This is a genomic window from Sphingopyxis sp. QXT-31 (assembly GCF_001984035.1).
Lineage (GTDB): Bacteria > Pseudomonadota > Alphaproteobacteria > Sphingomonadales > Sphingomonadaceae > Sphingopyxis.
Map to the genome: position 1 here is coordinate 2,028,771 of NZ_CP019449.1, position 113,995 is coordinate 2,142,765.

103 protein-coding genes, 2 tRNA genes and 1 pseudogene (2 of these 106 only partly in view) are annotated in these 113,995 nt (G+C 66.6%); 25 read left to right on the forward strand and 81 right to left on the reverse strand.

Annotated elements, in window-relative coordinates; translation table 11 throughout:
* The 8 genes from BWQ93_RS09750 to BWQ93_RS09785 form a co-directional block, all read right to left on the reverse strand.
* Positions 1–459: the 5' end (the start) of a replication-associated recombination protein A gene (locus tag BWQ93_RS09750; protein ID WP_083720791.1), read on the reverse strand. It extends 861 nt beyond the left edge of the window; the window shows 459 of its 1,320 coding nt (coding positions 1–459); its start codon is at positions 457–459; the stop codon falls past the left edge of the window.
* Between the two features lie 3 nt (positions 460–462).
* Positions 463–1,617, reverse strand: coding sequence for a glycosyltransferase family 4 protein (locus BWQ93_RS09755; RefSeq protein ID WP_077030374.1), 1,155 nt, complete (start codon positions 1,615–1,617; stop codon positions 463–465).
* Positions 1,618–1,655: 38 nt separating this feature from the next.
* Positions 1,656–2,591 carry a hemolysin family protein gene (locus BWQ93_RS09760; protein ID WP_077030375.1) on the reverse strand — a complete coding sequence of 312 codons (936 nt, stop codon included), beginning with the start codon at positions 2,589–2,591 and terminating at the stop codon, positions 1,656–1,658.
* Positions 2,592–2,610: 19 nt separating this feature from the next.
* The gene (ybeY, locus tag BWQ93_RS09765; RefSeq protein ID WP_077030376.1) at positions 2,611–3,117 is read right to left on the reverse strand and encodes an rRNA maturation RNase YbeY; all 507 of its coding nucleotides are present in this window, start codon (positions 3,115–3,117) and stop codon (positions 2,611–2,613) included.
* A 41-nt stretch (positions 3,118–3,158) separates the two neighbouring features.
* A complete protein-coding gene (locus BWQ93_RS09770; RefSeq protein ID WP_077030377.1) occupies positions 3,159–4,031 on the reverse strand; it encodes a sigma-70 family RNA polymerase sigma factor in 873 nt (290 codons plus the stop codon).
* Entirely contained in the window at positions 4,031–4,486 is a 456-nt protein-coding gene (locus tag BWQ93_RS09775; RefSeq protein WP_077030378.1) for a carboxymuconolactone decarboxylase family protein, read from the reverse strand. The genes BWQ93_RS09770 and BWQ93_RS09775 overlap by 1 nt, the downstream gene beginning before the upstream one ends.
* A gap of 395 nt (positions 4,487–4,881) precedes the next feature.
* On the reverse strand, positions 4,882–5,856 hold the full coding sequence (locus BWQ93_RS09780; RefSeq protein ID WP_077030379.1) for a DUF6607 family protein: 975 nt from the start codon (positions 5,854–5,856) through the stop codon (positions 4,882–4,884).
* A gap of 22 nt (positions 5,857–5,878) precedes the next feature.
* A complete protein-coding gene (locus tag BWQ93_RS09785) occupies positions 5,879–8,170 on the reverse strand; it encodes a TonB-dependent hemoglobin/transferrin/lactoferrin family receptor (RefSeq protein WP_443029370.1) in 2,292 nt (763 codons plus the stop codon).
* A 209-nt stretch (positions 8,171–8,379) separates the two neighbouring features.
* Between BWQ93_RS09785 and BWQ93_RS09790 the strand changes: the two genes are divergently transcribed.
* The 3 genes from BWQ93_RS09790 to BWQ93_RS09800 are packed head-to-tail and all read left to right on the forward strand — an operon-like array spanning position 8,380 to position 11,245.
* Positions 8,380–9,360 (forward strand): toll/interleukin-1 receptor domain-containing protein, encoded by a 981-nt coding sequence (locus BWQ93_RS09790; RefSeq protein ID WP_077030380.1) that lies wholly within the window; start codon positions 8,380–8,382, stop codon positions 9,358–9,360.
* A gap of 1 nt (position 9,361) precedes the next feature.
* A complete protein-coding gene (locus BWQ93_RS09795; RefSeq protein ID WP_156878198.1) occupies positions 9,362–10,327 on the forward strand; it encodes a hypothetical protein in 966 nt (321 codons plus the stop codon).
* 3 nt (positions 10,328–10,330) lie between these two features.
* Positions 10,331–11,245 carry a hypothetical protein gene (locus BWQ93_RS09800; RefSeq protein ID WP_077030382.1) on the forward strand — a complete coding sequence of 305 codons (915 nt, stop codon included), beginning with the start codon at positions 10,331–10,333 and terminating at the stop codon, positions 11,243–11,245.
* On the opposite strand, the gene BWQ93_RS09805 is transcribed toward BWQ93_RS09800, so the two are convergent.
* The 9 genes from BWQ93_RS09805 to BWQ93_RS09845 form a co-directional block, all read right to left on the reverse strand.
* Positions 11,242–12,246: a PhoH family protein gene (locus BWQ93_RS09805; RefSeq protein WP_077030383.1), complete on the reverse strand. Its 1,005-nt coding sequence runs from the start codon at positions 12,244–12,246 to the stop codon at positions 11,242–11,244. The two genes, BWQ93_RS09800 and BWQ93_RS09805, sit on opposite strands and share 4 nt — an antisense overlap.
* A complete protein-coding gene (gene miaB, locus BWQ93_RS09810; RefSeq protein ID WP_077032311.1) occupies positions 12,246–13,595 on the reverse strand; it encodes a tRNA (N6-isopentenyl adenosine(37)-C2)-methylthiotransferase MiaB in 1,350 nt (449 codons plus the stop codon). The genes BWQ93_RS09805 and miaB overlap by 1 nt, the downstream gene beginning before the upstream one ends.
* A 7-nt stretch (positions 13,596–13,602) precedes the next feature.
* Positions 13,603–14,397: a lysophospholipid acyltransferase family protein gene (locus tag BWQ93_RS09815; protein ID WP_077030384.1), complete on the reverse strand. Its 795-nt coding sequence runs from the start codon at positions 14,395–14,397 to the stop codon at positions 13,603–13,605.
* Positions 14,369–14,794, reverse strand: coding sequence for a Fur family transcriptional regulator (locus BWQ93_RS09820; protein WP_077030385.1), 426 nt, complete (start codon positions 14,792–14,794; stop codon positions 14,369–14,371). The genes BWQ93_RS09815 and BWQ93_RS09820 overlap by 29 nt, the downstream gene beginning before the upstream one ends.
* A gap of 133 nt (positions 14,795–14,927) precedes the next feature.
* Positions 14,928–15,368, reverse strand: coding sequence for a MucR family transcriptional regulator (locus BWQ93_RS09825; RefSeq protein ID WP_077030386.1), 441 nt, complete (start codon positions 15,366–15,368; stop codon positions 14,928–14,930).
* A gap of 111 nt (positions 15,369–15,479) precedes the next feature.
* Positions 15,480–15,959 (reverse strand): GNAT family N-acetyltransferase, encoded by a 480-nt coding sequence (locus BWQ93_RS09830; protein ID WP_077030387.1) that lies wholly within the window; start codon positions 15,957–15,959, stop codon positions 15,480–15,482.
* Positions 15,956–16,603 (reverse strand): tRNA (adenosine(37)-N6)-threonylcarbamoyltransferase complex dimerization subunit type 1 TsaB, encoded by a 648-nt coding sequence (tsaB, locus tag BWQ93_RS09835; RefSeq protein ID WP_077030388.1) that lies wholly within the window; start codon positions 16,601–16,603, stop codon positions 15,956–15,958. Before tsaB ends, BWQ93_RS09830 begins: the two co-directional genes overlap by 4 nt.
* Positions 16,578–17,171, reverse strand: a complete 594-nt coding sequence (locus tag BWQ93_RS09840) for a malonic semialdehyde reductase (RefSeq protein ID WP_077030389.1) — start codon at positions 17,169–17,171, stop codon at positions 16,578–16,580. The genes tsaB and BWQ93_RS09840 overlap by 26 nt, the downstream gene beginning before the upstream one ends.
* 25 nt (positions 17,172–17,196) lie before the next feature.
* A complete protein-coding gene (locus BWQ93_RS09845) occupies positions 17,197–17,772 on the reverse strand; it encodes a NifU family protein (RefSeq protein WP_077030390.1) in 576 nt (191 codons plus the stop codon).
* Positions 17,773–17,834: 62 nt separating this feature from the next.
* On the opposite strand from BWQ93_RS09845, the gene BWQ93_RS09850 reads away from it, so the two are divergent.
* Both BWQ93_RS09850 and BWQ93_RS09855 read left to right on the forward strand, forming a co-directional pair.
* The gene (locus tag BWQ93_RS09850; RefSeq protein WP_077030391.1) at positions 17,835–18,707 is read left to right on the forward strand and encodes a hypothetical protein; all 873 of its coding nucleotides are present in this window, start codon (positions 17,835–17,837) and stop codon (positions 18,705–18,707) included.
* 19 nt (positions 18,708–18,726) lie between these two features.
* Positions 18,727–18,802 (forward strand) — tRNA-Thr (locus BWQ93_RS09855).
* Positions 18,803–19,052: 250 nt separating this feature from the next.
* Here BWQ93_RS09855 and BWQ93_RS09860 read toward each other — a convergent pair.
* The 9 genes from BWQ93_RS09860 to BWQ93_RS09900 form a co-directional block, all read right to left on the reverse strand.
* Positions 19,053–20,072, reverse strand: coding sequence for a sugar kinase (locus BWQ93_RS09860; RefSeq protein ID WP_077030392.1), 1,020 nt, complete (start codon positions 20,070–20,072; stop codon positions 19,053–19,055).
* Complete coding sequence (locus tag BWQ93_RS09865) at positions 20,069–20,848, reverse strand: 2-keto-4-pentenoate hydratase (RefSeq protein ID WP_077030393.1); 780 nt, start codon at positions 20,846–20,848, stop codon at positions 20,069–20,071. Before BWQ93_RS09865 ends, BWQ93_RS09860 begins: the two co-directional genes overlap by 4 nt.
* Positions 20,848–21,594 carry a FadR/GntR family transcriptional regulator gene (locus BWQ93_RS09870; RefSeq protein ID WP_077030394.1) on the reverse strand — a complete coding sequence of 249 codons (747 nt, stop codon included), beginning with the start codon at positions 21,592–21,594 and terminating at the stop codon, positions 20,848–20,850. The genes BWQ93_RS09865 and BWQ93_RS09870 overlap by 1 nt, the downstream gene beginning before the upstream one ends.
* Before the next feature lie 84 nt (positions 21,595–21,678).
* Positions 21,679–24,540: a TonB-dependent receptor gene (locus BWQ93_RS09875; RefSeq protein WP_077030395.1), complete on the reverse strand. Its 2,862-nt coding sequence runs from the start codon at positions 24,538–24,540 to the stop codon at positions 21,679–21,681.
* A gap of 114 nt (positions 24,541–24,654) precedes the next feature.
* Entirely contained in the window at positions 24,655–25,494 is an 840-nt protein-coding gene (locus BWQ93_RS09880) for a rhamnogalacturonan acetylesterase (protein WP_077030396.1), read from the reverse strand.
* Positions 25,494–26,246, reverse strand: a complete 753-nt coding sequence (locus tag BWQ93_RS09885) for an SDR family NAD(P)-dependent oxidoreductase (protein WP_077030397.1) — start codon at positions 26,244–26,246, stop codon at positions 25,494–25,496. The genes BWQ93_RS09880 and BWQ93_RS09885 overlap by 1 nt, the downstream gene beginning before the upstream one ends.
* 13 nt (positions 26,247–26,259) lie before the next feature.
* Positions 26,260–27,543: an MFS transporter gene (locus tag BWQ93_RS09890; RefSeq protein WP_077030398.1), complete on the reverse strand. Its 1,284-nt coding sequence runs from the start codon at positions 27,541–27,543 to the stop codon at positions 26,260–26,262.
* Positions 27,540–29,702, reverse strand: coding sequence for a heparinase II/III domain-containing protein (locus tag BWQ93_RS09895; protein WP_077030399.1), 2,163 nt, complete (start codon positions 29,700–29,702; stop codon positions 27,540–27,542). The genes BWQ93_RS09890 and BWQ93_RS09895 overlap by 4 nt, the downstream gene beginning before the upstream one ends.
* Entirely contained in the window at positions 29,699–31,879 is a 2,181-nt protein-coding gene (locus BWQ93_RS09900) for a chondroitinase-B domain-containing protein (RefSeq protein WP_198040510.1), read from the reverse strand. Before BWQ93_RS09900 ends, BWQ93_RS09895 begins: the two co-directional genes overlap by 4 nt.
* Before the next feature lie 177 nt (positions 31,880–32,056).
* Between BWQ93_RS09900 and BWQ93_RS09905 the strand changes: the two genes are divergently transcribed.
* Positions 32,057–35,092 (forward strand): TonB-dependent receptor, encoded by a 3,036-nt coding sequence (locus tag BWQ93_RS09905; RefSeq protein WP_198040511.1) that lies wholly within the window; start codon positions 32,057–32,059, stop codon positions 35,090–35,092.
* A gap of 3 nt (positions 35,093–35,095) precedes the next feature.
* Here BWQ93_RS09905 and BWQ93_RS09910 read toward each other — a convergent pair whose 3' ends face one another.
* The 16 genes and pseudogenes from BWQ93_RS09910 to BWQ93_RS09985 all read right to left on the reverse strand — a co-directional run bounded on the left by BWQ93_RS09910 (position 35,096) and on the right by BWQ93_RS09985 (position 51,063).
* Positions 35,096–35,851, reverse strand: coding sequence for an AIM24 family protein (locus BWQ93_RS09910; RefSeq protein ID WP_077030401.1), 756 nt, complete (start codon positions 35,849–35,851; stop codon positions 35,096–35,098).
* Between the two features lie 17 nt (positions 35,852–35,868).
* Positions 35,869–36,360 (reverse strand): hypothetical protein, encoded by a 492-nt coding sequence (locus BWQ93_RS09915; RefSeq protein ID WP_198040512.1) that lies wholly within the window; start codon positions 36,358–36,360, stop codon positions 35,869–35,871.
* Positions 36,361–36,432: 72 nt separating this feature from the next.
* The gene (locus BWQ93_RS09920) at positions 36,433–37,488 is read right to left on the reverse strand and encodes a toxic anion resistance protein (protein WP_077030402.1); all 1,056 of its coding nucleotides are present in this window, start codon (positions 37,486–37,488) and stop codon (positions 36,433–36,435) included.
* Entirely contained in the window at positions 37,485–38,387 is a 903-nt protein-coding gene (locus tag BWQ93_RS09925; protein ID WP_077030403.1) for an HpcH/HpaI aldolase/citrate lyase family protein, read from the reverse strand. Before BWQ93_RS09925 ends, BWQ93_RS09920 begins: the two co-directional genes overlap by 4 nt.
* A complete protein-coding gene (locus tag BWQ93_RS09930) occupies positions 38,384–39,502 on the reverse strand; it encodes a cysteine protease StiP family protein (protein WP_077030404.1) in 1,119 nt (372 codons plus the stop codon). Before BWQ93_RS09930 ends, BWQ93_RS09925 begins: the two co-directional genes overlap by 4 nt.
* Positions 39,503–39,506: 4 nt before the next feature.
* The gene (locus tag BWQ93_RS09935) at positions 39,507–40,247 is read right to left on the reverse strand and encodes a sucrose-6-phosphate hydrolase (protein WP_198040513.1); all 741 of its coding nucleotides are present in this window, start codon (positions 40,245–40,247) and stop codon (positions 39,507–39,509) included.
* 4 nt (positions 40,248–40,251) lie between these two features.
* Complete coding sequence (locus BWQ93_RS09940; RefSeq protein WP_077030406.1) at positions 40,252–41,400, reverse strand: phosphoribosyltransferase domain-containing protein; 1,149 nt, start codon at positions 41,398–41,400, stop codon at positions 40,252–40,254.
* 77 nt (positions 41,401–41,477) lie between these two features.
* Positions 41,478–41,732 carry a hypothetical protein gene (locus BWQ93_RS09945; protein WP_077030407.1) on the reverse strand — a complete coding sequence of 85 codons (255 nt, stop codon included), beginning with the start codon at positions 41,730–41,732 and terminating at the stop codon, positions 41,478–41,480.
* A gap of 9 nt (positions 41,733–41,741) precedes the next feature.
* Positions 41,742–42,869, reverse strand: coding sequence for a S1C family serine protease (locus tag BWQ93_RS09950; RefSeq protein WP_077030408.1), 1,128 nt, complete (start codon positions 42,867–42,869; stop codon positions 41,742–41,744).
* 19 nt (positions 42,870–42,888) lie between these two features.
* Complete coding sequence (locus BWQ93_RS09955; RefSeq protein WP_232314789.1) at positions 42,889–43,902, reverse strand: ATP-grasp domain-containing protein; 1,014 nt, start codon at positions 43,900–43,902, stop codon at positions 42,889–42,891.
* Between the two features lie 48 nt (positions 43,903–43,950).
* Positions 43,951–44,532, reverse strand: a complete 582-nt coding sequence (locus BWQ93_RS09960; protein WP_077030409.1) for a TerD family protein — start codon at positions 44,530–44,532, stop codon at positions 43,951–43,953.
* A gap of 73 nt (positions 44,533–44,605) precedes the next feature.
* A complete protein-coding gene (locus BWQ93_RS09965; protein WP_077030410.1) occupies positions 44,606–45,181 on the reverse strand; it encodes a TerD family protein in 576 nt (191 codons plus the stop codon).
* Between the two features lie 75 nt (positions 45,182–45,256).
* The gene (locus BWQ93_RS09970; RefSeq protein WP_077030411.1) at positions 45,257–46,327 is read right to left on the reverse strand and encodes a DUF475 domain-containing protein; all 1,071 of its coding nucleotides are present in this window, start codon (positions 46,325–46,327) and stop codon (positions 45,257–45,259) included.
* A 38-nt stretch (positions 46,328–46,365) separates the two neighbouring features.
* Positions 46,366–47,571, reverse strand: a pseudogene (locus tag BWQ93_RS09975) (TerD family protein); the annotation flags it as partial.
* A gap of 54 nt (positions 47,572–47,625) precedes the next feature.
* Positions 47,626–48,213, reverse strand: coding sequence for a TerD family protein (locus tag BWQ93_RS09980; protein ID WP_077030413.1), 588 nt, complete (start codon positions 48,211–48,213; stop codon positions 47,626–47,628).
* A 183-nt stretch (positions 48,214–48,396) separates the two neighbouring features.
* Positions 48,397–51,063, reverse strand: a complete 2,667-nt coding sequence (locus tag BWQ93_RS09985; protein ID WP_077030414.1) for a LuxR C-terminal-related transcriptional regulator — start codon at positions 51,061–51,063, stop codon at positions 48,397–48,399.
* Between the two features lie 169 nt (positions 51,064–51,232).
* Here BWQ93_RS09985 and BWQ93_RS09990 point away from each other — a divergent pair, with 169 nt between their 5' ends.
* From BWQ93_RS09990 to BWQ93_RS10005, 4 genes are all read left to right on the forward strand, one after another.
* The gene (locus BWQ93_RS09990; RefSeq protein WP_232314790.1) at positions 51,233–53,818 is read left to right on the forward strand and encodes a TonB-dependent receptor; all 2,586 of its coding nucleotides are present in this window, start codon (positions 51,233–51,235) and stop codon (positions 53,816–53,818) included.
* 85 nt (positions 53,819–53,903) lie between these two features.
* Positions 53,904–54,677 (forward strand): SDR family NAD(P)-dependent oxidoreductase, encoded by a 774-nt coding sequence (locus tag BWQ93_RS09995; RefSeq protein WP_198040514.1) that lies wholly within the window; start codon positions 53,904–53,906, stop codon positions 54,675–54,677.
* Positions 54,678–54,706: 29 nt separating this feature from the next.
* The gene (locus BWQ93_RS10000; protein WP_077030415.1) at positions 54,707–55,828 is read left to right on the forward strand and encodes a DUF5938 domain-containing protein; all 1,122 of its coding nucleotides are present in this window, start codon (positions 54,707–54,709) and stop codon (positions 55,826–55,828) included.
* A 13-nt stretch (positions 55,829–55,841) separates the two neighbouring features.
* A complete protein-coding gene (locus BWQ93_RS10005; protein ID WP_077030416.1) occupies positions 55,842–57,386 on the forward strand; it encodes an acyl-CoA synthetase in 1,545 nt (514 codons plus the stop codon).
* A 6-nt stretch (positions 57,387–57,392) separates the two neighbouring features.
* On the opposite strand, the gene BWQ93_RS10010 is transcribed toward BWQ93_RS10005, so the two are convergent.
* From BWQ93_RS10010 to BWQ93_RS10065, 12 genes are all read right to left on the reverse strand, one after another.
* Positions 57,393–57,869, reverse strand: a complete 477-nt coding sequence (locus tag BWQ93_RS10010; RefSeq protein ID WP_077030417.1) for an MgtC/SapB family protein — start codon at positions 57,867–57,869, stop codon at positions 57,393–57,395.
* Positions 57,870–57,933: 64 nt separating this feature from the next.
* Positions 57,934–58,010, reverse strand: a tRNA-Met gene (locus BWQ93_RS10015).
* Positions 58,011–58,065: 55 nt separating this feature from the next.
* On the reverse strand, positions 58,066–58,557 hold the full coding sequence (locus BWQ93_RS10020; RefSeq protein ID WP_077030418.1) for a 2'-5' RNA ligase family protein: 492 nt from the start codon (positions 58,555–58,557) through the stop codon (positions 58,066–58,068).
* A gap of 230 nt (positions 58,558–58,787) precedes the next feature.
* Entirely contained in the window at positions 58,788–59,540 is a 753-nt protein-coding gene (locus BWQ93_RS10025) for an alpha/beta fold hydrolase (protein WP_077030419.1), read from the reverse strand.
* A 4-nt stretch (positions 59,541–59,544) separates the two neighbouring features.
* Positions 59,545–60,681, reverse strand: a complete 1,137-nt coding sequence (locus BWQ93_RS10030; RefSeq protein ID WP_156878199.1) for a Kelch repeat-containing protein — start codon at positions 60,679–60,681, stop codon at positions 59,545–59,547.
* 23 nt (positions 60,682–60,704) lie between these two features.
* Positions 60,705–61,622: an endolytic transglycosylase MltG gene (gene mltG / locus BWQ93_RS10035; protein ID WP_077032317.1), complete on the reverse strand. Its 918-nt coding sequence runs from the start codon at positions 61,620–61,622 to the stop codon at positions 60,705–60,707.
* A gap of 321 nt (positions 61,623–61,943) precedes the next feature.
* Positions 61,944–63,203, reverse strand: coding sequence for a beta-ketoacyl-ACP synthase II (fabF, locus tag BWQ93_RS10040; RefSeq protein ID WP_077030421.1), 1,260 nt, complete (start codon positions 63,201–63,203; stop codon positions 61,944–61,946).
* Between the two features lie 260 nt (positions 63,204–63,463).
* Positions 63,464–63,700, reverse strand: coding sequence for an acyl carrier protein (locus tag BWQ93_RS10045; RefSeq protein ID WP_003039428.1), 237 nt, complete (start codon positions 63,698–63,700; stop codon positions 63,464–63,466).
* A gap of 232 nt (positions 63,701–63,932) precedes the next feature.
* Complete coding sequence (locus BWQ93_RS10050; protein ID WP_077030422.1) at positions 63,933–65,732, reverse strand: tetratricopeptide repeat protein; 1,800 nt, start codon at positions 65,730–65,732, stop codon at positions 63,933–63,935.
* 484 nt (positions 65,733–66,216) lie between these two features.
* On the reverse strand, positions 66,217–66,495 hold the full coding sequence (locus BWQ93_RS10055) for a hypothetical protein (RefSeq protein ID WP_077030423.1): 279 nt from the start codon (positions 66,493–66,495) through the stop codon (positions 66,217–66,219).
* Between the two features lie 40 nt (positions 66,496–66,535).
* A complete protein-coding gene (locus BWQ93_RS10060; protein WP_077030424.1) occupies positions 66,536–66,937 on the reverse strand; it encodes a VOC family protein in 402 nt (133 codons plus the stop codon).
* 13 nt (positions 66,938–66,950) lie between these two features.
* Positions 66,951–67,511: a DUF3617 domain-containing protein gene (locus BWQ93_RS10065; protein WP_156878200.1), complete on the reverse strand. Its 561-nt coding sequence runs from the start codon at positions 67,509–67,511 to the stop codon at positions 66,951–66,953.
* 59 nt (positions 67,512–67,570) lie between these two features.
* On the opposite strand from BWQ93_RS10065, the gene uvrB reads away from it, so the two are divergent.
* From uvrB to BWQ93_RS10110, 9 genes are all read left to right on the forward strand, one after another.
* Entirely contained in the window at positions 67,571–69,757 is a 2,187-nt protein-coding gene (gene uvrB / locus BWQ93_RS10070; RefSeq protein ID WP_077030425.1) for an excinuclease ABC subunit UvrB, read from the forward strand.
* Positions 69,758–69,764: 7 nt separating this feature from the next.
* Complete coding sequence (locus BWQ93_RS10075) at positions 69,765–70,733, forward strand: Gfo/Idh/MocA family protein (protein ID WP_077030426.1); 969 nt, start codon at positions 69,765–69,767, stop codon at positions 70,731–70,733.
* Positions 70,734–70,888: 155 nt separating this feature from the next.
* A complete protein-coding gene (locus BWQ93_RS20805; RefSeq protein WP_156878201.1) occupies positions 70,889–71,317 on the forward strand; it encodes a hypothetical protein in 429 nt (142 codons plus the stop codon).
* Positions 71,314–71,595 (forward strand): type II toxin-antitoxin system RelE/ParE family toxin, encoded by a 282-nt coding sequence (locus tag BWQ93_RS10085; RefSeq protein WP_077030428.1) that lies wholly within the window; start codon positions 71,314–71,316, stop codon positions 71,593–71,595. Before BWQ93_RS20805 ends, BWQ93_RS10085 begins: the two co-directional genes overlap by 4 nt.
* Positions 71,567–71,887: a HigA family addiction module antitoxin gene (locus tag BWQ93_RS10090; protein WP_077030429.1), complete on the forward strand. Its 321-nt coding sequence runs from the start codon at positions 71,567–71,569 to the stop codon at positions 71,885–71,887. The genes BWQ93_RS10085 and BWQ93_RS10090 overlap by 29 nt, the downstream gene beginning before the upstream one ends.
* A gap of 95 nt (positions 71,888–71,982) precedes the next feature.
* Positions 71,983–73,488, forward strand: a complete 1,506-nt coding sequence (locus BWQ93_RS10095; RefSeq protein WP_077030430.1) for a S10 family peptidase — start codon at positions 71,983–71,985, stop codon at positions 73,486–73,488.
* A gap of 271 nt (positions 73,489–73,759) precedes the next feature.
* Positions 73,760–74,842, forward strand: a complete 1,083-nt coding sequence (locus BWQ93_RS10100) for a helix-turn-helix transcriptional regulator (protein ID WP_077030431.1) — start codon at positions 73,760–73,762, stop codon at positions 74,840–74,842.
* 267 nt (positions 74,843–75,109) lie between these two features.
* A complete protein-coding gene (locus BWQ93_RS10105) occupies positions 75,110–75,358 on the forward strand; it encodes a hypothetical protein (RefSeq protein ID WP_077032319.1) in 249 nt (82 codons plus the stop codon).
* Positions 75,359–75,408: 50 nt separating this feature from the next.
* Positions 75,409–76,161: an alpha/beta fold hydrolase gene (locus BWQ93_RS10110; RefSeq protein WP_077030432.1), complete on the forward strand. Its 753-nt coding sequence runs from the start codon at positions 75,409–75,411 to the stop codon at positions 76,159–76,161.
* Here BWQ93_RS10110 and BWQ93_RS10115 read toward each other — a convergent pair.
* Both BWQ93_RS10115 and BWQ93_RS10120 read right to left on the reverse strand, forming a co-directional pair.
* On the reverse strand, positions 76,115–77,146 hold the full coding sequence (locus BWQ93_RS10115) for an alpha/beta fold hydrolase (protein WP_077030433.1): 1,032 nt from the start codon (positions 77,144–77,146) through the stop codon (positions 76,115–76,117). The genes BWQ93_RS10110 and BWQ93_RS10115 overlap by 47 nt on opposite strands.
* Before the next feature lie 90 nt (positions 77,147–77,236).
* Complete coding sequence (locus tag BWQ93_RS10120) at positions 77,237–78,616, reverse strand: DEAD/DEAH box helicase (RefSeq protein ID WP_077030434.1); 1,380 nt, start codon at positions 78,614–78,616, stop codon at positions 77,237–77,239.
* 359 nt (positions 78,617–78,975) lie between these two features.
* Between BWQ93_RS10120 and BWQ93_RS10125 the strand changes: the two genes are divergently transcribed.
* Complete coding sequence (locus tag BWQ93_RS10125) at positions 78,976–80,448, forward strand: glycerol kinase (protein ID WP_077030435.1); 1,473 nt, start codon at positions 78,976–78,978, stop codon at positions 80,446–80,448.
* 12 nt (positions 80,449–80,460) lie between these two features.
* On the opposite strand, the gene rpmE is transcribed toward BWQ93_RS10125, so the two are convergent.
* The 12 genes from rpmE to rpsB all read right to left on the reverse strand — a co-directional run bounded on the left by rpmE (position 80,461) and on the right by rpsB (position 91,841).
* Positions 80,461–80,688 (reverse strand): 50S ribosomal protein L31, encoded by a 228-nt coding sequence (rpmE, locus tag BWQ93_RS10130; protein ID WP_077030436.1) that lies wholly within the window; start codon positions 80,686–80,688, stop codon positions 80,461–80,463.
* 114 nt (positions 80,689–80,802) lie between these two features.
* Positions 80,803–81,252 carry a 3-hydroxyacyl-ACP dehydratase FabZ gene (fabZ, locus tag BWQ93_RS10135; protein WP_077030437.1) on the reverse strand — a complete coding sequence of 150 codons (450 nt, stop codon included), beginning with the start codon at positions 81,250–81,252 and terminating at the stop codon, positions 80,803–80,805.
* A gap of 34 nt (positions 81,253–81,286) precedes the next feature.
* The gene (locus BWQ93_RS10140) at positions 81,287–81,970 is read right to left on the reverse strand and encodes an OmpH family outer membrane protein (protein ID WP_077030438.1); all 684 of its coding nucleotides are present in this window, start codon (positions 81,968–81,970) and stop codon (positions 81,287–81,289) included.
* Entirely contained in the window at positions 81,970–84,651 is a 2,682-nt protein-coding gene (bamA, locus tag BWQ93_RS10145) for an outer membrane protein assembly factor BamA (RefSeq protein WP_077030439.1), read from the reverse strand. The genes BWQ93_RS10140 and bamA overlap by 1 nt, the downstream gene beginning before the upstream one ends.
* Positions 84,652–84,723: 72 nt before the next feature.
* Positions 84,724–85,857 (reverse strand): RIP metalloprotease RseP, encoded by a 1,134-nt coding sequence (rseP, locus tag BWQ93_RS10150; RefSeq protein ID WP_077030440.1) that lies wholly within the window; start codon positions 85,855–85,857, stop codon positions 84,724–84,726.
* The gene (locus BWQ93_RS10155; protein ID WP_077030441.1) at positions 85,850–87,013 is read right to left on the reverse strand and encodes a 1-deoxy-D-xylulose-5-phosphate reductoisomerase; all 1,164 of its coding nucleotides are present in this window, start codon (positions 87,011–87,013) and stop codon (positions 85,850–85,852) included. The genes rseP and BWQ93_RS10155 overlap by 8 nt, the downstream gene beginning before the upstream one ends.
* Before the next feature lies 1 nt (position 87,014).
* Positions 87,015–87,689, reverse strand: coding sequence for a phosphatidate cytidylyltransferase (locus BWQ93_RS10160; RefSeq protein ID WP_077030442.1), 675 nt, complete (start codon positions 87,687–87,689; stop codon positions 87,015–87,017).
* Positions 87,690–87,693: 4 nt separating this feature from the next.
* Complete coding sequence (uppS, locus tag BWQ93_RS10165; RefSeq protein ID WP_077030443.1) at positions 87,694–88,380, reverse strand: polyprenyl diphosphate synthase; 687 nt, start codon at positions 88,378–88,380, stop codon at positions 87,694–87,696.
* 117 nt (positions 88,381–88,497) lie between these two features.
* A complete protein-coding gene (gene frr / locus BWQ93_RS10170) occupies positions 88,498–89,052 on the reverse strand; it encodes a ribosome recycling factor (RefSeq protein ID WP_077030444.1) in 555 nt (184 codons plus the stop codon).
* Between the two features lie 14 nt (positions 89,053–89,066).
* The gene (gene pyrH / locus BWQ93_RS10175; protein ID WP_077030445.1) at positions 89,067–89,798 is read right to left on the reverse strand and encodes a UMP kinase; all 732 of its coding nucleotides are present in this window, start codon (positions 89,796–89,798) and stop codon (positions 89,067–89,069) included.
* A gap of 114 nt (positions 89,799–89,912) precedes the next feature.
* Entirely contained in the window at positions 89,913–90,839 is a 927-nt protein-coding gene (tsf, locus tag BWQ93_RS10180) for a translation elongation factor Ts (RefSeq protein WP_077030446.1), read from the reverse strand.
* Between the two features lie 132 nt (positions 90,840–90,971).
* Positions 90,972–91,841 carry a 30S ribosomal protein S2 gene (gene rpsB, locus BWQ93_RS10185; RefSeq protein ID WP_077030447.1) on the reverse strand — a complete coding sequence of 290 codons (870 nt, stop codon included), beginning with the start codon at positions 91,839–91,841 and terminating at the stop codon, positions 90,972–90,974.
* A 316-nt stretch (positions 91,842–92,157) separates the two neighbouring features.
* Here rpsB and BWQ93_RS10190 point away from each other — a divergent pair, with 316 nt between their 5' ends.
* Positions 92,158–92,421: a hypothetical protein gene (locus BWQ93_RS10190; protein ID WP_198040547.1), complete on the forward strand. Its 264-nt coding sequence runs from the start codon at positions 92,158–92,160 to the stop codon at positions 92,419–92,421.
* Here the strand turns inward: BWQ93_RS10190 and BWQ93_RS10195 are convergent.
* Positions 92,405–93,178, reverse strand: coding sequence for a CDP-alcohol phosphatidyltransferase family protein (locus BWQ93_RS10195; protein WP_077030448.1), 774 nt, complete (start codon positions 93,176–93,178; stop codon positions 92,405–92,407). The genes BWQ93_RS10190 and BWQ93_RS10195 overlap by 17 nt on opposite strands.
* Position 93,179: 1 nt before the next feature.
* Positions 93,180–93,911 (reverse strand): phosphatidylserine decarboxylase, encoded by a 732-nt coding sequence (locus BWQ93_RS10200; RefSeq protein WP_077030449.1) that lies wholly within the window; start codon positions 93,909–93,911, stop codon positions 93,180–93,182.
* A 147-nt stretch (positions 93,912–94,058) separates the two neighbouring features.
* Between BWQ93_RS10200 and BWQ93_RS10205 the strand changes: the two genes are divergently transcribed.
* Both BWQ93_RS10205 and BWQ93_RS10210 read left to right on the forward strand, forming a co-directional pair.
* Positions 94,059–95,273, forward strand: a complete 1,215-nt coding sequence (locus BWQ93_RS10205) for an NADP-dependent isocitrate dehydrogenase (RefSeq protein WP_077030450.1) — start codon at positions 94,059–94,061, stop codon at positions 95,271–95,273.
* A 239-nt stretch (positions 95,274–95,512) separates the two neighbouring features.
* Entirely contained in the window at positions 95,513–97,297 is a 1,785-nt protein-coding gene (locus BWQ93_RS10210; RefSeq protein ID WP_077030451.1) for a cation:proton antiporter domain-containing protein, read from the forward strand.
* On the opposite strand, the gene BWQ93_RS10215 is transcribed toward BWQ93_RS10210, so the two are convergent.
* Positions 97,294–100,215 (reverse strand): M16 family metallopeptidase, encoded by a 2,922-nt coding sequence (locus BWQ93_RS10215; protein WP_077030452.1) that lies wholly within the window; start codon positions 100,213–100,215, stop codon positions 97,294–97,296. The two genes, BWQ93_RS10210 and BWQ93_RS10215, sit on opposite strands and share 4 nt — an antisense overlap.
* A gap of 87 nt (positions 100,216–100,302) precedes the next feature.
* On the opposite strand from BWQ93_RS10215, the gene BWQ93_RS10220 reads away from it, so the two are divergent.
* Positions 100,303–101,154, forward strand: a complete 852-nt coding sequence (locus BWQ93_RS10220; RefSeq protein ID WP_077030453.1) for a carbon-nitrogen hydrolase family protein — start codon at positions 100,303–100,305, stop codon at positions 101,152–101,154.
* Between the two features lie 513 nt (positions 101,155–101,667).
* Here the strand turns inward: BWQ93_RS10220 and BWQ93_RS10225 are convergent.
* Together BWQ93_RS10225 and BWQ93_RS10230 are read right to left on the reverse strand one after the other, a co-directional pair.
* On the reverse strand, positions 101,668–101,919 hold the full coding sequence (locus tag BWQ93_RS10225) for a hypothetical protein (protein ID WP_156878202.1): 252 nt from the start codon (positions 101,917–101,919) through the stop codon (positions 101,668–101,670).
* 175 nt (positions 101,920–102,094) lie between these two features.
* Positions 102,095–102,871 (reverse strand): NUDIX domain-containing protein, encoded by a 777-nt coding sequence (locus tag BWQ93_RS10230; RefSeq protein WP_077030455.1) that lies wholly within the window; start codon positions 102,869–102,871, stop codon positions 102,095–102,097.
* Positions 102,872–102,975: 104 nt separating this feature from the next.
* Between BWQ93_RS10230 and BWQ93_RS10235 the strand changes: the two genes are divergently transcribed.
* Positions 102,976–103,605, forward strand: coding sequence for a DUF4126 domain-containing protein (locus tag BWQ93_RS10235; protein ID WP_077030456.1), 630 nt, complete (start codon positions 102,976–102,978; stop codon positions 103,603–103,605).
* On the opposite strand, the gene BWQ93_RS10240 is transcribed toward BWQ93_RS10235, so the two are convergent.
* The 8 genes from BWQ93_RS10240 to BWQ93_RS10275 all read right to left on the reverse strand — a co-directional run.
* On the reverse strand, positions 103,606–104,829 hold the full coding sequence (locus BWQ93_RS10240; protein WP_077030457.1) for an NAD(P)/FAD-dependent oxidoreductase: 1,224 nt from the start codon (positions 104,827–104,829) through the stop codon (positions 103,606–103,608).
* A 114-nt stretch (positions 104,830–104,943) separates the two neighbouring features.
* Complete coding sequence (locus tag BWQ93_RS10245; RefSeq protein ID WP_077030458.1) at positions 104,944–106,083, reverse strand: aminotransferase class I/II-fold pyridoxal phosphate-dependent enzyme; 1,140 nt, start codon at positions 106,081–106,083, stop codon at positions 104,944–104,946.
* Positions 106,084–106,289: 206 nt separating this feature from the next.
* Positions 106,290–107,474 (reverse strand): dipeptidase, encoded by a 1,185-nt coding sequence (locus BWQ93_RS10250; RefSeq protein ID WP_077030459.1) that lies wholly within the window; start codon positions 107,472–107,474, stop codon positions 106,290–106,292.
* A complete protein-coding gene (locus tag BWQ93_RS10255) occupies positions 107,471–109,048 on the reverse strand; it encodes a serine hydrolase (protein ID WP_077030460.1) in 1,578 nt (525 codons plus the stop codon). Before BWQ93_RS10255 ends, BWQ93_RS10250 begins: the two co-directional genes overlap by 4 nt.
* Positions 109,045–110,184, reverse strand: coding sequence for a YkvI family membrane protein (locus tag BWQ93_RS10260; RefSeq protein ID WP_077030461.1), 1,140 nt, complete (start codon positions 110,182–110,184; stop codon positions 109,045–109,047). The genes BWQ93_RS10255 and BWQ93_RS10260 overlap by 4 nt, the downstream gene beginning before the upstream one ends.
* Entirely contained in the window at positions 110,181–111,221 is a 1,041-nt protein-coding gene (locus tag BWQ93_RS10265) for a DUF1611 domain-containing protein (protein ID WP_077030462.1), read from the reverse strand. Before BWQ93_RS10265 ends, BWQ93_RS10260 begins: the two co-directional genes overlap by 4 nt.
* 19 nt (positions 111,222–111,240) lie before the next feature.
* Positions 111,241–113,442: a TonB-dependent receptor gene (locus tag BWQ93_RS10270; protein ID WP_077030463.1), complete on the reverse strand. Its 2,202-nt coding sequence runs from the start codon at positions 113,440–113,442 to the stop codon at positions 111,241–111,243.
* 4 nt (positions 113,443–113,446) lie between these two features.
* A protein-coding gene (locus tag BWQ93_RS10275; RefSeq protein WP_077030464.1) for a dipeptidase crosses the window boundary here: on the reverse strand, positions 113,447–113,995 show its end. It continues 594 nt past the right edge of the window; only the last 549 of its 1,143 coding nucleotides appear in the window; its start codon lies beyond the right edge, outside the window; its stop codon occupies positions 113,447–113,449.

Consider the following 113,995-nt stretch of genomic DNA (forward strand, 5'->3'; position numbering starts at 1 on the left):
GGGATTCTCGGTCGTCGCCCCGACGAGCACGACGGAGCCGCGCTCGACATAGGGCAGGAAGCCATCCTGCTGCGCGCGATTGAAGCGATGGATCTCGTCGACGAAAAGCAGGGTTCTTTTGCCCGCCCCCGCCATCTTCTCGGCATCGGCGAAGGCTTTCTTGAGGTCGGCGACCACCGAGAAGACCGCGGATAGCGGCGCGAAGCGCATGCCGACCGCCTCGGCGAGCAGCCGCGCGATTGTCGTCTTGCCGGTGCCAGGCGGGCCCCACAGGATCATCGACGAGAGCTGGCCCGCGGCGACCATGCGGCCGATCGCGCCGTCGGCGCCGGTCAGATGCTCCTGCCCGACGACCTCGGCGAGGGTCTTGGGGCGGAGGCGCTCGGCGAGCGGCGCGCCGGTCGCAGGCGCGCCCCCTGTGGCGGGGCCCTCCTCGTCGCCGAACAGGTCGCCGGCCACGCCCTATCCCCGCCGCTGCTTCTGCCGGATCAGCCGGATATAGGTGTCGGCGACCGCCTGGTTGATCGCGTCCCACTCGTAATTTTGGCTCTCGGCGAGCGCCGCGGCGCCGTGCGATCCGCGCAGCATATCGTCCTGGCAATAGCGCTGGAGATGGTCGGCGAAGCCGGTGATCGATCCGGGCGCGACCAGATAGCCGGTGACCCGGTCCTTGACGATGCTGGCGCTGCCCGTCGCGCGCGCCGCCACGACGGGGAGCCCGCAAGCCATGGCTTCGAGCGTGACGTTGCCGAAGGTCTCGGTCACCGAGGGATTGAAGAAGACGTCGCACGAGGCGAGCGCGCGCGCGAGGTCCTCGCCGCCCTGGAAGCCGACGAACTTGGCATCGGGCAGCCGCGATTCGAACCAGTCGCCCGCAGGACCCTCGCCGATCACCACGACCTCATGCTCGACCTTGCGGCGCTGGAGCTGGTCGATCGCGTCGGCGAATACGTCGAGCCCCTTTTCCATCACCAGCCGCCCGAGGAAGGCAATGACGGGCATATCGTCGGCGATGCCCCAGCTCCGCCGCCAGCTCATGTCGCGGCGGGAGGGGTTGAAGACCTCGCGCTCGACCCCGCGCGTCCAGATGCCGATATCATAGTTCATCCGCTGCTCGCGCAGCACCTGTGCGAAGCTCTCGGACGGCGCGATCAGCGCGTCGCATCTGCGATAGAGCTTGCGCAGCCAGGCGACGATGATCGGCTCGACGAAGGAGAGGTTGTAATAGCGGAAATAGGTTTCGAAGCGCGTGTGCACCGAACAGGCGACGGGCAGCTTGCGCCGCCGCGCCCACGCCGCTGCCTGGCGCGAGACGCGGTCGGGGCTGGAGATGTGCATGATGTTGGGCGCGAAGGCGGTGAGGTCCTCGCGCACCCGGCTCGAGAAGTTGAGCGGAATGCGATATTCCGGCCGGTTCGGGATCGGCATCGACGGCACGCTGACGAGGTCGCCGGTCGGCTCGAAATCGGGGTTGGCGACGGTCGGCGAATAGACGCGCACGGCGGCGCCCTTGCTGAGCAGATAGCCCACGAGCCGGTTGAGCGCCTTGTTCGCGCCATCGACGGTCATGTTGTAATTGCCGCTGAACAGCGCGATGCGGAGGCCGGACACGTCCATCCGGCCTCCGCTACCCGCGTCGCCCGGCAAATTCAATCTCAGTCGCCCGTCTCCGACGGCGCTTCCATCTCGACGACCACCGGCGGATGCAGCCGCAGGCGATGGACGCGGCGCTCGTCGGCCTCGGTCACCTCGATGCGCCAGCCGCTGGGATGCAACAGGATTTCGCCGACTTCGGGAACGTGGCCCGCCAGCACCGCGGCGAGGCCGCCCAGCGTGTCGACATCCTCCTCGACCTCGGCGAGCCGCGGATCGATCGCTTCGCCGATATCGTCGAGTTCGGCACGCGCATCGGCGTCCCAGCAGCCGTCGTCGCCACGCGCGAAGAGCGCGGTGGGTTCGTCGTCATGCTCGTCCTCGATCTCGCCGACGATTTCCTCGACCAGATCCTCGATGGTGACGAGGCCCTCGGTCCCAGAATATTCGTCGATGACGATCGCGAGGTGTGTGCGCTGCGCGCGCATGTCGGCGAGGAGGTCGAGCACCCCCATCGATTGCGGTACGTAGAGCGGCTGGCGGATCAGATCGAGCAGCGGCGGGGGGCTGCGCTTTTCGGCGAGCACCGCGAAGACGTCCTTGACGTGGATCATGCCGACGACCTCGTCGAGGCTCTCGCGATAGACCGGCAGGCGGCTGTGCCCGGCCTCGGCAAATTGCGCGACGACCTCTTCGAAGCTCGCGCTCTCGTCGATCGCGATGATCTCGCCGCGCGGCACCGCGACGTCATCGACCGTCTGTTCGCCGAAATGCAGCAGGTTGCGCAGCATCTTGCGCTCGATCGGGGAAAGGTCGCCGACGACGCTGCTGCCGCGCCGGTCTTGGCCCTCTTCCTCGGCCTCGTCGATGACCTCTTCGATCTGCTCGCGCAGCGACGGCTCCTTGTCGCCGCCGAAGAGCAATGTCCTAAGTCCGGCCCACAGGCCGGATCTACTGTCCTCTTCCGATCGGGTCGAAGATCCCTGGTCGTCGGGCATGATGGTCTGAGTTTCCCTGTTAATCCAGCTCGGCATATGGATTGGCGAGGCCCAGCGATGCAAGCGCTTTCACTTCGAGCGCTTCCATCGCGTGCGCCGACGCGTCGTCCATATGGTCGTAACCGACGAGGTGCAGCGCGCCGTGGACGATCAGGTGCGTCGCATGATCCGCGAGCGAAATCCCTTTCTCGTCGGCCTCGCGCGCGCAGGTTTCGCGCGCCAGCACGATGTCGCCGAGCAATATTTCGCCGTCGTCGCTGTTGGTCAGGCCTTCGAGCAGGTCGTTCTGCACCTGCGGGAAGGACAGCACGTTGGTCGGCTTGTCCTTGCCACGGAAATCGCGATTGAGCGTCTGCACCTCGGCATCGTCGGTCAGCCGCACGGCGACCTCGACCAGCGGCGCGGCGTCGGCGAGGCCGGCAAAAGGCGTGAGCGCGAGCGCCGCGGCGACAGCCTCGCCCGCGCGTGCTTCCCAGTCGAGCGGGTCGGGCCAGGGCGCGGCTTCAAAGGTTTCGACGGTCAGCATCAAGGGCGCAACTATCGGCAAGCGCCGATGTTGCACAGCCTCTAATGCATATGGCGCAATTTGTCGGGGTTGCGCATCACGTAAATGCCGGTGACCTTGCCGTCCTCGATTTCGAGCGCGGTGGTCTGGAACTCGCCGTCGGCCTCGCGGGTGACGAAGCCCGGCAGGCCGTTGATCATCCCCGCATGGACCAGCGTCGAGCCATATTTGCGGAGCAGCACCGCTAGGCTGCGATGCACTTTCATCACCAGCGCCTTGCCGAGGATCGGGATCGCTGCCGCCGGGCGCTTGCCGCCGCCGTCGGCCCACATGCCGACATCGGCTGCCAGCAGCGCGCCGAGCGCGCCCATGTCGCCGCTGCGAGAGGCAGCGAAGAAGGCGTTGGCGATTTCGAGACCCTTGTCCTTTTCGAGCTTGTAGCGCGGGCGCGCCTCGCGGACGTGGGTGCGGGCGCGCGCCGCGAGCTGGCGCGTCGCGGCGGGATCACGGTCGATGGTCTTCGCGACCTCGTCGAACTCGACCCCGAAGACATCGTGGAGCAGGAAGGCCGCGCGTTCGAGGGGCGAGAGCCGTTCGAGTGCGAGCATCAGCGGCAGCGTGACGTCGTCGTCCTCTTCCTCGACCAACGGGTCGGGGAGCCAGGGGCCGACATAGGTCTCGCGCTGGTGGCGCGCCGATTTGATCTGGTCGAGGCAGAGCCGCGTCACCGTGCGGCGGAGGAACGCCGCGGGCTCGCGCACCGCGCTGCGGTCGGTCGCGAGCCAGCGGAGGAAGGCATCCTGCACCACATCCTCGGCATCGGCGACCGAGCCGAGCATGCGGTACGCGACGCGGGTGAGCAGCGGACGCAGCGGGTCGAAACTGACCGCTGCGTCCGCATTGTCCGCGGTGCCGGGGATGCCCTCGGGGGTCATCAGGCGGCCTTCGCCGCCGGCATCTCGTACCAGAGGTCGAAGCCGACCGCGATGCGGTTCCAGCCGTTGATCACGTTGATCATCAGCGTCAAATTCACCTGCTCCTCCGGCGTGAAATGCGCTTCGAGCGCGTCCTTGGCGGCCTTTTGTGTGTGGCCTTGCGACAGCGTCGTCAAGGCGTCGGTCCAGGCGAGCGCGGCGCGTTCTCGGTCGGTATAGCAGGGGGCTTCGTGCCAGGCGGCGAGCAGGTAGATGCGCTGCTCGGTCTCGCCCTTCGCGCGCGCTTCGGTCGTGTGCATGTTGATGCAATTGGCGCAGCCGTTGAGGATCGACGCGCGGATCTTGACCAGCTCGATCAGGCTCGCCTCGAGGCTGTTCTGCACCGCCATCGACATGGCGGTCCACTGCTTCATCAACGTCGGGGCGGCGGCGTAGGGGTCGGTCACATTGGTCATGTCATGTCTCCATCGAGGGGTTGTATGGATATGACGAGACAGGATCGGCGCGTGTGACATCGGACGCAAAATTTCGTAGCGGGCATCTGGTGCACCAACCGGGCGATGAAGAGAAAGGCAAAGCGCGTACGCCATTTTGGGCGGCGGTTTCGGGTAAAACGCCATGTCTGATGATCTGATTTCTCTCCCCTTGAGGCAGAGATACGAAGGCTTGGCAGCCTGCTGCCTAGCCGCAGTTGAAAGGGATTTTGCGCCCGCTGGCGCAGTGCCCCTCACCAAGCCTCACCACCCCACGACGGCCGCCGACCCATTTGCTGACCCTCGAACGGAAAAAATGGGGCGGCCTCTAGCGGAGACCGCCCCTTTGAGGGGCGGGCTTAACATGGTGGAGGTCGTCAGAGCTTTCGCGTGTTGGTCTCGATCAGCTTTTTCGCTTCGTCGATCGCCTTCACGGTGGTCGGCGTCTTGTCCTGGATCTCGTCGGCCATTTCGAGCAGGCGGCCACTGATGACGGTGCCCGTCTGCGCTTCCTCCTGGATCGCGATGCCCCCCTTGGCCAAGGCGACGCGGTCCCATTCGGCGCGGATCGCGGCCCAATAATCCTTGGTCGCGGCCCAATAATCGTCGGCCGCCTTCACGTCATATTGGTCATATTTGATATAGGTGTTGAGCACATATTCCTGGATGATCGGCACCAGCTTGCCGTCCTTGATCCCCATCTTCGTATTGTCCTGCCAATGGACCCAGCCGTCGGGCGAGGGCTGGTGGCGGTTGATCGAATAATAGCGGTCGTAGACGGGATTACGTACGGCGTCGCGGCGCGCGAGCGGGCGCCATGTCCAGTTCGAGCGCCAGCGGCGGATGCCCGCCTGCGTTTCGAACTGGCCCCAGCCGCCGTAACGCGGGCTGTCATCGACCTGATAGACCGTCTGCGACCAGCGCCCGGTGCGCATCCGCTCGGGGACGTCTTCCCAGGTCCAGGCGTTGCGGTCCGAATAGACGAGGACCTTCGCGGGCTCATATTCCCAGTCCTGGCGCCAATGCTTGATGATCATGCTCTTGTCGTCGTCGCCGGTGATGACGAGCATGTGCTGCAAGCGGATCACGCGTCCCGTATCCTCGATCACGCGCACGACCTCGTTGCCGCCCGAGCGCTTGGGTTCGAGGACCTCGTAATCGGGATCCCAGCGCGTCGATTCCTGCATGTTGAAGCTGACGCGGTAATTGCCCGCCATCGCGAGGATGTCGGCGCGATCCTGTTCGAAGTTCGCCGCGGCGGCTTCCTCGGCGATCGGCGGGTGAGCGAGCGCGGCGGTGGGCAGCGCAGCGGCGAGCAGCAGCGTGGCGGCGATCTTGCGATATATGTTCATCGGTGCAGTCCCTCTGTCTTATCTAGAAGCTGTAGCTGAGCGAAGCGCTCGCATTGCGGCCGGGCTGGGTATAGGCGTCGGCGATCAGCGAGGTAGACGCGAGGCCGCGGACGTCGCTCCACCAGCTGTATTTCTTGTCGAGGATGTTGAAGACGCCGACGCGCAGCGTCAGCCCATCGACGATGCGCACGAACGCGGTCGCGTCGAGGATCGTGAAGCCGTCGGGGCGGAAGCATTGCGGCGTGCAGAGCCCGTCGGTGCGCGAGGCTTCCTGACGCGCGGCGTGCGTCATGATGACCTGCCCGCCGAAGCGCCCGCTGCGTTCACGATAACCGACGCCGGCCACCAGCTTCAATGGGTCGATCGTCGACAGCGGGCTGCGCGCGCCAGTGGGCTCGATCACGTCGCCGGTGGCATAGGATAGGGCGAGCGTCGTATAGAGGCCGGACGACGCTCGCCCCTCGAACCGCGCTTCGGCGCCATGCACGCGAACACGATCGAGATTCACGAATTGATAGACGGCCGGGTCGGCGGGGGTGAAGCTGCCGTCCACGACCTCCTGGCTGATGAAATCCTTGTAGCGCGAGGCGAACGCCGTCACGTCGAGGCTGATCGCGTCGTTCGAAAAGCGGATGCCGCCCTCGACGCTTTCGCTGCGTTCGGGCCCAAGATCGGGGTTCGGAATCGAAGTATAGCCCGACGCGAGGTTCGAGAAGAACTGGTTGACCTGCCCCGGCTCGGGCGCCTTGAAGCCGGTGGCGTAATTGCCGAACAGGCGGACCTCGTCGGTGATCTTGAACACCGCACCGAATTTGGGCGAGACGCGCGAGCCGTCCTGCCCGGCGCCGTTGAAAGCGGGGAGCAGCGGATCGTCGTCGGGCGACAGATTGTACCAGTCGAAGCGCAGCGCGGGATAGAGCAGCAACCGGCCGTCGGCGACGGAGATTTCGTCGCCAACGAACAGCCCGGCGCGGGTGAAATCGGTGCTGGGGAAGGCGCGCGTCGGGAAGGTCTCGCCGAAGGGCGGCACGGTGCCGTCGCGCAGGCCGCGCTGGCGCGTACTGCTGAGGTCGCCGCCGAAGACGAGGCGGTGCGAAATCGACCCGGTGTTGAAATCGGCGCGCGCGTCGGCGGCGGCGCCGATCACGCGGTTCTCGAAAGTGTTCAGGCGGGTGCGGTCGGCGGCGGGGGTGCGGTCTTCCTCGGTATATTGATTGTCCTCGCCGTCCTGCCAGTAGAGCGCGACGCGGACGAAATCGATCGCGCCCTCGCCTTCCCAGCTCCAGTCGAGCGACACGCGCTTGCGCTCGCCGCTGTCAAAGCCTTCGAGGCGATCGACGCTGGAGGTGATGACGCCCGCGGCGTTGCGCGTCGCGGTCACGCCGGTGAGGCCGTTGGTGTAGAGATGAGTATCGAGATATTCGCCGGTCAGGCGCAATTTGTGGCCGTTGGCCGGGTCGTAGACGATGCGCGCGAGCGCGGCGTTCGACTTGCCGTCCTGCGGGTTGGGCAGCGTGCGCTGCGGCCCGGTGCCGGGGACGAGGCCCGAAGTACCGGGCGTGCCGACGGGGAAGACGATGCCGGGATTGGTGCCCTTGTTGTCGAGTTCCTGCCAGTCGCGGCGCGTATAGGCCGCCATGATCGACCAGTCGCCGCTGCGCCCCGCGACGATCGCGGTTTCGGCGAACTCCTCGTCGGCGCTGCTGTAGCTCGCGCGGACGAGGCCGCCGACCGACCTGCCGCCGGTCAGGAAATCGGCGGGGTCGCTGGTGATGAAGCTGACCGCGCCCGCGAGGCCGTCGCTGCCGTAGAGCGCCGACGAGGGGCCGCGCAGAATTTCGACCGACTTGACGAGACCGAGGTCGACATAGTCGCCGCGGCCCGAGGCCTGTGCGCCGAAGCTGAAACCGTCGGGGACGCGCACGCCGTCGACCTGGATCAGCACACGGTTGCCGCCGATGCCGCGGATGTTGAAGCTGTCGTTGCCCGCGCGGCCGGTCGCGCCGAGCGCGGCGCCGAAGCGCGCGGGCTGGCGCTGGACGCTGACGCCGGGTTCGAAACGGATGAGGTCGCGGATGTCGGTCGCGAGTTCGTTGGCAATCTGCTCTTCGGTGATCAGCGAAACGGTGAGCGGCACATCCTCGGCCTTCACCTCGGTGCGCGTCGCGGTGACGACGATCTGGTTCTTGCGCTGAACCCAATATTCGCCGTCATTGTCCTGCGCCATCGCGGGCGCGGTGGTCGCGGTGAGCGCGAGGCCGAGCGCGGTGCCCGCGGCGAGACGGTGGACGGACGGCGAACGCTGGATCTTCAATTGTCTTCCCCTTCAGTTTTGCGAATAACTCGCAATAGCAGTGCTCTAGGGGTGTGAATCGCGGGGGTCAAGTTTTATGATAATGCGAATCGTTCGCGTCATGAGATGATCCTCCCCACGCGAAGCGATGGGGAGGATCAGTCGCCATCAATTCAAAGATTGCCCTCCCCTGCCCCGCGCGGCATGATCGTGGCGGGGGGACAGGACCGATGGCGGCAGAGGTCTTCATCAGCTATTCGTCGAAGGACCGCACCATCGCGAACATGGTGTGTGCGCTGCTGGAGGAGCGCGGGCATCGCTGCTGGATCGCGCCGCGCGATATCCTGCCCGGCACCGAATGGGGCGAGGCGATCATCACCGGTCTCAAGGGCGCGCAGGTCTTCGTCCTCGTCTTTTCGCGGCACGCCAATACGTCGCCGCAGATCCTGCGCGAGGTCGAGCGCGCGGTGCACCTGGGGCTGCCGATCATTCCTTTTCGCATCGAGGATGTCGTCCCCGAGCGCAGCCTCGAATATTTCATGAGCGTGCCGCATTGGCTCGACGCGCTGTCGCCGCCGGTCGAGGACCATATTGCGCGGCTGGGCGATGTGGTGAGCCAGCTGGTCAACGGCGTCACCGACGTGCGCGAATATCGGTCGGCCAAGCCGCAGGGCACCGCGAAGCTGAGCTGGAACAATGCACTTGTGCGCGCGGGTGCTGGCGGCGCGGTGCTCGCGCTGCTGCTGCTCGCGGCGTGGCTGGGCGGCCTGGCACCGCCCGCCTCGCCGGTGGGCTGGCTCGCCGCGCTGGTCGCGCTGGCGATCCCCGCCGGGGTGATCGGCAGCGGGCAGGCGAAATGGTGGACCAAGCGCGGCGTGCAGGGCGCGCTGCTCGCGCTGTTCGTGGTGGCGGCCGCCACCTACGGCTGGGCGCACAGCGGCTATGTCATCGCGGGCGAACAGGGCGCGCCGCTGGTGCGCGGGACCGAATGCACGCCCGACGCCAGGCTGGTCTATGAAAGCGAATGCCCCGACCTGCCGTCGGACGCGTTGATCGACGCGGCGTATGACGAGGCGGCGCTGTGGACCGCGGGATCGATCGGGCGCATCAAGTTGATGCTCGGCGCGGCGTGGATGCTCGCAGCGGCGGCGGCGGCGCTGCTGGCCGCGGGCTGGCTCGGCGGGCCGCGGCGCCTGAAACAGGAGGAATGAAATGCGGATTGGGGGGATGATCGCCGCGCTGGCGGCGCTGACAGGACCGGCCGCGGCACAGGCGCAGACGCCGCCCGACGCCGCCGCGCTGAAGGCGATCGAGGCCAAGGTGCCGCCGCAAAGCTGGTATCCCGAGGGCTATTACGACGTCCGCATCGCCGCCGAGGCCGATATCGCCGAACAGGCACGCGCGACTGACGAACTGGTGAGCGACTGGGACGACGGGCTGGGTAGTCGATATGATGTCTATGATTGCGGCGCGGAATCGCCCCCCGCGCTCGAAGTCGATCCGATCACCGCACGATATGGCTTTGCCGCGAGCGAGGTTGCGCGGTTGCGATCCGAGATGGGGCGGTTGAAATATCCGGTCGGCGTCTATGCCGAACCGCTGCTGGCGTTCGAGCGCGCCAAGATCGCGGAAGCCGCGAGCGCCCCCGATCCGCAAGCCGAAGCCCTTCGGCTGGCGGAATGGGAGGCCGCCTATGCCGCCGCCGAGGCCGCGGGTAGGGAACCGCCGGTTTTTGACTCTCCCTTTTACGATCCGGGGTCGGATTCGGGCGAGGAAGGCGCAGAGGGCCAAGCCGATCCCTATTCGGCGCTCGCGACCGCGCTCGAAACCAACCGGATGCGGCTCGCCCCGAAATTGCCGCGCGTCGTCGCCGACGGAGGCTGCGGCGCGGGCGAAGGCGGGCCAGTGACCGTAAAAACCTCTCCACCCGGGGGCGAAGTGCTGCTCGTCAACGCCTTTGCCTTCAAGGTCTGTACGCGCAAGGCAGCCAACCCGTGGGACCGTTTCGCGTGCAAATGGAACGAAATCGAAACCGGCGTAGCAAAGCCCCTGTCGGGCCGCTATGTCTATCAGGTCAAATGGCCCGACGGGACGGTGCGCAAGGGCACGCGCGATATCGTCCCCATTTATGACAGCGACGAAGCGGTCACCGTCACCTTCAAGAAAAGCGGGAGCTGACCGGTGCGCCGTTGGTCGATCCTGCTGCTGCCTGTTTTGGCTGAACCCGCGCTGGGGCAGGAGCAGGCCGAACCCGATCCGGCTGCGATGACGAAGCTCGAAGCCGTAGTGCCGCCGCAGGACTGGTATCCCGATGGCTATTACGACCTGCGCCTGGCTGCCGAGGCAGAGATCGCGGAGCGCGCGCAAACGGTCAGCGCGGCGGCCGCCGACCCGGCACGGATCAACCTCAGAACCTGTGCGCCGCCGGACCTGGGTATCGACGGGATCGACCCGGCGCTACGCGGCCAAGCCGGTATCGCGATCGAGACGGCGCGGGTGCGGGCCGCGCTGGTCGGCGCGCAATTCCCGTCGTTCGTTTATGAAATGCCGCTTGCGAAATTCGAGCGCGACCGTCTCGCCGGGCAAATATCCAAGAGCGCGGCCTATACCGAGATGGTGTCGCAGCTGAACTTCGGTCTCCGGCCGCCGACCCCGACCCTGCCATTCGTAACGGCGGACGACGATTGCCCGCCACCGTCGCCACCGCCGCCCGAATCCGCCGGCCCCACGCCGAAGCCGCGCAAGCCGGTCGCAGCAGCGGCGAAGCCGCGCAAGGCGACCCCTCCTAAGACGGCGCCCGCCGCGGCGCCATCGCCGCGCCCCAGTGGCATCCTGTTCGCTACCGATCCGCCCGCCGGAGAGGTTTTGCTGATCAATAGCTTTGCCTTCAAAGTGTGCGTGCGCAAACTCCCCGATCCTTGGGATCGCTTTGCCTGCCGATGGAACGAGGTGCAGACCGGATACGCCAGGCCGATGGCAGGTCGGTTCGTCTACCAAGTCCGCTGGCCCGACGGCGTGACACGGCGCGGGACGCGCGAAATCGGCGCCGGACCCAATGGCGCGGCCACGGTGATCTTCCGCAAGACCGGAAGCTAGGCCCCCGGTCCCTCATAGGCATCGACGATGCGCCCGACGATCGGGTGGCGGACGACGTCGGCGCTGGTGAAGCGGCTGACGTTGATGCCCTCCAGCCCCTCGAGCCGTGCGACCGCATCGGCGAGGCCCGAGGTCGCGGGGATCGGCAGGTCGACCTGCTTCGGGTCGCCGCAGATCACCATGCGGCTGTTCATGCCGAAGCGAGTGAGGAACATCTTCATCTGCGGGATGGTGGTGTTCTGCGCCTCGTCGAGGATGATGAAGGCGTCGGCGAGGGTGCGGCCGCGCATGAAGGCGAGCGGCGCGATCTCGATCTCTCCGCTCGCGATACGGCGCTCGACCTGCTCGGCCGGCAGGCAGTCGTGGAGCGCGTCGTAGAGCGGGCGGAGATAGGGATCGACCTTTTCCTTCATGTCGCCGGGCAGGAAGCCGAGCTTCTCGCCCGCCTCGACCGCGGGGCGCGAGAGGATGAGGCGCTGGACGCTGCCGGTGATGAGCTGCGCGACGGCCTGCGCGACCGCCAGATAGGTCTTGCCCGTCCCCGCGGGGCCGAGCGCGAAGATCACGTCCTCGCGCGCCAGCGCCTGCATATAGGGAACCTGCGACGGCGCGCGCGGGACGATCGTCTTCTTGCGCGTGCGGATCATGATCGGCGGCGCGGCGTCGGTGTCGTGGCGGATGATGCCGTCGAGCGTCGGCTGCGCCGACATCGCGATCACCCCGTCGACCATGCCCGCGTCGACCTCCTGCCCCTGTTCGGCGCGATTGTAGAGATCGACGAGCACGTCGCGCGCGCGGGCCGCTGCCTCGGCCTCTCCCTCGATCTGGACGCGGTTGCCGCGCGCCGAGATATAGACGCCGAGCCGGTTTTCGATCGCCACAAGGTTGCGGTCGAATTCGCCGAACAGGATTCCCAGAAGCTGTGTCCTTTCAAACTCGGCCGTCAATCGGACGCGATCGCCGGGTTCGGCGGGCGCTGCGGCGAGTGGGCGTTTGGACATCAAGCCTCCTGCAATTGGCGCACCATTGCGCCCAGACTGTTCGGACCAGCCGAGACGATCTCTACATCGACCATGTCGCTGATGGCCAGCCCCGGTGCGATAAGATGCGCCGATTGCAGCCAAGGCGTTTTGCCGATCAACTGACCCTCGAGCTTGCCCTTGCGTTCGAGCAGCAGCCGCGTCGTGCGGCCGACGGTCGCGGCGTTGAACGTGTGCTGCTGTTCGTTGAGCAAGGCCTGCAACCGCTGGAGGCGGTCGTTCATCACCGCCTCGTCGACCTGATCGTCCATCGTCGCGGCGGGCGTGCCGGGGCGGCGCGAATATTTGAAGCTGTACGCCATCGCATAATTGGTCGCGCGGACGATATCGAGCGTCGCCTGGAAATCTGCCTCGCTCTCGCCCGGAAAACCGACGATGAAGTCGCCCGAAACCGCGATGTCGGGACGCGCGGCGCGGACGCGTTCGATCACGCGAAGATAGCTTTCGACGCTGTGGCTGCGGTTCATCGCCGCAAGGATGCGGTCGCTGCCCGCCTGCACCGGCAGGTGGAGAAAGGGCATGAGTTCGGGGATCTCGCCATGCGCGGCGATCAGCCCGTCGGTCATGTCGTTCGGATGGCTGGTGGTGTAGCGGATGCGCTCCAGCCCATCGATCCGCGCGAGTTCACGGATCAGCCCGTCGAGGCCGATCGCCCGGCCCTTCGCATCGTCGCCGTCCCACGCGTTGACGTTCTGTCCGAGCAAAGTGATTTCGCGGACCCCGCCCGCGACGAGCGCCTGCGCCTCGGCGATCAGGTCGGCGTAGGGCCGGCTGATCTCGGCCCCGCGCGTGTAGGGTACGACGCAATAGGTGCAGAATTTGTCGCAGCCCTCCTGCACCGTCAGGAAGGCGGTCGGGCGCTGGCCGCCCGCACGCTTCGGCAGCGCGCCGAACTTGCTGTCGAGCGGCATGTCGAGGTCGATCGCCTTTTCGCCCTTCGCCGCCTTCGCGATCAGCTCGGGCAGCCGGTGATAGGCCTGCGGGCCGACGACAACATCGACGCTCGGCGCGCGGCGCGCGATCTCCGCCCCCTCGGCCTGCGCGACGCAGCCCGCGACGGCGATCGTTGGGGTGCTGCCGTCGGCGCGCTTGAGCCGGCCGATGTCCGAATAGACCTTCTCGGCCGCTTTCTCGCGGATGTGGCAGGTGTTGAGCACGACGAGGTCGGCGTCGGCGCCGTCTGCGGCGGGCACATAGCCCTCGGCGCCCAGCATCTCGGCCATGCGCTCGCCATCATAGACGTTCATCTGGCAGCCGAAGGATTTGACGTGGAATGTCTTTTGAGAATTTTGGGGAGAGTCGGATTTCATCGGCGCGCTATAGGCGATGCCGCCACGCGGCGGAAGGGCGCGCATTCGCCGCGATTTCGGCGGCGATCGCGGCGCGCGCGGCCTCGTTGATCGCCTTGCGGTCCTGCTCGACATGGTCGGGCAGCGGCTCGAGATAATGGATGGTCAGCGGGATCGCACGCCGCCGCGCGAGCAACCGTTTGAAATTGTCGAGGCCCGATTCGGGGTCGAGCCAGGCGATGTCGCTCGACTCTGCCCCATAGTCGAGGAACACCGGCTGGACGCGCAGCTTCGGCGGGATCGGGACGATCGCCTGGAACAGCGAAGCGCGAAAGGGTAGCAACCCGTCGCCGGGCCCGGTCGTACCCTCCGGAAACAAAGTAACCGGGCGCCCGCGCGCGAGCGCTTCGCGCAGGCTGTTCGCCTGATTGTGGATCTCGCGCTTGGCCTCGCGCTGGACATAGATGGTCTTGTTCTGGTCGGCGAGCCAGCCGACGAGCGGCGTCGTCTCGACCTCGGCCTTCGACACGAAGGCCGAGCGCGCCGCGCCGCCGAGCGCGAGGATGTCGAGCCAGCTGACGTGGTTCGAGACGAACAAGACGTCGCGCCGCAGCCGCGTGCCGGTGGTGCGGATACGCAGTCCCGCGATCCAGCCGACGGCGTTGAGGAAGGCCATGACCATCGGCGAAGGACGGCCCACGGCGCGGTAGCAGAGATGCGGGACGATCAGGAACAGCAGCGTCAGCACCATCAGGGCGAGACGCGCGACCGTGCGCCAGGTTATGCGGGCGGCGTCAGCCCTTGTCGCGACCGAGGGAGACACCGTAAAGCTCCATGCGATGGTCGACGAGGCGGAAACCCAGCCGTTCGGCGATCACTTTCTGCAACGCCTCGAGCTCGGGATCGACGAATTCGATCACCTTGCCCGTTTCGACGTCGATCAGATGGTCGTGATGCGCCTCGGGCGCGGCTTCGTAGCGCGAGCGGCCATCGCCGAAATCATGTCGGTCGAGGATGCCCGCCTCTTCGAACAGGCGCACGGTGCGATAGACGGTCGCGATCGAGATGCCGCTGTCGATTTTCGACGCGCGTTCATAGAGCGTCTCGACATCGGGATGATCTTCGCTGTCGGAGATCACGCGCGCGATGATGCGGCGCTGCTCGGTAATACGCAGCCCCTTTTCGTGGCACAAAGCTTCGAGGTCGATGGTACCGGGCATGCGGGCCTTTCCTGCAATATGCAGCCGTGTCGTTCTTCTGTAATCTGTATAGGCACGGCCCGCTCATAGGACAAGGGCGGCACCATCGCGGCACCGCCCTCACCTGCCCTGCCGGGCCGTCGTTCGAAGCGCCTCAGGCCGCCTTCTTGACCTTGGGCTTGCGACCGCCGCCGCGGCCCTTGGTGCCAAGGCCGATTTCCTTGGCCAGCGCGCGGCGCTTTTCGGCATAGTTGGGCGCGACCATCGGATAGTCGGCGGGCAGGCCCCACTTGGCGCGATAGTCGTCGGGGGTCATGCCATAATGCGTCATCAAATGACGGCGCAGCATCTTGAGCTTCTTGCCGTCTTCGAGACAGACGATGAAGTCCGGCTTGACCGAGGTGCGGATCGAAACCGCCGGAACCGGCTTCTCTTCTTCGATCACCTGGGTGCCGAGGCCCGAAAGCGCGGCATGCACATTATTGATAAGCACCGAAAGATCCGAGATCGCGACGCTATTGTTGCTGACATGGGCAGCGACAATATCCGCCGTAAGGGTGACCAGCATTTCGCTGGTATCGGCTTGCTCCGACATGGGACAGATTCCTTATTTGTTATACCCAGAAGTTGGATGACGAATATTGAGAGTCTTCTTCATCCGCACTTGCCCATGCCACTTTGGCGTCGCTTCCGCAAGCTGGTTACCCTAGTTATCTCGGTTGTGGAGGAAACGACGCATCGTAATCGCGTCGCGGATCGTCCCGTCGGCACCGCGGTAATAGTCCTTGCGGCGACCGCATTCCGAAAAACCGCTCTGCCGATAGAGATGAACGGCGTCGTTGTCGGCGCGCATTTCGAGGAAATAGTCTTCGGCACCTTCGGCCGCCGCCCAGCCCTGCCAGTCGGCCATCAGTAGCGCGCCGACCCCGCGGCCGCGCCACTCGGGATCGACCGCGAGGAGCAATAATTCGCTCTCGGGGCCGGCGATGCGCGCCGCCGAAAAGCCGCACGGGGTTTCGCCGTCCCATGCGAGGCAGACGCGCGCCGAGGGCAAGGCGAAGAGGGTGAGCAACTGCGCCCGGCTCCATGCCTCGCCATAGGCGGGGTCGAACGCCGCCTCCATCACCTGCATCACCGCCGCGAGGTCGGCGACACGCGCGGTGGCGAGGCGGATATCGTCGCTCATGAGGAGACAACCATCGGCTTGGCGTCGGGCGCGCGGCCGTAGATCGGGCTGGGATCGGCGAAGATCGCCCCCGCGGGCAGCCGTGCAAAGGCGCGCGCGTCGGGCAGCATCGCCAGCGCGGTGCCATGGCCGCGCTGTGCGACGAAGGCCTCGGCCCGGTTGCCGACGACCAGCGCGTCGCCCCGCTCGATCGCGGCGCCGGGCAGCAGCGACTGCACCGCAGCGCGCGGCGACAGGTCGGCGGCGAAGGGCTGGACGAACCACTGGCCGTGCCCGCCCTCCATCACAACGAGCGCGCCGCCCGCAGCGGCGACGACGTCCGCGGCCGCCGCGGCAACCAGCGCCAAAGTCGAAAAGCCCTGCACCGGCACCTGCCAGCCGAGCGCCAGCGCGCGCGCCGCAGCGACGCCGATGCGCACGCCCGCGAAGCTGCCCGGGCCGCAGCCGACGAAAATCGCATCGGCGCGCCCGCCGCCGGCCAGCTCGGCGATCAGCGGGACGAGCCGCTCGGCATGGCCGCGGCCGATCACTTCGTGGCGAAAGTCGTCCAGTCGTGCGCCGGCGAACAGCGCAACCGAACAGGCCTCGCTGGCGGAGTCGATGACGAGGCGGCGGGCCTCAGACGATGCGGTTGAAGCGGTCAAAGCCGGGCCGCGGGCTGCGGTCGAAGATGGTCGCGGGGTCGCCATAGCCGAGCGTCGAGATGAAGTTGCTGCGCACCGTCGGCTGGTCGGCGAAGAAGGCGGCATCGACCGCCTCGTTGCTGAAGCCCGACATCGGTCCGGTGTCGAGCCCGAGCGCGCGCGCCGCGAGGATAAAATAGGCGCCCTGCAGGCTGGAATTGCGGAAGGCGGTCGCGTGCGCCAGTTCGGCGTTGCTGTCGAACCAGCTCTTTGCATCCGCGTGCGGGAAGAGCTCGGGCAGATTCTCGTAGAATTCGAGGTCCATGCCGATGATCGCGGTCACCGGCGCCTTGCGGATCTTGTCGCCATTGGCGGGCAACGCCAGTGCCGCGAGCTTTTCCTTGGCTTCGTCCGAGGTGACCCAGACGATCCGCGCGGGCAGGCTGTTGGCGCTGGTCGGGCCATATTTCACCAGGTCCCAGATGGCGTGCAATTGCTCCTCGCTCACCGGCTTGTCGACATAGCCATTATAGGTGCGCGCGGTGCGGAACAGCTGGTCGAGGGCCTCGTTGGAAAGCGGCTCGCTCATCGGGTCATTCTCCTGATGGAAAGGGTCAGACGGCGTGGACTGCCGTCACTTCGGGCACATAATGTTTGAGCAGGGATTCGATGCCGTTCTTCAGCGTCGCGGTCGACGAGGGGCAGCCGGCGCAGGCGCCCTGCATCTTGAGATAGACATTGCCCTTGTCGAAGCCGCGATAGACGATGTCGCCGCCGTCGTTGGCGACTGCGGGGCGGACGCGCGTCTCGATCAGTTCCTTGATCTGTTCGATGATTTCGGCGTCGGCGGGATCGTCGGCAAAGCTCTCATCCTCGGCGGGAACCGAGAAGCCCGCGGCGCTCGCGGGGTGGAAGAGCGGCATGTCGGCGAGGAAATGGTCCATCACGATGCCGAGGACGTCGGGCTTCACATCGGCCCATTCGGCGCCCGGCGCGATCGTCACCGAGACGAAGTCGCGGCCGAAGAAGACCCCGGTGACGTCGCCGAGGGTGAAAAGCGCGGTCGCGAGCGGCGAAGCCTGCGCTTCCTCGGGGCTCGCGAAGTCGCGGGTGCCGCTTTCCATGACCGCCCGGCCGGGCAGGAATTTGCGCGTCGCGGGATTGGGCGTCGATTCGGTTTCGATCAGCATGGGGGGCATGTGGGACGCCGCGCCCCTTTGTGCAAGCGGCAAGCGCGCGCTAGAGGCCGGGCATGCGCCGTTTTCAACACTTCGCCGCGATCGACTGGTCGGGCGCGCGCGGGCTGCGCCAGCGCGGCATCGCGCTGGCGGTGGCTAGCGGGACGGCGGCGCCCGAACTGGTACGCCCCGGACATATCTGGTCGCGCGCCGAGATATTGGCGTGGCTCGAAGAGGTCGCGGCATCGGGGGCCGACATGCTGATCGGCTTCGATTTTTCGGCGGCCTTCGCCTTCGAGGATCGCGGGGCCTATTTTCCCGAATGGGCGGACAGCCCCGCCGACCTGCCGGCGCTCTGGGCGCTCGTCGAGACGCTGGCGGCCGGAGATGCGCATTATGAGATCGCGAGCTTCCTGGCGCATCCCGAGGCGCGGCGCCATTTCCGCCACGGCCGCGGCGGCGTCGGCGATCTGTTCGAGGCGGGCGCGGGGCGGCTGCGCGTCGTCGAGCGGCACCAGCGCGCGACGAAACAAGCGGCAAGCGTCAGCAATTTCAACCTCGTCGGCGCGGCGCAGGTCGGCAAGGCGAGCCTGTCGGGGATGCGCCTGCTCCACCGCCTGCGTGGCCGCCTGCCCCTCTGGCCGCTCGAGCCCGCGCCGCCCAAAGGCCCGTTGCTCGTGGAAATCTACACCAGCCTCGCGGCGCGCGCGGCGGGGATCGGCGGCGGGCGCAGCAAGATCCGCGACGGCGCCGCGCTCGACGCCGCGCTGGCGGCGCTCGGCTCCCCGCCCGCCGGATTCGCCGGACCGGTGAGCGACCACGCCAGCGACGCGCTACTGACCGCCGCCTGGCTCCGCGCGATCGCAGGGGACGATGCGCCATGGTCCCCCGTCCCTCTCACCGAGGGCCTCGCGCGCACCGAGGGCTGGACCTTCGGCATCATTTGACGCAAAGGGCGCGTGGTACGCCGGCTTAGCTCAGTTGGTAGAGCACCTGATTTGTAATCAGGGGGCCACGGGTTCGAATCCTGTAGCCGGCACCAGTGTCCGATCGCGACCGGAGAGCCTCGGGCGTCCGTTGCGCCCGATCCACGCTCCTGCCGCTGGGGATCCACGAACTGGCGTAGCCCCGTGGGCACTGGTTGGACCTGCTCTTCACGAACCCAGGATGCGCGATAGGCGCCTGGTCCTCAATGACAGGATTGCGCATTGGAGCGGCGGGGAGCCGCAAGCTGGCTACCCAATTGCCGCGAAGCCGCCGAGGTCGCGCCTCATGATCCGCGCGGCGTTGGCCTAGCGCGCAATGTCCTGCGTCCCGAAAGACGCCTGCTCGACCGCCGCGCGCGAAAAGGGCGCGAAGTCGCCGCGCAGGCCGTGCTTGAGCGCGGCGAGCGCGAGGCCGTGGCGCGCGGCATCGGTCAGCGTCTTGCCCGACCATAGCCCGTCGAGCACCCCCGCGGCAAAGGCATCGCCGGTTCCGACGCGGTCGATCACCGGGGCGATCGGCGTGGGCTCGGTCGCCCCGCTGTCGTCCCGCGTATCGATGCGCGCGGCGATGCGGTGCGTATCGGGCGCGACGATCTCGCGCGCGGTCGAGGCGACATGTGTCAGCGACGGAAAGGCGTCGAGCAGCGCGAGCGCGGCCTCGCGCCGGCGGTCGGCGCCTTCGCCCGAAAAATCGCGGCCGAGCAGCAACGCGGCGTCGCGGTGGTTGCCGAAGAGCAGGGTCGCCTGCGCGACGATGGGTTTGAGGATCGAGGCGGGGTCGGGCTGCCAGCGCTCCCACAGGCGCCCGCGCCAATTGCCGTCAAAGGAGACGCCGATCCCCGCGACCCGCGCGCGGGTCGCGGCTTCTAGCGCGGCGGCGGCGCCGGCAGGGCCGAGCGCGGGGGTGACCCCTGACAGGTGCAGCCAGCCGACGCCCGCGAGCAGCGCATCCCAGTCCCAGCTCTCGGACCTGATCTCGGCGAAGGCCGAAGCGGCGCGGTCGTAGACAACCTCGGCAGGGCGCATCGCACCGCCGGGGAGGTGGTAATAGAGCCCCATGCGGCCCGCGGGGCGCAGCACCGGCGCGACATCGACGCCGTGGCGGCGCAGCTCGCCGAGCACGCCGTCACCGATGGGACCCTCAGGCACCGCGCTGATCATCGTCGTGAGGCGCCCAAGCGCGGCCAGCGCGACCGCGACATTGGCCTCGGCGCCGCCGACATAGGCGTCGAAGCGCGCCGACTGCAACGGCAGTTCGCCGTGCGGGACCGAGACGCGCAGCACGATCTCGCCGAAGCAGGCGATGGGGCCTTCGGGCGCGATCATGACCGGAAGCCGGTCTCCGCTACTGCGGTGCAGGCGATGGTCGCGGCGGCGCCGAAACTTGCCTCGGCGCGCTGGCCGATAATGATGGGATGCACGCCGGTGATCGCGCCGGCCGAGATCCACTGGCCGGGCGCGAGTTCGATGATGCCGCGGCGGTGGAGGCCGAGGAGGAAGTTCAGCGATCCCCACGGCCCGTCGAGCACGTCGATCGCGCGGCCGGTGCCGACCGGCTGGCCCTCGACCCGCGTTTCGACGGCCAGCGTCGCGAAATCGGCGAGGTCAAGCTGTGGGCCGAGCAGCAGACCGTTGTTGATCCCGATGTCGGCGACGATACCGAACGGCGCATGGGCGTGGACATCGGGCGCGGGTGAGCTGGCGACCTCGAAACCCGCACGGATGTCGTCGATCCACCGCGCGCCGTCGTCGCTGCCGCTCACGTCCGCGTCGGGGACGGCACGCAGGCGAAGCATCACCTCGGCCTCGATCGCCCCCGCGCCGCCGTCGAAGACCATCGCCTCACCCGCTGCGCCGCCCAGTTCAGCGATACGCAGCACCGGGCCCGCAATGCGCTCGGCGCCGAGCGTCTCGACGAGCGCGGGCGGGATGCGCCCGACCTTCCACCCGAGCACCGGCACACCTAGCGCCGCAGTCAGGCGCCGCTGGATATCATAGGCGTCGGCGAGGGTCGCCGGAACCGGCGCCGGAAAGGCGGGGAGCGCCCGGCCCGAAAGCCGCGCAGCGTGCAGCGCCGCAACCGGATCGGGCGCGCCGGGCATCAGGCGAGCTTGGCAGTCAGCAGATAGCGCTGGCGGCTTTCGGCCGACTGGCGGCGCAGTTCGACGATCGCGCGTTCCTCGGTCTCGTCGAGCATCGATTCGATCAGCCGGTTGAAATGGCGCCGCATCGCGAGCCGCGCGCCCGCCGCATCGCGCTTGCGCAGCGCCGCGACGACGTCGGCATGCTCGGCCTGGCGCGCCGCGCCGTCCTTGCGGCAAACGAGCGAGTGGCTGCTGCGCACCTCGGGCAATTCCATGCGCATCCGCCACAGACTTTCGATCACATGGATGATCGCCTTGTTGCTCGACGCCGCGGCGATCGTCATGTGGAACTCGCGGTCGATCGCGCTGATCTCTTCCTCGCTCTTGCTATCGTCGGCCATTGCCACGAGCAATTCGTCGAGTTTTTCGAGCGTCTCGGACGAGATGGTCGGCGCGGCGAGCGCCGCGGCCTCGGCCTCGAACAGCGAGCGTGCCTCGGTCAGTTCGAAGGCGCTGACCTTGGGCAGCACCGCATTGTCGCCGGGCAGCACCGCCTCGACATAGGCGCCCGCGCCGGTGCGGATGTGGATCCACCCCGTCGCCTGCAGCGCGATCTCGGCCTCGCGGATCGTCACGCGGCTCACCTCGAAGCGTTCTGACAGCTCGCGCTCACCCGGCAGCCTTGTCCCCGGCGGAAAGGTCCCGTCGAGAATCAGGCGCCGGATCGTGTCGGCAACATCTTCGAAAAGGCGGCGTTCGGCCATGGTCAGTCATCTCCCCGCTGTAGACATCGTCATGTCCATACAATCCGGTATGACAAGTTTGAAGCCCATGACCGAAAACGTTTTCTAGATCCGCGCGCGCATGCCGATGAAATATTTGGCGCCATAATAATGATATTGGCGGCTGCTGCCATAGACGGGCATGTAGGTCGCCTTGGGCTCGTTGAAGATGTTGAGCGCTTCGAAGCGCAGCGACACGCCTTTCATCAGGTCGAGCGAAGCGCGGAAATCGACGGTCTCGCTGGGCCCGACATAACGGAGCTGACTGTTGCCGCCGACGAAGTCCTGGAAATAGCGCGAGCGGTAATTGTAGATCGCCTGCAGCGACACCGGGCCGAGCTCGTAATAGGCCTGCGCCGACAGCACGTGCTTCGAATAGCCCGAAATATTGGCCGCGGGGATGATGCCCGGGCTGACGGTGTCGGTCTCGGGGGCGTATTGGTCGCCGAGACGGATGTCCTGCGTCTCGAAATTCGAATCGGCGTAATTGTAGCTGAGCTTGGCGCCCAACCCGTCGAGCGGCTTGGGCAGGAAGGAGAAGCGCGTCGCGGCGGTGAGTTCGAGGCCGTAGATGCGCGACTTGTCGGGGCTGTTGCGCGACTGGGTCACCGGGATCGCGACGCTCTGGCCGTCGATGGTGAAATCCTCGTCGAACACCACCGGCTGGAAGCCGCCGGTGAACTGCTTGTAATAGACCGTCGCCGAGAGGAGGCTGTCCTTGTTCGGATACCATTCGAAGGCGAGGTCGGCGTTCCACGACATCAGCGGCTTGAGGCGCGGGCTGCCGTTGGCGGTGATGTTGCGGATCGCGTCCTCGACCGAGGTGAAGCTGGTGCCGTCCTCGAGCAGGATCGTCCGCCCCGCGCCGAGCGCGCTGGGGTTCGGACGCGACATCGCGCGATAGCCCGCGGCGCGCACCAGCGTGTTCGGCGCGACCTCGAAGATCGCGTTGATGCTGGGCAGGATGCGCGTGTTGCTGCTCTTGATCGTCACCGTGTCGAAATCGCCCGAGGTTTCGAGACGGATCGTGCCGTCGGGGTTGGTGACGATGCTGAGGTCGCTGCGCAGCCCGTTAGAGGTCACGTCGGTCTTGACGACGCGCACGCCGACATTGCCGCGCACCGGCATGGCGCCGAGATCGCCGCCATATTCGGCCATGACATAACCCGCGAGCGTGCGTTCGGTGACGTCGCGATTGGCGACCGAGCGCGTGTCGGCGGGGAGGCCCGGGTCCTCGCTGCCCATATATTCGCGGAACAGGCAGTCGACGTCGAAGGTCGCCCAGCTGTTGACGCTGTTACCCTCGGCCGCCGACAGAAAATCGGTCTGCGGAAAGGCCTGGCGGCAGAGATTGTTGATCCGGCGATCCTCGGCGATCGGCGGGGTCAGGTTGAAGTCGCCGTTGCGCACGTCATAGTCGCGGTAGGTCAGATGCGACCAGCGCGCGCCCGCCGACAGCGTTTTGAGGAGACCGTCCAACTCGTAGGCGGCGTCGAACCGGCCGGCGTAGATCTCGTTGCGGCGCTTGCTCTCGTCGCGGCGGAAACGCGCATCGTCCCAGAAGAGATTGTGATTATTGAGGTCGAAGCGCGGATCGATCGTGATCGTCGGTACGAAGCTGCCCGGCGTGATCGAATAGGTGTAGGGAATGCGCATGTTGTTGAAGACGGTGCGCACGCCGTTGACGTCGGTGGGGTCGGTGCGCAGGCGGACGTTGCGTTCGATTTCCTTGCGGATCGTGCGCGAATAGCTGCCGTCGAGGTTGATCGTCAGCCGGTCGGTCGGCTGCCATTCGACCGACAGCCCGCCGCCGATATATTGTTCGGCGCGCGACAGTTCGGAGCCGTTCGATTCCAGCGAGCTGATGCCATTGAGGCTCTGGACGATGCCATTCTCGTCAAAGACGACGTTGGTCAGGCCGTAGCGCCCCTCGGACAGGTTGAGGTCGCGGCGGCTCTCGACATAGGTGCGCTTCGAATATTGGACGTCGAGGTTAATATCGAGCGTGTCCGACGGCTGCCACTGGATCGCGCCGAAGATCGCGTCGCGCTTGTCGGTCTCGCTGATCTGGCGGAAGGTGTAAGCGTTGGGGACGAGGTAGAAGGGCAGGTCCTGCCCATATTCGTCGCGCGTATATTCGTTGCAATTGTTGTTCGCGACGACCGGCGCGGCCTGGCATGCGGTCCAAGTGGTGGACGCGGCATAGGTTTCTTCGGGATTGTTGGTGTCGTTGCGCTGCGCGCCGATCGCGATGCCGATCGTGTCGTTCGCGAACTGGTCGACATAGCTCAGCGTCCCGCGCCAGCCGACGCCGCCCGAGCCGCCGGTGATGCGGTCGCCATAGGGGTTGTATTGCGCCTTGATCTCGCCCTGCAGGCGCGTCTTGCCGAAGTCGAGCGGGCGCAGCGTGCCGATCTCGATCGTCCCCGCAACGCCGCCCTCGACGAGGCTCGCCTGCTGCGTTTTGTAGATCTTGATGTTGTTGACCAGCTCCGACGGGAACTGGTTGAAATTGACCGAGCGGTCGCCACTGCCATTCGTGGCGTCACGGCCGTTGAAGGTCGCGTTGGACAGGAAGGGGCCGAGCCCGCGCAGTGCGATTTCGGACGCGTCGCCCTTTTCGCGGTGCGTTGTCGCGCCGGTGATCGTCTGGATCGCCTGCCCCACCGAGATGGCGGGGATGTCGCCGATGTCGTCCGACGACAAGGCATCGACGATCGCTGTCTCCTCGCGCTTCGTGTTGATCGAATTCTGGATCGTCTCGCGGATGCCGGTGACGACGATCGCATCCTCCTCCTGCACCGCGTCCGGCGGCGGCGGGCTTTCCTGCGCGGTCGCGGGCATGGCGGCGACCAGCAGCGTCGAACCGGCACCGGCCAGCAACGCGGCGCGCAGGCTGCGCGCGCGGATCGGATTGCGAGAAGTCACGTCGTCTCTCCCTGAAAATCGATTCTCTTATGGCCGATGCTGTCGAGCATGGCGGCCAATTTGTCAACAATAGTGTATGGCAAATTGGTTAGTCCATTTTGCCATACAAATCCGTCAAGGCACGAGCTGGCTCCGCAGGCTGGGGACCGCACGCGCCAGCGCCTGCGTCACCAGCTTGGCGGTGACCCCCGCCCCGACGTCGCCGAGGTGGGTATAGTCGAACTTGCGCGTCACCTGCCCGCGCGCCCCGTCCCCGGCGATCGGCGCGGGTTCGGGCGGCGCCGGGCGCGCGGTGAGCGTCGTGCCCGCCTTCGCCGCGGCGAGTTCCTCGTCGGTCGGCGGCTCCTGCGCGAGCTTGGTCGCGATCTCCGGCCCCATCTCCTGCGCCTGTGCGGCGCTGAGCGCGTTCAAATCGACCAGCGGAACGTCCATCGCCTTGGCGACGGTCCGCACTTGGTCGGACCAGCTGGCGAGCGTGTTCCTGAGCTTGCCGTCCTTGAACTCGCGGCGCGTTAGCGGAGTGACGAGCACGGGCGTGGCGCCTGCGGCCTTGACCTCTTCGACGAAGCGCTTGAGGTTCGCGGGGAATTCGGTCGTCTCGTCGGTCCAGCGTTCGGGGCGCGACGACTGGTCGTTGTGCGCGAACTGGATCAGCACCCAGGTGCCGCGGTAACCCGGCACCTTCGCCTCGGCGAGCGCGATGTCCCAGCCGCCCTCCTGGCGGTAGCTGCGCGTGCTGCGCCCACCACGCCCGGCGTTGAGGCACGCGACCGACGACTTCACATGATGCGCGCAGAAGGCCCCGCCCCAGCCGCTGTGCGGCGCCATGGTGGAGTCGCCGACGAAGATGATCTTGTACGGCTCGAGCGGCGGCGCGTCGGTCCGTTCGCGCGTCTGCGCCTGCGCGCCGCCCGCAAGCAGCACGCAGGCGGCGGTTGCGGTAAGCCAGCGCATCACGAGAAGGCCAGCCCGCCGTTGATGTCGAGGCAGACGCCCGCGAGGAAGCTCGCGCCCGGCGAGGCGAGATAGACGATCGTGTCGGCGACCTCGTCGGGATGGCCTTCGCGGCGCAGCGGCGTGTTGCCCGCGGTCGCGGCGCGCCCCTCGGGCTTCGAGAAGATGTCGTGGAAGCTCGTCCCGATCAGCCCGGGGCACACCGCGTTCACGCGAATGCCCTGCGGCCCGAGTTCCTTCGCCATCGAACGGGTGTAGGTCATCAGCGCGCCCTTCGCGGTCGCATAGACCGACGCGCCGGGGCCGCCGCCATCGCGCCCCGCGAGCGACGAGACGTTCACCACCGCCGACCCTTCGCCGAGGAAGGGCAACGACGCCTGGAGCACGAGGAAGGCCGATTTGAGGTTGAGCGTCATGACATGGTCGAAGAAGGCCTCGTCCATCTCGCTCAAGGTCTTGCGCGCGACCATGCCGCCCGCGAGGTTGACGAGGATGTCGAGCCGGCCGCTGAACGCGACGCCGACCTCGTCGAGCATCGCCTTGACCGCGGCGCTGTCGGTGACGTCGGCCTGGATCAGGAAGGCATCGCCGCCCGTGTCCTTGATCGCCTTCAGCGTATCCTCGGCCGCCTCGCGGCCGCTGTTGTAGTTGATAGCGACGCGGACGCCGGCGCGCGCGAGCGCGATCGAGACCGAGCGTCCGATGTCGCGGCCGCCGCCGGTGACGAGCGCGGTTTTCCCCTGGAGATTCATTGGATGCAGTTCCTTATTCTTGATTGTTGGCGGGTTTGACGGTGACCGGTGCGACGCGGCCGCCGACCAGCCAGAAGCACAGGAAAGAGATGGGCACGATCGCCGCGGAGAGCGCGAAGATCGGCGCGTAGCTCGTCTCGGTGAGCGCTGGGACGAGCCAGGTGGTGATCAGCGTGCCGGCGACCGCGGCGGTGCCGCTGATCCCTGCGAGGCTGCCGACCGCGCCGCCGCCGAAATAGTCGCTGGGCAGCGTCTGGATATTGCCGATCGCCATCTGGAAGCCGAAAAGAATGCAGGCGATCAGCAGCACCGCGGTCAAGGGATCCCTCGCGCCGATCGTCAGCAGCAGCGACGGCAGCATGATCGCACAGCCGATCGCGATGGTCGTCATGCGCGCCTTGTGCACGCTGCCGCCCTTGCCGATGATCCGTCCCGCGAGCCAGCCGCCGAACAGGCTGCCGAGCATCGCGCCGACGAAGGGTACCCAGGCGAAGAGCCCGATCTGCTTGACGTCGAAGCCGAAGGTTTCGGCGAGATAGATCGGCAGCCACGACACGAAAAGCCACCAGACGGGGTCGAGGAAAAAGCGCGAAAGGATGACGCCCCAGCTCTGGCGATAGCGCAGCAGCTCGCCCAGCGGCACGCGGCGGTCGTCGTCGCGGCCCGCCTCCGTGCGGCCGGTGAGGATATAGGTGCGCTCTTCTTCGCTCAGCCCCGGATGCTTGTCGGGATCGGCCTTGTAGAACCAGAGCCACGGAATGAGCCAGACGAAGCCGAGCACACCGATCAGCAGAAAGGTGCCGTGCCAGCCGAATTGCACGAACAGCAGCGCGATCAGCGGCGCCGACACGATCCCGCCGAGCGAGGCGCCGGCGTTGAAGATGCCCTGCGCCAGCGCACGCTCGCGCGACGGGAACCACAGCGCATTGGCCTTGGCCGCGCCGGGCCAGTTGCCCGCCTCGCTGATCCCCAGCGTCGCGCGGAGCACCATTAGCAGCGGCATCGAGCGCACCAATGCGTGCGCCGCGATGGACAGCGACCAGACGACGATCGAGATGGTGAAACCCATCCTTGTGCCGATCGCGTCGAAGACGCGCCCGAAGAGCGACTGGCCGAAGGCATAGAAGATCATGAAGATCGTCACCAGCAGCGCATAATCTTCCTTCGACGCGCCGATTTCCTTCGACACCTCGGGCCACATCACCGCGAGCGCGTTGCGGTCGATGTAGTTGATGACGGTCGCGAGCGCGATCAGCCCGATCACGCACCAGCGGAAGCGGCCCTTGAGATTGTTCATTGCTTCGCTCCGGTCTTGGCGAGGTCGAGGCGGCCGACGGGGCCGGTCCAGGCCAGCGTGCAGCCGTCGATGGTGACGCTGTGCTTCGCGCCCGCGGCGACGTCGTCGGCGACTGCGATGGCGATGCGGCGACCGTCGACGAGCGTGACGAGAACGACATCGGCGCCGGCTTCGCGGCGATGCTCGAGGCCGGTGACGCGCGCGCTGCTCGCGACGACGGTCTCGGCCGACGCGTCGTAAGCGCCATGCGGCTCGAGCAGGCTGACGAAGGTCGCGTCGCCGGCGCCGTCGACGCGCTGGATCACCACCGGTTCGCGGCGGAGGTTGAAGTCGGGATCGTTGGCGCCGCTCTCGGCGACGATGAAGCGCGCGCCCGCGGGCGGCAGCATATGATAGGAGTAGAAGCGGCTGCCCTGCATCCACGTCAGCCGCGCCTTGCCCGCCTTGCTCCCCTCGCCGTCGACCCACAGATGCTGGTAGCCGTTCGCGGTACCCAGCACCGGCCGCTCGGCGAGCTTCCGCTCGAAGGCGATGTCGCTGTCGATGATATGCCCCGAAAAATGCAGCGGCAGGTCGTAACGATGCCTGCCGCTGCCAGTTGGGTGGAGGATATCGAGCACCAGCGGATTGGCGAGGCCGCCGACCTCGACCAGCAGCAGCGCGCGGCGGAACGCAACGTCCTTGTACGCGCTGTCGATTGCGCCGATCGCATAGCGCGTCGGGCCGTCGAGCGACGCCGCGAGCTGGCGCGTGCCGGCCTTCTCGCCCGCCTTCCAGTCGCCGCCGAAATGGCTTTGCTCGTCGACGATCAGCGTGTTGTGCGCGATCGTCGCGCTCGCCCAGCTGTCGTTTTCGGGGAGGTAGCGCCCGCCCTGCTTCGCCTCGACATTCAGGAAGCGCGCGGCGCCATAATCGGTCACCACCGCGCCGGTCTCGTCATAATAGAGCCAGCCGAGGCGGTCGAAATGACCATGGCCCATGCCCTGCACCGTATTCTTGGCGACGAGCAGCGGCCCGCTCGGATCGGGCTTGGTCCGCAGCAGGACGAGCGCGCCCTGCTTGCCATCTGGGCCGTCGGAGAGCAGCCGTGAGCCGAAGGGCCAGGGCTTCGCCTTGCCCGCCGCGAGATCGGCCGCCATCGCCTGCCCCGCGGGGGTCAGCACGGTGCGCCCCTGCCACTCGGCGATCGACAGGAAGGCCGGATCCTTGGTCGCGCCATAGGCGATCGCGACCGCGTGATAGAGCTCCTCGGTGCGCAGGCTCTTGTCGGGCATCGCGTCGTTGATCGGCAGGAAAAACCCGTCGTGGGTGACGTCGATTGCGGTACGGATCGCCTTCAGCACGATCCCATCGCGGTACTCGAAAATCCGGCGGTCGGGGTCGTTCGCCGCGATCGCGGCCGCGAGGACAACGAAAGGCTGGAGCGCATAGCGCTGATAATAGGGCCCTTCGGCATAATAGCCGTCGGGCGAGAAGAGCAGGTCGAGCTGGCGCAGGAACCCTGCCTTGCCGCTCTTGTCGAGCCCGAGCAGCGCCTTGTCGACGAGGTCGCGGTCGCCGAGCAGATATCCCGACAGTCCAACACCCGCCGCAGCCCAGGTCGCGTGATTGTGGATGCGGTCGATCACCTCGGGCGAGCCGTCGGACAGGAAATGTGCCATCGGGCGGATCACCCGGTCGTCGATGCGCTGGCGGTCGGCGGCGGAGAGCGACGCGCGGATCTCGGCATAGCCCTGCACCGCGTTGACGAGGAATACGCTGTCGTTGAGGCTCTGCCAGAAGAGGCGGCCGGCGGTCTGGTTGGCCTTGGCCGGATGCGGTCCGAGCCCTGGGTAGAGGTCGGCATAAGCGAGCAGCATGTCGCGGACATGATCGCGGTAACGCGTATCGCCGGTCATGCGGAAGAGCTGCCCGCCCTCGAAGATCACGCGATAATTGCGCTTGTGCTGCTCGTGGGTGAAGCCGCCGCCGGGGTCCTTGGGCACGGGCACGTTGATGCCCGCCTTGATCGACGCCTCGACGTCGCGCCGCGCGCGCTCGACCTCCCCGGCAAAGAGCGGGGAATAGGCTTGCGGGGCGGCTGCGGGCGGGGTCTGGGCGTTCGCCGGGATGGTGTGCAGGGTCGCGGCGGCGAGCAGGAGCGCGAGGGTGCGGGTCACGGGCGCGCCTCCACATTGAGCTCGATCAGCCCGCGCGGCGGGCCTTTCCACGCGAGTTCCTCGATCCGCGGCGCGGGGGTCGCGGCGAAGGCGTTCGACGCGATGCGCGTCTCGGGCGCGCCGACCGAGTGGATCACGACGATGCCCTCCGACTTGGCGAATTTATTCTGCATAATATCCGCGTGCTGGGCGCCCGAAATGCGCAGCGACGCGCCGCCGGCGCCGCTGTCGGCAACGCTCGATCCGGTCATTGCGAACCAGGGGCCGAAGGTGCTTTCGTCGGTGCCCTTGCGCAGCAGGTCGGCGACCATCGCGACGCGCGCGAAGTTGCTGGCCGCGATCGTCAGCCGCTCCATCGGGTACCAGCCCTTGGGCTCCTGCTCGCCGGTCGCGGCGGCGACGACGCCCATTTCAGCAAAGGCGCTGTTCTTTATGGTCACATCGGCGGCAAAGGTACCCGGTGCCATCGCGATGCCGTCTAGGCGACCCTTGCCAGGGCCGGCCACCGACACGCTCGTTAGGGTGATGCTGTAATTGGGGGCGACGCCGGGGCCGACCGCGATCAATGCGCCCTCGCCCGCCGCCGCGCGCGCATCGACTTCGAGATTTTCGAGCCGCAAACCGCCGCCGCCCTCGATCCGCGCGAGCCCCGACGCGACGCGTAGCACGGGCTTCGCATCCTTCGCGCCGGCGATGGTCAGGCGGTGGCGCAGCGCAAGCGGCGCGGCGACCTCATAGGTGCCCGCCGCGAGCAACAGCGTATCGCCCGCCCGGCTATCGGCGACCGCCGCAGCGAGCGAGGCGCCCGCAGCGAGCGGGTGGGTGGTGCCGGTGCCGAACGCCGCTTCGGGCGCCTCGCCGCGATACCAGCTCGCGCCGACCTCTTCGCGCGTCACGGGCTGGAGGTCGCGCGGCGCGCCGACCGCGGCGAGCGCCGGGTCGGTCGGGTAAAGCAGGCCGTTCGCGGCGCGCTCGAGCTTCACCTCGCGCTGCTCGACGCCCGCGCCGAGCAGAGGCTTGGCGACCTTCGCCTCGACATTGCCGGCGAGCGCGATGCCGCCGATCTCGCCCTCGGCGCGGAACGGGTCCTCGCCCTTCGCGCCGACGATCAGATTGCGTTCGAACTTGCTGTCGATGGGCGCCGCCGAGCGTTCGGCATCGGCGCCTGCCGCCAATGTGATGCGCGCGCTGTCGATGATGCTGTTATTCTCGATCCGCGCACCCGCGACCTGATGATAGCGGTTGATCGCCGAGTTCGGCACGCCGTTCATCACGCTGAGCGCGCTCTTGAACGAGGTCCCGGCCAGCCCCTCGAAATAATTGCCGCGCACCACCTGGTCGCGGTTGATCACGCGCACCCCGCCGGTGTCGGGCACGCCCTTGCCGAGGAAGATGTTGCGCTCGACGATATTGCCGTTGCCGTGGCGGAGAACGAAGGCGCCCTGCGCTTCGAGCACGAGATTTTCGCGCAGGATATTGCCGCCCGACTTGACCGAGACGATCTCGACCTCGCCGCTGGTGCGGTCGAAGATATTGCGCTCGACCACCGTGTTCGACGCCGAGAGCGATTCCTCGCTGGTACCGATGCGGATCGTCTCGCCCCCGTTCGAGCCCAGCGGCGGGCGCGGGCCGAAATAATTATGATCGATGCGGTGGCGGTTATCGAGCGGGTCGCCCGCGCGGCGGACCACCGCGAGCGTCACGCCCGCATTGGTCTTGCCCTCGAAATGCGAATGGTCGACGCGGTTGCCGGTGCCGTAGAGCGCGACCCAGATATCCTCGGCGCGGCGGTCGGCCTTGCTGTACCCGTCGATAACGACCTCGGTCACGCGCGTGTCGCTCGCGAGCGTCTTCGAGTCGCGGCGGAAGCTGATGACCTCCGACGTCGGGCTCGACCCGTTCTTGAAGATGAGGCCCGAAACGAGCAAGTGGCGGCCGCCGATGCGCAGGTTCGATTGGCCGGTGAGCAGCACCTTGCCCTTGGTCTGCGCGGTCAGCGCGATCGGCTTGTCCGCCGTGCCGGTGCCGGTGAAGACGATCTGGAAGTCGCGCCACTCGCCGTCGGCGAGGATGATCGTGTCGCCCGGCTGCGCCTTTTTGACCGCAGCCTTATATTGCGCCTGATCGCTGACGAGCAGGTCGCGCGCGAGCGCCGGATGCGCCGCCGAGACCAGCAAGACCGAAGTTAGAACCGCCCTTATCCGCACCATGCCTCACCCATTTTTTGATTCTCGCCCACTGGTCTATACAAGAGGTAGGACAATAACAACCCGGTTTTGGTCTGAATCATGGGTTGACATACTGGCCTGACAGGAGGAGCTTCCCGCAAAACAAGACCTGGGAGGGAGAGGGACATGATTCGGGCCAGCCTGATGCGCGTTTCGCGCGGCAAGATGCAATTCGCGGCGGCGCTGCTGGGCACGACCGCGCTGCTCGGCGTTCCCGCCTTCGCGCAAGACAGCGCGGCGCAGGACGGTTCCGCAACCGACGCGAGTGACGATGACACGATCGTCGTTTCCGGCATCCGCAGCTCCCTTGCCACAGCGCTGGGCGAGAAACGCACCTCGGACAATATCGTCGAGGTCATCCAGGCCGAGGATATCGGCAAGCTGCCCGACCAGAACCTCGCCGAAGTGCTGGAAAATGTCACCGGGGTCCAGATCACGCGCCAGGCCGGCGTCGGCAATGCGGTGCAGATCCGCGGTACCGACGCCAACCGCACCGAGATCAACGGCGTGTCGACCGTCGGGTCGGGTGCCGGCCGCTCGGGCATCAGCTTCGAGGATCTGCCCGCCGCGCTGATCGCCTCGGTCGAGGTGACCAAGGTCCCGACCGCGCAGACGATCGAGGGATCGGTCGGCGGCACGATCAATTTGCGCACGATCCGCCCGCTCGACCTCAGGGACCCGCTGATCGCCGCGCGCGTGCAGATGGAGAATAGCGACCTCTCCAAATCGACGCTGCCGCGCGTCTCGGCGACGCTCGGCAACCGCTGGGACACCGGCATCGGCGAGATCGGCATCGTGGTGAGCGGCAGCTATGCGCGGCAGGACGTCGCGGCGTTCAAGCCGCGCGTCGATCGCGACGCGCTCGTCCAGCCCGGCTCGGGCCCGAGCGCCGAGGCCTTCCCCTTCCTGCGCATCCAGTTCCTGCAGCAGGGGCTCGAGAATTACGAATATGAGACGTACAACGGCACCGCCGCGCTCGAGTGGAAGCCCAACGACGACCTGAAATTCTATTTCGACGCGACGCTGAACAACCAGCAGCGCGGCCAGCAGAGTCACCGCGTCCAGATTTCGGGCACCGCGACCCCGTCGGTGGTCGACGCGATGAACAACAGCGACTTCGAAACCGTCGATTTCGGCACGCTCGACGGCCCGAACGGCCCGATCGACCTCGGCACGGTACAGGCCGCGCTCGCCGGCACGATCGGCATCGGCGGCTCGACCGGGACCGTCATCGATCCGAACCTGCGTACCTCGTCCGACACCGGCGCGCGCGTCACCAAGAGCCGCGTGTTCGACCTCGGCACCGAATGGCAGGTCACCGACAAGCTATCCATGCGCGCCGAACTGTCGCTGTCGACGTCGAAATCCGACTTCCCCAATTTCTCGACCACGCTCGACTTCATCAATCCCAACGGCCCGCAGCCGGTGATCGGGCGGAGCATCGACAATGGCGTGCCGATCGAATTCGACCTCAGCGGCGGCACGCTGCAATTCGGCATCGACCAGGCGAGCCCCTTCGCGCCGACGACCGCGCAACTGCTCGACCCCGCCAACTACCAGCTGCAGCAGGTGACGCAGGGCGCCAATTCGACCGATAACGAGGAGCGCGCCGCGCGGCTCGACTTCAGCTACGACACGAGCGACCTCAACCCCTTCGTGACCTCGATCGACTTCGGCTGGCGCTGGAACCGCACCTCGGCCGAGAACAGCGAATTTTCGAACAATGTCAGCCTGACCAACACCACCACCGCGTGGAACCGGCCGTCGGGCGACCTTTTCTCCGACATCTTGATCCCCGGGCCGAACAACTTCAACGCCGCCGACGGGCGCGAGCTTTATTTCCCCGACTTCCTGCTGATCGACGGCGGCCTCGCCTTCCGCGATCCCGCGGCCGTCCTCGCGGCGCTCAACGAAGCGATCGCCGCGAGCAATGCCGCACGCACGCAGGGGCCGGCGGTCGCCTCGCTCGCGACCCCGACCGAATCCTTCGCGGGCTTCTTCAGTATCAAGGAGACGACCAACGCCGCCTATTTCCAAGCGAATATGGAGGGCGAGATCGCGGGCATGCCGGTGCGCGGCAATGCGGGCTTCCGCTGGCTGCGCACCAGACTGTCGTCGACCGGCAACAATATCGCCAACGGCACGGTCACCGGGCAGACCGTCGCGAAGAGCAATTACAACTTCCTGCTGCCGCGCTTCAGCCTCGTGCTCGAGCCCGCCGACAAATTGCTCGTCCGCGCCGGCATCGCGCGCGACATAAGGCGGCCCAATTTCGACACGCTGTCGACCTCCTTCTCCTTCGGCACGGGGGCGAACACGCCGGTCGCGGTCGGCAACCCCGACCTGGTGCCCGAGGCGGTGTGGTCGTTCGATCTCTCGGGCGAATATTATTTCGCGCCGTCGAGCCTGGTCAGCATCGGCTTCTTCCACAAGAGCCGCACGAACCTGTTCGCGCAGCGGCAGGAGGATCCCGCGCCGAACCTCGATGCGGGCGGCAATCTCAACATCTCGATCGACCCCGCCTGCCCCGGCGGCGGCATCTACAACCCGATCGCCAACCGCAACATCAACAACCCGATCCAGGGCGTCGGCATCTGCGTGCCGCGCAGCTCGACCTTCAACGTCCCGGGCAGCACGACGCAGACGGGCATCGAAATCGCCTTCCAGCACGATCTGTCGGCGTGGGAAGACACGCTCGGCTTCGCCTCGGGCTTCGGCGTGATCGGCAATTTCACCTATCAGAAGACCGGCGGATCGGCGCGCGAGTTTCGCGTCGCCGACGGGCCGCGGACGGTGTTCAGCCAATTGGGATTCCCAGGTTCGCGCGACCTGATCACGCTGACCAACCTGTCGAAATATGCGTACAACGCGACGCTTTTTTACGACAAATATGGGCTGAACGCGCGGCTGCGCTACACATGGCGATCGAGCTATGTGTCGAACGATCCCTTCTTCTTCGGCCTGCCGCTGATCAACGGTGCGCGCGGACAGCTCAATGCCAGCATCAACTACGACATCACCGACAATATCAATGTCGGGGTCGAGGGGATCAACCTGCTGCGCGGCGACCAGAACCAATACTGCGTGAACAACAAGGCGCTGCTGTGTTTCCAGGGGCTCACCGACCGGCGGATCACCGCCGGGCTGAGCGTGAAATTCTAGGGGCTAGCTTACCTTCGCGGTCGGCATCAGCCAGGCGGTGCCGCGGCCGTTGAGCTTGTAGACGAAGCCCTCGCCGCTGCGCAGCGCATTGCGCAGGCCCTTGACCAAGGGGCCGATGGTGACGCTGAGCTCGGCGGAGAACATCAGCATGAAGTCGCCGTCGACGGTGAGTTCCTGGCTGCCGTCGAGTTCGACGATGTCGATCTCCTCGACCGGCACCGGTGCCTCGACCGCGAACACGCCCTTGCCGCTCATCTTAGGCTGGACCAAGCCATTGCCGCCGAGCACGCCGGCGATGGTGTTGTGGCGATGCGTCGTCAGCTGGATGCCCGCGCCGGAGGCATAGAAGGCCTTATCGTCGAGCAGCAGCGAGTCGCCGTCGATCTCGCCGATGATGAAATTGCGGCGGCCGGGCTCGGTCCAGATCGTGCCATGGCCCGAGAATTTGGTCGCGAAGGCCGACTCGCCCGTCCCCGCCGAGGCGAGCGCGCGGCCGAAGAAGCCCTTGTCCTCGTGCTGCTGGACGGTCGATTCGATCTTGCCGTGCATATATTGCAGCGCGCCGGGTTCGAGCATCACCGCGCCGCCCGAGAGCTTGATGCACAGCTGGAAGATGTCGGTATTTTCGACGATATAATGGACCCCGCCCTCGGCGGTCGGCATGCCGCGGGTGACCAGCCTCTTTTCGACGAAGCGATATTTCTCGATCCGGACCCCGCCGGCTTCGACGGCTTCTTCCAGTCTGCGAAATTCGGTCATCGTCAGGCTCCTTCGGGTCAGCGGAACGGGTTTTCGTCGTCCGAATAGCGTTCGTTTATGAACTGCGTGTTGTTGGTGAAGGCGTCGATGTCGTGCTGCGCCAGGTCGCGGAGCATCGAATCGACGCGCTCCTGCAATTTGTCGAGGCTGGCATCGAGCAGGAAGCTCGCCGACTTGCCCGTCTTGCGGAAAATCTCGCCGCGGTGGCTGGCGGGAACGTCGATATAGCTCTGCACCAGCCCCGGCAGGTGGATATCGCGCATCTGGCCGGTGTCGACGCGGCTGAAGCTCGGCACCTGTTCGCGCTCCATCGCCTTTTCGACCGCGGTGATCGATTCGAGGATCGTCACTATCTTGGCCTTGGCGCTCTTCGGGATGCGCTCGTCGTCGTAATCGAAGGCGGGGGGCGCCGCGGCTGGCGGCGGCGCAGCGGGCGGCGGCGCGGGGTTGCCGCGCGGCGTTTCCGCCTCTCCGCCGAACAGGCGGCCGAGCCGTCGCAACATGCTCATCGCGTCTTATTCCCGCCTGCTGCCGTCATCCTGCCCCATCCATAGCCGCGCGCACCGGGCTTTCCAAGGCGGTCAAAGCGCGCTCAACGCCGAACGATGCTGGCCATCGAGCGCATCGACCGAGGCGGTGACGTCGGCGAAGGCCGCGCGCAGCGCCGCGACCTGTTCGGCCGCCTCGGCGCTATCGAGCGCAAAGCTCGCATTGCCGTCGGCCGACGCCTGCGCCGAGCGTTCGAGCAGCGAGCCCGCCGCCGCGGTCACCCCGCCGATGCGCGACAGCACCATGCGCTGGTTGGTCAGCGTCTGCGCCGCGACGATCGCGGTCTGCAGCGCGGCGACCGTCGTCGCCGAGGCGCGGTCGATGCCCTTGATCAGCTCGATATTGTTCGTCTGGATGATGCCGAGCATCGCATAGCCCTGCTGCGACACCGCCATTTGCGTCAGCAGGTCGCCGTGGCGCTGGCGCGCCTGGAACAGCGCGGTCGAGCGCAGCCGCTGCGCCTTGTTCGGGTCGTTATGGTCGAGCTGCGACGCGAGTTTCTCGAAGCGCGCGTCGAGGTGGCCCGACATCTCGACCGCTTCGGCGAGGCGCGCGAGCAGAGGCCAGGTCGCGGCGCGGAAGCGCTCGATCGCGATATTGTCCTGGAGCAGCAGGTCGCGGCTCGCGGCGAGTGCGCCGAGCGCGGCTTCGATCTCGCCCTCGGCGTCGCGGTAGCGGTCGAAATAGCTCGTCAGCCGGTTGCCCGACGGGAAGAGCCCGAGCAGGCGCCGCGGCTTCAGCAATTCGTCCCCCGCCCCGGGGTTCAGCCGCTCGACCACCGCGCGCAGCCGTTCGAGATGCGTGTGCACCGCACTTACCGCGCCGTCGCGGCTGGTGCTGCGCGACATGGTCGCGCGCGCCTGGTCGGAGAGCAGTTTGACCTCGCGGCTGCCGAGCGCCGCGATTTGCGCCGCCTTGCTGTCGAATTCGGGGCTGTGCGTCTCGATCGAGACGAAGGCGCCGGCGAATTCGCGCGCGACCGCCTTCAGCCGCGCGACGGTCGCGGCGTCGAGCGCGACCTCGCTGCCGCTGGCCGGCCGCGCGGGGGGCGTCGAAGGCGCCGGGGGTTCGAGGTCCAGCCCGCTCATGCCACCCGGACGTCGGCCTGCTGATCGAGCCCGGCGACGCCATGCGCCTGCGCGCGGCGCACGATCATGCCCGCCCAGGGCGCGTGCGTCGCGGGCTCGCACATGCTGCCGTTGCTACCGAACACCGCGGGTGCCTCCTGGCTCAGGATCGCGCGCGCCTCGGCCATTTCGGCGGCGTCGGGGCGATAGACCGAATGGATGATCGATATCTGCTCGGGGTGGATCGCCGTCTTGGTGAGCAGGCCATGCTCGATATCCTGCTCGACCTCGCGGCGGAGAACGTCGGGCGAGGAGAAATGCTCGAACACCGGAGCCGCGACGCCGAAGCCGTTGGGGATGAAGGTGCCGGTGATGTCGCGGATGACGCTGCCCAGCGGCCCGTCATAGGCGGTGCGGTAGCGCGAGCGGCGGATGCCGAGCAGGCCGAGGATGTCGTTGCCGCCGATGCGTACCGCCGACACGCGCTCGGCATAGGGTTGGAGCTGATCGCAGAGGCGCGCGAGCGCGGCGCGGTCGAACGCCTCCTCACCCTCGATCGTCGGCATGATGCGGTGATGCTCGTGCATCAGCGCGGTGAGCCAGACGGGCAGGGACTGGGTCGTGACCTTGGGCAGGACGAAGCCGTCGATGCGGTCGATGCCCGCCATGTGGAGCAATTGCGTCAGCATCTGGAAATTGCGCGGGCGGATATAGATGGACAGCGCCGGCGCGCGTTCGGCGAAACCCGCGAGCAGCGCCTGCAGCGCGGCGGTCGCCGCGGGCACCTGATCGTCGCGCACCGAATCCTCGAGGCAGATGACGACCGAGCGCAGGTCGTCGATCGCGCCATAGGCGATCGCCTTTGCCGTCGGGTTGATGGCGGGGACGTAGAGGGTGGCACCCAGTTCGACCGCGTTCATTGCTGCTCTGCTCCCAAGTCTTTGATAATGGTGACGGCCCGATAGGTCCGCAAGTTTCTTTCGATCACCGGCACTCCCGCCTGTCCGGCGAGCAGCACGATGTGCGCGACGTCGGGGTCGCCGCGCCGCTGGACATGGATATGGTCTGGCACACGGCGCAGGATCGCGCGAGTGGCTTCGGCGATGCCGGGCTTGATGCGGTTGATGTCGGTGACCCCGGCTTCGGCAGCGAGCTCGGCGATGGTGTCGGCGGCGCCCTGGCGGACAGCCGCGACCTCATCGGCGGACCAGGGGCGCTCGGGGCTGCCCTGCCAGTCGCCCGCGGCCTCGATCGCATCGATATAGGCGCGGCTGACGTCGCGTTCGGCGTGCTCGGGCATCGCGAGGCAGGCGTGGAAGTCGTGCGGACCGACGAGATCGGCGTTGAGCACCGAGCGGCTGACGAGCCCCGAGACGATGCCGTTGAGCAGGCCGCCGGGAATGACATAATCGTCGAAGCTGGCGGCGAGATCGGCGACCCCGGCGGGATCGGCGACGACTGCGAGGAAGGGCGCGAAGCCGGTGGCGCCGTCGCCGAGCGAGCGGTCGAGCTCGCCGCGGATGGCACCCTTGCCCGTCCAGCCGTCAACGAAGACCGCGTTCGCAGCACCGTGGCGGTGGGCGACATAGGCGAGCGCGTTGGTGTCGATGCCGCGGCCGCGGATGATGCTGATCGAATAATGATGCGCCGCGACGCCGCGCCGGACGAGCGCGCGTTTGAGCAGGATGCCGATCGGCGTACCCGCGCGTGCGAGCGACAGGATCACGCAGCTTTCGGCGGTTTCGGGACGCGCGGCGATTGCCGCCGCCAGTTGCTCGACATCGTGGCGGACGCGCGCGGCATTGGCGGCGAGCGCGGCGTGGTAGAGGCGCATATAGGCCTCGCCCGGCACCGCCTCGGCGGAGAGCATTTCGGAATAATGGCGCGCGCCCGACTGGATCAGCCGCTCCTTCTCGGCAATGTCCACCGGCTCGATCCGCCGGGGATTGAGCAGGAAGACGACGTCATCGGGGTCGTAGGAGCCCGAAAAGCTCCAATGCCCGGCGGCGTCGAGATAGAGGGGATTGCGCGTCATTGCGTCAATCGACCCAGCCGTTGCCGTCGACGACCGCAGCCCACAGCTGCGAGCGCGTCGGCACCACCGCGAAATCGCATAGATCCATGAAACCGACGTCGGAGACGCTGTCGCCGATGCCGATCACCGGCCGGTCGGGCGCTTCGGCCCGCGCGCGGTCGATGAGATAGCGCACCGCGACGCGCTTGCTCAGCCAGGGTGGCAGATAGGCGAGATTGTTGCCGTTGCGGTGGCAGCGCCAGTCTTTCGGCACGCGGGGCGCCAGTTCCTGCTCGAGCACGGCGAGCGCCTGATCGTCATGGTCGTTGCTCTTGATCACGACATAGAGGTCGAGGCCATTCTCCTCGACCATCCAGTGGCGGAAACGCACCGTGCACAGCGGGTCGGCGATCGCGCGATAGACGTCGGCGACCGGATCGACGCGGCGCGCTTCCTCCGCGAGCCGGTCGTGCCAGACGCGGTCGATCTCGCCGTCGTCGCCGACGATGCAGCCGCCGTTCGAGCAGATCGCGGGCGCCTGTTCGATCGCGACGCGCGCGAGCACGTCGCGGCCGCGCGCGGTCACCGGCACGACGGTGCCGTCCCGCAGCCAGCCGAGGAAATGCTGCTGCATCGGGGTTGCGAAACCGCTGGGGCTGCCGTCGAGCAGGCTGCTCATCTGGCGCAGCCCTTCCTTGCCCGGCGGGCATTTGGGCATCGTCTGGAACAAAGTGTCGTCGAGGTCGGTGAGGACGAGCGGGCGCATCGGATCAGCCCTCCGCCGCATAATGGCAAAGGACGACCTCGACCGGCACCGCCGAACCGAGCGCGGCGAGCGCGGCCTCGGTTTCGGTCTGCTGGCCGGCGGCGACTTCGGTGACGACGAGGACGCGGTCGGGGGCGTGGCCAAGCATATTGTAGAGGAAGCAGGGCGCGCCGCTGCCATAGCTGTCGGCGAAGGTCGAGCGGCTGGCCATCGCGCCGCCGAGCAGCGCCGGGCTGCGCGTGATGCACTGGACCGCGGCGATGCCGCCGTAGCGTTCGATCTCCTCGGCGACGCGCAGCGCCTCATAGCTATGCTCGCCCTCGCCGAGCACGAGAACGCGCTCGCCCGGCGCGGCGCGCACCGGCGCGCGGGTCGCGGCCTCGGACGCCAGCAGGCCGGTGCGGCTCGCCATGCCCGACGCCGGCGCCGCGCCGGGGGCGTTGCTGGCTGCGGCCAGTTCGGGGACGGCGGGCTGCACCGCGGCGGCGGTCCAGTCCATCCGCCCCTCGACGATCGCGCGCGCCGCACTCGGGCGCGGCATGGCATCGAGGTAGCCGCGGTCGCTCCAGTCGGTGATGCACACGGTCTCGATCCGCTCGACCAGCGGCATCGCGCCAACCAGCGCTTCGGCCGCGGCGACGAAGGTCTTGCCGGTCGAACATTCGTCGTCGACGATCACCAGCGACCGTGCCGATGCCGCGAGCTTACGGATCGCGGGGTCGGCGATCTGGACGAGGTGCGACGTCGCGTGGCTATGCCCTTCCTCGAAGCGCGCGATCACCTCGGCGCCCCGCGCGCGCTGGCGCGACGATTGCAGATAGACCGCCTCGCGCGCCGGATTCCGCGCCTGCCAAGCAGCGAAGACCCCCTGCCCCAGCGCGGTCGCGGTTTCGGCCATGCCGAGGAAGGCGACCGGTCCGGGCAGGTCGGTGGCGATCCGGGCTGCCATCGCGTCCATCGCCTCGCGCATCGCCGCGGGCCGCGCGGGCAGATGGCGGCCGAGGACTTTCGACACGATCAGGAACCCGCGCTTGGGGTTCGCGCGCGCGGCGAAATCGCAATAGGCGTCGAGGTCGACATCCTCCGCGGTCACCAGCTCCAGCCGCCCGGTCGCGAGGTCGATGATCGTCTTCTGGGACAGCTCTTGGAGCATGGACGCGATTTTTCCTCAAAATGGTGAAATCATGATGGCGGTTTCGGCCCGGTCGGCCAGTCGACGACGAACGCGCCCTAATCGAAGCGCTGCTGGACTTTCAGCATCCCCCGCGGATCGGCCTCCAGCTTTGCCCCGAAGCGGCGCAGGAGTTCCGCGGGGTCGATCGCCCTGATGTTGGCGCAATCGACCTGGTTCCAGCTGTCGCGGTCGATTTCGGCGACCGCGACATATTCATCGGCAAGCTGACCGGTGGATCCACAGCGCTGCGTATGAGCGGAGACCGCGACCGAACGGATATCGCTACTGACCGAAAAATTGTGACCGATCAAGCGTCCGGCTCAGCTGCTGACGATGATGCTGATCACCGAGCCGCGCAGCCGCTGCACGACGTTGCGACGATTATTGTCCTCCGACAGGCCGCCGTGCGGAACGTCGACGCCCGAGGCGGCGAGCATCTCGTGCACCAGCGCGACCTTGACCCCGAAATTGACATTCTCGCTGATCGCGCCGCGGTCGCGCAGGTTTCCGTGCGCGAGCGACGAGGAGGTGATGCCGACGAGATTGCCATATTCGTCGAGGATCGCGCCGCCCGACGAGCCCGAGCCGATCGGCGCGGTAAACTGGAAGCGCGCGACATCGCCCTCCCAGCCCTTGAGCCCCGAGACATTGCCGGTCGAGACCTTGAGGTCGCTACCGAGCAGATCCATCAGCGGATAGCCCGCGGCGAGCACCGCCTCGCCCAGCCAGATCGGCGCCGTATGGCGCAGCGGCAGCGGGGTGCCCTGGACATCGCCCTGCAGGATAGCGAGGTCGTGCATCGGATCGACCGCGAGCATGGTCAGTGCCTGCTTGCTGCCGCCGAGTTTGAAGTCGTTGCCGCCCTCGATGACATGCGCGTTGGTGACGACCACCCCCGGCGCGACGAGCACGCCGCTGCCCGAGCCGAGCGAGGTCCCCGGCGGCGGCGGCGGGCGGTGGTCGCCCCAGGGATTGCCCGAACCGCCGCCGCTGCTGCGCTGGCGCCCTGGGATCGCGTCGACCGAGAAATTGCGCGCGCGCGCGAAGGCCTCGATGCCGAAGGTATAGCCTTCGTTGGCGACTTTCACGCGCCTCGCGCCATTGCGCAGATAGACCTCGGCGATGATCACCGCGGCGAGCTGGTCGAAGGGGGCGGGAAAGTCGTAGCTGGTGCCGCCGAAATCGACGGTGAGCGGATAGGCGTCGTTGACGAAGCCGCCGCTGCGGTCGTCGACGATGTAGAGCAGGAGTTCGGCATGGTCGCCGAGGTCGGACATCGCCGACAAGGTCCATTCGCCCGCGCCGCTGCCCTTTTCGAGCGGCTGGAAGGCGCCCTCGCGCGAGACCGCGAGTATGCCGACGCGGTCGGCGCCGCGCCCGCCGACACGGATCGTACACGCGCTGTTGTCGTCGACCGCGAGCCGTTCGCCGGGTTGCGCCTTGTTCATCGCCCCTCCCCTCTCGCTCTCATGCGGCCACAGCCTGAACCACCGTCGTGAACGACACCTCGCTGTCGATCGCGCTGCGGTCGATCGTCTCCGGGGTCAGCCGTCCGGTGAGCAGGCCTGCCCAGTCGGCAACGAGGCGGCAGCCGACCTGGTCGGCATAGACGACGCCGCCCGCGGGCCGGGCGTTGATCTCGAGCAATTTCCAGCCGTCGTCGTTCGCGCGGCGGAACTGCGCATTGACGAGGCCGTGGAGGCCGAAGCGCCGGACGATCGCCGCGACCGCATCTGCGAGCGGATGGCGCGACACGATATGCTGGTGGCCGTTCGCTAGCTTGGTGCGCGCGGCATATTTGAGCAGCTGCCCCTGGTCGGCCAGTATGTCGAACGAGATTTCGGGGCCGGGCAGATAGGGCATGACGACGATATCGTCGATCGGTCCGCGCGCCTCCTGCTCGGCGAGCGCCGCGACATAGAGCTCGGCGCGGATGCGGCGGCGTTCGGGGTCTTTGAGGTGCGCCATCGGATCGACGTCCATCAGGCGCCAGAAGCCGAGGCCGTTGACCCCCTGCCGCGGTTTGACGCAGGGGCTGCTCCCGTCGTCGGGCCAGCGCGCGAGCAACTCGGCGAGTTCGCCGCTGCTCTGCGCCAGATAGGTGGGTAGGTGATGCTCCTCGCCCGCCAGCGCCTCGGCAAAGCCATATTTGTCGTCGAGCAGCGCGAGCGTCGCCATGTCGGCGGGGAGGTGCACGCGGCACGGCAGCTCCGCTTCCGCAATGAGCTTGCGATGGCGCGTCGGGATGAAGATGTCGATCGCCTCGCGGTCGATCGTCTCGCGCACCCATGCCAGATAGGCGTCGCGATCGTCGGCGGGGGCATCGGCCGAGCCGCCGTCGATCCAGGTCGCGGTCGGGCCCGGATAGCGCGCCGCGTGCGGCGACACGCTGATGAAGACCTCGAGCGACGGATCGGCGACGCGCATCAGCCCCGCGATCGGCGCGAGCGAGAAACCGCGATTGAACCAGATGCGCATCATCGCGCCCGGCATGCCGGGACCGCGGTCCCGCTAAGGCCGGGCACAAGATCAGCCAAGGTTGACGCCCATGCTGCCGGCGAGACCCGAAAGGCCGCTTTCCCAGCCCTCGCCGATCGCCTTGACCTTGATGTCGCCCTGCGGCCCGCGATACAGTTCCACGAAGATCAGCGAGGTGTTCATGCTGCCGTCCTCGGACAGGTCGAAGCGCGCCAGTTCCTTGCCGTCGGCGTCGTTGATCACGCGCGCATAGGCGTTCGAGACCGAACCGAAATTCTGCTTCCGCTCCTGGCCCTCGTGGATCGTGACCGCGACGACGACCTTCTTCACATCGGCGCCGAGGCGGGCGAAGTCGACCTTGACCGTCTCGTCGTCGCCCGCGCCCTCGCCGGTGCGATTGTCGCCGCCATAGACGACCGCGCCATCGGGCGAGGACTTATTGTTGTAGAAGATGAAATGCGCGTCGCTCAGCACCTTGTCGTTGGCGCCGACGACGAACGCCGAGGCGTCGAGGTCGAAGGCCGCGCCGTCGGTCTGGCGCACGTCCCAGCCGAGGCCCACGGTCACCGCCGACAGGCCGGGCGCTTCCTTGCTGAGCGACACATTGCCGCCCTTGCTCAATGACACTGCCATGTCCGCGTCCTTTCAAAATCCGTGGAAAGGACCGGCGGGCCGCGTGCCCGCCGGTCCCTTCATCATGTCCGCATCAACCGATGTTGACGCCATAGTTGCCGGCGAGCGGGCCGAGGCCGCCCTTGAAGCCCTGACCGACGGCGCGGAATTTCCAGTCGCCGGCGTTGCGATAGACTTCGCCGAGGATCATCGCGGTTTCGACCGAGGCGTCTTCCGACAGGTCGTAGCGAACGATTTCGGTCCCGGTCTTGTTGTCGACGAGGCGGATGAAGGCGTTCGAGACCTGGCCGAAGCTCTGGCCGCGCGATTCTCCGTCGTGGATGGTGACCGCGACCGCGACCTTGTCGACGTCGGCGGGGACCTTCGACAATATTATCTTGATCTGCTCGTCGTCGCCGTCGCCCTCGCCTGTGCGGTTGTCGCCCTGATGGATCACGGCGCCGCCGACGTCCTTGTTGTTATAGAAGCAGAAGTCGCCGTCCGAGCGCACCTTGCCGTCTTCCTTGAGCAGGAAAGCCGAGGCGTCGAGGTCGAAATCCTGCCCGTCGGTGGCGCGGACGTCCCAGCCGAGGCCGACCATGACCTCGTCGAGGCCGGGCGATTCCTTCGACAGGCTGACGTTACCGCCTTTTGAAAGAGAAATTGCCATGGAGTTTCATCCTTTCCGTTAGTGGTGGGCGTGGCCGGACCGTCCGGTCACCCCCGATATTGCGTCCCCGTTATCTCACGCCTTTGCGGTTTCGGCCTCGCCTTCGTCCGCGCCGTCACCGCCCGGGTTGGCGCGGTTCCAGCGCACCGAGGACCAGAAGGCGATGCCGATCAGCACCGCACCGATCAGCCCGGTGATCACCTCCGGAATATGCTGGAAGGTGTTGATGTACATGATCACCGCCAGCGCGAGGATGGCATAGAAGGCGCCATGTTCGAGATAGCGATATTCGGACATCGTGCCCTTGCGGACGAGGAAGATCGTCATCGAACGCACGAACATCGCGCCGATGCCGAGGCCGATGGCGATGATGATGAGGTTGTTGGTGAGCGCGAACGCCCCGATTACGCCGTCGAACGAGAAGCTGGCGTCGAGCACTTCGAGGTAGAGGAAGGCGCCGAAGCCGGCCTTGGCCACGTCGCCGCTCGACGGCGTCGGGGGTTCGAGCACATGGTTGACGATCTCGACCACGATGAAAGTCAGCAGGCCGCCGATCGCCGCGATGATGAACACCAGCGCATCGGCGTCGGACAGCATCGTCGAGGTGAGCCAGGTGCCGAGCAGCACCAACCCGATCGCGACCGCGTCGATGTCGGCGACCTTGGCCAGCGGCCGTTCGATCGCGGCGATCCAGTCGACTTCCTTATCCGAATCGAAGAAATATTTGAGGCCGACCATGCCGAGGAAGGCGCCGCCGAAGCCCATCAGGCCGATATGCGCGTCGCTGACGATCGCCTGATATTGCTTGGGTTCGTTGAGCGCGAGCTTGAAAGCCTCGATCGGGCCGAGGCCCGCCGCGACCATCACGATCACCAGCGGGAAAACGATGCGCATGCCGAACACCGCAATCGCGATACCCCAAGTGAGGAAGCGTTGCTGCCAGACCGGGTCCATATCCTTCAGGACCGAGGCGTTGACCGCAGCATTGTCGAAGGAGAGCGAGACCTCGAGCACCGAGAGCACGACGCAGATCCACACGATGCCGAGCACCCCGTCGATCGTGCCGGTGAGCTCCCAGCCGTACCAGGCGCCCAATGCGAGCGCCACCACGGTGAACAGCAGCGAACCGCCGAAATGTTTGAACATTGAAATTCGTCCCCTTGCCGCCGCAGCGGTGCTAAAAATCAGTCTTTCGAACCCGCGGCCCAACGCAGGAAGATGCCGATGTCGTCGGCATATTCCTTCTGGTCGCGGTAATAGCGCATGTGGCGCTGCATCTTGAGGCTGCCGCCCTCGTTGTCGAGGATGGCGATGCCGCACAGCCGGCAATTGTCGCGCCCTTCGTCGAGGCGGACCTCGATCTCGGGCTGGCCGGGGATCGTCATCTTCACGATGCCGTCGGTCTTGTTCCAGTTCGGAACCCCGTCATAGATCAGCGCGAACACCGCGATCCTTTTGATATGGTCGAAATATTGGCCGTTGACGCGGATCGTCTCGCCCGCCGACACCGCGCCGGTGCGGTCGTCGCCCGACAGCTGGATGAAGGGTTCGCGGTTGAAGTCGCCGAACGCGCGGCCCAACGCCTGGATCACGCCCTTGTAGCCGTCCTGCAGTTCGAACAGCACGCCGAGGTCGAGGTCGATATTCTTGGGCCCGCCCCCGAAGAAGCCGCGCTTCTGCTCGGGCTGGCTCCAGTTGAGGTTCAGAACGATCTCGCCGAAGGTCGAGCCGGTCTTCTTGAGGCTGACGCTGGGGCTCGATTTTTCGAGCGTGATCTTCTTGAGGCTGATCGGCGCGGAGGGCGCCGGAGCCGGGGCAGGTGCTGGTGCGGGGGCCGGAGCCGGCGCGGGGGCCGGAGTGGGCGCTGGCGCTGGAGCCGGGGCAGGCGCATCGGCCACTTCGCCGCCGAAATGGCCGATCAGGCTGCCGAGACCGCCGGCGAAGCCCGCGGCGATCGTGCCGCATTTCCAGCCCGAGCTGTGGCGATAGAATTCGACCATCATCACCGCCTTTTCGTTGGTGAGATGCTCGGCGACGTTGAACTCGGCCTTGCCGCCGTCGATCGACACCAGCAGCGGCTTGGCGTCGGCGATCAAGCGGTCGTCGTGCGTCGCGGTGAAGACGATGCGGTCGATGCTGGCGGGCAGCGTGTCGAGGTCGACCGCGAAGACCGCCTTGTCCGACGCGGGCGACAGGCTGATCGCCCCCTCGGGCGTGCGCGGATTCGAGAAGAGCACGACATAGCGATCGTCGCCGATCTTGCGCTCGGCATTCAGGCCGAAGGCCGCGATATCGACCCCCGCCAGGCCGAAGGACACCGCGACTTCGCAGCGGTTGCCGACGCCGAGGTCGGCGAGCCCGCGCTTTTCACCCTTTTGCAATTGCATCGATGCCCCCCTTGCAGTCGCGGCTCGGCCGCGACGCGGATCGTTGAATGAGACGGATCAGATCAGGCTGCGCGACTGGTCGGCGAGCTGCTGGACATGCACGCCCTGCGCGCGTTCGCCCAGCGCCTTGTAGATCCATTCGCCGCCGCTGCGTTTCAGCGAGGCGAGGATCAGCCCGGTATAGCTGCCGCTTTCGCTGATGTCGTAACGCGCGAGTTCGCGGTTGGTCGCCAGGTCGATGACGCGGCCGAAGGCGTTGGCCACCTTGTCGAAGGTCTGGCCGCGGAAGCTGGTGACGGTCAGGACGAGCGTCTCAACGTTGGACGGCAGGCGCGTCAGGTCGATCATGATCGTCTCGTCGTCGCCGTCGCCCTCGCCGGTGAGGTTGTCGCCGCTGTGGCGGATCGAGCCGTCGTCGCTGGTCAGTTTCTGGAACCACACGACATCGACGATGTTGCCGCCGCCGTCGAACACCAGGCACGAGGCGTCGAGGTCGATGCTTTCGTTGCCGCCCGAAAGCTTCGCGAAGAAACCCTTCGCCGGGGCCATGTCCCAGCCCACGCCGAGCGCGATGCGGGTGAGCCCGCTGCCGCCGGCCTCCTTCGACAGGCTGACACTCGAATTCTTGTTGAGCGAAATGGCCATTTGTCTCTCCTCCACCGGCGGCATTCACAGGAGTCCGACTGATATAAACCGCCCCCCGGCCTGTCCATCTCTTTGTCGGCGTTCACCGATGCGAACAATCGGCGAAATAATTCTGTAACTCATGTGGTTAAGCGGAGGTTTTAGCAGCCGTTTTACGTCGAAGCGACGCCGCGACGGGCCGATTTAATGCCGCGCCCCCGGTTCGATCAGCTTGAGCCCCAGCGTCGAGGCGTTAAGCACCGCCTCCTCGCGCGTGCCCGCGCGCAATTTGCGCATCACATTCTTGAGGTGCCATTTCACCGTTTCGGGCGCGAGCTGGAGCGTGCGGGCGATTTCCTTGTTGGATTCGCCGGCGTTGAGTGCGCTCAGTATCTCGATCTCGCGGTCGGTGAGGAAGGAGAAGGCTTCGCCCGGCGCGGGGACGTTGGTCCCCGCGAGCGCGGGGTCGTGCCGCGCCGGATCGGCGAGGCGCAGCAGCGCGAGGAAACAGTCCGAGCTATACGCCTCGCTGCAGAAATTCTGCACCGCGCGCACCCCGGTGACGTCGAGCACGTCGACGATCGTACGGCGGAAACCGACGCTGGCGGCGTGGTTGAGGAAGCGCACCGTTTCAAGCTCGACCATCTTGTCGCAGCGCCCGCTGAGCTGCGGCAGGATGTTGAACAACGTCGCCGCGGTGCGCAGTTCGGCATCGTCGGCGCTCGACGCGAGCTGGAGCAGCAGCGCCGCGACGCGGGTCAGCCGCGGGCGGTCGTCGGCCGCAATCGCCTCATAGGCGCGCATTTCGGCGAGCAGCGCGAAGGCGCGGCCCGGCGCCGACAGCGGATCGAGTACCGCCGCATCCTCGTCGGCGATGGCGAGCACTGCCTCGGGATCGATCGTCTGAGGCAGGCGTAGCCGCGCGCGTTCGACGACGCACAGCGCTTTCAGCGGCGCCCATCCGCGATCGAAGGCGATGAGTTCGGCGCGGTCGATCAACGCCGCTGCCGGGTGGGCCTGCCCTTCCCGGGCGGCGATGCGGGTCGCGACGAGAAAGGCGTGGAGCAGCGCGTCCTGGAAACAGGCGTGATCGAGCTGTGGCAGCGCGCGCGCCGCAAGTATCGCCGCGGCCTCGAAATCCTCGCGTTCGTAGCAGCAGCGCGCGAGCGCCGCGTCGATCAGCGCCCCGGCGAGACCGGGTTGGGAGACCGTCTCACCTGCCTCGCGCAGCAGGCGTTCGGCCTCGCCGAGCTGCCCCTGCGCCCGCGCCGCGCCGGCCTTGGCGATGATCGCCAGCGCCAGCGGCAGATCGAGCGGGCGCCCGCGTCCGCGCAGCAGCAGCGGCCGCACCGCGTCGTGGACCAGCCCGAACAGCCCGCGCTTGAGGGCGCCATGCGCCAGCGTACCGCGCAGCATCGCGATGGCGAAATCCGAGAGCTCGCCGGGCGCGGCGAGCAGCTGGTCGCAGGCCTCGATCGCACCATCGAGCCGGTCGGCGGCATGGGCGCGGTGGAGCAGCTCGAGCGCAGGGGCATCGGCGCCTGCCACGGCGAAAACGGCCGCACCCGGGGCGTCGAGCACCGCGAGCCACGCCTGCGCCCGGCCGAGATCGGGGAAGGCGGCGATGGTCCCGGCGGGCAGCGCGGCGATCCAGCCGCCCGCCTGCTCGATATGGCCACCTTCGATCATCGGCATCGCGGCGGTCGCGATGAGTGCCCCCGCCTGCTCGAAATCCGCCGCCGCCAGCGCCTGGTCGATCGCCTCGGCGGTCAGCCCTGCCGCCGTATAGCGGCGAGCCGCGGCGCGGTGCAGCTGCGCGGCGCGGCCGGGTTCGGCGCGATCGAGGCGGCGGCGCAGCGCTGCACGGAACGCCGGGTGCAGGCGGTACGACGCACCGTCTTCGCCCACTTCGATGAACAACCCCTGCCCCGCCAGATCGCGGAGCCGGTCGCCGCTCCCTTCGTCGCCGCCGAGAAGGCGCGCGAGATCGGCATCGAGGCGCGGCGCGACCGCGCAGCGCTGAAGCAACAGCCGCTCGGCATCGGGAAGGGCGTCGATGAGCGGCGCGAGGAAGGCGTCGAGGCGCGCGAGCAGGCCGGCGAAATCGCCTGCCTTCAGCGTCTCGGGGCGCTGCACCGCAAGTCTGAATCCGGCCGGCCAGCCCTCGAGCAATTCATGCAGGCGAGCGGTGTCCTGCGCGTCCAGCGTCACGCCCGCCGCGGAGAGGAAGGCGGCGGCAGCCGTATCGTCCAGCGCGATGTCGGCCGAGCCGATCCGCAGCATCATGCCGCGGCGCTCGACCGTATCGACGGCCACCGATGGGGCGGTGCGAGCGGTCAGGACGAGGTGCAACCGCGCGGGCGGGTGGCGGAGCAAGGCATTCAATAATTCGGTCGCCCCGGGACCGGCGAGGCGGTCGGCATCATCGAGGACGAGCAGAAGCGGCCGGTCGTCGGCGTCGATCGTCTCCGCCAGTTCGGCCGCCCGTTCGGGCACCGCGGCAGCCGCCCCATCCGAATGCGCCGGGCGGCCGCAGGCGAGATGTACCGCAGCGGCGATGTGCGCGGTGGCAGCCGTGCCATCGTCGCCGGCGTCGAACGAGACCCAACCCGCGCGCCAGCCCGCCGCCTTCGCCTCGGCGAACAGGGCCGCGCAGAAGGCGGTCTTGCCGTAACCCATTGGCGCCTGCACCAACGTCAGCTCGCGCTGCGCGAGGCGGCCCAGCCACAGGGCGGCGCGGTCGAGGCCGACGAGATCGGATGGAAACCGCGGCGGGCGATCTTTGGGCGGGACCGGCGCCGCGCGGGCATGATCCCCAACGACGCGCAAATGCGCCGTGGCCTCGGTCCTCGATCCCGGCTGGATGGTCATGTTTCGCCCTCCATCTGAACCCCATGGCTATCGCCATGCGACGTCCGCGGCAAGCGTCCCCCCCATCGTTCCCCCCGCCGCCCGACCTGTCGCGCCGCGCGGCTCCGCAATAGCCTCGCTTCCATCGACGGCCACGCATCGACGGGCCGCAAGCCGTGGGAGAGACGATATGAGCAACAAGGCTTTTCTGGCGACCTGCCTGTCCACGACCATGCTGGTCGGCTGGCACGCCCCCGCCCTCGCGCAGGATGCCGCGGCCCCCGAGGCCGAAAGCGGCGGGATCGCCGAGATCGTCGTCACCGCGCAGAAGCGCGCACAGAATCTGCAGGACGTGCCCGTTGCGGTGTCCGCCATCGGCGGCGACGCGCTCGAAGGCCGCGGGATCACCGAGACCTCTGACCTGATGGGCGCGGTGCCCAGCCTCCAGGTCACCAGTCCCTATGGCAACACCCAGCCCAATTTCGCGCTGCGCGGCATTTCGGTCGCGAACGAATTTTCCGCGTCCACGGCGTCGCCCGTCGGCGTCTATGTCGATGAAGTCTATCAGAGCTTCCGCGCCAGTCACGGCCAGCAGCTCTACGACATCGACCGCGTCGAGGTGCTGCGCGGACCGCAAGGCACGCTCTATGGCCGCAACACCACCGGCGGCGCGGTCAGCTTCTTCACGCGCAAGCCCGAGCTCGACGGCAACAACGGCTATCTGACGCTGGGTTACGGCAATTACGACACCAAGACTGTACAGGGCGCCGCCGAATTCACGCTGGTTCCCGACGTGCTCGGCATCCGTGTCGCGGGCACGCGCTCGAAGGGCGATGGCTGGCAATTCAACCCCGCGCAGAACCGCCATGTCGGCACCACCGACACGATCGGCGGCCGCATCGCGATCCGCTGGAAACCGACCGACCGGCTCGACATCAACCTCAAATTCTACGCCGCGAAGGATGATCCGCTCGGCGCCAACGCCTATGCGATCGGCCAGCTCGCGGGCAATCGCGACGCGCTCGGTTATTCGCGCTTCGACCCCGCGCAGAACGGCGGCCGCGCGCTCCGCCGCAACGAGGTGTCGGCGGACACCGGCGGCACCTATTACACCCGCTCGCAGGGCGCCGCGCTCAACATCAGCTACGAGGCCAGCGACACTGTGACGCTCACCTCGATCACCGGCTTCGACAAGGGGCGCTATGCGATCGACCCCAATGACTGCGACGGCTCGCCGAACGACCTCTGCGCGATCCGCTTCCGCTCGCGCAGCAAGAATTTCAACCAGGACTTCCGCCTCGCCTATTCGGACGACAGCCTCGATGTCATCGCGGGCCTCTATTATGGCAAGGACACCGTCAAGACCTCGAACGAGCCCGATTTCTTCGGGGTGATCCGCCCGCTGCTGCTCGGCGCGGGGCTGCCGGGCAGCTACAATAATGCCGCGGTCGCCACCCCCGATTCGATCGGCATCGTCCCCGCCTTCGCCGCCGACCCGACGCTCGATCCGACCAATCCCGCCAGCTGCGCGCCCGTCGCGGTCAATCCGAACGGCTTCCTCGACGCGCGCTCGCTGATCGCGCTCCTGACCGACATCCAGCTCAACAATTCGGGCGGCGGCGGTTTCGGCGGGGCAATTTCGGCCGCGTGCCGCGCCGCGGGCGCCCCGCCCTTCACGCCGATCCTGGGCTCGCAGAAATTCGACATCCAGCGTCCGTCGAAGGCGATCTACGGCGACGTCACCTGGACGGCGACCGAGGCGCTGACCATCGCGGTGGGCCTGCGCTACACGATGGACAAGGTGAAGTTCCGGAACGGCAGCACGATCCTGTACAGCCTCGACGGCACCACCCCGGTGGTGAACCTCATCCCGTACAGCAATCCCTATAATCCCAACCTGCCGACGATGAACCTCAGCAGCAAGGCGAACCGCCTGACCGGGCGCGTCAACGTCAGCTACAAATTCGCCGACGATGTGATGGGATATCTGCAGTACAGCCGCGGCTATCGCAGCGGCAGCTACAACGGCCTCGCCTATCAGGGCACGAACCAGGTCTATTATATTAAGCCCGAGCAGGTGAACGCCTATGAAGGCGGGCTCAAGACGCGCTTCCTCGACCGCCGCGTCCAGCTCAACCTCGCGGGCTTCTATTACGACTATTCGAACCAGCAGACGACGCAGGTTGTCGGCGCGACGACCTTCACCCGCAGCGCCAACGGCCGCGTCTATGGTGGCGAGGCCGAGCTGACGGTGCAGGCGGCGGACTCGCTCCGTCTCGACGCGACGCTCGGGCTGCTCAACAGCAAGTACAAGGGCAATGTCGTCGACCCCGCCGATCCCGCGACGCAGTTCACCCGCAACGTCAACGGCAACAGCTTCCCCAACGCGCCCGAGACCACCTTCACCGCGGGTTTCGAATGGGATGTGTTCGATAGCAATGCCGGCAAGCTGACGCTGCGCGGCGACGCCAATTATATGGGCAAATATTATTTCGACTCGTTTGGCGATTACGGGCTCGATCCGTGCGACAAGCCCGGCGCGCCCGGCGCGATCCGCCCGGCGGGGACCGCCTTCACCTGCGGCAACCCCTCCTATTGGCTGCTCAACAGCCGGCTGACCTATCAGAAGGACAGCTTCTCGGTCAGCGCGTGGGTCAAGAACCTGACCAACAAATATTATTACACCTATGGGCTCAACATCGACGTGTTCGGGCTCGACTATCTGAACCGCGGCATGCCGCGCACCTATGGCGTCGAGGCGACGGTGAAATTCTGACGGGTCGCACGCCCCCCACGGGGCGGGGTCGGCGGGCGATCCTCCTCCCGCCCGTCGGCCCTACCCTCTTTGAGCCAAGGATCATATGATGATGCGTTTTACGGGAAAAAGCGTGCTGATCACCGGCGCCGCGCGCGGCATCGGCCTCGCCGCGGCGCAGGAATTTGCGCGCGAGGGCGCGTCGGTGACGATCACCGACATCGACCTCGCCGAAGCCGAGGCGGCGGCGGCGGCGATCCGCGGCGAAGGACATAAGGCCGAGGCGCGGCGACAGGATGTCGCCGACGAGGCCGCATGGGACGCGCTGATCGCCGACGTCACCGCGCGGGACGGCGGCCTCGACATCCTCGTCAACAACGCCGGCATGGGCTTCCTCAAATCGGTCGTCGATACTGGCCTCGCCGAATGGCAGCGGCTGATGGCGGTCAACCTCGAGAGCGTCTTCCTCGGCACCCGCGCCGGGATCAAGTCGATGAAGGACAAGGGCGGCGTCATCGTCAACGTCGCCTCGATCGCGGCGAACGTCGCCGAGCCGCTCTTCCCCGCGTACAACGCCAGCAAGGCCGGGGTCGCGATGTTCACCAAGGCCGCCGCGGTCGATTGCGCGCGCAAGGGCTGGCCGGTGCGCATCAACTCGCTCCACCCCGGTTATTGCGAGACCAAGCTCGTCGTCGACGCGGTCGGTGCGCTCGGCGACGAGGCCGCGGGTTTCGCCGCCGCGACCGCCGCCGCGATCCCTATGGGGCGCATGGCGACGCCGTACGAGATCGCGCGGCCGCTGCTGTTCCTGGCGAGCGACGACGCGGCGTACATGTGCGGCAACGAACTGATCGTCGACGGCGGCTACACCGCGGTCTGACCCAAACCCTTCAGAACAGGACGAACTTTATGAGCAAGAAACCGGTCATCGTCTATGGCGCCTCGGGCTACACCGGGCGCCTCGTCTGCGAATATCTGCGCGAGCTGGGCATTCCGTTCATCGCCGCGGGGCGCGACAAGAAGCGCGTGCAGGAGGTGATGGACAAGGTACCCGGCATCGAGACCGCCGACTATGAAGTCGCCGAGGTCGAACACAACGTCGCGGCGCTGACCAAGCTGTTCAAGGGCGCCAGCGTCGTGTGCAACATGGTCGGCCCCTTCATCAAATATGGCCCCGAAGCGGTCGAGGCCTGCCTCGCCGCGGGCTGCCATTATCTCGACACCACCGGCGAGCAGGACTGGATGCTGCTGGCGCAGGAAAAATGGGGCGACGCCTTCGCCAAGAAGGGCCTGCTGCTCTCGCCTTGCGTCGCGCATATGTACACCACCGGCGAGATCGCCGCGAACATCGCGCTCGAGACGATGCCCGGGCTCGACACGCTCGACATGCTCGTGCTGTGGAAGGGTTTTCCCACTTATGCCTCGGTCCAGACGATCTTCACCATCCTCAAGGCCGACTGGTATTATCTCGAGAATAATCAGTATGTCCAATGGCCGACGCTGACGACGACCGAGTGCCAAGTCCCCGGCCAGCACGCCACCGCGCTGACCCTGCCGTGGGGCGGCACCTCGCATCCTTTGTGGTTCAAGAACGACCCGCGCGTGTCGACGGTCAAGGTCTATGGCGGCGTCTTCGCGCGCGAGGTGATGGATAATGTCGTCGCGATGACCAAGATGGTCGACACCGACATCAAGCCGTTGCCGTTCGAGGAACAGGAAGCCGCGCTGTCAAAGATGGCCGAGTCTATTCAGGGCGATATGCCGCCGCGCGAGAATTCGCGGCTCAACACCAGCATCGATTCGGTCTATGCCTCGGGCCCGCTCGGCCGCGTGCATGTGCTGCTCCACGGCAATTGCAACTACAAGCAGACGGGGCTGATGCAGGCCTGGGCCGCCGCGAACCTGCTCCAGCAGGCGCCGCGGCGCACCGGCTTCGCTTCGGCGTGCCAGGCGTTCGGCCACCGCGAGATTCTCGGCACCTTGCGCCAGTTCGGGCTGGTGCTGAAGCCGATCGTCACGGTCAACGACTGAGGAGGAGCGCGCAATGCGGCTGGTCGACTGGCTCGACAAGGGGGCGTCGCTGGGCGCCGACGCGCCCTGCCTGACGATGGACGGGCGGAGCCTGTCCTATGCCGAGGTGCAGGCGCTGACGCACTGCGTCGCGCGCGGGCTGAGTGCGTCGGGCATCCTCCCGGGCCAGCATGTCGCGATCCTGTCGGGCAACGACCCCACCGCCTTCGCCTGCGTCTTCGCCATCTCGCGCGCCGCCGCCGTCTGGTGTCCGATCAACCCGCGCAACGAGGCGGCCGAGAACGCCTATGTGCTCGACAATTTCGACTGCACCGCGCTGATCTTCCATTCGAAGTTCGCCGATCTGGTAGACGAATTGCGCGGCCAATTGCCCAAGCTGACGCTGCTCGTCTGCCTCGACGCCGAACAGGATTTCGCGCCGTCGCTGGCCGAGTGGCTGGCGGGCATCGACGCCAATCCCTTTGCGGCGGCGCCCGTCAGCGACCTCGCAATGCTCCCCGGCACCGGCGGCACCACGGGCCACCCCAAGGGGGTGATGCTGACCAATCGCAACCTCGAGGCGATGACCGCGCTGACGCTGATGGGCTATCCTTTCGAAGGGCGCCCCGTCTATCTCGCGATGGCGCCGCTGACCCATGCGGCGGGCGTGCTCACCTTCCCGATCATGGCGCATGGCGGCGAGGTCGTGATCATGCCCTATCCCGACATCGGCGAATTCCTCGCGCTCGCCTCGCAACACCGCGCGACGCACACCTTCCTGCCGCCGACCTTGATCTACATGCTGCTCGACCATCCCGCGCTGCCGGTCACCGACCTCTCGGCGATGCAATGTTTCTGGTACGGCGCCGCACCGATCTCGCCCGCGCGGCTCGCCGAGGCGATCGAGAAGCTCGGCCCGGTGATGGCGCAGCTCTTCGGCCAGACCGAGGCGCCGATGATGATCGCGATGATGGCGCCGAAGGACCATCTGAACCCCGACGGATCGGTCGCGCGGCATCGCCTGTCCTCGGCGGGCAGGCCCGGCCCGCTCGTCCGCGTCGCGATCCTCGACAGCGAAGGGCGCGAACTGCCGCAGGGCGAGCGCGGCGAGATCGTCGTGCGCGGCAGCCTCGTCATGGACGGCTATTACAAGAACCCCGAAGCGACGGCCGAGGCCACCGTGGACGGCTGGCACCGCACCGGCGACATCGGCTATCTCGACCCCGACAATTTCCTGTTCATCGTCGACCGGGCGAAGGACATGATCATCACCGGCGGATTCAACGTCTATTCGGCCGAAGTCGAGGCGGCGCTGCTCGCGCACCCCGCGGTGCAGGACGGCGCGGTGTTCGGCCTGCCCGACGACAAATGGGGCGAGCGTGTCTGCGCCGTGGTGCAGCTGCGTGCGGGCCAGGACGCCGACGCCGACGACATCATCGCCTCCGTCAAAGCCGCGATCGGCAGCGTCAAGGCGCCGAAGGAGCTCGAAATCTGGCCCGACCTGCCGCGCTCGAAGGTCGGCAAGGTGCTGAAAAAAGATATCCGCGCGGCGAAGCTGGCGGCAGCGAACGACGGCTGAGCCGCGTCACTCCTCCTTGGGCTTTGCGCGCCGCCGCTCCCAGACGCTTTCGACGAAGCCCAGCACGGTCAGCATCACCACGCTGATCACGCTCGCGATCGCGACGAGCGGCCATTGTGCCGCGCCGCACGCGACCCCGATCACCGCCGCGAGCCACAGATGCACCGCGGTGGTGAGGTTTTTCACCTCGCCCTTGCTGAACACGATCAGCCCCGCGCCGATGATCCCGATGAAGGCGCCCGTCGCCTCGAAGATGCGCAGGGGATCGCCCCCTTCGCCGCCGATCTGGCCATAGAGCGAAATCATCGACACCGTCATCGCCGCCGCGGCGAAGCAGATAAGCCCATGCGTGCGAAACCCGGCTTCATGTCCGCGCACCTCGCGGTCGAGCCCGAGCAGCAACCCCAGCACCGCCGCCACCCCGAGCCGCGACAGGAGGTCGAGGTCGATCCAGTGGACGAGTATCGGCGCATTGAGTTCCATCGCCGGGATAGCGCGGCAGAAGGCGAACGGTTCCGCGCCCGGGGGCTATCAATCTCTTGGGCGATGGTAGCGGAGGAGGGACTCGAACCCCCGACACGCGGATTATGATTCCGCTGCTCTAACCTGCTGAGCTACTCCGCCCCGAAAGGCCGCCCGCTCGGGCGAGCAGCGCCTATAGGCAGGCGGCGGGGTCTGGTCAATATCCTCTGCGCGGGCCGCGGAAATTGCGGGCGAAGGCGCTTTCCCATGGGCCGCCGCGGTAGTGAAACGCGGCGAGTCCCGCGATGGCCAGCGGGCGCGGGCGGAAATCGCGGGCGAGGTCGGCCTGCAGGGCATGGGCGGCTTTCGCCGTCACCTTGTTCTGGACGGTGATGTGGAGTTTGGGCGTGCCGCGGTCCTGCGCGGTGAGCATGCCGGCGAAGCGGTCGGCGATGCGCGCGCGGATTTCCAAGAGTTCGGGGCTGTCGATGCGGAAGGCGGTGCCGTTCCCTAGCGAATAGACGTCAGCCACTCGCGCCGCGGGCGGGGGCGTGTCGGTGGCGATGGTGCGGATCAGGCCTTCGAGCTCGGCGAGCGCCGAGGGCGGCAGCTGGTGGAAGAGCGTGATATGCGCGGCAAGATGGTTGCGCTCGGGCGGGAAATTTGCGGTGCGGAGCGCATCGAAGAGGCGCTGGTCGGCCGCACCCATCGTCGCAGTCACGATGATGGGCGCGGCGCCAGAGATCCGGTCGGGAGGGGGGATGACCGGATCGCCTGTCACGAGCAGGGATGGGCGCGGCAAGCGGGAGGGGGATGGCCGTCGTCCATGGGACACTCTGTCTCGCTCCCCACCCAGATGGCGAATCCGGCGGAAAATCGCCAATCGATAAATTGCATGACAATAATCGTATAAGGCGATGACATATTATTATCCGGGCCTTAGGCCGCGTTCCAATGCGCATTCAGCGCCGCGGCGACGACTTCGGGGCGCTCGGCGATCGCCCAATGGCCGGCCTTTTCAATCACCGTGAGCGGCGTGCCGGTGTTGGCGGCGTAGCGCTGCGCGACCGACAGGTCCACATAGGGATCGCCCTCGCCCCAAATCAGCGCGCCCTTCGCCGGCAGCTTCGCGATATCGAGCGCCCAGTCGTGCGCGAAGCTCAGCCCCTTGGCCGAGCGGTAGAGTTTGAGGATCGCGCGGCGCTTGTCCTTGTTCGCCCATTGCGCCGCTTCTTCCTGCGCAATGTCGGCAGGCATGCCCGCGGCGGCGAGCCCCTTGGCGAGCTTGGCGGGTTTGCTCAGCGCCATGAACAGCTCGCCGAGGATCGGCGTGTTCCAGATGCGCGCGAGGCGGTGGCCGCGATAGTCGGGCTCGATCACCGCGTTCGAGATCGCCCAGCTGCGGATGAGGTCGGGGCGCAGCATCGCGACACGCTGCGCGATCAGCGCCCCCCAGTCGTGACCGACGATATCGATCGGGCCGTGCTTCGCGAACAGGACCTCGGACTGCCCCACCGCCCAGTCGGCATAGGCCTCCTTGGTCGCGGGAAAGCCCGCGGGGAGCGGGCCGGTGAAGCCCGGCAGCGCAGGGACCGCGACGGGCGTGTCGCCGAGATCGAGCGCGGCGAGCAAAGGTCCCCAGATGAGCGGACTGTCGGGGACGCCGTGGAGGAAGAGTTTGGCGGTGGTCATGGCCTTACCCCTTCGTCAGATGGACGATCCAGCTTTGCGCGGTCGGCTCGATCCGCCCCTCGCGATAGCCCCCCGCGAGCAAGGCGGTGTTCGCATCGGCGCGGACCAGCGTCATATAATTCCACTGGCCGCCGAGGTCGTAGTCGAGCCGCCGGCCGGTGCCGGTCGCGATATCGAAAATCTCGGGCGCGGTGTCGCCCGCCGCGACGAGCACACGGCCTCCGGGGAGCAGCAGCAGCCCGTCGGCGATCTTGAAGCGCGGGTCGGCGAGATTGCCGGCGGCAACGAAACGCCCCGCCGTAGCGTCGTAGCGCTCGACCGAGCGGAGCTTGCCGCCATAGTCGCGAATGTCCGAGCCGCCGACGACCAGCACGTCGCCGTTCGCGAGGCGCACCGCGCCATGTTTGTAGCGGCCCTCGGCGAGACTGCCTGCGGGAGCGAAGCGCCCGGTCGCGGGGTCGAAGAGCTCGGCGCTGGCGAGCGCGCGGCGCGGTTCGCGGTCGGGGCGACCGCCGCCCACTATGAGGATGCGGCCGTCGGAGAGTAGCGTGCCCGTCGCCCCGCTGCGCGCGGCGGCGAGCGATCCGGTGCGGGTCAGCTTGCCCGTCGTGGGGTCGAAGATTTCGGCGTCGGCGCGCACGTCACTGCCGTCATAACCGCCCGCAATCAGGATGCGGCCATCGGCAAGCACTGCGACGGTCGGCGCGTTGCGCGGCGCGGCCAGCGCGGGACCGGCGACCGAACGGCCGGTGGCTGGATCGAAGATCTCGGTCGCGGCGCTCACGCGGCCGTTCACCCAGCCGCCGAGGATCAGCACCTTCCCGCCGGACAGCGCCACTGCCGAGGGCTGGATGCGCGGCGCGAGCAGGCGCCCGGTCGCGGTGACCGTCATGCCCGGCGCCTCGATGATGTCGACCGTGGCGCTCGCGGGGCCGGCCTCACAGCCCGCTTCGACGCAGCCGCCGATGGCGAGCAAAGTGCCGCCGCCCGCCGCGACCAGCTGGTGCGTCGCGCGCGGGGCGCCCAGGCCGGGGCCCTGCTCGAAACGCACGTCGCTCGTCGCCTTCTCGGCCGCGCCGCCGCCGCTCATGCAGGCAGCGAGCGCGAGGGTTGCGGCGGATAGTCCCAACAGACGGCGCATCTTCATCCCTCCCCTTCGCGCGGCTACTCTATCTCCCCGCGGTCGCGGCGCAGCTGGTACCAGCGCTGGACATTGGCATTATGCTCGGACAGCGTCCGTGCGAAGATATGGCCACCGTCGCCTTTCGCGACGAAGAAGAGGAAGTTGTTCGCCTCGGGGTCGAGCACCGCGGCGATCGACGCCTTGCCGGGGTTGGCGATCGGCCCCTGCGGCAGCCCCGCCATGCTGTAGGTGTTGTAGCCGTTCACCGCCTGGATTTCGCTGCGCAGGATGCGCCGGCCGAGCGGCTTGCCCTTGGTGATCGGATAGATGATCGTCGGGTCGGCCTGGAGCTTCATTCCGACGCCGAGGCGGTTGGTGTAGACCCCGGCGACGGTGCGGCGCTCGGCAGCGACGCCGGTTTCCTTTTCGACGATCGACGCCAGCGTGATCGCTTCATTGCGGTCCTTGACCGCGGCGCGCGGGGTGCGTTTCTTCCAGAGTTCGTCGAAGGCCTTGTCCATCGCGGCCTGCATGCGCTTGATCACCGCGGCGCGCGTCTCGCCGGTGGTGAAGGCGTAGCTGTCGGGCAGGATGCTGCCCTCGGCGGGCACGGGGATTTCGCCCTTCAGCCGTTTCTCGGCCATCAGCCGTTCCCAGACCATGATCGAGGGCATGCCCTCGGGGATCATCACGAGCCGCTGGATCGTCTTGCCCGATTGCAGCAGTTCGAGAATGTCGCCCGCGTCCATCCCCTTCTCAACCTTATATTCGCCGGGTTTGATCGGGTCGGACGAGCCGAAGAAGCGCGCCTCGTTGCGGAAGCTCGAGGCCGAGACGAGCCCGGCCTTTTCGAGGATCTCGCCCGCCTTGGCGATGCTCGCACCCTTGGGGATCACGACCTCGGCATCCTTCGGCGCGCCGCCCGAGCAGGCGGCGAGCAGCAATACGAGAATCGCCATCGTCAGCCAGCGGAACGGATGCACGCGATTCTCCCGTCAGTCGAAGACTCTGCTTAAAGCCACAAAAGACCCGCATGCGCGGCGCCGGAATGTGTCCTTTGTGCCCTTAACACCGGTCGCCCGGCGGGCCTCGTCGATGGGTAAAGCATGGCGGGATAATGTAGGAAAGGCATTTTAATCCTCCCTGTCGCGCAGCGATGGGGAGGTGGCAGCGGCGCAGCCGCTGACGGAGGGGCTATGGCGCGACGTCGCCGGCCCCTCCACCATTCGCTCCGCGAACGGTCCCCCTCCCCATCGCTGCGCGACAGGGAGGATTAGCTGTTAATCGACCGCCTTGACGATCAGGCTGGCGTTGGTGCCGCCGAAGCCGAAGCTGTTGTTCAGCGCCGCCTTCACCTTGCGCTTCTTCGCGACCTTGGGGACCAGGTCGGCACCTTCGGTGCCTTCGTCGGGGTTGTCGAGGTTGAGCGTCGGGGGGACGACCTGGTCGCGGATCGCGAGGATGCAGAAGATCGTCTCGACCGCGCCCGCGCCGCCGAGCAGGTGGCCGATCGCCGACTTGGTCGAGCTCATCGACACATTGCCCATCGCATCGCCGAACAGCCGCTTCACCGCGCCGAGTTCGATCGTGTCGGCCATCGTCGAGGTGCCGTGCGCGTTGATATAGTCGATGTCGGCGGGGGTCATGCCGGCCTTCTTCAGCGCCGCGCTCATCGAACGGAAGGCGCCGTCCATTTCGGGATCAGGCGCGGTCACATGATAGGCGTCGCCCGACAGGCCATAGCCGACGACCTCGGCATAAATCTTGGCGCCACGCGCCTTGGCGTGCTCATATTCCTCGAGCACAACAACACCCGCGCCCTCGCCCATCACGAAGCCGTCGCGGTCTTTATCGTAAGGACGGCTCGCCTGTTCGGGGCGGTCGTTGTAGCTCATGTTGAGCGCGCGCGCCTGCGCGAAGCCCGCGATGCCGATCGGGCAGATCGTCGCCTCGGCGCCGCCCGCGAGCATGATATCGGCATCGTCGTCGCGGATCATCCGCGCCGCATCGCCGATCGAATGCGCACCGGTCGAACAGGCAGTGACGACGGCGTGGTTCGGGCCTTTGAGGCCATATTTGATGCTGACCTGCCCCGAAATCAGGTTGATGAGGCGGCCGTGGACGAAGTGAGGGCTGACGCGGCCCGGCCCCTTCTCGGCGAGCAGCAGGCTTTCGCTTTCGATCCCCGGCAGGCCGCCGATGCCCGAGCCGATCGAGCAGCCGGCGCGCACCTTCTGCTCCTCGGTCAACTCGGTGAGCCCCGCGTCCTCGAGCGCCTGGCCCGCGGCGTCGATGCCAAAGATGATGAAGGGATCGACCTGGCGCTGCACCTTGTGATCGACGCGCTTGCCGGGGTCGAAACCATATTCATGGTCGGGCCCCTTCACCTCGCACGCGATGGTGCATTTCTGGTCCGACGCATCGAAATGGGTGATCGGACCCGCGCCCGATTTGCCCGCGATCAGATTTTTCCAGCTGGTTTCGACGTCACCACCCAGCGGCGTCACCAAACCCAAACCCGTCACCACAACCCGGCGCATAGTCATTCCTTTCGTCGGCCCTGTCCCCGCAGGATGCCGCTTCATATGATTTCCATCGTCACCCCGGCGGAGGCCAGGGTCTCGCCCGCGCGGCCTGTGATCACCGAACCGGCCAGATCCCGGCTTTCGCCGGGACGACGGATGTAGCGCCGTGTCAGGCTACATCCATAAAAAAAGCTTCCCGGCCACTGCGCACGAGCGCTCGGGACCGGGAAGCCGGAAACGCGTGGACGGCTCCGGCATGGCCGGACCGCAGAGCCTTAGCCCTTGTTCGCTTCGATATAGTCGATCGCATCCTTGACGGTGGCGATCTTTTCCGCCGCGTCGTCGGGGATTTCGACGCCGAATTCTTCTTCGAACGCCATCACCAGTTCGACGATGTCGAGGCTGTCGGCGCCCAGATCGTCGATGAAGCTCGCTTCTTCGGTGACCTTGTCGGCTTCGACGCCCAGATGTTCGACGACGATCTTCTTAACCTTTTCGGCCGAATCGCTCATGCGCTATTCCTTTTCTGACTAAGCCGTGAATGTTGAAATTTGCCCTAGTGCGCGCCAACGGGGCTGGCAAGAGGGCTGGCGTCGGGGTGCCCGGCGCTGCGATGTCGACTAATGCCTCCTCTGCGGCGCTGTACGCCGACCGCGTCCCTTTCTGCCCCTCCAGCACCTGCGTGACGAAATAGGAAATGCCCTGCCCCTGTTCAAGATCGAACCGCGGCACGCGGACGTGCCGTCAATCGGTCGTCTTGGCGATCGCAGGGCGCGGGCCCACCACGCCGGATTCGCGCAGTGCAATCGAAGCGCGCGCGATCACCGCGGGGGTTATCATGAACTGGCGCAGCACCGTTTCCGGCGGCGCGTTCGCGGGCTGGCCGGTATAGTCGAGCAGCCGCCGCCACAGGCCCCGCGCCTGGTCGACCTCGCCCATCCGCGCCAGCACGACCGAGCGCACCATCAGATATTGCGGCTCGAGGTTGCTGGGCGAGGGCATGCGGTCGAGCAGCGCCAGCGCCTCGGCCTGATCGCCGCGCTGCGAATGGAGGAAGGCGAGGGTCACTGCGGGCACGCCCGCATGCGAATTGTCGAGCATCACCGAGCGCGTCAGCAGTGCTTCGCCCTCCGCGGTGCGCCCGCAGGCGGTGTTGAACAGCCCGAAAAAGCCGGTCAGATCGGCATCATAGGGGTTGAGCGCAAGCGCCGCGCCGCCTTGACCGATCCCCCGCTGGCAGTCGCCCCCATAGAAATGCGCGCGCGACATGGCGAACAGCCCCGCCGCGCTATTCGGGCCGACGCTGTAGGCGCGGCGCGCCAGTTCCTGCCCCTCGGCATAGGCTTCCTTGCCCTCGGCCGTCGCGCGGCGCTGCTGCCAGTCGCCGAAGCGGAGGAGCGACAGTGCGTTCAGCGGCACCGGATCCTGCGGCATGTCGTCGATCGTCGCGCGCAGGCAGCGATCGACGCGCGCCGCGGCGGCGGGATTGCGCATCTGGCGCAGGCGGTTGAACTGCGCGAGGCACGGGAAGCCCGTGGCATAATTGTCGGGCTGGCGCTGCAACTGGTCGCGCACGATGACACCATAATCGCCCGCAATTTGTGCGATCGCGGGTTCGAGCCCGGTGAATTCGGGGATATCGTCCGCGGCCACGCGGATCTGCTGCGACCAGATGGCGCGCTCGTCGGCGACGCGGTTGAGCACGAGCGTCACATCGACCGCCCCGCCTTCCAGCCGGCGCACGAGCAAGGCATCGAGGCGATAGTCGGCGCGCTGGCGAGGTCCCGTCGCACCCGCCGGACGCGAGGCGAGAAGCTGGACCAGCTCGAAGCGCCGGAAACCGTCGCGCAATTTTCCGTCGAGCCCGCGCGCCATCGCGCGCGACGGTCCGCTGTCGCCCGATGCGGGCGCGCTGAGCTCGAGCGTCGGCATCGGCACGGAATCGCCGCCGAGCAACGGACGGTCCGAATGGGCGAACCACCAGCCGGCGAAAGCCGCGAGCGCGAGCGCGGCGGCAAAGCCGAGCCACAACAGCACGCCGCGCCGGCGCGGCGCCGACGCGGGACGCGCGGTGGAAGGCGGCACCGGCGTCACGCCGCCGGGCGCAGTTGCACCCGCCTCGGCGGCCGGATGGCCCTCGCGCGCGGTCTCGCCCGCGTCAGCGCCGCGCGCGGCGGGCGGCGCGGCGCGATGCTGGACGACGATCTCGTAACTGCCCTGCGGCACGCGCAGCCGGTGAAGCCATGGCGTCTCGGCATAATAACGGTCGAGCAGGTTGCGGAGCCGGCCGACCATGACGCGAGGGTAACTGTCGACCGCGGGGTCGAAATCGCTGCTGCGCCCCAGCGCCTCGGTCGCGATCGCATAGGCCTTGGGCGCGGTGCGGTTGCCCTGCAGCCGATGATCGACGAGATATTGCAGCAGGCGCGTGAGCACCGGCGACCGCACGAACAGCGGAGAGTCGAGCAGGCGCGCGAGTTCGTCGGCTATGATCCTGTCGGCATCGCCGTCTTGCTGCTCAGCGCTCGCCTTCGTCCGGTCCATACTACCCCCAAATGCCCCAAAGCGAGCTGCTGCGCGGTAGATACGTCAATAACTGGGCGCGACCAGCCGTTGTCACTTCCTTGTAACGGTAACAACTGAGCCAGTCTTCATAACATAAAATTGCGCTTGCGCCAAATAGCGGCGCAAAAAGCCGAAACGAGGTTAATAATTTCCTAACGGATTGCGACAACCCGCTACGTGACCCGATGTAACTCAACCTGTTGTCCCATTTCGGGCATGTCTCGATCGTGGTGATGTCCTCGTGACGTCGCCGTCTGGTCCGGACCTTGGTTCGGTATGACGAATTGAGGTCGGAAGACCGACGGGTGCGAGCTGGTCCCTGGCACTTGTCGCATGGTCCTCCGGCTTCATACACAGCGACTTCGCCGGACGGAAAAATGGCCCCACCCGTTTTTCCGTCCGGCAAGTCCACCGCCACAGCCATCCTGAAAATCGTCACGCACCCATCGCCGTTGCCGGCGCATCAGCGACGCCCAAGCCGCGCATAGAGCCGCAAGCCAAGCGCGGCAAGGAAGAGCGGTGCCATTATGCGACCTTCGAGGTGATAGGTCGGATCGGCGTACACCGCGCGGCTCACATAGTTGAAGGTGAAGATCAGCCAGATATAATGGATGCCGATGCGGTGGAGCCATTTCCATCCCTCTGCGACGCGCCGTTCAAGGCCAGCGCCATCGGATTGATCAGCGCTTAGGATCGGCGCAGCCGCCACCGCGACCAGCCCGGCGGCGAGGCTGACGAGCAACGGCGCCCACCGCTGGCGAAGCCGGGCGGTCGCTATCAGATCAGGCCGGGCCGATCCGGAAGGCGCAGAGCTTGTTGCCGTCGAGGTCGCGGAAATAGGCGCCGTAAAAGGCCTGGTCGCCATCGTCGCCGCGCACCCCCGGCGGTCCCTCGCAGCTGCCGCCGAGTTCGAGCGCCTTCGCGTGCAGCGCGTCGACCTTGGCGCGCGCGTCGACGACAAGCGCTGCCATATGGCCATTGCCGCGATCGGTGGGCATGCCGTCGTAGGGCCGCGTCACCGCGATCCCCGGCTGGCCCCAGCCCGTGCTGTAGAGGGTGAAGCCGTTCGCCTCCTCGTCGGGCAGGCGCATCAGCTCGCTGGCGCCGATCGTCCCAAGTAGCGCGGCGTAAAAGCTGCGCGCGCGCTCGAGATCGTCGGTCCCCATGGTGACATACCCGATCATGGCCGCGGTCCGATCAGCTCTTGGCGGCAGGGGCCGGCGGCGTGATGTCGTTCGGGCCGCATTCGCCCTTGCGCTCGGCGGTGATGCGCATGACCATCTCGCCTTCCTTGCTGCCGTCGGCCTTGTTGGCGAGGATCGTCATCGTGATGTCCTGCGCGGTGGCGCCGCTGGTGCCGGTCGCGCTCATCTTCATTGTCTTGCCCGCGTCGCCCTTGCAGGTCGCAGAGAAATCGACGGTCTTGCCGCTGAAGACCTTCTTGTCGAAGGTGCAATTCTCGCCCTTCGAGCCCATGTCGGACAGGTTCTTCGCCATGTCCTCCTGCTTCGCGGCCTCCGGGGTCAGGCATACGGTCATGCCGCTGAGCATTGAGAACATCTGCTGCATCTGCGCCTTGGCCTCGGGGGTGACGTCGTCGCCCTCGAGCTTCACGATCTCGATCTTCTGGCCCCAGCTGCCCGGCTGGCGCAATTCAGGGGGCTCGTTCGACGCCGTCTCGCCGTCCTTTGCCGCCTTGTCGCCGCACGCGGCGAGGACGAGACTGCTCGCAATCGCCAGCATCAAAGTCTTTTTCATGGCATTTCCCCTGTCGAGTCCGATTGTGGACGGTCGACATCCTCACCATATTGGCAGCAATGGCAATTCAGATTCGCACCTCGCTCGACGAAATCGACACCGCGGTCGATTATGTCCCCCACCGTCCCGCGCGCCCCGCCAAGGTCGAGGGCGGCAAGCGCTTCGAACTGGTCAGCGACTATGAGCCCGCGGGAGACCAGCCCACCGCGATCCGCGAGCTGGTTTCGACCGCGCTCGATGGCGAACGCGACCAGGTGCTGCTCGGCGTCACCGGATCGGGCAAGACCTTCACCATGGCGAAGGTCATCGAGGAGCTCCAGCGCCCGGCGCTGATCCTTGCCCCGAACAAGATCCTCGCGGCGCAGCTCTACGGCGAGTTCAAGAGCTTTTTTCCAAACAATGCGGTCGAATATTTCGTCAGCTATTACGACTATTACCAGCCCGAGGCCTATGTGCCGCGCAGCGACACCTATATCGAGAAAGAGTCGAGCGTAAACGAGGCGATCGACCGCATGCGCCACTCGGCGACGCGCGCCTTGCTCGAACGCGACGATGTGATCATCGTCGCGTCGGTGTCGTGCCTTTACGGTATCGGCTCGGTCGAGACCTATTCCGCGATGATCTTCGACCTCAAAAAGGGGCAGGTCGCGGACAATCGCGAGATCATCCGCAAGCTCGTCGCGCTTCAGTACAAACGCAACGACCAGGCGTTCGCACGCGGCAATTTCCGCGTCCGGGGCGATAGCCTCGAAATCTTCCCCTCGCACTATGAGGATATGGCGTGGCGGATCAGCTTCTTCGGCGACGAGATCGAGGAGATCACCGAGTTCGATCCGCTGACGGGGAAGAAGATCGCGAATCTCAACTATGTCCGCGTCTTTGCGAACTCGCACTATGTGACGCCGGGGCCGACTCTCAAACAGGCGAGCGAGGCGATCAAGCATGAGCTGACCGAACGGCTGAAGGAGCTCGAAACCGAGGGCCGGCTGCTCGAAGCCCAACGGCTCGAACAGCGCACCAATTTCGACCTCGAAATGATCGCCGCGACGGGTAGCTGCGCCGGGATCGAGAATTACAGCCGCTTCCTGACCGGTCGCCTGCCCGGCGAGCCGCCGCCGACCCTGTTCGAATATCTGCCCGACAACGCCCTGCTCTTCGTCGATGAAAGCCACCAGACGATCCCGCAGATCGGTGCGATGTCGAAGGGCGATCATCGCCGCAAGATCACGCTTGCCGAATATGGCTTCCGACTGCCGAGCTGCATCGACAACCGGCCGCTGCGCTTCGCCGAATGGGACATGATGCGCCCGCAGACGGTCAGCGTGTCGGCGACCCCGGGCACTTGGGAAATGGAGCGTACGCAAGGCGTGTTCGCCGAACAGGTGATCCGCCCCACCGGGCTCATCGACCCGCCGGTGTTCATCAAGCCCGTCGAGGAGCAGGTCGACGACCTGATCATGGAGGCCAAGGCGACCGCCGCCGCGGGCTATCGCACGCTCGTCACGACGCTGACCAAGCGCATGGCCGAGGACCTCACCGAATTCCTCCACGAGGCGGGGCTGAAGGTCCGCTACATGCACTCGGACGTCGAGACGCTCGAACGTATCGAGATCATCCGCGACCTCCGCCTCGGGGTGTTCGACGTGCTCGTCGGCATCAACCTGCTGCGCGAAGGCCTCGACATCCCCGAATGCGGCCTCGTCGCGATCCTCGACGCCGACAAGGAGGGCTTCCTGCGCAGCGAAACCTCGCTGGTCCAGACGATCGGCCGCGCCGCGCGTAACGTCGACGGCCGAGTCATTCTCTACGCCGACCGCATCACCGGCAGCATGGAACGCGCGATGCGCGAGACCGACCGCCGCCGCGAAAAGCAGACCGAGTATAACGTCCAACACGGCATCACCCCGACGACGATCAAGCGCAACATCGGCGACATCATCGCGCATGTTGCGTCGAAGGACGGGGTGACGATCGACATCGGCGACGACAAGCCGGCGCATATGGTCGGCCACAACCTCCGCGCCTATATCCAGGACCTCGAAAAGAAGATGCGCGACGCCGCCGCCGACCTCGAATTCGAGGAAGCCGGCCGCCTGCGCGACGAGATCCGCAAGCTGGAAGCCGATGAGCTGGGTCTGCCCATCGACCAGCAGGTCGCCCCGCGCGTCGGCCGCTCGAACGAGGGCAAGCCCGGCACGCGCAAGGGCCGCTTCGGCAAGCAGAGCAAGACCAAATGGGGGCGGTGACCGCGCGATGACCCTCGTCCGCTGGGGCATGATCGGCTGCGGCGACGTGACCGAGCGCAAGAGCGGCCCCGCCTATCAACAGGTCGAGGGCTTCGCGCTCCACGGCGTGTTCAACCGCAGGCTCGCAAAGGCCGAGGATTATGCTGCGCGCCATGGCGTGCCGCAGGTCTTCGCCAGCGCCGAGGCGCTGATCCATTCGCCCGACATCGACGCGGTCTATATCGCGACCCCGCCCGACAGCCACGAAGCCTATGCGCTCGAAGTCGCGCGCGCGGGCAAGCCCTGCTGCATCGAAAAACCGATGGCGCCCGATCATGCCGCCTGTGTGCGCATCCGAGACGCCTTTGCCGCACGCGCCCTGCCGCTCTTCGTCGCTTATTACCGCCGCACACTCCCCCGCTTCCGGCAGGTCAAGGCCTGGCTTGACGAGGGCGCGATCGGGGCCGTGCGCCATATCCACTGGACGCTGACCAAGCCTCCGAGCCCCGCCGATGTGGCGGAGAAAAACTGGCGCGTCGACGCCGCGGTCGCGCCAGGCGGCTATTTCGACGATCTCGCGAGCCACGGCCTCGACCTCTTCGGCTGGCTGTTCGGCGAGTTTGCCGAAGTCGCGGGTTTCGCGGTCAACCAGCAAGGCCGCTACAGCGCCGCCGACGCGGTGACCGGCTGCTGGCTGCACCGCGGCGGCGTGACCGGATCGGGAAGCTGGAATTTCGGCGCGGCCGAACGCGAGGACCGGGTCGAGATCATCGGCAGCGGCGGCCGCATCCTCTTCTCGATCTTCGACGACGCACCCCTGGGGCTCGTCCGCGACGGCGAGGCCGTCGAGATGGCCATCCAGCACCCCCCGGTGATCCAGCATTTCCATGTCGAGGCAATGCGCGACCATCTCGCGAGCCGCGGACAGCATCCCTCGACGGGCCAAAGTGCCGCGCACACCGCTTGGGTGATGGACCGGATATTGTCGCGGCGCTGACGACATAGCGAGCAGAATGCACGACCCCTCCTGTCCCCCGCGCAAAAAAGAGCAAGCCGGGCACGCTCAACGACCACTTTAGAAGCAAAGCAAAAGGCAACAGGGTCTGTGATCTTTTTCTAGAAAGATCCAAAAAGTTCTGCTACATGGATCGAATGAGAACCATCCAGATCAGCACTGGCGTTTTTGCAAAAATCTGGGCTCACCGGATCGACGGCGAAGAAGATGAGAACACTATTCTTGAACGCCTCTTGGGCATCGCCGTCCCGCCGCGTGCTCCGGAAAATCAGGAAGATTTTAAAGATAGAGGCGCCAAAATCCGTTGGCGGGATGACGTCAAAAGCGCGCTAATTTCCCTGGGAGGGCGCGCATCGTTAAATGATCTCTATGATCGAGTTCGGGATGTAAGGCGCAAGGCTGGACGCTCGCTTCCGAAAAATACAGAAGCGATCGTGCGTCGTGAACTCGAGTATAACAGTGAGCACTCCAAAGCCCACACGGGGCGGTTCAATTGGTTTCGGCCCGCCGAGGGCAAACTGGGCAAAGGCGTATGGGAACTCAATAGCGCGGAGCACGCACAATGATCCGCTCGTTCGCCGATCCCGAAACCGAAAAGATCTGGAACGGCGAGCGGAGCCGGGATTATCCCGCCGAGATACAGCCGCGCGCGCTCATCAAGCTTGCCATGATCGAAGCCGCGGAGGTGCTGGCCGACCTGCAGAACCCGCCGAGCAACCGACTTCATGCGCTGAAGGGCGACCGCGCCGGCCAACATTCGATTTCCATTAATATGCAATGGCGTATATGCTTCGTCTGGAAGGACGGAGCCGCGCATGACGTCGAAATCGTCGACTACCACTAATCCCGACTGGCTGCACAACAGCCATGCCGGCGAGATATTGTGGTCCGAATTCATGGAACCGCTCGATCTTGACATCGGCGCGCTCGCCGCACTGCTCGGTGTTGCGGCGGACGATGTGGCACGCGTGGTTTCCGGCGACGAACCGCTGAATGCCGAACTCGACCTGCGACTGGGACGCTATTTCGGCATGTCGGAGGGGTTCTTTCTGCGGCTTCAGGATCGCTACGAATTGCTCGAAGCCAAACGGGCGCTGAACGGCGACCTCGACCGTATCGTTCCCCGCGCGGCCTGACGCCTTCGACCAAAGCCCCGCCGTACCCGACCGACACCCTTGCCCCCTCCCCCTGCCCGGCTTAGCCTCCGCGCCTCAACCGGGGAGAATATCGAATGAAATCGGGTCCGTCGCTCATCGCCCTGACGCTAGCCTTCGCTGCGCCTGCCGCCGTCCATGCGCAGGATGCGCCCTTTGAGAAGGCCAAGGCTGAAAAACCTGCCGACGTCATCCCGCAGGTCCGCACCACCAAACTCAGCGGCACCTTCGGCGGCCAGCGCATCGCTTACGCCGCGACGATCGGCGAGACGATCGTCAAGAACAGGGACGGCGTGCCCGAAGTGGCGGTCGTCACCACCGCCTATGTCAAGGAACCGCGCGACCCCAATCGCCCGGTGACCTTCCTGTTCAACGGCGGCCCCGGATCGGGCACCGTCTGGCTGATGATGGGCGCCTTCGGCCCCAAGCGCGTCGCCATCCCGGGCACGGGGGTCGACGACGGCGCGCCGCCCTATCCGATCGTCGACAATCCCGACGCCTTGCTCGACGTCACCGACGTGGTGTTCATCGACCCGCCGGGCACCGGCTTCTCGTACCTGATCGGCAAGGCCGACCCCAAGGATTATTACGGCGTCACGCAGGACGCGAAGCTCGTCGCGCAGGTCATCCGGCTGTGGCTCAACGACAATGGCCGCTGGAACAGCCCCAAATATCTGGGCGGCGAAAGCTATGGCACCACCCGTTCCGCCGCCGTCGCCAACGAGCTGATGAACGACACCTACAACGATGTCGCATTGAACGGGATCATCCTGATCTCGACCGTGCTCGATTTCGCCGCGGGCGCCGACACGCCGGGCAACGAGCTGTCGCCGATCACCAACCTGCCCTCGATGGCGGTCACCGCGCTCTATCATGGCAAGGCGCAGGGGTCGTCGCGCGAGGCCTTTGCCGAGGAAGCGCGGCAATGGGCGATCGGCCCCTATGCCACCGCGCTGCTCAAGGGCCAGAAATTGCAGGGCGAGGAACGCGCCGCGATCCGCCGCGACCTCGCGCGCTTCACCGGCCTCTCCGAAACCTATCTCGAACAGGCCGACCTGCGCGTCACCCCCAGCCGCTTCTACAAGGAACTGCTGCGCGACCGCGGGCTGACCGTAGGGCGCCTCGACAGCCGCTATACCGGCAAGGATTATGATAATGCCGGCGAGGGCCCCGACAACGACCCCAGCTTCTATGGCATCGACGCGTCGTACACGGCCGCGATCAACAGCTGGAGCCGCGACGGCCTCGGCTTCAAGACCGACCGCGAATATCAGTCGATCGGCGGCATCGGCGGGCAATGGGATTGGCGCATCGGCGGCCGCGACGCCAACGCGTACCTTAACGTAGCGCCCTATATCGGGCAGGCGCTGCGCGAGAATAGCGGACTGAAAGTGCTGGTCGCGCAGGGCTGGTACGATTTCGCGACGCCCTTTTTCGCCGCCGAATATGCGCTCTCGCGCACCGGTATCCCGCAGGACCGCATCCACTACACCTACTATGGCGCGGGCCACATGATGTATATCCGCGACGAAGACCGGCATAAATTGTCCGAGGATGTGCGGGCGTTTATCCGCGGACGGTGAAGCGAATGGGCGCTTTCGGGCTTTAGTTGCCGTTCTCAATTTTACCCCGGAACGGGGAGGGGGACCGCCGCGAAGCGGTGGTGGAGGGGCCGGAGCGGTGCATCATGACGCGAGGTTTCGCCCCCTCCGTCAGCCCCGCGGGCTGCCACCTCCCCGTTCCGGGGAGGAACTGGCAACGTCCACTTCCAACCCCCAAACCGCCCTTCCTCACATGGTTGCATTTCGCCGCCATTCCCCGACAATGCCCCATCCATCGCGCCGGGGGGCCTTTATGCACGACGACCTGATCGACCGGATCTACGAATGCTCGGTAGTGCCTGAGGCCTGGCCCGCAGTGCTCGACGACGTCGCGGCGCTGGCGCAGTCGACCGGGGGGCTGCTCTTCTCGGCGCGCAAGGCGCTGCACTGGACCGCGTCCGAGAGCGTCGCCGATGCCTTCGACGCCTATGTCAACGACGGCTGGTTCGGCAAATGCAGCCGCCGCGTGTGCATCATGAGCCAGGAAGCGCCAAGCTTCTTCGTCGAGCATGATTTCTGGAGCGAGGAGCAGCTGAGCGCCGATCCGGTGTACCGCGACTTCTTTCGCCCGCGCGGGCTCGGCTGGTCGGCGGGGACCGGGCTGCATTTGCCCACCGGCGATAATATCATATTCAGCGTCGAGCGCGCCTACGACGGCGGGCCGATCGAGCCCGAGAATGTCGCGCGGCTGAACGGCATCCGCCCGCATCTGGCGCGCAGCGCGCTGGTCAGCGCACGGCTGCAGCTGAAGCGCGCAGAGGGCGCGACCGAAGCGCTCGCCGCGCTGCGTCTGCCCGCCTTCCTGCTGAACGACGCCGGCGAAGTCGCCGAGGCGAGCGCGATGACCGACGCGGTCGCCGAGCAGATCGTCTGGGGCGCCAAGGGGCGGCTGCGGCTGAACGACAGGAAGGCCGATGCAATCCTGACCGACGCGCTCGCGGGGCTGGCGCAGGGCGCCGAGAGCGCAGTGCGGTCCTTCCCGATCCGCGGCGCATCGGGCCAGCCCGAGCTGGTCGCGCACATCGTCCCGGTGCGGCGCAGCGCGCATGATGTGTTCGGCGACAGCTATGCGTTGATGCTGCTGGTCCCGGTCGCGTCGGAGCGCGCGCCGTCGGCGACGCTGATGCGCTCGCTGTTCGACCTCACCCCTTCGGAGGCGCGCGTCGCCACGGGGATCGCCAGCGGCGAAACCCCCGAAGCCATCGCCGCGGCGGGCGATGTCGCGATCAGCACGGTGCGCAGCCAGCTGAGCCGCCTGCTCGAAAAGACCGGCTGTACGCGGCAGGCCGACCTCGCATCGCTGCTTGCGCGCATCGCCGTCACGACGCCGCACTGAGAAATCGCGATCCATCCTTCATATGAAGGATGCGGCCACCCTCCGGCGGGCCGATAAGGCCAGCAACTGCCGGCCCTTCTGCGACCCTGGGACGTCAGTCAGCGGCACCTTTGCAGCGATGCGGAGGTGCCGCTTTCCGTTTCGGGAGCGCGGACATCGCGCCGCCCCTTCCCTCGCCTGTCGAGTTAATTTACAGTTTACCATAAGTCCGCGGCGCCGAATCCCCGATTTGCGCCACTGGCACGGCTCTTGCTCGGGTGCATGGTAATGCTGAAGAAGATCGGACGCCTGTTCGTCATCAAGACCAAGTTTGAGGCTTGCCTCATCATCTATGCGCTCGGCGTCGGTGCGATCGCGCGCGGGATGATCTATATCGACGAATATCCGGGAGTCGGCGGCAAGCTGCTGCTGCTCGCGTGCAGCGGGTCGGTGTTCCTGGCCGGCGCGAAGATCTTCGATTGCCTTCGCTACGAAAAGGCCGAGCGCGAGGCAGCCGCGGCGCAGCAGCCCGCCTGACGACTAAAGCGGACTTTCGCCGGTCGCCAAAAACTGCCAAGGCACAGGCCATGAGCAGGATCAGCGGCAAGCCCGCCCTCAGCACCGAACATGTCTATGGCCTGACGCTGCGGGTCGCGCGCTGGCGCGCTGGAACGCCGGGAACACCGCTGCTGTTCCTCAACGGCATCGGCGCCGATATCGGCGCGGCGGCGCCCCTGCTGGCGCAGATCGCGGGGCGCGAGGTGTGGACACTCGACATGCCCGGGGTCGGGGGCTCACCCGATGCGCTGATCCCTTATGGCGCGCCGACGATGGCAGCGGTGGTGATGGACATTGCCAGCCGTTTCGGTCACCAGACGATCGACCTTGCGGGCTTCAGCTGGGGCGGCGCGCTGGCGCAGCAGATTGCGGTACAATTTCCTGGCCGCGTCGGGCATCTCGTGCTGATGGCGACGACCCCGGTGATGGGCGCGCCGGGCATCGGATGGGGCGCGCTGTTCGACAGCGACATGCAGGCGAGCGGGCTGAAGATCCAGACGGCGACGCCGCTCGGCATCGCGTACCAGACCGCCGCGATGGCCGGATGGACGAGCGTGGCGTTCTTGCCCGGGCTCAAGGCGATCCCGACATTGGTGTTGATGGGCGAGCAGGATGGCGTGATGCCGGCCTGCTATGGCCAGATGCTCGCCGAGTTGATCGACGGCGCGGTGCTGGAGGTGGTGCCGGGGTCGCACCTCTTCCCCTTCACCCATGCGGCGGCGATTTCGGCGCGGATCAGTTCGTTTCTGGACCAGCCGACGGCGGCGCAAGCCGCCGCTTGAGGAAATCGGCGATCGCCGCGGCGGTCGCATCGGGGGCTTCCTCCATCGGCAGATGGCCGATGCCGTCCAGCAGCACGACCTCCGAGCCTCTGATCCGTTCGTGGAAAGTCTCTGCCGCCGTCGCGTTGATGATCCGGTCCTGCTTGCCGAAGAGGATGAGCGTGGGCGCCCTGATCTCCCCCACCCGCGCCGCCATCGCGGGTTCGCGGTCCAAACGTGCGCGCAGCACCGTCGCCTCGCGGTTGCCGGGGAAACGCAGCAGCTCCCAATAACGGTCGATCATCGGCTCGTCGACGACCGCCTGCTTCTCGATCGAGCCGCGCAGCGACTGTTCGACGAGCATCCGCGGCGTGATCCGCGTCGCGAGCCAGCGGCCGAGGCGATATTCGAGCACGCGGAAACCGACGTTCGATTCGGGGCGCTTCTCGCCCTTGCGCAGCGGCATGCCGCTGGCGTCGAGGAGGAGCAGCGCGTCGACGCGGTCGGGATGGCCGAGCGCATAGCGCCACGCGACCCAGCCGCCCATCGAATTGCCGCCGAGGACGAAGCGGTCGAGCCCGAGCTTCGCCGCGACGACGTCGACCGCCGCGGCCATGCCGTCGGCGCCGTAATCCTTGTCGGGGGTACCGCCGGTGAGGCCGTGGCCGGGCAGGTCGAGCGTGACGACGCGGTACTCGCTGCCGAGCCGCTTCACCAGCGGCTCCCAGGTGTGGAGGCTGGCGTTCGAGCCGTGGAGCAGGATGATCGCGGGGCCGTCGCGCTTGCCTTGGTCGCGATAATGGATGCGCTGGCCGGCGGGCCCCGCGACGAAGGTCGCCGCGGGACCGCCATATTTGGCGATCATTTCGTCGCGGTCGGTGTCGGGGGTGCGCAGCCACAGAAAGACGGCAAGGAGCGCGAGCAGCAGCCCGAGCGGGATCAACACGCGCTTGCGCCGCATCATGTGGCGCGGCGGCGGTGCCTCATATTCGTCGTCGTCGATCATCGTGCCTCCCCAGACCCTGGGGAGACCCTACCGCACCCGGGGCCGCCGTCAATGCACCGAAGGGCGGTGCATTGACGGCGGCGGTCCGGATCAGTTGACGCGAGTAACCGCGCTCTTGTGCGCACCGACGCTCTTGTTGCGCGGGCGGAAGCGGCGCTTGCGCTGCCCCTCGGCGCCCTCGCCGGCGGCGCCGTCACGGCGCGGACCACGATCGCCGCCGGGCTTGGCGCCACCGCGGCCGCGCATCGCGTCCTGACGCTGGCGCTGCGGGTTCCGGCCCTGGCTGCCGGTGTCGCGCGGCGGCTGCGCCGGCTTGGGCAGGTTGCGCACGAGCTCGTTGAAATTCTCGGGCAGCGGCATCGGCTCGGACTTCGACCGCGTGACGCGCTCGATGTCGCGCATGTACGGCCGCTCGTCGGGGGCGATGAAGCTGATCGCCTTGCCCTCCGCACCGGCGCGCGCGGTGCGGCCGATGCGGTGGACATATTGTTCGGGAACGTTCGGGATTTCGAAGTTGATGACATGGCTGACGCCCGACACGTCGATGCCGCGCGCGGCGATGTCGGTCGCGACGAGCAGCTTGATCTCGCCCGAGCGGAAGGCCTGCAGCGCGTGGGTGCGCTGCGACTGGCTCTTGTTGCCATGGATCGCCATCGCCTTGATGCCCGCACCCGCGAGGTGGCGCACGACGCGGTCGGCGCCATGCTTGGTGCGGGTGAAGATGAGCGCGCGGTCGATATCCTCGCTCGCGATCACCGAATGGAGCAGCGCCTGCTTTTCCTTCTGTTCGACGAAGGTCGAATATTGGCTTATCTTCTCGACGGTGGTCGCCGCCGGGGTCACCGACACCGTCACCGGATCCTCGAGGAATTGTTCGGCAAGATGCGCGATTTCCTTCGGCATCGTCGCCGAGAAGAAAAGGTTCTGGCGGCGCGAGGGCAGCAGCTTGGCGACGCGGCGGAGCGAATGGATGAAGCCCATGTCCATCATCTGGTCAGCTTCGTCCAAAACGAAGATCTCGACATCGTCGAGGCGCAGCGCGCGCTGGTCGATCAGGTCGAGCAGGCGGCCCGGGGTGGCGACGAGGATTTCGACGCCCTGCGCCAGATCGCGGATCTGCTTGTTGATCGGCACGCCGCCGAAGACGGTCGACACGCGCAGCTTGGTGAAGCGGCCATAGTCGCGGCAGCTCTGCGCGATCTGCGCGGCGAGTTCGCGCGTCGGCGCGAGCACAAGCATGCGGCAGCTGCGCGGATTGGTCTTGTGCGGATGGGTGATCAGGTGGTGGATCGAGGGCAAAGAAAAGCCCGCGGTCTTGCCGGTGCCGGTCTGCGCGATGCCGCACAGGTCGCGGCCCTTCATCAGCGGCGGGATCGCCTGCGTCTGAATCGGGGTGGGAACGGTATAATCCTTGGCGGCAAGCGCGCGATTGATGTCGGCGTGCAGGCCAAAGTCGTTAAAAGTCGTCATAAAATACTCACATAGAGCGACGCGCAGGCGCATCCGTTCGCATCGAACGGACGGCGCACGGGCCGCGGGTTCGAAACGACCCGCGTGAAAGGGTGCCTCTGGGGACAAAGCGCTGTTCCGGCTCGTCCCGCGCCTGAGTTTTGGGCGGGAAAATCACGCTGCCGGTGGTTGCGGCGGGTGGTCCCGCCATGCTGCGCTGCACAACATATGGCATGGCTTGCGCAGTTTTGCAAGATAATTGCGCGATTCTTCAAACCGCTCGCCCTGAGCTTGTCGAAGGGCCGTTCTTTCTTCATCAAGGTTGAAACAGAAAAACGGTGCTTCGACAAGCTCGGCACGAACGGATAAGGGGTAGTCAGATGTCGGAAAAGATCATCGTCATCGACGAGGGCACGACCTCGACCCGCACGATGCTTTTCGGTGCCGACGGCACCCCGCTCGGCAGCGCGCAGCGCGAGTTCAAGCAGCATTATCCAGGCCCCGGGCTGGTCGAGCATGACGCGGCCGAAATCTGGGAGGCCACCCTCGCCTGCACGCGCGAGATGATCGCGCAGGCGGGCGGCGCCGATGCGGTCGCGGCGATCGGGATCACCAACCAGCGCGAGACCGTGGTCTTTTGGGACCGGACGACCGGCGAGCCGCTGGCCCCCGCGATCGTGTGGCAGGACCGCCGTACCGCCGCCGACTGCGCTGCGCTGAAGGAAGCAGGGCACGAGGCCGCCGTTCAGGCAAAATCGGGGTTGCTGCTCGATCCCTATTTTTCGGGCAGCAAGATCGGCTGGGCGCTGAAGAACTGGCCGCAATTGCGCGAAGCCGGTGAGCGGCTCGCGGTCGGGACGATCGAATCCTATCTGGTTTATCGCCTGACCGGGGGGGTGCATGTCAGCGACGCGAGCAATGCGTCGCGGACGCTGCTGATGGATATCAACGGCGCTGGCGGCTGGGACTCGGGGCTCTGCGATTTGCTCGGGGTGCCGATGGCGCTGCTGCCCGAGATCGCCGGCTGTACTGCGACGGTGGGCGAGACCGCCCCGGCGCTGTTCGGCGGCGCGATCCCGATCAGCGGCATGGCGGGCGACCAGCAGGCCGCGACAATCGGGCAAGCGTGTCTTGCGCCCGGCCAGACCAAGGCAACCTTCGGCACCGGCGCCTTCATCCTGTCGGCGAGCGGCACGACGCGGCCGGTATCGACCAACCGCCTGCTCGCGACGGTGCTGGTGCAGGAAGGCGATCAACGCAGCTACGCGCTCGAGGGGTCGGTGTTCGTCGCGGGCAGCCTGATCAAATGGCTCCGCGACGGGCTCGGCCTGCTCGCGAGCGCGGGCGAGAGCGAGGGGCTGGCGCGCTCGGTCGACGACAATGGCGGGGTCTATTTGGTCCCTGCCCTCGCCGGGCTCGGCGCGCCGCACTGGCGCCCCGAAGCGCTGGCGGCGCTATCGGGGCTGAGTTTCGCCAGCACGAAGGCACATGTCGCGCGCGCGGCCTTGGAAGCGCAGGCCTATCAGGCGCACGACCTCAAATCGGCCTACGCCGCCGACGGGGTCGACTGGGCGGAACTCCGCATCGACGGCGGCATGGCCGCGAACGACTGGATGGCGCAGGATCTGGCCGACATGCTCGACCTGGTCGTGGAGCGCCCCGATTTCGTCGAGAGCACCGCGCTGGGCGCGGCGATGCTGGCGGCGACGGGCGCCGGGCTCTACCCCGATCTGGCGAGCGCGGCGCAAGCGATGCGCGGCACCGCGACGCGGTTCACGCCCGCGCTCGACGCGCAGAAACGCAAAACGCGCCTTGCCGGGTGGCAAAGCGCGCTTGCAAAGGTCCTAGCGTAAGCCGGGAGCGAATTAACGCTTGAGGGTGAGGCCACCGAAGCGCTTGTTGAACTTCGCGACCTGACCGCCGGCGTCGAGCAGGCGACCGGTGCCGCCGGTCCACGCCGGGTGCGCGGTGGGGTCGATTTCGAGCGTCATCACGTCGCCCTCTTTGCCCCAGGTCGAGCGCGTCTGATATTCGGTGCCATCGGTCATCTTGACCGTGATCATGTGGTACGCGGGGTGAATGTCTTTTTTCATGTCTAGGGCTCCTGTGCCGCTGGTTTCCGACCAGCAGCGTGAGTCGATGCTTCCCCGTCCGGGGCCGCGAAGCGGCGTCCCCTAACGACGAAAGCCATAATTTGCAAGCGGTGCTTAGTCCGTCGGCGGATCGGCGATCATTGCGGTGAACTGGCATTCGGTCGCCAGTTGTCCGCCGAGCATCGCGCGTCCCTCAAACTTGCAGATGTTGCGCTTCGCCTGGAGAATGGTGACGTGGAGGTCGAGCAGCACGCCGGGTTCGACCGGCTTCCTGAACTTCACCCCGTCGATCCCCATGAAATAGACGAGCTTGCCCGAGCCGCCGAGGCCGAGCGATTCGACCGCGAGGATGCCGCCGGCCTGCGCCAGCGCCTCGACGATGAGAACGCCGGGCATGATCGGCCGGCCGGGGAAATGGCCCTGAAAGAAGGGCTCGTTCATCGTCACCGCCTTGACCGCGTGGATCGAGGTGTCTTTCACCATCGCTTCCACCCGGTCGACGAGCAACATCGGATAACGATGCGGCAGCAGCGTCAGGATCCGGCGGATATCCACCGGACCCATGGCGCCGTCCGACTTTCCCCCGTCCGCCACGATCTTAGCGGGTGGTCGGCGCGCTGCCGGCCGGTGCCGGCGCGGCGCCCGGCTGCGCGGCGCGGGCAGCGTCCATCAGCTGCTGGTTGCGCTGCTGAACGAGCTGGCCCGGCTGATAACCCGCGGGCACCGCGATCGAGACGTTGGGCAGGATGCGGTTGAGTTCGGTCACCACGGCGTCGGTGATATCGACATTGTTCTCGCGCGCCAGCACCGCGTCGGGGTTGAGCAGCAGGTCGACCTTCTTCGCTGTCATCGCGGCCTTGATCGCCTCGTTCATGCGAACGCTGATCTGGTCCTCGACGTAGGCGATGGCGAGCTCGACCGGCGCGCCGATCTGGCCGAGTTCGGTCTGCGCGGCCTGGCGCTTGTCCTGCACGGCCTTGCCCGCGGCCTGGAGCGCGGTCTGGTTCTGCGGGCTCTTCTTCGCCTCTTCATTATATTTGGCGATGAGGACGTTGACCTCGGCCTGAAGCGTCTGGGCGCGCGTGTTCTGCTGGTCGATCTGGGCCTTGTAGGTCGTCTCGATCTGCTGCGAGGCGGTGGTGAAGGCGGTCGAACGTGCGGCGGCGACACGAACGTCGGCGACGGCAACGCCCTTCGCCTGCGCGAAGGCCGGGGTGGCGAGCATCGGCGAAACCGACAACGTGGCGATCGCCAGCGCCGATGCGACAAGAATTTTCTTCATTAGAATTGGGTTCCTACGTTGAATGAGAAGCGTTTGGTGTCATCGCCCTCTTCTTTGCGAAGGGCGTAAGCGAAATCGATCCGGAAAGGACCGAAAGGAGAGTTCCAGTTGACGCCGGCGCCGATCGCGACGCGCGGCAGCCAGGTGTCACCGAAGAAGCGTTCCTCGAACGGCTCGAGGTTCGAGGTCGTGCCGGTCGGGCAATAACGATATTGCGTTTCAACCGCGCCGGTCGTCGGATTGATATTCGATCCGAAGGTCGGCGGCGCGCCGGTCGTGCCGTTGCGGCAGAGGTTCTTGGCCAGGCCATCGGCGGGATCGGTGAATGTCGCCAAGGTCGTCAGCTGCGGTCTGCGAACCCCGAACACCGAGCCGACGTCGAGGAATACCGACGGCCGCAGTCCCAGTTCCTTCGCGCCCGTACCCAGCGGGATGTCGAGCTCGATCCGGCCCTGGTAATAGGCGCGGCCACCGAGCGCATCGTCGATCTGTCCGCGATTGTCGGTGTCGGTCACGACCACGGGGGCGGCCGGATTGGTGTTGTCCACCGAATAGCGGATCACCCGCGGTCCGACCCCGCGGATGTCGAAGCCGCGCATCTGCGGCTCGCCAAGGAAGAAGCGATCGGTCAGGCGGACCTTGTCGCTCGTCGGGGTCGGGCGACCGCCGAAGGGATAGATATAGCCACCCTCGGCCGAGAAATTGAGGATAAAGCGGCTGCCGAGGTTGAAATGCTTCGACGCGTTCACGCGGGTGCGGACATATTTGACACTGCCGCCGAGGCCGGCAAAATCCTGGCTGAGCGAAAGCGACTGGCCGCGGGTCGGGCGCAGGCGATTGTCACGGTCGTCATAGGCGATGGTATAGCCGAGCAGCGAGGTCGTGCGCTTGCCGATCGCGTCGCACAGATAGCGGCCCGCGACGAGCGGGTCGCAATTGTCGCCGAAATAATAGATCGAGCGGTCGAGCGTGACATCGTCGAAATTGAGGCTGTAGCGGCCGAACGCCGACAGATATTCGGTGAGCGGCACGCCGACGGTGATCTGGGCGCCGGTCGTCACCTGCTGGAAGGTCGTGCGGCGGTCGTTGTCGATGAAGTTGAACGAGTTCAAGTCGCGGCGATAGACGCTGCCGCCGATCGAGATGTTGCGGTCGAACAGATAGGGCTCGGTGAAACCGAGTTCGACCGATTTTGAATAGCTCGAATAATTGACCGACGCCTGCAGCTGCTGACCAAGGCCGCGGAAGTTGCGCTGACGGACCGACGCCTGGAGCAGGAAATTCTCGATCGACGAGAAACCCGCCGACAGCGAGAGTTCGCCGGTCGGCTTTTCCTCGACGTTGGTTTCCAGGATGATGCGGTCGGGGGCGCTGCCCTCCTTGCGCTCTATCTCCAGATTTTCCTGGAAATAGCCGAGGCTGTTGATGCGGTTCTCGGTGCGCTTGACGCCGAAGCTGTTGAAGGCGTCGCCCTCGTTCAGGCGAAATTCGCGGCGCACGACCTTGTCCTGCGTCAGCGTGTTGCCGTTGACGTCGATGCGCTCGACGTACGTCCGCGGGCTCTCGGCGACGTTGAAGGTGATGTCCATCGTCCGCGTTTCGGGGTCGCGGCGGAATTCGGGGTTGATGTCGGCAAAGGCGTAGCCGAACAGGCCCGCGGTCTCGCTGAGACTTTCGACCGTGTCTTCGACCTGCTTGGCGTCGTACCAGTCGCCGGTCTTCATCGGCAGCAGCGTCTTCAGCGTTTCGGGCCGGAAATCGCGCAGCTCGCTTTCGACGTCGACCTTGCCGAATTTGTAGCGTTCGCCTTCCTCGACCACATAGGTGATGATGAAGTCCTGCTTGTTGCTGGTCAGCTCGGCGACCGCCGAAATCACCCGGAAGTCAGCATAGCCGTTCGACAGGTAGAACAGGCGAATCTTCTGCTGGTCATAGGCCAAGCGGTCGGGATCGTAGCTGGTGTTCGACGACAGGATCGTCAGCAGCCCCGATTCCTTGGTCGCCATCTCGTCCTTGAGGTCGCCGTCGCTGAACTTCTCGTTGCCGATGATGTTGATCTGGCGGACCTTCGACTTCGGCCCCTCGTTGATTTCGAAGACGACGTCGACGCGGTTCTGGTCGAGCGACACCATCTTGGGCTCGACCGTCGCGGCGAAGCGGCCCTGGCGCTTGTAAAGCTCGATGATGCGCGCGACGTCGGCGCGGACCTTCGACCGGGTGAAGATCTGGCGCGGCGCGAGCTTGATCTCGGGACGGATCTTGTCTTCCTTGAGGCGCTTGTTGCCCTCCAGGATGACACGGTTGATCACCGGATTTTCCACGACCTGGATCGTCAACGCGCCATTGTCGTCGTTGATCTGGAAATCCTTGAACAATTCGGTCGCGGCAAGGTCCTTGAGCGCCTGGTCGAGCGTCGCGCGGTTGTAGGTCTGGCCGACACGCAGGCGCAGGTACGACAGGATCGTCTGCGCCTCAAGCCGCTGATTGCCGGTGACGGTGATCGAACGGACGGTGGTCGCCGCGGGGACGGCCTCGGCGGCGGGTGCCGGAACGGTCGGCGCGGGGACGACGGGAGGCTGGACGCCCTGGGCCAGCGCGGGGCCAGCAAGCATCGTTCCAGCCATGAGGAACGCAGCCAAACGCGCCTGCGCCGAAAATTTCTGTGAAGCCACGCTGTTCATCCCGCAAAAATACTCAAAAAAGCGACAAACCCGCTTGCCCACGGGTCCGCGCGCACTCCTGCCCCAGTCCGCTTATCCAATCAAGCGCGCGATCCGGTCCCAAACCCCGATTGAGCCCAAATCGTTGAAAGTCACGACCAGCATCAGCGTGACGATCGCCGCAAAGCCGAAACGAAAGGCCCATTCCTGGGCCTGCGGGGGCGCCGGCCGCCGCCGCACCGCTTCATAACCGTAAAAAAGCAAATGGCCACCATCGAGCATCGGCAATGGCAACAGATTTATGAACCCCAGATTGATGGAGATCAGTGCGATGAAGAAGATCAGCGCCTCGGGGCCCAGCGTCGCCGCCTCGCCCGAAACCTTGGCGATCTTGACCGGCCCGCTGAGGTCCTTGATCGAGCGGTTGCCGGTGAGGAACTGGCCGAGGACCTCGAGCGTCTGGCGCACGATCTGGGCCGTCTGGCGGACCGCCACCCGGGGCGCCTCGATCAGTGGCACGGGCTCGAAGACCGGCGGTCCTGGTGAAATGCCGATAACCGCGCGTTCGACATTATTGCCGAACGGATCCTTTTCCTTGATCAGGCGCGGCGCGATGGGGATCGTCCGCTCGACCCCGGCGCGCTCGACCTGAACGTCCATGATCTCGCCCGGACGGTGAACAACGGCCATCTGGATGTCGGTGAAGCGCTCCATCGCACGGCCGTCGATCGACACGATGCGGTCGCCAGGCGCCAAACCCGCAACGGCCGCGGCGGAGCGGGGCTGGACCTGACCGACAACCGCCGGGTTGGTCGCTATCCCGCCGATCCACGCGAAGCCAGCGAGGATCAGGATCGCGAAGAGAAAATTGGTCACCGGTCCCGCGGCGACGATCAGCGCGCGTTTCCACACCGGTTGGGCGGGAAAGGTGTGCGAGCGCTCGTCCGCCGGCAGGTTCTGCCACTCGGCGTCGGGCTGGCTGACCGCGTCGCGGTCGCCGGCGAACTGGACATAGCCGCCGAGCGGCAGCCAGCCGATCTTCCATTCGGTGCCGCGCTTGTCGGTCCAGCCGAGGATGCGGCGGCCGAAACCGATCGAAAAGGTGTCCGCCTTCACCCCGCACCAGCGCCCGACGATATAATGGCCATATTCGTGCACGAACACGAGCGGGCCGAGCACGACCAGAAAGGCCAGCACGGTGAAGAGGAAACCCGGGGACTCAAGCATGTTCGTATCGGTCCACAAAATGCTGCGCAGCCGCGCGCGATGACGCATCGACGCTGAATATGTCGTGAAGCGAGGCCGGGGCGGCGGGCGCGTCGGCATCGAGCACGCGCCGCACCGTATCGACGATCGCGGGAAAGGAAATGCGTCCCGCGAGGAAGGCGGCGACCGCCACCTCGTTCGCGGCGTTGAGCTGCGCCGGGCGCGCACCGCCCTCGGCGATCGCCGCACGGCAGAGTGCGGTGGCAGGAAAACGCTCCTCGTCGGGCGCCTCGAAATCGAGCCGCGCGATGCGCGCAAGGTCGAGCGGTGCGCACGGCGTCGCCATGCGATCGGGCCAGGCGAGCGCGCTGGCGATGGGAATCCGCATGTCGGGCGAGCCCAGCTGCGCGAGTGTCGAGCAGTCGACATATTCGACGAGGCTGTGGATTACCGATTGCGGGTGGACGAGGATCTCGATGCGGTCGAGCCCGACCGGGAACAGGTGAAACGCCTCGATGAGTTCGAGGCCCTTGTTCATCATCGTCGCCGAATCGACGCTGATCTTCGCGCCCATCGACCAGTTGGGATGCGCAACCGCCTGCGCCGGGGTGACGCGGGCCATGTCGGCGGCGCTCATCGTGCGGAACGGCCCGCCGCTCGCGGTCAGGATGATCCGGCGCACCTGCTCGATCCGCCCGCCTGCGAGGCACTGGAAGATCGCATTATGCTCGCTGTCGACCGGCAGGATCGGCGCGCCCGACGCGCGCGACGCCGCGGTCATCACCGCGCCCGCCGAGACTAAGGCTTCCTTGTTGGCGAGCGCGACCGGGGTGCCCGCTTCGAGCGCGGCCATCGTCGGCGCGAGCCCCGCGCAGCCGACGATCGCCGCCATCACGAGGTCGGTAGGCGCCTCGGCCGCCGCGACCAGCGCATCGGCGCCGGCGGCGGCTTCGATGCCGGTTCCGGCGAGCGCCTCGGCAAGGTCCGCGTAGCGCGCCTCGTCAGCGATCACCGCGAGCGCGGGGCGGAATTCCTGCGCGAGCTTCGCCAGCTCGGCGACGTCGCTGTTCGCGGTGAGCACCGCGACCGACCAGGTCTCGCCGTCGCGGCGCACGAGATCGAGGGTCGATTGCCCGACCGATCCCGTGGCACCGAACAGCGAGAGGCGGCGCGTCATCTCAGTGAACCGTTCGCACGACGAGTTCGCCCGCGAAAGCAAGCCCGCCGAGGATCAGCGCGACCGGCAGCAGCCCATCGACGCGGTCGAAGATGCCGCCATGGCCGGGGATCAGCTTGCCCGAATCCTTGACCCCGGCGCGGCGCTTCATCCAGCTCTCGCCGAGGTCGCCGAGCTGCGAAAGCAGGCCCATGACAAGGCCGATCCACAAAGGCACACCGACGATGTCCGCGCGGTCACCGAGCGTCGCACCGACCACCAGCGCCGCGATCATGCCGCCGAACAGCCCCGACCAGGTCTTTGCCGGGCTGATCTTCGGGGCCAGCCGCGCGCCGCCGAAGGCCCGTCCGGCGAAATAGGCGCCGATGTCGCTCGCCCACACCATCGCGAACACCCACAAGGCCGCGGTCATGCCGAGCGTGTCGCGGATGAACCACAGGCCCCCGACCGCGCCGATGGTCAGTAGCGGACCGAGGACAAAGAGCGCGCCCTTCGCGCCGCCCGACAGCGTCATCGCGCGCACCAGCGCGAACCATTCGACGAGCAGCAGCGCGCCGCCGACGAGCAGCAGCAGCGCAAAGGCGATGCCCCCGAACCATAAGGCCGCGGCCGCGATGACCAGCAGCACGATCGCCGATCCAACGCGCACCATCAAATCCGATTTGCCCGCTGCCATGATCTTAAAGTCCCCCGTAGCGGCGTTCGCGCCGCGCAAATTGGTCGAGCGCCGCCTGCAGATCGGCGGGTGCGAAATCGGGCCAGAGCTTGTCGGTGAAATAGAGCTCGGCATAGGCCGACTGCCAGAGCAGGAAATTCGACAGCCGCACCTCGCCCGAAGTGCGGATGAGCAGGTCGAGGGGCGGCATGTCGGCGGTGTCGAGATGCGCCTCGATCGCCTCGGCAGTGATCGCCCCTTCGGAGGCGGCGGCAGTCGCCGCACGCACCAGTTCGTCCTGCGCGCCATAATTGAGCGCAACCGCGAGCGTCGTACGCTTGTTCCCCGAGGTACGTTCGAGCGCTTTGTCGATCAGCGCGACGACGTCGGGCGCGAGCGCGCGCCAGTCGCCGATGACCTTCAATTTCACATCGTTCGCGGCGAATTCGTCGAGATCGGAGAGGATGAAGCGTTTCATTAGCCCCATCAGGTCGTTGATCTCGTCCTCGGGCCGTTTCCAATTTTCGGAAGAGAAGGCGTAGAGCGTCAGCGCCTCCAGCCCCATGTCGCCCGCGGCGCGGACGATCGTACGCACCGCCTCGACCCCGGCCTTGTGCCCGGCGACGCGCGGCAGCAGCCGCTTCTTCGCCCAGCGGCCGTTGCCGTCCATGATGATCGCGACGTGGCGCGCACCTTGATTCTGAATCGTCACAAGAGCCTCAGAGCCCGTTCGTGTCGAGCGAAGTCGAGACACGTGAAGTCTGGCGCGAACCCGGCGTGTCTCGACTTCGCTCGACACGAACGGAAAAAGGGTGCGGCCTCGACAGCACTAGCCCAGGATTTCCTTTTCCTTGGCGGTCGCGGCGGTGTCGATTTCGGCGATCGTCGCGTCGGTCAGCTTCTGCACCTCGGTTTCGTGGCGCTTGCGCTCGTCCTCGCTGATTTCCTTCTTATTCTCGTCGGCCTTGAGACTGTCCATGCCGTCGCGGCGGACGTTGCGCACCGCGACGCGGGCCTTTTCGGCATATTGGCCGGCGAGCTTCGACAGCTCTTTGCGGCGCTCCTGCGTCATTTCGGGGATCGGCAGGCGCAGCGTCTGGCCGTCGACGATCGGGTTGAGGCCGAGACCCGCCGAGCGGATCGCCTTGTCGACCGGGCCGACGTTCGACTTGTCCCATACCTGCACCGACAGCATGCGCGGTTCGGGGGCGCTGACCGAGGCGACCTGGTTCAGCGGCATGTGGCTGCCATAGACCTCGACCGTCACCGGATCGAGCAGCGCGGTGTGCGCGCGGCCGGTGCGCAGGCCCGAAAGATCGCTCTTCAGCGATTCGACCGCGCCGTGCATGCGGCGCTCGAGGTCGGCCTTGTCATATTTCGCCATGATGTCTTCCTCTCTTATGCGTGTCCGGCGGCGTCGCTGACGACGGTCGAGACACCCTCACCCGCCAGCACGCGCGCCAGATTGCCCGCTTCGCGAATGTTGAACACCACGATCGGGATATGATTGTCGCGGCACAGCGCCACCGCGCTGGCGTCCATCACCTTCAGATTGTCGGCGAGCACGCGGTCGTAGCTGAGTGTGTCGTAGCGCACCGCATTCTTATCCTGCTTGGGATCGGCGTTATAGACGCCGTCGACGCTGGTGCCCTTCAAGAGCGCGTCGCACTTCATCTCGGCGGCGCGGAGCGCGGCGCCGCTGTCGGTGGTGAAATAAGGTGCGCCGACGCCCGCGGCGAAGATCACGACGCGCCCTTTTTCCAGGTGGCGTTCGGCGCGGCGGCGGATCACCGGCTCGCACACTTTGTCCATCTCGATCGCCGACTGGACGCGCGTCTCGACGCCGAGCTGCTCGAGCGCATTTTGCATCGCGAGCGCGTTCATCACCGTCGCGAGCATGCCCATATAATCGGCCTGCGCACGGTCCATGCCCTTGGCGGCGCCCGCCATGCCGCGGAAGATGTTGCCGCCGCCGATGACGAGGCAGATTTCGAGCCCGCTATCCTTGGCCTGCTTGACCTCGGCCGCCATGCTCGCGACCGTCTCGGGGTCGATGCCGAAGGGGGTCGAACCCATCAGCGCCTCGCCCGACAGCTTGAGCAAAATGCGTTTCATGCCGGGCAATGCCATGTCGGGGGGAACCTCTCGCTACTCTATATATGCGAATGGCGCGCACCCTAGAGCGGGCACGCGCCATTGCCAAGCGGACTGCCGCGCAACTGCACGGCAATCCGGCGTTTCTTTTTATACGCCGGCGACCGCCGCGACTTCCGCCGCGAAATCGCTTTCTTCCTTCTCGATGCCTTCGCCGAGCTGGAAGCGGGTGAAACCCTTGAGCGTGATCGTCGCACCGACGTCCTTGCCGGCGGCCGCGACGACTTCGGCGACCGGGGTCTTGCCGTCCATCACGAACAGCTGCGACAGCAGTGCGTTTTCCTTGCGGAACTTGGCGATGCCGCCGTCCACCATCTTGGCGACGATGTCGGCGGGCTTGCCCGACTGGGCGGCCTTTTCTTCGGCGATCGCACGTTCGCGCGCGACGAGGTCGGCGTCGAGGTCGTCGCCGTTCAGCGCCAGCGGGTTAGCGGCGGCGACGTGCATCGCCAGCTGCTTGCCCAGCGGTTCGAGAACGTCGGCACCGGCGGTCGATTCGAGCGCGACGAGCACGCCGATCTTGCCCATGCCCGGCGCCGCGGCGTTGTGGACATAGGCGGTCACGACGCCCGAGTTCACCGACATGATCGCCGAGCGGCGCAGCGACTGGTTCTCGCCGATGGTGGCGATGTTCTGCGTCAGCGCCTCGGCGACGGTGCCGCCCGAGGGATAGCTCGCAGCGCCCAGCGCCTCGATGTCGGTGATGCTGCCGGCGAGCGCCACGTTGGTGACGTCGCGGACGAAGGTCTGGAACTGTTCGTTCTTGGCGACGAAGTCGGTTTCGCTGTTGACCTCGACCATCGCGCCGCGGGTGCCGTCGGTGGCGACACCGACCAGGCCCTCGGCGGCGACGCGGCCGGCCTTCTTGGCGGCGGCGGCGAGGCCCTTGGTGCGCAACCAGTCGATCGACGCTTCGATGTCGCCGTTGTTCTCGGCGAGCGCCTTCTTGCAATCCATCATGCCCGCGCCGGTGCGGTCGCGCAGTTCCTTGACGAGAGCGGCCGTAATCTCAGCCATGATCTATTCCTTTCAAAGGGGCAGGCGCGGTTCGGCCTGCGGGACGCCCGCGCGCATGGCGGGGCGATAAGTCAATGCGATGACAGGGACGGCGCGCACCAAGCGGCGCCGTCCCCGCATCCGCAGAGCGGATTAGGCGTCGCTCTGACGTTCGGTTTCGGCAGCCGCTTCGGGCGGAACCTGCTCGTCTTCGGTCACCGGAGCGGCAGCTTCGGCAGCCGGGACTTCCTCGACGGCCGGGGCCGCTTCTTCGGTCAGCACGGGCTCGGCGACGGGGTTCACCGCAGCGCCAAGGTCCTCGCCGCGATCGGCGCGGGCCTGCTGGCCACCACGCGTCGCCGCCTGGGCGATCGCATCGCAATAGAGGCGGATGGCGCGCGCGGCGTCATCGTTCGCCGGAACCGGGAAGGCGATGCCATCGGGCGAGACGTTCGAATCGAGGATCGCGACGACGGGGATACCGAGAACATTGGCTTCCTTGATCGCCAGCTCTTCCTTGTTCGCGTCGATCACGAACATCACGTCGGGAATGCCGCCCATGTCGCGGATGCCGCCGAGCGACATTTCGAGCTTGTCGCGTTCGCGGGTGCGGTTGAGCACTTCCTTCTTGGTGAGGCCCGAGGTGTCGCCCGAAAGCTGCTCTTCGAGCGTCTTGAGACGCTTAATCGAGTTCGAAATCGTCTTCCAGTTGGTGAGCATGCCGCCCAGCCAGCGGTGGTTGACGAAATGCTGGCCCGAGGCGCGAGCCGCATCGGCGATCGGGCCCTGCGCCTGGCGCTTGGTGCCGACGAACAGCACCTTGCCGCCCGAGGCCGCCGAAGAAGCGACGAATTCGAGCGCGCGCGCGAAGAGCGGCACGGTCTGCGACAGGTCGAGAATGTGGATGCCGTTGCGCGCGCCGAAGATATACGGCTTCATGCGCGGGTTCCAGCGGTGGGTCTGGTGGCCGAAGTGGGCGCCAGCTTCGATAAGATTCTGCATCGTGACGACAGGTGCCGCCATGGTCTTTCTCCTTCCGGTTGGTCCTCTGGAAAGCAAGAACCGAGGTCCGCAAGCGGATGACCCGGCACCGGTTATGTGCGCCTTCCATGTGGAATGGGCGGGCCGTTAACCGCAGCGGGGGTCAAAAGCAAGGGCCAAGGAGCGTTTTTCGCCGCATCGGTGACCAACTCGCGCGCGGCGGACGGACTCGTCCCGGCGACAAAATGACTCCATTCGTCGCAAATAGCTTGAGAACAAAACGGGAACATGGAACGATTTGCGTAACGAAACCGTCACCGATGGACATGGTTTCGCACAAAGAAACCGGAAGGACAAGATGATGGTTCAGGTCGCTGCCGCTCTACTCTTCGCCATTGCCGCCGGGCTGGGCATCACCGTGATCCTCGCGATGCTCAAGACCAACGAGAATGCGATTCTCTCGTCGCTGCTCGGCGAAGGCGCCTTTCCGATGCAGAACGCCCCGCAGCCGGGCCCCGCAACCAATGTCGTGAAGCTGCGCCAGCGCGGCGATCGCCGCACCGCGCCCCGCCCCGCCCGGCTGACCGGTCGCGCCGAGCCTCAGCTCAGCCGCGCCGCCTGACCCGCGCGTAGCTGGCGATGCCGAAAGGCAGCAGCGTCAGATAGATGGCGCACACCCCGAGGAGCGTCCACCAGGGCGCGGTCACCAGCGCCGCGCCGAACAGCCCCACGCCTGCCAGCGCGAACAGCCGCCATGAGCGGCGAAGGCGGAAGGACGACCAGCTGTAGGTCGGGATCGCCGAGATCATCAGCATCGCGACGCCGACCGCCCAAGGCATCACGACATACCACTCACGAAACAGGTCGTTTTCGGTCACCAGCCACAGATAGACGGGGACGAAGGACAAGCCGGCACCCGCGGGCGCCGGAATGCCGGTCATGAAGCCCGCCGACTTGTGCGGCTGGAAATCGGCATCCATGCGCGAATTGAAGCGCGCGAGGCGGAGCGCGCAGCAGACCGCGAGCGCGAGCGCCGCGGTCCAGCCGAATTTCGGGGCATATTGCAGCGACCACAGGAACAGGATCATCGCCGGCGAAACGCCGAAGGCGATGACGTCGGACAGCGAATCGAGCTCGGCGCCGAACTTGCTCTGCGCGCGAAGCAGCCGGGCGATGCGCCCGTCCATGCCGTCGAGCACGCCGGCGACGATGATCATCGTGATCGCCGCTGCCCATTCGCCGTCGATGCCGAAACGGACCCCGGTCAGACCCGAACAGAGCGCGAGGATCGTGATCGCGTTGGGGACGAAAGCGCGCAGCGGAATTCCGCCGATGCGGCGCCCCGCGGCATCCGCTGGAACCTCCTCGCGCTCGGTCATCTTACTGCCCGATACCGTCGATGACCGCAGACGTTCCGATGCGCGCAACGACGGTTTCGCCCGCCAGCGTGCGCTGGCCGAGCAGCACCTGCGGCGTGGTGCCCGCGGGCAGATAGACGTCGACGCGGCTGCCGAAGCGGATCAGCCCGATGCGCTGGCCGGTCGAAACCTCCTGCCCCATGCTGACGAAGGGCAGGATGCGCCGCGCGACGAGCCCGGCGATCTGGGTGAAACCGACGCGCAGGCCGTCGGCGCGCTCGACGACGAAATGCTGGCGCTCATTCTCCTCGCTCGCCTTGTCGAGGTCGGCGTTGACGAATTTGCCGGGGATATAGACGATCTTGCGCAGCGTGCCGGCGATCGGGGTGCGGTTGATGTGGACGTCGAACACGCTCATGAAGATCGAGACGCGCAGCATCGGCGCGGCGCCGAGCCCATCGGCGCCCGCGATCTCCGGCGGCGGGGGCACTTCGGCGATCTGCGTGATCAGCCCGTCGGCGGGCGCGACGATATAATCGGCGCCCACCGGGGTGATGCGCACCGGATCGCGAAAGAAAGCCGCGACCCACGCGGTGACGCCGAGCATCAGCCAAGGCACGATCGGCCAGCCGAGCAGGAAGAAGCAGAGGGTGACGATGGCCGCGATCAGGACGAATTTGCGTCCCTCGGGATGGATCGAGGGCCAGTGCCACTTGATACCGCCACCGGGGCGGTTGGAAGAGATGGAAGACATGGGGCTTCTTCTAGGGTCGAGCTGTCCTACTGACAACGGAATAAGCCGCGCGATGTTCCCCCAATCGCTCCACCGTGACGTTTGACCAACGCCTCGGCTTTGCCTAAGGCCCGCTGCAACTCGACTCCCCAAGGAAAAGGCACGCATATGGGCAAGATCAAGGTAGCGAACCCGGTCGTCGAACTCGACGGCGACGAAATGACGCGGATCATCTGGCAGTGGATTCGCGAGCGCCTGATCCTCCCCTATCTCGACGTCGACCTCCACTATTACGACCTCGGCATCGAGGAGCGCGACCGCACCGACGACAAGATCACCGTCGAGGCTGCGAACGCGATCAAGAAATATGGCGTGGGCGTGAAATGCGCCACGATCACCCCCGACGAACAGCGCGTCGAAGAATTCGGGCTCAAGAAGATGTGGAAGTCGCCGAACGGCACGATCCGCAACATCCTGGGCGGCGTGGTGTTCCGCGAGCCGATCGTCATGAAGAACGTGCCCCGGCTCGTCCCCGGCTGGACCGACCCGATCGTCGTCGGCCGCCACGCCTTCGGCGACCAGTATAAGGCGACCGATTTCCGCGTCCCCGGCCCGGGCAAGCTGCGCCTGGTGTTCGAAGGCGAGGACGGCACGCTGATCGACGAGGAGGTGTTCCACTTCCCCTCGTCGGGCGTCGCGATGGGCATGTACAACCTCGACGATTCGATCCGCGACTTCGCGCGCGCCAGCCTGAACTATGGCCTCGCCCGCGAATGGCCGGTGTATCTGTCGACCAAGAACACGATCCTCAAGGCCTATGACGGCCGCTTCAAGGACCTGTTCGAGGAAGTGTTCAACGCCGAATTCAAGGCGCAGTTCGACGCGCTCGGCATCGTCTACGAGCACCGCCTGATCGACGACATGGTCGCCTCGGCGCTCAAATGGTCGGGCAAGTTCGTCTGGGCCTGCAAGAATTACGACGGCGACGTCCAGTCGGATACGGTCGCGCAGGGCTTCGGCTCGCTCGGCCTGATGACCAGCGTACTGATGACCCCCGACGGCCAGACGGTCGAATCCGAAGCCGCGCACGGCACCGTCACGCGCCACTATCGTATGCACCAGCAGGGCAAGGCGACCTCGACCAACCCGATCGCCTCGATCTTCGCCTGGACCGGCGGGCTCAAGCACCGCGGCAAGCTCGACGACAACGCCGCGCTGATCAAGTTCGCCGACGACCTCGAAAAGGTCTGCGTCGCGACGGTCGAAAGCGGCAAGATGACCAAGGATCTCGCGCTGCTGATCGGCCCCGACCAGAACTGGCTGACCACCGAGGGCTTCTTCGAGGCGATCGTCGACAACCTCGAAGCCAAGATGGGTAGCTGATCCCACTTCCTTCCCCCTCGATGGGGGAAGGATACGGAGCCTTGCGCCGTGGGCGCTAGGCGCAGTTGGATGGGGGTGAGGGTGCGTCCTTGCACCTTTGCCTCGGGCCGAGAGTCCACCCCCACCGCTGCGACTAACGAACAAGTTCGTAAGTCTCGCTGCCTCCCCCATCGAGGGGGAGGTATTCCGCGATTTAGCTATCTAGCCAAGGGGGGCCGGCCTGCATAAGGTCGGCCCTTATGGTATCGGAAACAGAAACTTCGCTCATCGGCGACGCGCTGGTGGTGCTGGGCGCGGCGGGCATCGTCATTCCCGCCTTCGCCCGCTTTCGCCTGCCGCCGGTGATCGGCTTCATCCTCGTGGGCTTGCTGGTAGGGCCGTCGGGGCTGGGGTCGCTGACCGGGGACTATCCCTGGTTACAGCATGTCACCATCGGATCGGCCGAGGAAATAGCGCTGTTCGCCGAGCTTGGTATCGTGCTGCTGCTCTTCTCGATCGGGCTCGAACTGTCGTTTCGCCGCCTGTGGCAATTGCGCAAGCTGGTATTCGGCATCGGCGCCGCCGAACTTGCGCTGGGCGGCATCATTTTGGGTACCGCGCTGCTCTTGTTCGGCAATCTGTCGACCGCCGCCGCTTACGGTCTCGGCATCGCGCTCGCCCTCTCCTCGACAGCGCTGGTCCTGCCGATCGCGGGCACCAAGTCGGCGGTCGGCAAATCGGCCTTTTCGATGCTGCTCTTCGAGGATCTGGCGCTCGTCCCGATCATCTTCATCCTCGCCGCGCTGTCGCCGACCGCGTCGGGTGACAGCGCCGAACTGCTGCTGACGACGCTATGGCAGGGCGTCCTTGTAGTCGCCGGGCTCGCCATTGGCGGCTGGTTCCTGCTGCCCAAGATCTTCGCGCAGGCCGCCCGCGCCAAGGACCCCGAGCTGTTCCTCGCCGCGAGCCTGCTGGTCGTCATCGTCGCGGCGCTGGCGACCGCCGCGGTCGGATTGTCGCCGATCGTCGGCGCGCTGCTCGCGGGCCTGATGATCGCCGAGACCGAATATCATGAAGAGGTCGAGGCGATCACCGCGCCCTTCAAGGGCCTCGCGCTCGGGGTTTTCCTGATCAGCGTCGGCATGGGGCTGAATATCAAGACCATCGCGGCGCTGTGGCCGCTGCTGATCGGCGCGGTCGTCGGGGTCGTGCTGGTCAAGGCGCTGGTCACCGCCGCGCTGCTGCGCTTCTCGGGCGTTGCCCGGCGCGGCACCGCGGCCGAAGTCGGCTTGCTGATGGCGAGCCCGTCCGAAACCACCCTTATCGTGCTCGCCACCGCGCTGCAGGCGCAGTTGATCAGCCGCGGCACCGCCGAATTCTGGCAGATCGTCACCGCGATCGGGCTGACGATCACGCCCCTGTTGGCGCGCGTCGGCCACGACATCGCGCGGCGGATCGAGATGCGCAGCGGCGAGAGCCAGGACGAGGATACGCCCGAGGGTCGTACCGTCGTCGTCGGTTTCGGACGCGTCGGCCACACTGTCGCGCAATTGCTGCGCGAGCATGGCCGGCCTTACATCGCGGTCGACGCCGACATCGACACCGTCGCGGCGGCGCGGCGCGAGGGCTTCATCGTGCGCTTCGCCGACGTCGCGCGCCCGGGCAGCCTCGACAAGCTGGGCATCGAGAGCGCGCATGCCATCGTGCTGACGATGGACGATCCGGTGCAACAGCTGCGCATGACCAAGGCGATGCGCCGTAAATATCCCGACCTGCCGATCATCAGCCGCGCGCGCGATTCGGACCATGCCGCCGCGCTCTATCAGGCGGGCGCGACCGACGCGGTGCCCGAGACGCTCGAAAGCTCGCTGCAGCTCGCCGAGGCGGTGCTGATCGACCTGGGTGTCGCGATGGGACCGGTGATCGCCTCGATCCACGACGTACGCGCCAAGATGCGGCACGAGATCATGACCAAGGGCGAACTCGAGCGCGAACCGCGCATCCGCCGGGTGCGGCGCCCGATCGAGGGCAGCGATCGGGGCTAGCGCCCGCCCGCCGCCCCGGCCGGCTTGCTGAGCGCCGAAGCTTCGGCGAGCGTCATCCCAGCGGGCAGGATCGCCAGCGACCATTGTTTCGCGGGAACCAGATATTGCTTCGCGAGCCGCTGGATATCCCCGGCGGTCACCGCGGCGATATCCTGCTCCATCGACAGCGCCGATGCGGCGACGCGCGGGTCGCGCGTCGCGCCTTCGAGCAGATACATCCAATAGACATTGCCCGTCGAGGCGCGCGTCACCTGTTCGCGGATCGGCCCTGCGTTGCGCGCAAGTTCGTCGGCGCCGACCGGATTGGCCGCAAGGTCGGCGGCGATGTCGCGCGCGATCGCATAGAAGCCGTCGATGTCCTTGGGCGCGAGCAGGCTACCGACGAGCAGGTAGCCGCCGGTGTCGAAACCCGTCGGCCAGTGATTGTCCACGACTGGGCCATAGCTCGCGCCCTGATCGGCGCGGAGACGATCGAACAGCCGGTCGTTGAAGATCGCACCGAGCACGTCGAACGCGCGCGCATCGCGCGGATTGGCGAGGCCGCCGCTGGTCGGCCAAGCGGTCATCGCCGCAGCCTGTCCCTTGTCGCCGCGGTGATAGGCGAGCGCGGGGGTCGCGACATGCGGCGCGAAAGCGACGGTCTGCCCGCCCACGGGCAGGATAGGCTTGCGCGGGGCGAGCGCACCCAGCGTTTCCGAAAGGATCTTGCGATAATCGACCGTCGACAGGTCGCCGAAGACCTGTACCTCGATCGGCCCGCTCGCGAGCCGCGGTTCCCAGAAGGCGCGGAAGGCGGCGGGAGTTAAGGCCTCAATCGCCGCCTTGTCGGGGGGCGACCAGCGCTTGTCGTCGGCGGTCAGCCAGCCGCGCAGATTGCGGTCGAGTACCGCGTTCGGCGTCGCATCGTTGAGGTCATAGCCGGTAAGGTAACCGATGCGCAGCCGTTCGACCGGCGCGGCGTCCCAGCGCGGGCTGGCGAGCTTCGCCGCGATCAGCCGCAGCTGGTCGTCGAGATCCTCGGGCTTGCTCTCGGCCGACAGTTCGAAGGCGTCGTCGTCGATCGCGAAATTGAGTTGGATCTGGCGCCCGTTCGTGATCGCGTCGATCTCGTTCTGCCCCCACGGGCCGACGCCGCTCGCGACCACGGCATAGTCGCCGGTCCACAGCAGGTTGGGCTCGTTCGCGGCGACGCTGCGGTTGCCGGTTCCGAAGCGCACGTTGACGCGCACCTTGCCCGGCTCGACCATATTGTTCGAGACGAGCGCGGTGACGCCATTGCCGAACTCGAGCCGCTCGGCGCGCAGCCCCAGCAAACGCTCGCTCTTCACGACCGGCGTCGGGGTGCCGAGCGCGGGCAGCTGATTGAAATTGACGTCGGCGGCGGCGAGCCGGTCGTCGCGGATCACCGCGGGCGCCTTGAGCGCGGCGAGCAGCGCGGGCTGGCCGCCCGCGATCGGCGTCGGCGTGGTCAGCACGACGCGGGTCGCTTGGCCTGAGAAGATCGCCTTGCTGATCTGGAGCATCACTTCGGGCGTCGCCGAAGCGCGGATCGCGGAGAACATGTCGACCTGCCCCTGCGGGCTGGTCACCGTCTCGCCGATATCGACCGCACGCACCATGTCGTCGGCGAGTCGCGCGCCAGGCTCGTTGCGCGCATTCTGCAGCTCCTTGACGAGGAACGCCTGGATCTCGTTCGCCTCGCGGTCGATATCGGCCTGCGAGGGCGGGTTCTGCGTCGCGTCGGCGATCACGCCGCGGACGTCGGCGAGCGCGGCCTTCCAGTCGCCGAGCGGCACGATCTGCGCCAGCGTGACGTCGGCGCTGCGGCTGACATATTGCTGCTCGGCGGTGGCGACCAGATAGCTGCCGCCGGCCCGCGCGCGATTTTCGAGCCGCCGGTTGACCAGCGCGATCGACAGGAATTCGAGATAGAGGCGCCGGGTGTTCTCGACCGTGTCGATACGCTTCACCCATGGGCGCAGCGTCGCCAATGTCAGCGCCAGCGGCTGATTGGGCTCGACGATCTGCAGCGCGGCGGGCGCCTTCGGATCGGGCTTGCCGAAATCGGGGGCCTTGGGCGGAGGACCGTCGGCTTTCCAGTCGCCATAATATTTGGCGATCAGCCGCGCGAATTCAGCCGGGTCGCCGTCGCCGACGATGACCACGACGGCGCGGTCGGGGCGGTACCAGCGGTCGTGAAACGCCTTGACGGTGTCGGCGCGCGCGGCGGCGAGTGATTCATAGGTGCCGATCGGCGACCGGTCGCCGAGCAATTGGCCGGCGAATAGATGCGCGTTGGTCGCGTCGGCGATCCGCTTCTGCGGCCCGTCCGATTCGCGCAGTTCGGACTGGACGACCCCGCGTTCGGCGGCGACCGCGGTGTCCGAGATCAGCGGCTCGCGCACCATGCCGGCGAGCAATTTCATGCTTTCGTCGAGCGTCGCCGCGGTCGCGCTCGGCAGGTCGAGTTGATAGGCGGTCTGCGTCGGCGTCGTCTGGGCGTTCGAATCGCTGCCGAAGCTGACCCCGAAGCGCTGCCAGATGCGCTTGGCTTCGCCGTCGGGAATATGCTCCGAACCGCGGAAGGTCAGATGTTCGAGCAGATGCGCAAAGCCGCGCTCGCCCTCGGTTTCGAACATCGACCCGACGTCCATGCGCACGCGGATCGACACCTGTCCCGGGGGCACGCCATTGTTGCGCACGGCATAACGCACGCCGTTGGGGAGGGTGCCGAACTGCCACGCGGTATCGCGCGGAATGTCGCTGCCCTCGTAGAGCCAGCTGTCGGGCTGGACCTGGACGGTGCCGGCCCCCTGCTGCGCGAGCGCGGCGGGCGACGCCGAAAGCAGGGCGGCGGCGATGCCGACGGCAAGGAAGGAACGGGCGAAGCGCGGGAGCGGCGCGGACAGGCTGGACATTGCCCCATCTTAACGCGTCCGAACCTTGCTCGCCACTGAACTGTCACGCCGCTTGCTCTCTTCGCCGCATCTGCCTAGCCCTTGGGCATGACCGATGCCCCTGCCCCACCCCTGATCGCCCTCGTCCAGATGACGAGCGGCATCGATCCCGAGACCAATCTGGCGGTGACGGACCGCGCGCTCGGCGCGGCGGCAGAGGCGGGCGCCATCATGGCCTTTTTACCCGAAATGTCGGTGCTGCTCGACCGCGACCGTGCGCGGTCGGCGGCACATATCGCGCGCGAGGAGGATAGCGCGTGGATCGCGACCTATGGCGCGATGGCACGGCGCCACGGGCTGTGGCTCCACACGGGATCGGCGCCCTTCCTGTCCGACGACGGCAGCCGCCGGGTCAATCGCAGCCATGTGATCGCCGCCGACGGCACGGTCGCGGCGCGCTACGACAAGATCCATATGTTCGACGTCTCGCTGCCCTCGGGCGAGAACTGGAGCGAATCGTCGAGCTATGCCGGCGGCGAGGCGCTGGTCGTGGTCGATACGCCCGTGGGCCGGCTGGGGCTCAGCATCTGTTACGACCTGCGCTTCCCCGAACTCTATCGCGCGTTGACCGAGCGCGGCGCCGAACTGCTCGCGATTCCCGCCGCCTTCACCGTCTCGACCGGCGAGGCGCACTGGCACGTCCTGATGCGCGCGCGGGCGATCGAGACCGGCTGCCATGTGCTCGCGGCGGCGCAGGCGGGAGTGCATGCCGACGGGCGATCGACCTATGGCCATAGCCTGGCGGTCGCGCCGTGGGGCGAGGTGCTGGGCGAAGCGCAGCCAGTGCCGGGCGAGGATTTCACGCTGGTGGTGGCGCCGGTCGACCGCGCCGCGACGGAGCGGGCGCGTCAGGCGATTCCACTGGCGCGGTCGCGGGCGAATCGCGCAGTTGACCTCTAGTCAAAGGGTGGCGCGGGGCGTGGGTCGCCGCGTGACATCTTTAAAGTTCAGGAAAGTTCAGCCCCGTGCGCGCGCCAGTTTGGACTTGGTGGCGCGATCATATCGGCCGGTCTGGCAACGAGCGCTTTTGTCCACCCGATGAAGGCTGGCACAGCCGGATAATGTAGGAAAGCCATATTTGCAGGCTACGTCGGTCTTGGGGTGGGAAGCTGCCGTAAAGCCCTCTCCCCTTGAGGGGAGAGGATAGCGCAGCTTGCTCGGTCAGGAGTTAGCGAAGCTTGGAGAGGGGTGCTTGGACGCCTCTGGCGGTCGGAAACCCCTCTCAACTACGGCTAGGCAGCAGGCTGCCAAGCCTGCGTATCTCTCCCCTCAAGGGGAGAGAGCATAACCCTGCGAACGTCCGCTCCCGCCCGATACCAGTCGCCCAGCACCCACACCCCGCGCATTACCAAGACGTGCAAAAGGCCCCGAGCTTAGCTCGGAGCCTTTTGAAACTCGTAGGTGACGAGCCGTTTACGGGCTGGTCGGGTCGTCGCTGTTGTTGCCGGCAGCGATCACGATACCACCGATGATAGCGATCAGCGCGAGGAGGGCGATGATCCAGCTGGAGCCTTCCAACTCGCTCTGGCCTTCAACAGCCGAAACGGCGCTGACGTCGTCGAACGACACCGCCGACATGGCCGGCGCGGCCGAAGCAGCAACCGGCGCTGCGAGCATCGAAGTCGCGGCGAGGGAGATCGCAGCTTTCTTGAGCAGGTTCATCATTTTCTCCATCCACTGGAATTTTGATCTTCTCGAATCGCTCCGGGGAATCGCCCCCAAACCGTTTCTGCCTCGCCCTTCTAGGCAGCACTGCCAGATATTGCAAGGCGTTTTGCCGTACTGCACCATTTCTTATGATTCTGCTAAACCTCGGGAAAATTGGTACCGTACTCTTCTGTCAACCGCGTCTTACTCGCTCGAAAGGCTCGCTCGTCACGGGATATCCCAAATGCTCCGGGATACACAGGCAAGACTCCCCATCGCGGCTTTCGATCCATGGCGTCACCAATTCGACCGGATGGGCGGCGGCATGTGCCGAAAATGCGATGAAATCATCAGCCTGCGCCAGCTTCTCGAGGTTGCGGCGCGTCGGGAAGATGATCGACACATCGCCGCGATCGGCCATGGCGAGCGTATCGCGCGCGCTGGCCCAGAAGATATGGCTGTGCTCGGCCTCCTCGATGGTCAGTTCATGGCCGTGCTCGGGCGCCTCGACCGCGAAAAAGCGCGTGTCGAAGGTGCGCGCTTCCTTGAAATTGGGGCACCAGCGCGCAAAAGGAACCAAGGCGTCAAGCTCGAGCCGGTCGCCACGCTCGGCCAGGATTTCGGACAGCAGCCGCTCGGAAAGCAAAGCCTGGCGCACCGCCGGAACCTCCGCCTCCCCGAGCGTCGGCCAGCCGACCGCGAGCCCGGTTTCCTCGAGCGTTTCGCGCAGCGCGGCGACGCGCGCCGCGCCGTCGGGGTCCATCTCGGCATAGCCGTGGTTATGCGCGACCAGATAGTCGTCGGGGTCGATCCGCCCGCCCGGAAACACCATCGCGCCCGCCGCGAAGGCCATGTTCGCGGCGCGTTTGACCATCAAAATCTCGTCGGGACCGCCGCCGTCGGACGGCCGCATGATGACGAGGGTGGCGGCGGGGATCGCGCCGTCGGGCAGTTTTTCCGTATCGCTCATTATCACCGGCGATAACCCTCTCGGTTGGACTTGTCATCCGGCATTGCCGACGCCGGGAGCCGGGTGCAAGATGGCAATCGCAAGATGTCGGTGGGAGCGGGTCGATGGGCATCGTAGAGATATTGGGCGTCGCGGGCAGCCTGAGCCTGCTCGCGGGCTGGCGGCTCTACCTCACCATCCTCGCCACCGGCATCGCGATGCATTTCGGCTGGCTGCCGCTGCCCGAGCATCTGCAGGCGCTGCAGATCCTGGCCAACCCCTGGGTGCTCGGCGTCGCGGGGGTCGGCACGCTCGCCGAATTCCTGGCGGACAAGATCGCGTGGGTCGATTCGGCATGGGATGCCGTCCACACGGTGATCCGCCCGCTGGGCGGCGCGCTGCTCGCGCTGGCGCTCGTCGACAGTTCGGACCCCGCGTGGCAGGTGATCGCCTTCCTGCTCGGCGGCGGCGGCGCGCTGGTCAGCCATGGTGCCAAGGCGACGACGCGCGCGGTGGTCAATGCCAGCCCCGAGCCGTTCAGCAATGTCGTGGTGTCGACCGGCGAGGATGTCGCGACGGGCGGGCTGCTGGCGCTCGCGATCGCCTATCCGCCGGTCGCGATCGTCATCACCGTGCTGATGCTGGTCGCAGGGGTGATCGTGATCATCGCGCTCCGGCGGTTGCTGCGGAATATCAAGGCGACGCTGAAACGCACGCTGGGCGACGAGCCGGCGGCCGAACCGCCGCTGGGCTGATCAGGCGGGCAGCAGGCTCTTCAGCGGCGTCTCTACGTCGGCGAGTTGCTCCGCCGCCGCGGCCAGCCCCGCGGTGACGAGCATCCGCCCTTGGACATAGTCCTTGGTGGCGTTGACGCAGTCGAGCGCGATGACCTTGCCGCCCTTCAGATAGACGATCGAGAAGCTGCGGTCCGCGGGGTTGCCGCGGAGCACCGCCTGGTCGTGGCCGGTCGACAGGCCCGCGGTCTGGAGCTTCAAATCATATTGGTTCGACCAGAACCAAGGGATGGCGTGATAGCGCGCCTCCTCGCCGCAGATGCCCTTGGCGACGACATTGGCCTGGTCGTTGGCATTCTGCACCGATTCCAGCCGGATGACCGCGCCCTCGGCAAAGTCGTTCTCGTGCGCGGCGCAGTCGCCGATCGCATAGATGTCGGGAAGATTGGTCTTGCAATGATGGTCGACGAGCACGCCGTTGCCGCCGTGCGCGCCCGCCGCGACAAGGGGTTCGACCGCGGGAACGATGCCGATACCGACGATGACCAGGTCGGCGGGAATGACCTCACCGGTGCCGAGGCGGACGCCGGTGACGCGGTCCGCGCCCTCGATCGCGACGACCTGGACGCCGAGGCGCAGGTCGACGCCATGATCGCGATGCTCCTTCTCGTAAAAGCGGGACAAATCCTCGCCCGCGACGCGCGCGAGCACGCGGTCGAGCGCCTCGAGCAGCACGACCGGCTTGCCCGCCTTGCGCAGCACCGCCGCGGCCTCGAGCCCGATATAGCCGCCGCCGATCACGACGATCTGTCCCGCGGTCTCCGACGCCGCCTTCATCGCGTCGGCATCGGCGCGGGTGCGTACGCCCTGCACGCCGGGCAGGTCGCCGCCGGGGATCGGCAGCATGCGCGGGGCGCCGCCGGTCGCCCAGACGAGCTTGCCATATTCGGTGGTGTCGCCGCCGTCGGTGGTGACGCTGTGCGCGGCGGGATCGACTGAAACGACGCGCGTGTTCAGCAGCATCGTGACTTCGCGTTCGTCCCAATATCTGGCGGGGCGGATCTGGATGCGTTCGAATTCCTTCTCGCCCGCGAAATATTCCTTCGACAGCGGCGGGCGCTCATAGGGAAGTTCGGGCTCGTCGCCGATGATCGCGATGCTGCCTTCGAACTTCTGGGTGCGCAGCGCCACTGCGACCTGCGCGCCGCCATGCCCTGCCCCCACGATCACCACGTCGAACCGCATCGCCAAGTCTCTCCCGCACAAGTTTACGCGAAGCCGTCCCTTGCATGCGAGTGAAGGCGGGGCAAGCGGCGGCGGGGCCGGGGCGGAATAGAAATTCTTGGGGAGAGGATGCCGCTACGGCGCGCGGGCGTAAGCCTCGAACCAGGGCGCCATGCGGCGGCACGCTTCCTCGACCTCCTCGGTCGAGACCGCAAAGCTCAACCGCATGAAGCGCGAGCCGTCGACGGGGTCGAAATCGATCCCCGGTGCGGTCGCAACCGCCGTATCGACGAGCAATTGCCGGCAGAAAGCGATGCTGTCGCCGGTCAGGTGCCCGATATCGGCATAGATATAAAAAGCGCCGTCGGGCGGCGCGATGCGGCGCAGGCCCATCGCGGGCAGGCGTTCGAGCAGCAGTTGACGATTGCGCCGATAGGTGGCGAGATGGCCTTCGAGCTCGTCGCGTTCATCGAAGGCGACGAGCCCGGCATGCTGGGCGAGGCTGGGCGGGGTCAGGAACAGATTGCCCATCCGCGCGCGCGCCGCGTCGATCTGGTCGGGCGGCACGACCAGCCAGCCGAGCCGCCAGCCTGCCATGCTATAGTATTTGGAGAAGCTGTTGACGACGAAGGCGTCCGGCGCCTCCTGCAGCATCGATGGGACCGGCCCGACGTAGGAGAGCCCGTGATAGATTTCGTCGGAGATGATGCGGATGTTCCGACGGCGGCACACCTCGGCGATGGCGGCCATTTGCGCCGCCTCGATCACCGTGCCGGTCGGATTGGCGGGGCTCGCGACGATCAGCCCCGCGGGCGCGGGATCAAGTGCTTCGACCGCCGCGGCGGTCAGCTGGAAACGCTCGGCCTCGCCGCAGCCGATCTCGACGGGGACCATGTGCAGCGCGCGCAGCGTATTGCGATAGGCGACATAACCCGGCCGGGCGAGCGCGACGCGGGCACCCGGCGCGAAGGCGCAGGTCAGCGCGAGGACGAGGGCGGGCGAAGCGCCGCAGGTCAGGATCACCTGCTCGGCATCGACCGCCACACCGTGCGTGTCGCGGTAATAGTCGGCGATCCGCTGCTTGAGCGCGGGGCTTTCCCAATAACCCATGCCGTCCTCGGCCAGCACCTGCTGCGCCCGGGCAACCGCGGCGGCGGGCGCGCCGGTCGAGGGCTGGCCGAACTCCATATGAATCACCGGCTCGCCCGCCGCCTTCATCTGATGCGCGAGGCGGCTGATCGAGATGGCGAAGAAGGGATCGACGGCGGCGGTCATGCAAGGGCCTGCTATGCGGATAAGCGACCCGTTACCAGCCCCCTTGAGGCAATGGGCTGACGGCCTTTGGTGAGCGAGATTAGTTTCGCGATAGCCTGATCCCCGGCGAAGGCCGGAGTCCAGACCTGCCGAAAGCCGACGTCGCATTGTCACGCTCTGGGCCCCGGCCTTCGCCGGGGATCAGGCTGGATGTTTCCGGCCTTTGCTCACTTCCCCTGTGCCGCCAGCACGCGCAATATATTGCCGCTCCACATCTTTTCGAGATCGGCGTCCGAATAGCCGGCGGCCTTTAGCCGCTCGGTGACCTTGGGCAGCGCCGAGATATCCTCGAACCCCGGCAGGCCGCCGCCGCCGTCCCAGTCGGCGCCGAAGCAGATATGATCGGGTCCCGCGACCTCGATCGCGCGCAGCACCATCTTCATATAGGCCTCGAAATCGGCCGCCCACAAAGGCTCGCTCTTGTCGAGTTCGCGCCATTTGCGGTTGAGCTCGGCCTGCTCTTCGGGCGGCAATTTCCCGATCCGCTCATATTGGCCGAACAGCGCGCCGCGCGCGGGCGTCATGTTCATCTCGGACATGAAGATCGTCGAAATACACATCGCCCCGCCCTTCGCCGCGAGCGCCTTCAGCCGCCCCTCGTCGAGGTTGCGCGGATGGTCGTTCGCCGAGCGCAGGCTCGAGTGCGAGAGGATGATCGGATATTTGGAGAGCGCGAGCAGCTGGTCGAAGGTCGCGTCCGACGCGTGGCTCGCGTCGATCACCATGCCCAGCCGGTTCATCTCGGCGACCCATTGCTTGCCGAGCGGGCTCAGCCCCTTCCACTTGGCCTCGCCGGTGGCGCTGTCGGCGAACTGGTTGGTCTTCGAATGCACCGGGCCCGCCATGCGGACACCCTTGTTGTAGAATTCGGCGAGCAGCGACACGTCCTCACCGAGCGGGTAGCTGTTCTCGATCGACTTGTAGGCGATGAGCTTACCCGCCTTGTCGAGCGAGCGCGCGTCGGCGGCGGTGAGCGCGGGACCGATGAGGTCGCCATGCTTCTTGATCGTCGCGTCGATCAGGTCCGAGCGGCCCCGCGCAAAGGCGAGCGCGTCGGCATAGCCCTGCGGCGTCAGCGGCCCCTGCTCGGTATAGATGACGAAGAAACCGCCATCGAGCGCGCCCGCCTTCATCCGCGGAATATCGACCTGGACGATGTCGCCCTCCAGCGTGTGCGGATCGGCGAAGCTCCACCCCGCGCGCTCGAAATGGAGCGAGGTGTCGAGGTGGGTGTCGAGCGTCAGGAAGCGGCTGTGCAGCGGGCGATCGTCCTTGGGCGCTGCGCCTTCCTCTTTCGCGGCGGTGCAGGCGGCGAGCGACGCGGTGGCCAGCAGGATCGCGAGATATTTCACTTCTTCTCCTCCACCGGCTTCAGGTCGAGATCGTGATAATCCCAGCTGAAATCGGCGATCTTGCTGACCGCCTTCATCGTCACCCCGGTGACCTTGCCGTCGGCGTCGAGCGCAAAGGTCACATAGGCGGGTTCGATCGCGGGGTCGTCATATTCGGTGACGAAGCTGTCATACTGCCAGTGCTTCAAACGCCCGACCATGCGCGGGGTCGAGGTGAAGTCGATCGTCAGCCCCTGCGCGGTGTTGGCGACGACGATGTCGCCGTACCAGGGATCGCGGTAGCGCCCGGCGTAGCGCGCGGGGTCGAGCGACGGGCCGACCTTGGCGGGCGACGCCTGCGCCTGCTTCAGATATTCGACGCCGCCGGCAAGCCGCTCCTTGTACCAATCCTGCCATTTCGTCGTCCAGCCCGTGTCGGGCTGGTCCAGATAATGGTCGAGTAGCCGGTAGGTCAGCCCCAGCAGCATGCCGCTCTCTTCATTGTTCATCATGATCGCGAAGCCGATGTTCTTGTCGGGGATCATCACGACGCGGGTGATCGAGCCGAACACCCCGCCGCCGTGCGAAATGATGCGGTGGCCGCGATAATCCTGCACCTGCCAGCCGAGCGCATAGGCTTGCTGCATCGGCCGCGCGGCTTTGAGCTGCTCGGGCAGCTGGGTGATCGGCATCGGGGTCACCGGCTTCCACATTTCCGCGGCCTGCGCTTCGCTGAACAGATATTTGCCGTTCGGCAGCGCGCCATGCGCGAGCTGGATCTTGAGCCATGCCGCCATGTCGTCGGCGCTGAGCGCGAGCCCGCCCGCCGGCGCGCCGTTGCGCCCCAGTTCGTCGCGCTCGTTCAGCGCCTGCTGGTCGCCGAGCCCGCGCAGCGGCCCGTTCAGCCGTGCGTGCGGCCACGAGCGGTTGGCAATGCGAAAGCGGTCCTCGCTATCGCTGGTCGCATTCTTCATGCCGCCGGGGCGCAGCAGCTTCTCGCGGATGAAGACTTCCCACGTCTTGCCGGTGACTTCCTCGATCAGCTGCCCGGCAACCGCGTAGAGGATATTGTCATAGGCGTAGGCGGAGCGGAAACTCGTCTTGGGTTTGAGGTACGCGACGCGCTGGACGGTCTGCTTGCGCGTCAGATTGGTGCGCGGCACGAACATCAGGTCGCCCTGCCCCAGCCCCAGCCCGCTGCGGTGGACGAGCAAGTCGCGGATCGTGATCTCGCGCGTGACCCACGGGTCGTACATGCGGAACCACGGCATATGCCGAATGACCGGGTCGTCCCAGCCGATCTTGCCCTCGTCGACGAGGATCGCGAGCGCCGCCGCGGTCATCGCCTTGCCGGTCGAGCCGGTCTGGAAGATCGTCTCCTTGTCGACCAGCGCACGCTCGCCGAGCTTGCGCTCGCCCCAGCCGCGCGACAGCGTGGTCTTGCCGTCCTCGACGATCGCGATCGACACCCCGGTGGCGCCGATCTCCTTGCGCAGCGTCTCGACCTCGGTGCCGAAGTCCTTCGGCGGTTCGGCCCATGCCGGAACGGCGGTCGCGACGAGCAGCGACAGCGCAAATAAACGGGCGTGTTTCATGACACGGTCTCCATGGAGGCAAGGGGGTTGGGACGCAGCAGGCGCCAGACGCCGATGGTGAGCAAAGGCGCGACGAACACGCCAAGGAACAGCCAGGCGAGGAAGCGGTAACCGCTGGCGATAAGGTCGACGAGGCCGATGCGCCCCGCGACGAAGATGCAGCCCGCGAGGATCACCGCGCCGATGACCGCGCGCGCGCCGGTGGTGAGCGGCGCGCGGCCGCGGCTCTCGATCGCGCCCGAGATGCGCTCGTTGATCGCATGCACCGCCCCCGCCCCGCTTTCGAGCAGCGCGGCGAAGATCATCACCTGGAACAGCACATGGAATCCCGGCACCGTCATCTGGCGGAGCAGGAAATCGGACGGCAGCGTCTCCGCACCGATCGCGGGATAGAAGGCCATCATCGCGACGAAGAAGAGGATCGCGGGCAGCATCGACAGCGGCCCCGCGATGATCCCCGCCAGCACCGCGTCGCGCTGGCTGGTAAGGTGGCGCAGCACCGGCAGGATCACCACCGCGCCGACGATATTGTAACTCGCATAGGTCAGCCCGCCCGACATCCAGTCGCCCGACGGCGGCGGTGCGGTCGCGAAACCCTGACCGATCAGGTCGCCGAAACTGGCCAGCGCGATGACGAGGAACAGCGCGTAGACGGTGTAGAGCAGGATCGAGACATATTTGAACATTTGCTCGACGACGCCCGTCCCCCAGGCGACGACCGCGGTGATCGACACGCCGAGCAACAGCGACCCCAACCATTCGGGCCAGCCGAAGGTCGCCGCGCCGATCGCCCCCGCCGCGGCGCCGAACACCGCGAGGATCAGGACGACGAAGATCAGGTAAGCGATCTCGAACGCGATCCAGCCTGGGCCGAGAAGCCCCTGGAAAAAGGCGCGATAGTCATAGGCGCCGAGCTTGCGCGCGAGCGCGAAAGTCACCGCGGCAACAAGGCTCCACACGAGCGTCGCGAGCAGCATCGCAGCGAGCCCGCCCCACGGCCCCGCGGGCACGAAATATTCGGCGAGTTCGCGCCCCGTGGCATAGCCGCCGCCGATGATCACCGCCTTGAGCGCAAAACCGGGGAGCAGGAAGCGCTGGAACCAGCTCGACCCTCCGGCTGGTTCGGCGATGCTCATGCGAGGCAGCTGTCCACGAGCGCGGCAAAGGCCGCGCCGCCGCGGATCGGGTCGGCGACCGGCAGGGCGAGCCGGCGGCTTTCGGCGCCGAGCAAAGCCTCGGCCTCGCCCGCGCCGAGGCTCGAGGTGTTGAGGCTGACGCCGCCGCAGCGGATCGCGGGATTGGTGCGGCTGCCGAGGCGGATCGTCAGGTCGATGACCTCCTCGACGCTCGGCAACGCGAAGCTTTCCATGCCCAGGATCACCTTGCGCGACGGATCGTGGCACACGACGAACACGTCGGGCTGGCTGCCGTGGAGCAGTCCCAGCGACACCGCGGCATAGGCGGGGTTGAAGATCGACCCCTGCCCCTCGATCACGTCCCAATGATCGGCGGGCGCATCGGGGCTGAGGATTTCGGCCGCCCCCGCCTCGAAGTCCGACACCACCGCATCCATCGGGATGCCGCCGCCGGCGATCATGATGCCAGTCTGGCCGGTGGCGCGGAAATCGGCGTCGAGCCCGCGCTCGGCAAAGGCGCGGTGCAGCGCGAGCGCGGTATATTTCTTTCCGAGCGCGCAGTCGGTGCCCACGGTGAGCAGGCGCTTGCCCGTGCGTTTGATCCCGGTGCCGATGGGGATATCGGCGGGCGGCGTGCGCACGTCGATCAGCCGCTGGCCGGTGCGCCGCGCCGCCTCGACCAGCGCGGGCACGCTGGTCAGCCGCGTGTGCAGCCCGGCGACGATGTCGAGCCCCGCCTCCATCGCCTCGATCAGGATCGCGACCCAGCTTTCGCCGATCACGCCGCCCTGGTTGGCAACCCCGATCACCAGCGACCGCGCGCCCGCCGCCTTGGCGGCTGCGGGGTCGAGCCGCGGCAAGCCGGTGGTGACGGTGCAACCCGCGGCGGAATACTCCCCGACGCAGCGGTCCGCCGCCCAGTCGGCAAGCCCGAAGGCGGTCTTCGCGAAGCTGGCTTCGGTGGTGTCGCCGAGGAACAGCAGATAGGGCTGCGGCAGGGTCAATCGTTCGGACAAGCGTCCGGTGGGCGCGTTCATCTGTTTCACTCCGGTCGCGTCAGAAGCCGGCCGTCAGCGTCGCGCCGATCGTGCGCGGACGGATGACCGCGGTACCGGCCGCGCCCAGCGGGATGTTGCCGGGCACTTCGAACGAGGTCTTGCCTTCGCTGTCGAACAGATTCTTGGCATAGACTTCCAGCGAATAGCGGCCGAAATCAAGGCCGGCGCGCAGGTCGACGACCTCGTAGGAGGGTAGGTAGCGCTGGCGGCCGTTGGCGCTGCGGAAGGCGAAGTCGAAGCCCGCGGGCTGTTTCGACAGGCTGCGCAGCGAGGCGCCGACATGCGCCTGGGTCTCGCCGCCAAGATCCCATTCATAATCGGCATTGGCGCCGATGCTGTATTTCGGCGTGTAGGGCAGCCGGTCGCCGGCAAGTCCGCCGACCTGCGCCGGGGTGTCGTCCTTCAGCGTCGCATCGGTGTAGGCACCGTTCAGCGAGAAGACGAGCCCGTTGGTGGGGCGCAGGTTCGCGGTGAATTCCAGGCCGTTGCTCTCGGCCTTGCCGCCGTTGAAGTTGATACCGAAATTGTTGACGATGCCGAACACCTGGATGTCCTTCCAGTCGATGTGGAAGGCGGCGATGTCGATGCCGAAGGTCCGGTCGGCGGTTTCGGCTTTCACCCCGACCTCATAGCTGATCAGCGAGTCCGAGCTGTAGGAGCCGAGTTCCACCGGCGCTCCCGGTGCCAGCACGTTCGGGCCGCCGGGGCGGAAACCCTTGGCGACGCGGGCATAGACGGTTGCCTGGTCGCTGATCTCGAAGCTCGGCGCGACCGAGAAAGTGAAGACATTTTCGGACGAGCGCGCAACCGGCAGCGTGTTCGGGCCGCCCGCCAGCACGCCGTCGGACACCTGCAGCGCCGATTGCTTGTTGTCGCTGTAGCGGCCGCCGAAGGTCAAATCGAAGCGCTCGCCCAGATGCAGCGTCGCATTGGCGAAACCCGCGATCTCGCGGTAGCGCGAACTGAGCTGCGCGACGCCGAGCAAAGGCAAACCCGCGACGGGCGTCAGGGTGCCCGGCTGGACCGCATTGAATTCCTGATCGATCAGGCCGCGTTCGCGCGTGTAATAGCCGCCGACCAACCATTCGAAGCTGTCGCTCTCGGGCGACTGGAGCCGCACTTCCTGCGTCAGGCGGCGGACGCGCGTCGTCTGCTGATTGAAGAAGTCGTTCGGGGTGCCGAACACCGCCTCGATCAGCCCGCCGAACTGGGTGGTGAGGTCGGCGCGGAAAACCTGCCGCAGCGTGCTGTAGCTCGTCGCGGAAACGAGGTTCGCGAAACCGAGGTCGGCTTCGACGACCGCACTATACACGCGATACTGCACGTCGGTGCCCTCGGGTACAAACTGCGACTGGGTCAGCCCGCCATAGAGGGTACGGCCGGTCGCGGGGTCGCTGTCGACATTGTTCGAGGCGTTGGTTTTCAGATTCTGCGAATAGGCGCTGAGCTGCACCGAAAAGGTTTCGCTGGGCCTGAACAGCAGCGAGGCGCGGCCGCCGTAGCTTTTGCTGTCGTTGATGTTCTTCTCGACGTCCGACCCCGCGGTGCCGATCGAGTCGATATAGCCGCCATAGTCGCGGTAGAAACCCGAGGCGCGGAAGGCGAGCGTATCGCCGAGCGGGATGTTGACCACCGCGCTGCCGAGGAAGGATTCGTCGCCGCCCTTGGTCGCCTCGACGCTGCCGCGCGCGCGGACCTCAAGCGCGCCGGTATCGGGCTTTTTTGTCACATATTTGAGCACGCCGCCCATCGAGCTGGCGCCATAGATGGTGCCCTGCGGCCCGCGCAGCACCTCGATGCGTTCGATGTCGAAGGTGTCGAAGTCGCCGGCCAAGATCGCACCATTCACGAGGCCGCTGCTCGACCCGAAACTCATTTCGTCCTGATAGACTGCAACCGTCGAGGCGACCCCGCCGGTGTTGACGCCGCGGATCACGAGGCGCCCGAAGCCCGGGGTGGTCTGGTTGAGCTGCAAGCCCGGAACGAGCTTCAGATAGTCGGAAAAGCTGATCGCCTGCACATTTTCCAGCGCATCGCCCGACACGACGCTGACCGATTGCGGCACGTCGATCAGCAATTGCTCGCGCTTCTGCGCGGTGACGACGATGTCGCTCTCGGACTCGCCGGCTTCTTCGGCATGGGCGGGCATGGCGGCGGCCAGTGCGGCCAAGCTTGCGGTAATCAGTACAGTCTTTTTCATCGTCTTACCCCCAGACTTGGCCGAGCAGGCGGCGGAAATTGCCCCCGAGCACGGCCGTGATGTTTTCATTGGAATAGTTGCGGCGAATGAGTTCTTCGGTCAGGTCGAAGACCTTCAGCGGATGGTCGAAGCCGTCGATGTCGATCTTGTCGCGAAAGCCGTAGCTGGCCTTGTAGCTGCCCTTGAGCGCGGCATATTCCGACGGCTCCATGTCGTCATAGCCATGGAGGTCGGCGTCGGAGCCGATTCCGACATGCTCGATCGCGGTGAGCTTCGCGACATGATCGATATGATCGGCCATATGCCCGACGTTGGTCGGGTCGCTCGCGCGGACGAACATGCGCACGCCGGTGATGCCCATCACCCCGCCCTTCGCGGCGAGCGCCTTGATCGCCGCGTCGGTCTTGACGCGCGGGTGATCGACCAGCGCGCGGGCGTTGCTGTGCGTGATCGCGATCGGGCCTTTGGCGAGTTCGATAGCGTCGAGCGTCGTCTTGTCGCCGCAATGCGAGACGTCGATCAGCATCTTCTGCTTTTCCATCTCGGCGATGAT

Coding starts and splice junctions, on each gene's coding strand:
- BWQ93_RS10060 (WP_077030424.1), bottom strand. CDS start 66,937: ATGATCGGGTATGTCACCATGGGGACCGACGATCTCGAGCGCGCGCGC.
- BWQ93_RS09940 (WP_077030406.1), bottom strand. CDS start 41,400: ATGCTCCAAGAGCTGTCCCAGAAGACGATCATCGACCTCGCGACCGGG.
- fabZ (WP_077030437.1), bottom strand. CDS start 81,252: ATGGGTCCGGTGGATATCCGCCGGATCCTGACGCTGCTGCCGCATCGT.
- BWQ93_RS10260 (WP_077030461.1), bottom strand. CDS start 110,184: ATGAGCATCGCCGAACCAGCCGGAGGGTCGAGCTGGTTCCAGCGCTTC.
- BWQ93_RS20805 (WP_156878201.1), top strand. CDS start 70,889: ATGAGAACCATCCAGATCAGCACTGGCGTTTTTGCAAAAATCTGGGCT.
- BWQ93_RS09850 (WP_077030391.1), top strand. CDS start 17,835: ATGCGCCGTTTTCAACACTTCGCCGCGATCGACTGGTCGGGCGCGCGC.
- BWQ93_RS09770 (WP_077030377.1), bottom strand. CDS start 4,031: ATGACCCCCGAGGGCATCCCCGGCACCGCGGACAATGCGGACGCAGCG.
- BWQ93_RS09795 (WP_156878198.1), top strand. CDS start 9,362: ATGCGGATTGGGGGGATGATCGCCGCGCTGGCGGCGCTGACAGGACCG.
- BWQ93_RS09845 (WP_077030390.1), bottom strand. CDS start 17,772: ATGCTGATCGAAACCGAATCGACGCCCAATCCCGCGACGCGCAAATTC.
- fabF (WP_077030421.1), bottom strand. CDS start 63,203: ATGCGCCGGGTTGTGGTGACGGGTTTGGGTTTGGTGACGCCGCTGGGT.
- BWQ93_RS09915 (WP_198040512.1), bottom strand. CDS start 36,360: ATGAGCATGTTGCGACGGCTCGGCCGCCTGTTCGGCGGAGAGGCGGAA.
- BWQ93_RS10200 (WP_077030449.1), bottom strand. CDS start 93,911: ATGTCTTCCATCTCTTCCAACCGCCCCGGTGGCGGTATCAAGTGGCAC.
- BWQ93_RS10115 (WP_077030433.1), bottom strand. CDS start 77,146: ATGATCGACGACGACGAATATGAGGCACCGCCGCCGCGCCACATGATG.
- BWQ93_RS10160 (WP_077030442.1), bottom strand. CDS start 87,689: ATGGCAGCGGGCAAATCGGATTTGATGGTGCGCGTTGGATCGGCGATC.
- BWQ93_RS10050 (WP_077030422.1), bottom strand. CDS start 65,732: ATGGACCGGACGAAGGCGAGCGCTGAGCAGCAAGACGGCGATGCCGAC.
- BWQ93_RS10270 (WP_077030463.1), bottom strand. CDS start 113,442: ATGAAAAAGACTGTACTGATTACCGCAAGCTTGGCCGCACTGGCCGCC.
- BWQ93_RS10265 (WP_077030462.1), bottom strand. CDS start 111,221: ATGAACGCGCCCACCGGACGCTTGTCCGAACGATTGACCCTGCCGCAG.
- BWQ93_RS10205 (WP_077030450.1), top strand. CDS start 94,059: ATGGGCAAGATCAAGGTAGCGAACCCGGTCGTCGAACTCGACGGCGAC.
- BWQ93_RS10155 (WP_077030441.1), bottom strand. CDS start 87,013: ATGACGCGCCGCCTCTCGCTGTTCGGTGCCACGGGATCGGTCGGGCAA.
- BWQ93_RS09980 (WP_077030413.1), bottom strand. CDS start 48,213: ATGGCCATTTCGCTCAACAAGAATTCGAGTGTCAGCCTGTCGAAGGAG.
- BWQ93_RS09880 (WP_077030396.1), bottom strand. CDS start 25,494: ATGCGCTGGCTTACCGCAACCGCCGCCTGCGTGCTGCTTGCGGGCGGC.
- BWQ93_RS09870 (WP_077030394.1), bottom strand. CDS start 21,594: ATGGCCGAACGCCGCCTTTTCGAAGATGTTGCCGACACGATCCGGCGC.
- BWQ93_RS10020 (WP_077030418.1), bottom strand. CDS start 58,557: ATGGGTGCGGCCGACCAGCGCCTCTTCGATGCGCTCCGCACCGCAAAT.
- BWQ93_RS10065 (WP_156878200.1), bottom strand. CDS start 67,511: ATGAAAAAGACTTTGATGCTGGCGATTGCGAGCAGTCTCGTCCTCGCC.
- BWQ93_RS10085 (WP_077030428.1), top strand. CDS start 71,314: ATGATCCGCTCGTTCGCCGATCCCGAAACCGAAAAGATCTGGAACGGC.
- BWQ93_RS09830 (WP_077030387.1), bottom strand. CDS start 15,959: ATGAGCGACGATATCCGCCTCGCCACCGCGCGTGTCGCCGACCTCGCG.
- BWQ93_RS10225 (WP_156878202.1), bottom strand. CDS start 101,919: ATGATGAACCTGCTCAAGAAAGCTGCGATCTCCCTCGCCGCGACTTCG.
- BWQ93_RS09860 (WP_077030392.1), bottom strand. CDS start 20,072: ATGATCGCGCCCGAAGGCCCCATCGCCTGCTTCGGCGAGATCGTGCTG.
- BWQ93_RS09885 (WP_077030397.1), bottom strand. CDS start 26,246: ATGAATCTCCAGGGGAAAACCGCGCTCGTCACCGGCGGCGGCCGCGAC.
- BWQ93_RS10030 (WP_156878199.1), bottom strand. CDS start 60,681: ATGCGCCGTCTGTTGGGACTATCCGCCGCAACCCTCGCGCTCGCTGCC.
- BWQ93_RS09920 (WP_077030402.1), bottom strand. CDS start 37,488: ATGAGCGGGCTGGACCTCGAACCCCCGGCGCCTTCGACGCCCCCCGCG.
- BWQ93_RS09995 (WP_198040514.1), top strand. CDS start 53,904: ATGATGATGCGTTTTACGGGAAAAAGCGTGCTGATCACCGGCGCCGCG.
- BWQ93_RS09990 (WP_232314790.1), top strand. CDS start 51,233: ATGAGCAACAAGGCTTTTCTGGCGACCTGCCTGTCCACGACCATGCTG.
- BWQ93_RS10215 (WP_077030452.1), bottom strand. CDS start 100,215: ATGTCCAGCCTGTCCGCGCCGCTCCCGCGCTTCGCCCGTTCCTTCCTT.
- ybeY (WP_077030376.1), bottom strand. CDS start 3,117: ATGCTGACCGTCGAAACCTTTGAAGCCGCGCCCTGGCCCGACCCGCTC.
- BWQ93_RS09985 (WP_077030414.1), bottom strand. CDS start 51,063: ATGACCATCCAGCCGGGATCGAGGACCGAGGCCACGGCGCATTTGCGC.
- BWQ93_RS09805 (WP_077030383.1), bottom strand. CDS start 12,246: ATGTCCAAACGCCCACTCGCCGCAGCGCCCGCCGAACCCGGCGATCGC.
- BWQ93_RS09935 (WP_198040513.1), bottom strand. CDS start 40,247: ATGCGCCCGCTCGTCCTCACCGACCTCGACGACACTTTGTTCCAGACG.
- rpmE (WP_077030436.1), bottom strand. CDS start 80,688: ATGAAAAAAGACATTCACCCCGCGTACCACATGATCACGGTCAAGATG.
- BWQ93_RS10000 (WP_077030415.1), top strand. CDS start 54,707: ATGAGCAAGAAACCGGTCATCGTCTATGGCGCCTCGGGCTACACCGGG.
- BWQ93_RS10075 (WP_077030426.1), top strand. CDS start 69,765: ATGACCCTCGTCCGCTGGGGCATGATCGGCTGCGGCGACGTGACCGAG.
- BWQ93_RS10125 (WP_077030435.1), top strand. CDS start 78,976: ATGTCGGAAAAGATCATCGTCATCGACGAGGGCACGACCTCGACCCGC.
- pyrH (WP_077030445.1), bottom strand. CDS start 89,798: ATGGCATTGCCCGGCATGAAACGCATTTTGCTCAAGCTGTCGGGCGAG.
- mltG (WP_077032317.1), bottom strand. CDS start 61,622: ATGGCGATTCTCGTATTGCTGCTCGCCGCCTGCTCGGGCGGCGCGCCG.
- BWQ93_RS09890 (WP_077030398.1), bottom strand. CDS start 27,543: ATGAACAATCTCAAGGGCCGCTTCCGCTGGTGCGTGATCGGGCTGATC.
- BWQ93_RS10140 (WP_077030438.1), bottom strand. CDS start 81,970: ATGAAGAAAATTCTTGTCGCATCGGCGCTGGCGATCGCCACGTTGTCG.
- BWQ93_RS10190 (WP_198040547.1), top strand. CDS start 92,158: ATGATGGTTCAGGTCGCTGCCGCTCTACTCTTCGCCATTGCCGCCGGG.
- BWQ93_RS10045 (WP_003039428.1), bottom strand. CDS start 63,700: ATGAGCGATTCGGCCGAAAAGGTTAAGAAGATCGTCGTCGAACATCTG.
- BWQ93_RS09925 (WP_077030403.1), bottom strand. CDS start 38,387: ATGAACGCGGTCGAACTGGGTGCCACCCTCTACGTCCCCGCCATCAAC.
- BWQ93_RS10240 (WP_077030457.1), bottom strand. CDS start 104,829: ATGCGGTTCGACGTGGTGATCGTGGGGGCAGGGCATGGCGGCGCGCAG.
- bamA (WP_077030439.1), bottom strand. CDS start 84,651: ATGAACAGCGTGGCTTCACAGAAATTTTCGGCGCAGGCGCGTTTGGCT.
- rseP (WP_077030440.1), bottom strand. CDS start 85,857: ATGCTTGAGTCCCCGGGTTTCCTCTTCACCGTGCTGGCCTTTCTGGTC.
- BWQ93_RS10095 (WP_077030430.1), top strand. CDS start 71,983: ATGAAATCGGGTCCGTCGCTCATCGCCCTGACGCTAGCCTTCGCTGCG.
- BWQ93_RS10005 (WP_077030416.1), top strand. CDS start 55,842: ATGCGGCTGGTCGACTGGCTCGACAAGGGGGCGTCGCTGGGCGCCGAC.
- rpsB (WP_077030447.1), bottom strand. CDS start 91,841: ATGGCGGCACCTGTCGTCACGATGCAGAATCTTATCGAAGCTGGCGCC.
- BWQ93_RS09790 (WP_077030380.1), top strand. CDS start 8,380: ATGGCGGCAGAGGTCTTCATCAGCTATTCGTCGAAGGACCGCACCATC.
- BWQ93_RS10195 (WP_077030448.1), bottom strand. CDS start 93,178: ATGACCGAGCGCGAGGAGGTTCCAGCGGATGCCGCGGGGCGCCGCATC.
- BWQ93_RS09970 (WP_077030411.1), bottom strand. CDS start 46,327: ATGTTCAAACATTTCGGCGGTTCGCTGCTGTTCACCGTGGTGGCGCTC.
- BWQ93_RS10110 (WP_077030432.1), top strand. CDS start 75,409: ATGAGCAGGATCAGCGGCAAGCCCGCCCTCAGCACCGAACATGTCTAT.
- frr (WP_077030444.1), bottom strand. CDS start 89,052: ATGGCGAAATATGACAAGGCCGACCTCGAGCGCCGCATGCACGGCGCG.
- BWQ93_RS10235 (WP_077030456.1), top strand. CDS start 102,976: ATGGGCATCGTAGAGATATTGGGCGTCGCGGGCAGCCTGAGCCTGCTC.
- BWQ93_RS09950 (WP_077030408.1), bottom strand. CDS start 42,869: ATGAACAAGGCGCAACCCGGCGAACGGCTCGCGGTCGACGACAACAGC.
- BWQ93_RS09955 (WP_232314789.1), bottom strand. CDS start 43,902: ATGATGCGCATCTGGTTCAATCGCGGTTTCTCGCTCGCGCCGATCGCG.
- BWQ93_RS09905 (WP_198040511.1), top strand. CDS start 32,057: ATGATTCGGGCCAGCCTGATGCGCGTTTCGCGCGGCAAGATGCAATTC.
- BWQ93_RS10105 (WP_077032319.1), top strand. CDS start 75,110: ATGCTGAAGAAGATCGGACGCCTGTTCGTCATCAAGACCAAGTTTGAG.
- BWQ93_RS09755 (WP_077030374.1), bottom strand. CDS start 1,617: ATGGACGTGTCCGGCCTCCGCATCGCGCTGTTCAGCGGCAATTACAAC.
- BWQ93_RS09960 (WP_077030409.1), bottom strand. CDS start 44,532: ATGGCAGTGTCATTGAGCAAGGGCGGCAATGTGTCGCTCAGCAAGGAA.
- BWQ93_RS09775 (WP_077030378.1), bottom strand. CDS start 4,486: ATGACCAATGTGACCGACCCCTACGCCGCCGCCCCGACGTTGATGAAG.
- BWQ93_RS10230 (WP_077030455.1), bottom strand. CDS start 102,871: ATGAGCGATACGGAAAAACTGCCCGACGGCGCGATCCCCGCCGCCACC.
- tsf (WP_077030446.1), bottom strand. CDS start 90,839: ATGGCTGAGATTACGGCCGCTCTCGTCAAGGAACTGCGCGACCGCACC.
- BWQ93_RS09930 (WP_077030404.1), bottom strand. CDS start 39,502: ATGACGCGCAATCCCCTCTATCTCGACGCCGCCGGGCATTGGAGCTTT.
- BWQ93_RS10220 (WP_077030453.1), top strand. CDS start 100,303: ATGACCGATGCCCCTGCCCCACCCCTGATCGCCCTCGTCCAGATGACG.
- BWQ93_RS09910 (WP_077030401.1), bottom strand. CDS start 35,851: ATGACCGAATTTCGCAGACTGGAAGAAGCCGTCGAAGCCGGCGGGGTC.
- BWQ93_RS10010 (WP_077030417.1), bottom strand. CDS start 57,869: ATGGAACTCAATGCGCCGATACTCGTCCACTGGATCGACCTCGACCTC.
- BWQ93_RS09865 (WP_077030393.1), bottom strand. CDS start 20,848: ATGCCCGGCGCGCCCGATCCGGTTGCGGCGCTGCACGCTGCGCGGCTT.
- BWQ93_RS10090 (WP_077030429.1), top strand. CDS start 71,567: ATGACGTCGAAATCGTCGACTACCACTAATCCCGACTGGCTGCACAAC.
- uvrB (WP_077030425.1), top strand. CDS start 67,571: ATGGCAATTCAGATTCGCACCTCGCTCGACGAAATCGACACCGCGGTC.
- BWQ93_RS10100 (WP_077030431.1), top strand. CDS start 73,760: ATGCACGACGACCTGATCGACCGGATCTACGAATGCTCGGTAGTGCCT.
- BWQ93_RS09965 (WP_077030410.1), bottom strand. CDS start 45,181: ATGGCAATTTCTCTTTCAAAAGGCGGTAACGTCAGCCTGTCGAAGGAA.
- BWQ93_RS09780 (WP_077030379.1), bottom strand. CDS start 5,856: ATGAACATATATCGCAAGATCGCCGCCACGCTGCTGCTCGCCGCTGCG.
- BWQ93_RS10255 (WP_077030460.1), bottom strand. CDS start 109,048: ATGAAACACGCCCGTTTATTTGCGCTGTCGCTGCTCGTCGCGACCGCC.
- BWQ93_RS09820 (WP_077030385.1), bottom strand. CDS start 14,794: ATGCCCGGTACCATCGACCTCGAAGCTTTGTGCCACGAAAAGGGGCTG.
- BWQ93_RS09760 (WP_077030375.1), bottom strand. CDS start 2,591: ATGCCCGACGACCAGGGATCTTCGACCCGATCGGAAGAGGACAGTAGA.
- BWQ93_RS10025 (WP_077030419.1), bottom strand. CDS start 59,540: ATGACCACCGCCAAACTCTTCCTCCACGGCGTCCCCGACAGTCCGCTC.
- BWQ93_RS10210 (WP_077030451.1), top strand. CDS start 95,513: ATGGTATCGGAAACAGAAACTTCGCTCATCGGCGACGCGCTGGTGGTG.
- BWQ93_RS10245 (WP_077030458.1), bottom strand. CDS start 106,083: ATGACCGCCGCCGTCGATCCCTTCTTCGCCATCTCGATCAGCCGCCTC.
- BWQ93_RS09840 (WP_077030389.1), bottom strand. CDS start 17,171: ATGAGCGAGCCGCTTTCCAACGAGGCCCTCGACCAGCTGTTCCGCACC.
- BWQ93_RS09825 (WP_077030386.1), bottom strand. CDS start 15,368: ATGTCGGAGCAAGCCGATACCAGCGAAATGCTGGTCACCCTTACGGCG.
- BWQ93_RS10120 (WP_077030434.1), bottom strand. CDS start 78,616: ATGACGACTTTTAACGACTTTGGCCTGCACGCCGACATCAATCGCGCG.
- miaB (WP_077032311.1), bottom strand. CDS start 13,595: ATGAAATCCGACTCTCCCCAAAATTCTCAAAAGACATTCCACGTCAAA.